A 114,303-nucleotide genomic window follows, 5' to 3' on the forward strand; every position below is an offset into this window, starting at 1 on the left:
AAGCAGTCCACACACCAGGCCCCGGAGGTCCGTCACCGCACCCGACAACCACCTGGCCCGCCGCAGGCGCAACGGCGAACAACCACCACGGCGGGCCAGCCGACAACGTGGGCGAATGGAGTAGCCGCGGGCGCCCCTGAAGTGCGTGATGCCAGGTCTTGGGATCTTATGTGCCGTAGGCACGATCCGGAGCTGAGGAGGCGTCATGCGCGGACGCGGGGGCGTGAAGTGGTGGGGGGCGGGAGCTCTGGCCGTCGCGGTCGCGCTCGTGGCCACGGCGTGTGGTGGGGGGAGTGCCGGCCGGTCCGGGGTGGTGAGTGCGTCGTGGGGGGATCCGCAGAATCCGCTGGAGCCGGCGAATACGAACGAGGTGCAGGGCGGCAAGGTCCTGGAGATGCTGTTCCGGGGGCTCAAGCGGTACAACCCGAGGACCGGGGCCGCGGAGAATGTCATCGCGGACCGGATCGAGACCAAGGATTCGCAGCACTTCACGGTGGTGCTGAAACCCGGCTGGACTTTCAGCAACGGAGAGAAGGTCACCGCCAGGTCGTTCGTCGACGCCTGGAATTACGGGGCGCTGATCAGCAACAAGCAGAAGAACGCGCCTTTCTTCCAGTACATCGAGGGATTCGACCGGGTGCATCCGGCGAATGGCCGGCCCACCGCCAGGACGCTGTCCGGGCTGTCGGTGAAGGACGACCGGACCTTCACCGTCACGCTCCATCAGAAGTTTTCGACCTGGCCGGACACGCTGGGCTATACGGCCTTCATGCCGCTGCCGCGGACGTTCTTCACGGACCATGCCGGGTGGCTGGCGAAACCCGTCGGGAACGGGCCGTATCTCGTGGACTCGTACGACAAGGGGTCCGTGCTGCGGATGCGGAAGTGGGAGAAGTATCCGGGGGACGATCCGGCCCGTAACGGCGGGATCGATCTGCGGGTCTATACGGACAACAACACGGCCTATACCGATCTTCAGGCGGGGAACCTGGACCTGGTCGACGATGTGCCGGCCGCGCAGCTGAAGAACGCGCGGAAGGATCTCGGCGGGCGGTACCTCAATCAGCCGGCCGGGATCATTCAGACCCTCACCTTTCCCATGTACGACAAGCGGTGGTCGCGGGCGGGGGCGGACAAGGTCCGGCGGGGGCTGTCGATGGCGATCGACCGGGCGCAGATCACCGAGGAGATCTTCCAGCGGACGCGGACGGCGGCCACCGACTGGACCTCGCCGGTGCTGGGCAAGGACGGCGGGTACAAGGCGGGGCTGTGCGGTGCGGCCTGTGTGTTCGATCCGGCCAAGGCGCGGCAGCTGATCAAGGAGGGCGGTGGAATTCCCGGCGGCCGGATGACGCTCATGTACAACGCGGACACCGGGTCGCACAAGGACTGGATCGACGCGATCTGCAACAGCATCAATAAATCGCTGGGCGATGACAAGGCGTGCGTGGGAAACCCGGTCGGGACGTTCGCCGATTTCCGCAACAAGATCGCGGCCAGGTCGCTGACCGGACCTTTCCGGGCCGGCTGGCAGATGGACTATCCGCTGATCCAGAACTTTCTTCAGCCGCTGTACTACACCAACGGCTCCTCGAATGACGGCAAGTTCAGCAACCCCGGCTTCGACAAGCTGGTGAACGAGGCGAATGCGGCGACGGATACCGGCGCGGCCGTCGCGAAGTTCCAGGACGCGGAGAAGATCCTCGCCCAGCAGATGCCGGCCATCCCGCTGTGGTACCAGAACGGCAGCGGCGGCTATTCGGACCGGATCAGCCACGTCTCGCTGAATGCGTTCGGCGTGCCGGTCTACAACCAGATCACGGTCAACTGAGCGGACAGTGAAGGAGGTCGGGGATTCATGGGACGCTATGTGGTCCGGCGGCTGCTCCAGATGGTCCCGGTGTTCATCGGCAGCACCTTCCTGATCTTCTTCATGGTGTACGCGCTGGGCGACCCGGTCGCCGCGATGTTCGGCGACCGCGCACCGGACCCCGCCACCGCCGCACAGATCCGCCGCGACCTCTACCTCGACCAGCCGCTGTGGAAGCAGTACCTGCATTACATGGGGCAGATCTTCCAGGGCAATTTCGGCACCGCGTTCAACGGCCAGTCGGTCACCGAGCTGATGGCCTCGGCATTTCCCGTCACGCTCCGGCTGACACTGGTCGCCGTCGTCATCGAGATGATCGTGGGCCTGGTGCTGGGCGTGTTCAGCGGACTGCGGCGCGGCCGGAGCATCGACACCACGGTGCTGATCGCCTCCCTCGTCGTGGTGTCCATCCCGACATTCGTCAGCGGCTATCTGCTGCAATTCGTGTTCGGGGTGCGGTGGGCCTGGGCCGCGCCGTCCGTCGCCCCCGAAGCGCCGCTGAACGAACTGCTGCTGCCGGGGCTGGTGCTGGCGCTGGTCTCGCTCGCCTATGTGACCCGGCTGACCCGTACCTCGATCGCGGAGAACGCCCGCGCCGACTACGTCCGTACCGCCGTCGCCAAAGGCCTGCCCCCACACCGCGTCATCAGCCGCCATCTGCTGCGGAATTCGCTGATCCCGGTCGTCACCTTCATCGGCACAGATATCGGCGCCCTGATGGGCGGGGCGATCGTCACCGAGCGCATCTTCAACATCCATGGCGTCGGATTCCAGCTCTATCAGGGAATCCTCCGGCAGAATTCGCCGACCGTCGTGGGCTTTGTGACGATCCTGGTGCTGGTTTTCCTCCTCGCGAACCTCCTCGTCGATCTGCTCTACGCCGTCCTCGACCCGAGGATCCGCTATGCCTGAGCCCTATGTCCCCAAGGAAGCCATCGGCCACGGCGACGGCGGTTCCGCCGCGCTGGCCATCGGCGAGGCGGAGTCGCTGGAGCGCAGGCCCGGTGCCGCACCGCCCGGCGCCGGGCCACCCGCCGGAGTGCCGCTCGGCAAACCGCGCAGCCTGTGGAGCGACGCCTGGCACGATCTGTGCCGCAACCCGGTCTTCGTGCTCTCCGCGCTGGTCATCGTCTTCCTGGTGATCATCGCGATCTGGCCGCAGCTGATCGCCACCGGCAACCCCTACCGCGCCGACCTGGCCAAGGCCCAGCAGGGCTCCCAGCCCGGCCACCCCTTCGGCTTCGACACCCAGGGCCGGGACGTCTACACCCGGGTGGTCTACGGCGCCCGCGCCTCGATCACCGTCGGCGTCTGCGCCACGACCGGCGCCGCACTGCTCGGCAGCCTGCTGGGCGGACTGGCCGGCTTCTTCGGCCGCTGGTCGGACACCCTGCTCTCCCGGACCGCCGACATCTTCTTCGGCATCCCGGTGATCCTCGGCGGCCTGGTCTTCCTCTCCGTCGTCACCAGCACCACGGTCTGGCCGGTCGTCGGCTTCATCGTGCTGCTCGGCTGGCCGCAGGTCTCCCGGATCGCCCGCGGCTCGGTCGTCACCGCCAAACAGAACGACTACGTCCAGGCCGCACGGGCGCTGGGCGCCGGCAACGGACGGATGCTGCTGCGGCACATCGCCCCGAACGCCGTCGCCCCGGTCATCGTCGTCGCCACCATCGCGCTCGGCACCTACATCGCCCTGGAGGCGACGCTGTCCTACCTGGGCGCGGGCCTGAAGCCGCCCACCGTCTCCTGGGGCATCGACATCTCCACCGCCTCCACCTACATCCGCACCGCGCCGCACATGCTGCTGTGGCCGGCCGGCGCGCTGAGCATCACGGTGCTGGCGTTCATCATGCTCGGCGACGCGGTGCGCGACGCCCTCGACCCCAAGTTGCGCTGAGGAGAAGGCAGATGACCAACGGTGCCGGGCAGCAGGGGGACGGCGGTGCGGCGACGGCCCTGCTCGACGTACGGGACCTGAAGGTGGAGTTCCGTACGAGGGACGGGATCGCCAAGGCCGTCAACGGCGTCAGCTGCCGGGTGGCGCCCGGCCAGACGCTGGCGGTGCTCGGCGAGTCCGGCTCCGGCAAGTCCGTCACCGCGCAGGCCGTGATGGGCATCCTCGACTCACCGCCCGGCTATGTGACCGGCGGCGAGATCGTCTTCCAGGGCCGCGATCTGCTGAAGCTGCGCAAGGACGAGCGGCGCAAGGTCCGCGGCGCCAAGATGGCCATGATCTTCCAGGACGCGCTGTCCGCACTGAACCCGGTGCTCAGCGTCGGGGCCCAGCTCGGGGAGATGTTCCAGGTCCATGAGGGGTCCTCCCGTAAGGAGGCCCGTGGCAGGGCCGTGGAGCTGATGGAGCGGGTCGGCATCCCCGCCGCCCGGGCGCGGGTGGGGGACTATCCGCACCAGTTCTCCGGCGGGATGCGCCAGCGCATCATGATCGCGATGGCGCTGGCCCTCGGCCCCGACCTGATCATCGCGGACGAGCCGACCACCGCGCTGGACGTCACCGTCCAGGCGCAGGTGATGGACCTGCTGGCGGAGCTCCAGCGCGAGCTCACCATGGGGCTGATCCTGATCACCCACGATCTGGGCGTGGTCGCGGACGTCGCCGACACCATCGCGGTGATGTACGCGGGCCGGATCGTCGAGACCGCGCCCGTCCACCAGCTCTACCGGGCGCCCGCCCACCCGTACACCCGCGGGCTGCTGGACTCCATCCCGCGGCTGGACCAGAAGGGACAGCGGCTGTACGCGATCAAGGGCCTGCCGCCCAACCTGACCGCCATCCCGCCGGGCTGCCCCTTCAACCCGCGCTGCCCGCTGGCCCAGGACATCTGCCGCAGTGAGCTGCCACCGCTGTACGAGGCCGGCCCCGGCCGGGCCAGTGCCTGCCACTTCTGGAAGGAGACCCTCGGTGACTCCGCCCACGCGTGAATGCGCGGGCTTCCTGCGTCGGTGGCCAGGCCGCGACGCAGAGGGCCAGCCCGGCCCTGTTTGCCGTGTTGAGGGCACCGATGCGGTCGGCGTGGTCGCCGTGCCCACACCGGAGGCACTCGAAGCGTTCCCGGTCGCGGTTCTCCGCTGCCGTGTACCCGCAATGTGGGCACTGGCGGGAGCTGTTGCGGGGATCCACCGAGATCAGCTCGCGACCGGCGCATTCTGCCTTGTCTGCGAGGATGCCGAGGAACACGCCCCAACCCGCGTCCAGAATTGCTCGGTTGAGCCCCGTCTTGGCCGAGGCACCGTTGGGCTCGTAGGTACCGTCTCCGGCCTGTCTCGGGGCTGGGCGGCGGATCATTGCCTTGATGCTCAGCTTCTCGTGCGCGATCATGTCCGCCTGCCGCACAAGGGTGAGCGCAGTCTTGTGCGCGTGGTCGAGCCGCTGACGGCGCACCTTTGCGTGAAGCTTGGCCACCCGGCGTATGGCCAGACGGTGCGCCTTGGACCGGTCCCGAGCCCGCTTGCGTTTCGGGAAAGCGCCAAGCGCCCGCTGCGCGGCGGCCAGCGCTTCGGTAACGCTCGCCAGGTGCCTCGGGTTGGCGAAGTGCTGCCCGTCGCTGGTGGTGAGGAAGTGCGTGATGCCCATGTCGATGCCGATCTCACGGCCTGTCGCGGGCAGGGGCTCGGTGGGTATGTCGTCGCAGGACAGCACCACGAACCAGCGCGCCCCCTCACGCTTGACACTGATCGTTTTGACTCGCCCGCGCACTGGACGGTGCTGGTGAACGCGTACGTGTCCGATGCCTTGGAGACGTACGCGGGTTTGCGCATCGTGCGGGGTGGAGTCCCACCTGCAGCCGTCCCCGTCCTTGGGCCATTCCACCGTGTCGAACCGCGAGAGCGAACGGAACCGGGGGTGGCCCGGCGCCTGCCCTGCCTTGACGCGGCGGAAAAACGCCTCGAACGCCCGGTTCAACCGCCGCAACGTGGCCTGCTGGGACGAGAACGACCAGCGTGTCTGGTCTGGATCGGCGGCACGGATCTCCTTGAGCTGCGCGGACTGGTCCGCGTACCGAATACGCGTCCTGGACGGGTGCAGCCAGGCGTCCCGCCGCTCCTGGAGCGCTCCGTTGTACAGAGTGCAGTGGGCGGCAAGCATCGCCGACAGCGCTGCCTGCTGCCGCACTGTCGGCCTCAACAGGAACTTGAAGCTCCGTCGCATGGTCGTTCACCTCCTCCCAGCCAACGCGGCCCACCGTACGTGGTCCCACTGACAACAGCGCAGATCTGTGCAGAAGGCCGAGGTCAAAGGCGTTGAAGCGAGTAAATCCCCCCACGCCGGAAGGAGATTCCTCCTATGCCGGCCATCCGACGGTGCGCGGCGAGCCGATCCTGGAGGTCCGCGACCTGGTCAAACACTTCCCGCTCACCCGGGGTGTGGTGTTCAAGAAGCAGGTGGGCGCGGTCAAGGCCGTCGACGGGGTCTCGTTCGCCCTCCGCAAGGGCGAAACCCTCGGCATCGTCGGCGAATCGGGCTGTGGAAAGTCCACCGTCGCCAGGATGCTGGTCGCCCTGGAACGCCCGACGGCCGGTCAGATCCTGTACCACGGCGAGGACATCACCCACCTCTCCGGCCGCGCGATGAAGTCCGTACGCCGCAACATCCAGATGGTCTTCCAGGACCCCTACACCTCCCTGAACCCCCGGATGACGGTCGGCGACATCATCGGCGAACCGTACGAGATCCACCCCGAGGTGGCCCCCAAGGGGGACCGCCGCCGCAGGGTGCAGGAACTCCTGGACGTGGTGGGGCTCAACCCCGAGTACATCAACCGCTATCCGCACCAGTTCTCCGGCGGCCAGCGGCAGCGCATCGGCATCGCCCGCGGTCTCGCCCTGCGCCCGGAGATCATCGTCGCCGACGAGCCGGTCTCCGCCCTCGACGTCTCCGTCCAGGCCCAAGTCGTCAACCTCCTGGAGCAGTTGCAGGACGAGTTCGACCTCTCCTACGTCTTCATCGCGCACGACCTGTCCGTCGTACGGCACATCTCCGACCGTGTCGCGGTGATGTACCTGGGCCGGCTCGCCGAGACCGGCACCGAGGAGCAGATCTACGACCACCCCACCCACCCCTACACCCAGGCCCTGCTCTCCGCCGTGCCCGTACCGGACCCGGGCGCCCGCGCCCACCGCGAACGGATCCTGCTGACCGGCGATGTCCCCTCACCGGCCAACCCGCCCTCCGGCTGCCCCTTCCGCACCCGCTGCTGGAAGGCTCAGGACCTGTGCGCCGAGGTCGTCCCGCCACTGGAAGTCCCCCCGGAATTCCGGGAGTCGACGGGCCCGGAGCGACACCCCTCGGCCTGCCACTTCGCGGAGGAACGACACGTGGTACCGAGCGGCCGGGCCCCCTCCTAGGCCAGGTCGCGCGCACGCTCCGGCGTGGCCGGCGTCTCCGGTGTGGCGTCCGGAAACGCCAGCGCCGCCGCGGCGGGAGAGATTCCCGCCACGGCGGCAGCCGGTACCGCGCAGTTACGCCTCAGTCGTCGGACTCCGGCGCGGCCTCCTCCATCGCCGCCAGCGCCGGGTCGAGGATGATGTCCTCGTCGCGCGCCGCGGTCGTCGGCTCCTCCGGGAAGTGGCAGGCCGTCAGATGGCCGGTGTTGTTGCCGGAGAGCTGGAGCAGCGGCGGCTCCTCGGTGGCGCACTTGTCCTGCGCCTTCCAGCAGCGGGTACGGAAGCGGCAGCCGGACGGCGGGTTGACGGGGGAGGGCACGTCGCCGGCGAGCCGGATGCGCTCCCGCTCCTCCTCGTCGTTCTCCACCAGCTTGGCCTCGGGCACCGCCGACAGCAGCGCGTGGGTGTACGGGTGCCGCGGCCGGTTGTAGATCTCGTCGCGGGGGCCCACCTCGACGATCTTGCCGAGGTACATCACCGCGACCCGCTCGCTGAAGTGCCGCACGATCGCCAGGTCGTGGGCGATGAACAGGAACGCGATGCCCAGCTCGCGCTGGAGGTCCTGGAGCAGGTTGACGACCTGCGCCTGGATGGAGACGTCCAGGGCCGACACCGGCTCGTCGGCGACGATCAGCTTCGGCTCCAGGGCCAGCGCCCGGGCCACACCGATGCGCTGCCGCTGACCGCCGGAGAACTCGTGCGGGAAGCGGTTGTAGTGCTCCGGATTGAGGCCCACGGTCTCCAGGAGTTCGCGGATCCGCTTCTCCCGGCCACCGGTCGGGTTGATCCCGTTGATCTCCATCGGGCCGCCGATGATGGTGCCCACCGTCTGCCGCGGGTTCAGCGAGGCGTACGGGTCCTGGAAGATCATCTGGATCTCGGAGCGGACCGGTGCCAGCTCCTTGCGCCCCGCGTGGGTGATGTCCTGCCCCGCGTACGTGATCTTGCCGGAGGTCGGCTCCATCAGCCGGGTGAGCAGCCGTCCGGTGGTGGACTTGCCGCAGCCCGACTCGCCGACCAGGCCGAAGCTCTCGCCCGCGTGCACGGTCAGGTCGACACCGTCGACCGCCTGCACCGCGCCGACCTTCCGCTTGAACGGAAAGCCGCCGTAGATCGGGAAGTGCTTGGTCAGGCCTTCGGCGGTGAGCAGCGGCTCGCCCTGGGCGGGCGCGGCGTCGCGCGGCGCCGGAAGGGTGACGTTCTCTGCCATGGTGGTCGCTCCTAGCCCAGCCGGGGCTTGATCTGCTCGGTGAAGAGGGTCTGCTTCTGCTCGGCGGTCAGATGGCACGCGGCGGCGCGCCCGAGCTCCAGCAACGGCCGCTCGTCGGTGCAGCGGCTGCCGCCGACCTCGGCGGTGAAGTCGCAGCGCGGGTTGAAGGCGCAGCCGGAGGGCGGGTTGAGCAGGCTCGGCGGGGAGCCGGGGATCGGGTGCAGCGCCTCGCTGACGTCCGAGGAGAGCCGCGGCATGGAGCTCAGCAGGCCCCAGGTGTACGGGTGCCGGGGCTCGGTGAGGATCTCCTTGACGGAGCCCCGCTCCACCGCCCGGCCCGCGTACATCACCAGCAGGTCGTCCGCCGTGTTGGCGACCACGCCGAGGTCGTGGGTGATCAGGATGATCGCGGAGCCGAACTCCTGCTGGAGGTCCTTGAGCAGGTCGAGGATCTGCGCCTGGACGGTGACGTCCAGGGCGGTGGTCGGCTCGTCGGCGATCAGCAGTTGGGGGTTGCAGACCAGCGCCATGGCGATCATCGCGCGCTGGCGCATACCGCCGGAGAACTGGTGCGGATAGTCGTCCACCCGCAGATTCGGCTGCGGGATACCGACCTTGGTCAGCATCTCGATGGCGCGCTGCCGGCCCTCGCGCTTGCTGGCGCCGGTGTGCTTCATGAACGGCTCGGCGATCTGCCGGCCGACCGTGTAGTACGGCGACAGCGCGGTCAGCGCGTCCTGGAAGATCATCGCCATCTTGTTGCCGCGGAGCTTCTCCAGGGTCTTCTCCCGGGCCCCGGTCAACTCCTGGCCGTCCAGGTGGATTTCGCCGCCGATCGTGGTGGCCTTCGGGTTGTGCAGGCCCAGGATCGCCAGGTTGGTCACCGACTTGCCGGAGCCCGACTCGCCCACGATGCCGAGGGTCTGGCCGCGTTCCAGATCGAAGGAGAGCCCGTCGACCGCCTTGACGATGCCGTCCTCGGTGGAGAACCGGACATGCAGGTCACGAACGGACAGGAAGGGGTCGGACCCGGCCGGCACGGTGGTGCCTTCGGTCTTGGTGAGTGTGGTCACTTCAGGCTCTCCTAGGACAGGCGCACGCGCGGGTCGATGAAGGCGTACGTCGCATCCACGATGATGTTGAACACCAGGATCAGGGCCGCGCTGAAGACCAGCACGCCCAGGACCATGGGCAGATCCAGGGTGATGACGGAGTCGATCGCGAGCCGTCCGACGCCCGCCAGCTGGAAGGTGAACTCGGTGATCATCGCGCCACCGAACAGCGAGCTGAGGTCCATGCCGAGGATGGTCACGATCGGGATCAGCGAACCGCGCCAGGCGTAGCGCAGGAAGACATACGCGCCGGACATGCCCTTGGCCTTGGCCGTCCGGACGTGTTCCTCCTGAAGCTGCTCGATCATCGTCGAGCGGGACATACGGGTGTACTGCGCGGTGAAGATCGTCGCCATCACGACCCAGGGGATCAGCAGGCCCATGAACCAGCCGGCGGGGTTGGAACTGAACTCCACGTACTTGGGGGAGTCCATGAGGCCGCTGTACACGAACAGGCCGAGCGCGATCGGACCGAGGATGTAGATCTGTGCCGAGCTCAGCACCATCGAGATCGAGGTGAGCACCTTGTCGATCATGGAGCCGCGCTTGTAGGCGGCGAGCAGGCCGGTGCCCAGACCGACGGTGAGGAACACCGCGGCGCCGCCGATGGCCAGCGAGGCGGTGGTGGGGAGCCGGTCGATCAGCGTGGACCAGACGTCCTGCTTGGTGGCGAAGGAGTAGCCGAAGCAGGGGGCGTTGCAGTGGCCGATGGAGTAGTCCCGGCCGGCGAAGATGCCGACGAGCCAGTCCCAGTACTGGGTCGGCAGCGGCTTGTCGAGGCCGAGGTTCTGGTGGATCAGCGCGATGTTGTCCGCGGTGCAGTTCTTTCCGCAGGACATCGTCGCCGGGTCACCGGCACCGAAGAAGACGAAGAAGGTGAAGGCACTGAGCAGGAGAAGAATGACAACAGCGCCGAACGTCCGGCGAAGTAGGAATTGAAGCATGGCAGTTCGCTGCTCTCAGGACGGCGGCGGCATGGGCGTGAGGGGTGGCGGACCAAAGGCCCCGGAGGGCGCGCGTTCCGCCGTGTGCGCGCCGTCCGGAGTGCCTTCGTCATGCGGTGTGTGTCCCTGAAGGGGCTGCTGTGGCTACTTCTTCAGGTACAGCGTGTTCGGGTCGAGGTAGCTGACGTCCATGTTGTAGCGGGTGCCACCGATGTTCGAGCCGTGCAGCTGGAGCATCTTGGTGTAGAAGACCGGCGCGGCCGGGTTGACCTTCTCCACGATGTACTGGTGCAGCTTCTGCCACTCCTCGGTCGCCTTCTTGACGTCCGTGATCTCGGAGATGCGGGCGATCTCGGAGTTCACGTGCTTGTCGTTGACGTGGGAGTAGTTCGAGGCACCGTCCTGGATGGTGGTGCCGTCGTACGACGGCGGGATGACGGTGGAGGCGTCCGGCCAGTCCTGGCCCCAGCCGGTCATGTAGATGTCGAAGCCGTTGTCGACCTTGCCCATCTGCTCGTACCAGGAGGCCGCGTCGACCTCCTTCTTCTGCACGTTGAAGCCGGCCTTGGTCAGCGCGTCCTCGATGACGACGGCTTCCTTCTGGCGCGCCTCGGTGTTGGAGTAGGCGTAGACGAGCTTCATGCCCGTCTTGCCGGCCTCCTTGAGGAGCTTCTTGGCCTTCTCCACGTCGCCGTTGGGCTTCGTCAGCTTGCCGTAGGGGTCGTAGCCCTTCTTGTAGCCCGCGACGGTCGGGGCGAGCAGACCGCCGGCGATCTCACCGCCGTAGCTGCCGCCGTTGACCCGGACGATCTGCTGGCTCGGCATCGCGTAGGTGATCGCATCGCGGATCTTCTTGTCCTTGATGCGGTCCATGTTGAAGTTCATCTGCCAGACGTAGGGCTGGTAGCCCTGGACCAGGCGCTTGCTGGCGCTGGCGTTGGTCAGCACGTCCTTGGTCAGCGTGGGGTCCACCGCGTTGGTGAAGCTCACCGCGTTCTTGGCCTCACCCTGGTCGGCCATCAGGCGCTTGGTGGAGTCCGAGGCCTGGTGGTTGAAGGTGATGCTGTAGCCGTCCGGGTACGCGGTACGCATCGGGTCCGTCTTCGGGTCCCAGTTCTTGTTGCGCACCAGCTGCATCGCCTTGCCGGACTTGAACGACGCGATCTTGTACGGGCCCGCGCACACCGGCGCCACGTCGTAGGCGTCCTTGGTGTCCTTGGCGCTGTCCGGGACCACGCTGTAGCCGGGCATCGTCAGCGCGTACGGCAGCTGCGACTGCGGCTTCTTGAAGTGGAAGATGACGGTCTTGTCGTCCGGCGTGTCCAGCACGCTCTTGGGCAGGTGGTCGCCCTTGTACGGACCGTCCGGCAGCGCCTTGCGGTAGGTCGTGCCGGCGCCCGACAGCCAGGTCTGGATGTACGTCGGGCCGTCGGTGATGAACTTGGCGTACAGCCGCTCTATGGAGTGGCGGATGTCCTTCGAGGTGATCGGCTTGCCGTCCTCGAACTTGATGCCGTCCTTGAGCGTGTACTTCCAGGTCTTGCCGCCGTCGGACATCTGCCCGGCGTCGGTGGCGAGGTCACCGACGACCTTGGCGTTGCCCTTGTCGTCCTGCTTGAAGGCGGTCAGACCGCGGAAGATCAGCTGCGACAGCGCCTTCATGTCGCTGACGTACATCTGACCGGGGTCGAGGTGGTTGTAGCTGTCACGCTGGTACACGCGGATGGTGCCGCCGCGGTGCGCGCCCTTGACGGCGACCGCCGGGCCGGTGGAGTCGGCGGCGGTGCCCATCGGGATCGCCTTGGCCTGCGCGGCGGCGTCCGCGTCCGTCTGCGACTTGTTCTTGTCGGAGCCGCTGCCACCGCTGCAACCGGTCAGCGCGAGTGAACCGGCCGCCAGGGCCACGATCACCGCGCGAGCTCTGCGCGTAGAAAGTGCGTTCATGAGTTCCGAGCACCTGCCTGTCAGTTGGGGTCCAGTTGTGCTGTCCGAAGCATCCGGGCAGGCCCGGCCGGTGGGGTGACAGCAACCCCTCCTCAAGTGGACGATCAGCGCCCTGACTTGGGGTCGAAGGCGTCGCGGACCGAGTCTCCGAGCAGGTTGAAGCAGAGCACGAAGATCAGCATGGCCGCGGCGGGGAAGAGCAAGAAGGTGGGGTCGTTCTCGTAGAAGCGGGCGCCTGCCTGGAACAGCCGGCCCCAGTCGGGCGTGGGCTCGATGATGCCGACGCCCAGGAAGGACAGGCCTGCCTCCGCGGTCACGAAGAGGGGGAGCATGTATGTGCTCTGCACCAGTACGGGGGTGACGACGTTCGGCAGCAGTTCCTTGCGGATGATCCGCCAGGGCGAGGCGCCGGTGATCTTCGCGGCCTCGACGAACTCCCGCTCGCGCAGCGAGAGCACCTGCCCTCGCAGCAGCCGGGCCAGACCCATCCAGCCCAGGAACCACTGCACGATGATCAGCGCGCAGACCCGGACGTACGTGGGGGTCTCATCGCCCGGCGGCACGAACAGCGCCACCACGACCGGCATGAAGGCCACGAAGGTCAGCTGGCTCGGGAAGGCCAGCAGGAAGTCGATCACCCGGCTGAGGAAGTAGTCGGCCTTGCCGCCGACGTAGCCCGCCGTCACACCGATGATGATGCCGGTGACCACGGTCAGGATGGTCACCGCGACGGAGATGCCCAGCGACATCCGCATGCCGTAGATCAGCTGCATGAACACATCGCGGCCCAGCTGCGGCTCGATACCGAACCAGTGCGCGGGAGAGATGCCCCCGTTGGCGCCGGCGGGATAGCCGAACTCGTCGAGGAGGTTGGGGTCTTCGTTGGCGTAGAGCGTGTACGGGTCCTTGCCGTACAGCGCCCCGATCACCGGCGCCAGCGCCGCGATGACGAAGAAGGCCAGCACGACGATCGCGCAGACCACACCCGTGCGGTCACGTTTGAACCGCATCCACATCAATTGGCCGGGGGATCGGCCGACGAGCTCACCGCCCTTGCTCTTCTTTTCCTTCTTCAGACCCTTGGGTCCAAGCCCTGGGGTGTCGGACTTGGTAGCCGCGGTCTGGGATGGACTAGTCATCGCGAAGTGCCCCCGCGCCGAGTTCTCTTGGAACGTGAAGCGGCGCCGATCGCACCGCTGGATGAGCGGACTTTCGCAAGTGATTTATGGCGGAGTCAAGGGGATCGGGTGCGCTAGTGAACAGGTCGTCTACTTCTTGAGCGAAGATTGCGCAGATCGACGCCAGGGCGTGCTTGACAGGGGGGCGCGATATACGGCATGGGGGACATATAGCCACCAACTGCTTTAACATGAAGGCAACTTCACTGTCGCAACACCGATATACGGACGCGCCATGATGAACAACGTACGGCCGTGCGGGTGCCGTAGACCGGCCGGGACGCCAGGCGGCGCCCCGGCCGGTTGTCGTTTTGCACACTTTGCACCCGGTGCCCCCTCCGGCTCTGTTGTCCCCACGCCAGGAGTGCAGTAGACCTGCGGTGGACGCCTCGTATACCGGGGCGCCGTGGACGACCCTGGTACACCGACACGGACGGGGGGCGGACCGTGTCCACAGTGCGGGATCGCGTTCTCACCCGCGGTGCGCGCAGCGCCGGCGCGCTGGTCTGCCTGCTGCTCGCCCTGCTCAGCACGGCCTGGATCATCCGGGACCTCACCCTCGCCCAGCACCCCGCCGACCTGTGGTGGACCTGGCTCGGAGAGGCCCGCCGGCCAGGGGAGTTCACCGCCTGGGCCACCTGTCTGCTCGACCCGCTGCTGGTGCTCGGCGCGCTCACCGCCGCCCTCGCCGCACTGCGCTCCGCCGTCCCCTCCTCCGTGGCCGCCGGCGCCCTGCTCTCCCTCGCGGCCGCCACCGCCCTGCTGCGCACCCCTCTGGTGTGGACGCTCAGCGCGGGCTGGCTCCAAGGGCTGGACAGCGGTCTCATCTCGCGGGCACGGCTGACCGCCTTCGCCCAGCTCGCACTGGCCGCCGTACTGATCGTGGTGGTCGCGGCGGGCCGACGGTTCGAGGGGCGCACCGGGCGCCCGGTACGCGGGCTGCCGGAGGTCGCCTCGTCGGCGTACGGAGTGGTCCACGCGCCCCTGTACGACGCGGACCTGGGCCGGCCCGGCCGGCCGCACAAGGGCCCGGCCCGCACCACCGCGGCCCTCCTCGGCGCCGCCGCACTGGCCGTCGCCGGCTGGGAGATCCACTGGCTGCTGCGGCTCGGCACCGATGTCTACCGCAAGGGCCTGCTCGGCGACGCCTCGGTCTTCCGCGCCCTGCTCCAGCCGCCCGTGCACTGGCACGCGGCGGCGCTCGCCCTGCTGGCCCTGGCGGCCGCGGCCGCCGCACTGCGCCGGGCGGCCTGGGCCCGGCCCGCGTCCGTCGCCGCCGCGGCGCTGCTGCTGGTGCACGGCGCCGTGTTCCTCGCCTTCGCCGTGCACACCGGCGAGGTGGACCGTTTCGCCGCGCTGCCCGCCGCGGCCCGGCTGGAACTGGCCACCGCGGCCTTTGTGGCCGCCGCCGGCCTGGTCACCCTCATCGTCGCCGCCCGGCGCGGTGTACCGGACGCCGCCGACGGCACGGACACCGTCCTGGCGTACGGCTCCGCCCCGGGCGAGGCGCGGCCACCGCACGCCCCGCCCCCGCCGTCCACGCTCCCGCCGGGCTGGTGAGCCACGCCCCAGGCAGGGCGCGGCTCACCAAGCCCGTCCTACCGGGCGGAGATTCCCAGTGACCGCTTGAGGAAATCGACCTGAAGCAGCAGCAGGTTTTCGGCCACCTGCTCCTGCGGCGTCATATGGGTCACCCCGGACAGCGGCAGCACCTCGTGCGGACGGCCCGCGGCCAGCAGTGCCGACGACAGTCGCAGTGAATGCGCCACCACCACATTGTCGTCCGCCAGGCCGTGCACGATCAGCATCGGCCGGTGCGGCTCCACCGCCCCGGACAGCCCCTCGTCGGTGAGCAGCGAATTCTCCGCGTACACCGCCGGCTCCTCGTCCGGATGCCCGAGGTAGCGCTCCTGATAGTGGGTGTCGTACAGCCGCAGATCGGTCACCGGCGCCCCCACCACCGCCGCATGAAAGACATCGGGACGGCGCAGCGCCGCCAGCCCGGCGAGATAGCCGCCGAACGACCAGCCACGGATGGCCACCCGCGTCATGTCCAGGGGAAAAGATCCGGCCAGCGCCTGGAGGGCGTGCACCTGGTCGTCCAGCGCCACCTCGGCGATCCGCCGGGAGACCGCCTTCTCCCAGCCCGGGGAGCGCCCCGGCGTGCCCCGGCCGTCCGCGACGATCACCGCGAACCCCTGGTCGGCGAACCACTGCGAGGTCAGATGCGCGTTGTGCGAGGCGACCACCCGCTGGCCGTGCGGACCGCCGTACGGGTCCAGCAGCACCGGCAGCGGACCGTCCCCCTCCGCATAGCCGGAGGGCAGCAGCACCGCACACGGAATCTCCCGCTCCCCGGCCACCACCAGCCGGGGCCGGGCGGTCAGCACCGGCTCCTCGGCGTACGAACCGATCGTGGCAAGGGACTTCTCCCCGCCGTCCGGATCCAGCCGGACCACCTCCACCTGCGTACCGGGCCGCTCCAGCGACGTCTGGGACAGCACCGTCAGCGGTCCGCCGCGCACCGCCGAGGACACCGTCGGATACGGCCGCGCGCCCACCCGCTCCCAGCCGCCCTGGTCGCCGCTGCCGCGGAACCAGGCACGGTAGACACCGATGTCGTGCATATCGGTGCCGCTCGCGGAGAACAGGACATCGTCCTCGCCGATGTCCAGGACGGCCCGCACATGCAGCGGCGACCCGGTCAGCGGCCGGGCACCCACGAACAGCTTGCGCGCACCGCCCTCGTCCGCGATCCGCACCAGCCGCCCGTCCGGCGTCCAGGCCGGCACCCCGGGGAACGGCTCGACCCAGACCTCGTCCTCGTCCTCATGCACCGTCCTGGTCGCACCCGTCGCGGTGTCCACCGCCAGATAGCGCTGATCGCGCTGGTCACGGGCCTGCACCAGCAGCAGCGGCGGACCCGACGCAGACCAGTGCACCCGCGCCAGATACGGGTAGCGCCCGGTGTCCCAGCTGACGTCCGTACGCGAACCGTCCAGCCCGAACAGCGTGAGACCGACCTCGGCGTTGGCGGTACCCGCCGCCGGATAGGCGACCTGCGCCGGCTCGCGGTCCGGGTGGGCCGGGTCGGAGATCCACCAGCGCCGCACCGGCGACTCGTCGACCCGCGCGGCCAGCACCGCATCGCTCTCCGGAGACCACCAGAAGCCCCGGTAACGGCCCATCTCCTCGGCCGCGATGAACTCCGCAAGACCCCAGGTCACCTCGGGCCCTTCGGGCTCCGCCAGCACCCGGTCCGCCCGTACGCCACAGCCCCCGGCCCCGCCCTCGCCGCCGTCCGACGTCGTGGCGCCGTCCACCGCCACCACCCGCAGCCGGCCCTCCGCGACGAATGCCACCTGCCGGCCGTCCGGTGACGGACGCGGGTCCACCACCGGCCCGTGCACCGGGAGTTCACGCGTCGTACCCGCCCGCAGCTCCGACACGAACAGCCGGCCCGACAGCGAGAACGCCGCCAACTCCACCGCGGAGTCCGTCGCATAGCCGACGATGCCCGCCGAACCCTCCCGGCTGCGCTCGCGGCGGGCCCGCTCCTCCGGAGGAAGGTCCTCCTCCGCGCCCGCCAACAGGGCCCGCGGATCGGCGGCCGTGAACTCCCGTCCCTCCTCCAGGTCGAGCACCCACAACTGCTGGCTGCGATCGGTGCCCGAGGAGGAACGCAGGAAGGCGACGCGCGCACCGTCGGGGGAAATGCTGTAACCACGCGGTGCGCCCAGAGTGAAGCGCTGCGTACGGGCAGATTGCCGCGGGAACGAAGGCTGTCCGGTCATGGGGCCGAGCCTAGGCCCTGCCCCGTGGATCCGGACCGTTCCTGATCGCCCCGATCACTCCCCGCGAGCCGGGGCTCACCGCGGTCGCGTTCGTGAAGATCGTGTGCGCCCCCGCTCTGCTTCCGTGCTCCGACTTATGCGCTACGTCGGAAAGTTATGATCCCTTGCGCGTAGTGGGTACGGGGTAAAGAGCCCTTGGCATACCCCGGTGCGCGGTTCCGTGGAAGCGGTCCGGGCACCACAACTCTGTCCGGACCGTGTGTACTTGGAGGTGGGCCGCCGTGGCACTCTCGATTTCGGCGGTGGTGCTGCTGGCGATCATTGTCTTCTTGCTCGTCAAGAAGTCCGGACTGAAGGCGGCGCATGCCTTTGTGTGCATGCTGCTGGGCTTCTATCTGGCCAGCTCGTCCATCGCGCCCTCGGTCAAGACGCTGACGACGAACGTCGCCAGCATGATCGGTGGCATCAAGTTCTGAGGCGCCACCGGACCGGCTCGCCTCCGCCGCACCCGCGGTGGCCCGCCCCGCCGTACGGCCGGGCGCCGCGCTCACATGGTGAGGGCGGGCCGGGCGGCTCGTAGGCTGTCGGCATGACCGCCCACCCTCTCCGCCGTCTCCTGCTCGTCCACGCGCACCCCGACGACGAGTCGATCAACAACGGCGTGACCATGGCCAAGTACGCGGCCGAGGGCGCGCTGGTCACCCTGGTGACCTGCACGCGCGGCGAAGAGGGCGAGGTCATCCCGCCCGAGCTCGCCCACCTCGCGCCGGACCGCGACGACACCCTCGGCCCGTACCGCTCCGACGAGCTCACCGCCGCGATGACCGCCCTCGGCGTCACCGACCACCGCTTCCTCGGCGCGCCGGGCCGCTACCGCGACTCCGGGATGATGGGCGCGCCGCAGAACCAGCGGCCCGACTCCTTCTGGCAGGCCCCGCTCGACGACGCGGCCGCCGACCTGGTGGCCGTCATCCGCGAGGTCAGGCCCCAGGTCCTGGTCACCTACGACCCGAACGGCGGATACGGCCACCCCGACCACATCAAGGCGCACCGGGTCGCCATGCGCGGCGCCGAGCTCGCCGCCCAGCCGGCCTTCCGCCCCGAGCTCGGCGACGCGCACGAGATCGACAAGATCTACTGGAACTGCAACCCCCGCTCCGTGGTCGAGGAGGGCTTCGCACGGCTGCGCGCGGCCGGACACACCTTCCCCGGCATCGCCACCGTCGACGACGTACCCGGAGTGCTGCCGGACTCCGAGGTCACCGCCTCCATCGCCGGCGAACCCGCCCACCAGGCGGCGAAGACCGCGGCGATGCGCGCCCATTACACCCAGATCGCGGTCGACGGGCCGTTCTTCGCGCTCTCCAACGACCTGGGCCAGCCGCTCTTCGGCACGGAGCACTATCAGCTGGTGCACGGCGACCCCGGCGTCCCGAACGGGCGGGAGGACGACCTTTTCGCGGGTATCGGTGAAAGGACGGGTATGCAGGAGAGTGCCCGGATCGAGGAGGCAGCGGAATGAGCAAGGCCAACGGCGGCAACGGCGGCACGGCCCCCGGCGGGAACAACGGCGCGGGCCCCGCCGGCAAGCGCCCCCGCTCCCGCGCGGCCTCCGCCGGCACCCCCGGCAGCCGCCCGCAGAACCGCACCGGCGCACCCACGACCCCGGGCGGCGCCTCCGCGCTCAGCGCACCGCTGCCCCCCGGCCGGATCGGCATATACGTGCTGCTTCTGGTGGCAGGCGTCCTGGTAGCCCTCGCCGGCACGCTCGTACAAGCCGCCTGGTTCCCCGGCGGATTGCTGCTGGCCCTGGGCGGAGTCGGCGGACTCTTCTACGGGGGCTCCCGGGCGACCGGCACCTCCGCCGGCGTGCTGGTGCCCGCCGCGGCCTGGCTCGTGACGGTGTTCCTGCTGCTCAGCGAGGTCCGGCCGGAGGGCGACTTCCTCTTCGGCCCCGGCGTCGGCTCGTACATCTTCCTGCTCGGCGGGATCCTCGTCGCTGTGATCTGTGCCACCGCGACCCAGATGCGCGCTACCGGCGCACGGCCCGGCCGAGTTGGCGGATGACGTGGGCCATACCGGGACGGATACCGCGCGAGTCCGGGTGAACGGCCCGGCCACCGGGGTTTCGCCCGTGGCGGCGGTGTTCGTACGCTCCCCGGGTGTCCGCCCGCGGCGGACAGTATGGTGGTGCGCGCCGTCGCGCCGCCCTGGGGGCACCCCCCGGCTTCGGGCCGGGGATCATCTCTGACGAGCGGCGGAGCCAACCGGGAGAACCTGCTTTGAGTCGTGAATCTGACAGTTCGTCCTCCGGCCCCCAGGGCCGTGGCGGAGCCGCGTACCCATCAGGGACGCCGCCGTACGGCTCGCCCAGGGGAGATGCCGACGAGGCGCCGGCGCCCGGAGCTGCGGTGCAGCCGGAGGAGCCCAAGACCGAGACCACACTGACGACGCGGATCAAGATCAACATTCCGGGGTCGCGCCCCATCCCGCCGGTCGTCGTGCGCAAGCCCGTGGGTGAGGAGTCCGGCATGAGCGGATCGGCTGCATCCGGCGGTTCCGCCGCCTCCCGCGGCACGCCCCGCCCCGCCCGCGGCAGCGAACGCAACGCGGAGCGCACGGCGAACAACCGCCGGCCCGACGCCCCGGCGGACGACACCACCACGAGCACCCGGTCCGAGAAGACCAGCGACTGGTTCGCACCGCGCAAACCACAGGCCGGCACCTCCGGCCCGTCGTCGAGCACCGGTTCGCACGCCATGCCGTCCGGCCCGTCGTCCACGACCGGCTCGCACGCGAGGCCGTCCAGCCCGTCGTCCACCACCGGTTCGCACGCCAGGCCGTCCAGCCCGTCGTCGACCACCGGCTCGCACGCGAGGCCCTCCGGCCCGTCGTCGACCACCGGCACCCACGCGGCGCCGCCCGTCCCCGGCGGCCCCACCGCCCCGCAGCGCCCCGACCTGCCGTACTTCTCCGACAACCCGGCCCCGCAGAACGGCGCTTCCCCGTTCGACGGCGGCGCCCACACCGGCAGCGCCTCGCCCTTCGACGGCGGCCCGCGCGGCGGCGCCACCCCGTTCGACGGAGCACCCGACGGCGGCGGCACGCCCTTCGACGGCGACGCCCGCGGTGACGGCTCCCCGTTCGACACCCCCGGCATCGCCCGCGACCACAGCCCCTTCGACGCCCCGGCGGCCGGCCCCAACGGCCCCACCACCGGCCCGGCCCGCGGCAACGCCGCACTCAACCTCCCGCCCGGCTTCAGCGACCCGCTGACCGCCACCGGCGGCAGCCCCCGGATCGACGACACCGCCGAACTCACCCCGCAGCCGCCCGCACCACTGGCCGGCCCGGGCAGCGGCATCGGCGCCGGCGCAGGCATCAGCGGCGGACTGCCCGGCGGTCAGAGCGGACCCGCACCCGGCGGCCCCAAGGGCAAGCGCGGCGCCAAGAGCGACCCGCAGGGATCCGCCGCGGGCAGCCGCGACCGGGTGTCCGGCGACACCCTCGTCAGCGGCATCCCGGCGGTCCCCGGAGCCGACGGCCCCACGTCCCCGTCGCCGTTCGCGACCCGCCCGTCCGGCGAGGACGCCGCACCCAAGCCCCGGCCCAAGATCCCCGAGCCGATCAACCCGCCCAAGAAGGGCCGCAACAAGCTCGTCCTCGCAGGTGTCGCCGTCGTGGTCCTGGCCGGCATCGCCTACGGCGCAGGACTGCTGCTCGACCACGCCGATGTGCCCAACGGCACCACCGCGCTCGGCGTCGACATCGGCGGCACCACCAAGGAAGCGGCCGTCAAGAAGCTCGAAGCGCAGCTCAAGGACCGCCGCACCGCGCCGCTGAAGCTCACCGTCGACGGCAAACCCGCAACGCTCCAGCCCGCAAAGGCCGGCCTCGACATCGACCTCCAGGCCACCGTCCGGGACGCCTCCGGCCGCGACTACAACCCGGTCTCCGTCATCGGCTCGCTCTTCGGCGGCACCCGCACGGCCAAACCGGCGATGATCGTCGACGACGAGAAACTCCAGGTCGCCCTCCAGAACATCGCCGGACCCGGGGGCGCCGCCAAGGACGGCGGCATCACCTTCGAGAACGGCAAGGCGGTGCCCCACTACGGCGTGCCCCACAAGGCCATCGACGCCAACGCGTCCATGGACAAGATCGCCGACGCCTACCGCGACCGCGCCACCACCGGCACCGACACACCCATCGCACTCGCCGCCAGCACCCAGCAGCCGCGGGTCAGTAAGGCCGCGGTGGCCAAGGCGATGAAGCAGTACGCCGAACCCGCGATGTCCGGCCTGGTGACGGTCCGCACGGACGCCACCCACACGGTCTCCTTCAGCCCGCAGAAGTCCATCCCGAAGTTCCTCTCCTTCAAGATCGGCAGCAACGGCGAACTGGTCCCGTACTACGACCGCCCCGCCCTCAAGGAGCTCTACGGCGACACCTTCAACGGCGTACTGCTCACCAAGGGCGACGGCTCCAAGAAGCCCGTCACCGTCGAAGAAGTCGCCAGCGCCGTCGGCAAGGCACTGCTCGGCACCACCCCCGCCGAACGGGTCCAGACCATCGGCGCGGACGGCGGCTGACGGACCACAGGCCCCGGCCCGGGCTCCGGCCCGAGGCTCAACGCCCCAGGCCCCCTAGGGGTCTTCCCGGCGCACCCGGGAAGACCCCTAGGGGGCCTCACCCATGACAGATGTCATGACACAGCGCATACACCCGACACTGCCGCGCTCCCACCCGGACCCCGGAAGCTGAACGGCATGACAACCACAGCGACCAGCACCACCGCCGCTACCGCGCAGACGGCGGCCCCGGCACCCGTGGTCAGCTTCCGCCAGGTCAACAAGAGTTACGGCGCGGTGCGCGCGGTGGCCGACCTGAACCTGGAACTGCACCCAGGAGAGACCGTCGCCCTCCTCGGCCCCAACGGCGCCGGCAAATCCTCCACCCTCGACCTGCTCCTCGGCCTGCGCAACGCCGACTCCGGCACCGTGACCGTCTTCGGCACGACCCCGCAGCACGCCATCCACCAGGGCAAGGTCGGCGCGATGCTGCAAAGCGGCGGCCTGATGGAAGGCGTCAAGGTCAAGGAGCTCGTCAAGCTCGCCCGCGATCTGCACCCGCGCGGCCATCCGCTCGACCAGATCATGGCCACCGCCGGCATCACCGACATCGCCGACCGCATGGTCGACAAACTCTCCGGCGGCCAGGAACAACGCGTGCGCTTCGCCCTCGCCACCGCCGGCGCCAATGACCTGATCGTGCTCGACGAGCCCACCACCGGCATGGACGTCTCCGCCCGGCAGACCTTCTGGGGCGCCATGCGCCGCCAGGCCGCACAGGGCCGTTCCGTCCTCTTCGCCACGCACTACCTCGAAGAGGCCGACGAGATCGCCGACCGGGTGATCGTGCTGCACCGCGGCCGGGTACTGGCCGACGGCACCTCCGCCGAGATCAAGGCCAGGGCCGGCGCCCGCCGGGTCAGCTTCGACCTCGACGAGCCCATCGACCGCGACGCGCTGCACGGCCTGCCGCACCTGACCTCCCTGTCCGTGTCCGACGGCGGCTCCGCCACGGGCCCGGCCCGCCGCACGGTCCGCCTCCGGTCCCAGGACGCCGACGCCACCGTCCACGCCCTTTACGGACTCGGCCTCTACCCGCACAACCTCGAAGTCTCCGGCCTCGGCCTGGAACAGGCCTTCATCGCCCTCACCACCGCCTCCGACCGGACCACCCCAGGCCGCGCCACGGCCACCGCCGAGGAGGCGGCCCGATGACCACCCTGATCAAACTCGAGATCATCCGCGCACTGCGCAACAGGAAGTTCATGTTCTTCTCGGTGATCTACCCGCCGGCGCTGTACCTGATCATCGCCGGCGGCGCGGACAACCACCCCATCCGCGGTATGACGCTGGACATGAGGCTCTACTTCATGGTCTCCATGGCAGCGTTCGGCGCCATGACCGCCGTACTGCTCGGCAACAGCGAACGCATCGCCAAGGAGCGTGAGAAGGGCTGGGTCCGCCAGCTGCGGCTCACCGCCCTGCCCGGGCGCGGCTACGTCGCCGCCAAGATGGCCGCCGCCGCCACCGTCAGCCTGCCGTCGATCCTGCTGGTCATGATCGTCGCCGCCGCCGTCAAGGGCGTCCGTCTCGAAGCCTGGCAGTGGACCGCCATCGCCGCCGGCACCTGGCTCGGCAGCTTCGTCTTCGCCGCCCTCGGCGTCGCCATCGGCTACCTGGCCACCGGTGACGCGGTCCGCCCGATCTCGATGCTCCTCTACTTCGGCCTGGCGTTCCTCGGCGGCCTGTGGATGCCACTGACGGTCCTGCCGCAGTGGGTCCAGAACATCGCCGAATGGCTCCCCACCCACGCGTACGCTGCCCTCGGCACGGCCGTCGAGGCCGGCCACGCACCGCACATGAAGGACATCGCCCTCCTGACCGTCTATTTCCTGGTCTTTGCCGGCAGCGCGGCCTGGCTGTACCGCAAGGACACCCGGAAAGTGTGAGCCCACCGGAGACGAACCCGGAGGCGTGAGCCCGCTGGAGACGAAGAGCGAACCGGAGGCATGAGCAGGGTGGAGTCCAAGAAGGAACCGGAGGCGTGAGCCCGGTGGAGACGACGAGCGAACACGAGAAATACGATGCCCCCAACCCCGTGATGATCGGTCAGGAGCCCCGCAACCGCCGCCAGGCCATCGGCAAGACGATGTGGATCGCCGTCTGGCTGCTCTACCTGGCCGGGCCCGTCGGCCAGCTGCTGCAACCCGGCGTCTCCACCGCCGCACGGATCTGGGGCTTCTCCGCCCTCACGCTCTTCGTCCTCGCCTACCTCCTGCTGGTCCTCCGGCACATGTGGCGGGCCCTGACCCACCGCCTGAGGTACGGCGCGCTCGCCCTGATGCTGGCCGTTTCCACCGCGCTGGCCTGGACCCTGGACTTCGCCTGGCTCGTGCTGTTCATCTTCACCAGCATCGCCTGCGGCATGGTCCTGCCCTGGCGGCAGTCCCGCTGGGGCATCCCCCTGGTCACCGCGCTCCTGCTGGCCGTCGGGGCCCGCTACCCGGAGATCCGCCACTACTACTTCTTCGCCTACGGCCTGCCCGCACTCGGCAGCGGCTTCATGATGGTCGGGGTCCAGCACCTGATCCGCACGACCGCCGAACTGCGCGACGCCCGCCAGGAGGTCGCCCGCCTCGCCGCCAACGACGAACGGCTCCGCCTCGCCCGCGACCTGCACGACCTCCTCGGCCACTCCCTCTCGCTGATCACGCTCAAGAGCGAACTGGCCGGCCGGATGCTGCCCGACCACCCCGACGCCGCCGCCCAGCAGGTCGCCGACATCGAGCAGGTCAGCCGCCAGGCCCTGGTCGACGTCCGCGAGGCCGTCACCGGCTACCGCCGCCCCCGCCTCGCCGTCGAACTGGCCGGCGCCCGGGCCGCACTGCGCACCGCCGGCGTCACGGTCACCGTCGACCCGGCCCTGGAGAGCGAGCACCGGGGCCTGGCAGCCGATGAAGAGGGCGCCCTGGCCTGGGCGTTGCGCGAGGCCGTCACCAATGTCGTACGGCACAGCGGCGCCCGCCGCTGCGAACTGCTGCTCACCGAGGAGTGGGAGGCCGACGAGCGCCGCTGTCTGTGCCTCGCGGTGCTCGACGACGGCGCCGGCCCGCCCCGCACCCAGCACGACGGCAACGGCCTCAGCGGCCTGCGCGAACGCCTCGCCCTGGCCGACGGCCGGCTGGAGACCGGCCCCGCCCCCCGCGGCCGCGGCTTCGCCCTCCGCGCCTACGTCCCCCTCGGCGCCCCCGCCACCGCCCCCACCGGCCCCCCGGCCTCCGTCACCGACCCGGCACCTCAGCATCGTCCGGGGCGGTCGAGAGCCGATCCGTCCCTTCCGGGCCAGGGGTATGGCCGGACCGCCTAAGCTGGCGCGATGATCAAAGTGCTGCTGGCCGAGGACCAGTCGATGGTCCGCGAGGCACTGGCTGCGCTGCTGTCGCTGGAGGCGGACCTGGAGGTCGTCGCGCAGGTGGCGCGCGGGGACGAGGTGCTGGCGGCGGCGCGGGCGCAGGAGGTCGATGTCGCGCTGCTGGACATCGAGATGCCCGGGATCACCGGTCTGGACGTGGCGGCCCTGCTGCGCGACGAGCTGCCCGGGGTGCGGGTCGTCATCCTCACCACCTTCGGCCGCCCCGGCTATCTGCGCCGGGCCATGGAGTCCGGCGCCGATGCCTTTCTGGTCAAGGACGCTCCGGCGGCCCGGCTCGCGGATGCGGTGCGGAGGGTGCTGGGCGGCGAGCGGGTGATCGACCCGGTGCTGGCGGCGGCCGCGCTCGCCGACGGTGCCAGCCCGCTGACCGAGCGCGAGCGGGAGGTGCTGCGGACGGCCGCGGACGGCTCGACCAATGCCGAGATCGCCGCCGCCCTGCATCTGTCCCAGGGCACGGTCCGTAACTACCTCTCCCTCGCCATCCAGAAGACCGGCGCCCGCAACCGCGCCGAGGCGGTCCGTACGGCCCGGGACAAGGGCTGGCTGTAGAGCGGCGACTGCGGTACCGGGGCGGTGCCCCGACCACGCCCCCTGTCACCCGCCCGGCGGGCGCCCCCGTCCCCCAGGACCTTTGCCCCGGTGCGGTGCGCGGCGGTCTCGCGCAGGCTGGAAGTGTTATGCCTGCCAACCGACCCGCGGAGGGTGGCCGTCGCACCACCGCGGTGCTGATCGTCCTGATCTTTGCCGTGACCGCCATGGACGCGACGGAAATGGGCCCGGAGCTGCACCAGTCGGCCTTCCTGGGTATCGCTCCGCTGTTTGCCGCGCTGCGCTGTTCGTACCGGGGGACGCTCCTGGTGGCGGCCGTCTATCTGGCGTGTCTGAGCTATATCGACGTGTTCATGGTGGGGGACTGGGAGACCGCCAGCCGGATCATCGGGATCTTCGGGGCGTTCCTGGTGGCGGTCTTCTCCCTGGTGCTGTGCCGTATCCGGCTGCAACGTGAGGCGCTGTACGCCCGGACGAGTCTGGTGGCCGACACGGTGCAGCGGGCGATGCTGCGGGAGCTGCCGCTGACCGCCGGGCCGGTCGAGGCGTACGGCTTCTATGTCTCCGCCCAGGAGGGGGCCAGGGTGGGCGGTGACATCTACGAGGTCATCGAGACACCGCACGGGCTGCGGCTGATGATCGGTGACGTTCAGGGCAAGGGGATGCCGGCGATCGGGGCGGGACTGGAGGTCCTGGCGTCGTTCCGGGAGGCCGCGCAGCACCAGGAGTCGCTGGAGTCGGTGGCCGAGCGGATGGAGCAGGCGATGACCCGCTACAACGCGCGTTCCGTCGAGCAGGGCCACGACGAGCGCTTCGTCACCGCGCTGCTGCTGGAGTTCCGTACCGCGGCCGGCCTGGCGCTGGGCCGGGTGCTGTCCTGTGGCCACATCCCGTACTACCTGGTGCGCGGGGGCAAGGTATACGAGCGCCGGGACGGGGAGGGCGGGCTCCCGCTGGGCCTGGGGGCGCTGAGTTCCGAGCCGCGCCGCAGCGTACGGGTCCATCCGGAGCCGGACGACTGGGTGGTGCTGTGTACGGACGGGGTGACCGAGGCGCGCGGCAAGGACGGTGAGTTCTATCCGCTGGCCGAGCGTCTTTCCGGCTGGACGGATCTTGCGCCCGCCGAGCTGGCCCGTACGCTCCGGGCCGATCTGGAGTCCTTCACGGGCGGGAGGCTGCTGGACGATGCGACGGCGCTCGTGGTCCGCCGGACCCCGGCCGCTCAGTTGAGCATGGCGCGTGCGACGGCGGCCTGACGGCGGACCGCGGTCGCGCCGGCCGGGTCGACGGCCGCCAGGACCTGGGCGTACTCCTCCAGCTCGGCCGCGCCGGTGAGGAACTCCCCGCGTTCGACGAGGAGTTGGGCGCGTTCGAGGCGGAGGCGTGCGGGGTGGCTGGGCAGCAGCAGGGACAGGTCCAGCGCCCACAGCTGTACGGCGCTGTGTTCCGGGCGGGCCTGTGCCCAGGCCCGGATGTTGTTGAGGATCCGCAGCACGATCTCCAGCGGACCGGCCGGCGCCTTCATGTGCGCGGCCAGCCGTCCGCCGGTCGTCCCCGCCACCAGCAGTGCGGTGTCCTCGTCGGTGAGCGGCCGCCCGCCGGCGAAGGGGTCGGCCAGTACGTGGGTGCCGTAGGGGTCGCCGAAGCCGACGACGAAGTGGCCCGGCAGTGCGACGCCGTAGACGGGCGCGCCGGCCCGTCGGGCGACCTCCATCCAGACGACCGACAGCATGATCGGCAGGCCCCGGCGTCGCCGTACGACCTCGTGCAGCAGGGAGGATTCCAGCCGCCGGTAGTCGGCGGGTGAGCCGCCGAAGCCGCAGCGGGTGCCGAGGAGCTCGGCGAGGTTGCGGGCCCAGGCGCCGGGCCCGCCGGCCGGGGCGTAGGGGAGGAGCCCGGCCAGCCGGTCCAGTTCGATCTGGGTCTCGTCGATGCCCGTCTGGTCCAGCGTGGGGTCGGCCTCCGCGCCGATCAGCAGGCAGAGCAGCGCCAGGTCGGGCCGCTCGGCGCGGGCCGCCTCGGCGAACAGCGCGCGGCGCGCGGCACGGGCGGCCGGCTCCGGCTCGGGTTCGGGGGGCATGGCAGAGGGTTACCCGTTCAGTGGTGGGTGCCCGGCTGGGCGCGCCGGTAGTGGTAGCCGTGGTGGTCGGTGAAGCCGAGCCGGTGGTAGAGCGCCAGCGCGGCTTCGTTGTCCGCCTCGACCTGGAGGTATGCCGCCGAGGCGCCCTCGTCCAGGGCGCGCTCGGCAAGCGCCGCCATGACCAGTGTGGCCAGGCCCTGGCGGCGGGCGTCCTCGGCGACCTCGACCGCGGCGAAGCCGGCCCAGCGTCCGTCGACGACCAGCCGGCCGATGGCCGCCGTACCGCCGTCCGTGCCGGGTACCGTCGCGAACCATACGGAGGGGCCGCCGGTGAGGACCTTCAGTGCGTCGGCGGTGGGGGCGCCGCCGCCGGTGCGGTTGTACAGGGCCAGCCAGGGTGCGCCGGGCTCTCTCGACAGGGTGACGCGGGTGGTGTCCTCGGTGGTGTCGGCGAGGGGCGCGAGGGCCGAGATCAGCACCCGGGTGTGCCGTTCGGCGGCCCAGCCGCGGGCGTCCAGCTCCGCGGCGAGCGTGTCGTCGGTGTCCGCGCGTCCGGTGGCGACGGTGATCACGGCGGGCAGTCCGCGTGCGGCGTACCAGTCCTGGGTCCGTTCGAGCGCCGCGTCCAGGGGGAGGCCGGGGTCGCCGAGGGGGAGGACGGAGTTGGCGCGGCGGGTGAAGCCTCCGGAGGCCCGCAGTGTCCACTCGCCGAGACGCTCGGTCTCGATGGCGGGCCAGCCGCGCGCGGCGACCTGCGCCAGCTCCCGGGCGCCGGCCGCGGGCACCTTTCTGCGGGCGGGTGCGGCGGGTACGACCTTGGCCGCCACCAGCGAGGATTCCTCGATGCGGGTGCAGGTGCCGTCGCGGCGTGTGATGCTGAGCACACCCTCGTCCCAGGATGTGAGAACGCCGATCGCGTCGGTGAACGCGTAGGCCCCCTCCCCGTCGCCGGTCCGGCGCCGGACGGATACCCTTTTGCCCACGTCAGCACGGGTGATACGGACTTCCGCGCGACCGCCGGCCAGGAATTCCATCGCTCAAACCGCCCCTCTTGTTCGTCTCGTGCCCGGGAACGGAGATACTAGGTGGCGGGCATCGACGACGCCGCGCTCCCGCGCGCCCTGCGGCGGTACTGCCAATCGGTCCGCCGGCCCTACCGAGGAGGAACGACAGCGTGACCTACGTCATCGCGCAGCCTTGTGTCGACGTCAAGGACAAGGCGTGCATCGAGGAGTGCCCGGTCGACTGCATCTACGAGGGCTCCCGGTCCTTGTACATCCACCCGGACGAATGCGTCGACTGTGGCGCCTGTGAGCCGGTCTGCCCGGTCGAGGCGATCTTCTACGAGGACGACACCCCGGAGGAGTGGAAGGACTACTACAAGGCGAATGTGGAGTTCTTCGACGAGCTCGGTTCGCCCGGTGGCGCCAGCAAGCTCGGTCTGATCGAGCGCGACCACCCCTTCATCGCAGCGCTGCCGCCGCAGAACCAGTAAACGGCCCGGGGACCGCGGGAGCCCGTCCGCTCCTTCCGGTGTCCCCGTCGTCGTCAGCGGTTGCACGGCGCCGCCCCGGTCCCGTACGGCACGTCAGCCGTCCGGCTCCGACATCGCCCGGTCCCGTACGGCCGCCAAGCCGTACGGGACCGTGGCGTTTTCCGCCGGCGTTCCTGCACCACCGAGAAAGAGAGCACCGTGGGCCCTTCCAGGGAGTCACTCCGCGCCCGTCTTCCCGAGTTCCCGTGGGACCGGCTGGAGCCGTACAAGGCCACCGCCGCGGCGCACGCCGACGGCATCGTCGATCTGTCCGTCGGCACGCCGGTCGACCCGGTTCCCGCGGTGGTCCAGCAGGCGCTGACCGCGGCGGCCGACAGTCCCGGCTATCCGACGGTGTGGGGAACGGCGGCGCTGCGTGACGCGCTCACCGGCTGGGCCGCCACCCGTCTGGGGGCGCAGGGGCTGACGCACTCCCATGTGCTGCCGGTGGTCGGCTCCAAGGAGCTGGTGGCCTGGCTGCCGACCCAGCTGGGCCTCGGCCCCGGCGACAAGGTCGGCTACCCGCGGCTGGCCTACCCGACGTACGAGGTCGGCGCCCGCCTGGCCGGTGCCACCCCGGTCGTCTACGACGAGCCGTGGGAGCTGGACCCCAGCGGTCTGAAGCTGCTCTGGCTGAACTCGCCGTCCAATCCGACCGGCCGGGTGCTGGGCGCCGACGCGCTGCGGCGGACGGTGGCCTGGGCGCGTGAGCACGGTGTGCTGCTCTTCAGCGACGAGTGCTACCTGGAGCTGGGCTGGGAGGCCGATCCGGTCTCGGTGCTGCACCCGGACGTCTGCGGCGGTTCCCTGGACGGCATCGTCGCCGTCCACTCGCTCTCCAAGCGCTCGAACCTGGCCGGCTACCGCTCCGCGTTCCTCGTCGGCGACCCCGCGGTGCTGGGCGATCTGCTCCAGATCCGTAAGCACGGCGGCATGATGATCGCGGCGCCCGTCCAGGCCGCCACCGTCGCCGCGCTGGGCGACACCGGACATGTCGCCGAGCAGCGCGAGCGCTACGCCCGGCGGCGTGCCGCGCTGCGCGGTGCCTTCGAGGCCGCGGGCTTCCGTATCGAGCACAGCGAGGCGTCGCTCTACCTGTGGGCGACCCGCGACGAGCCGTGCTGGGACACCGTCGGCGATCTCGCCAAGCGCGGCATCCTGGTGGCCCCCGGCGAGTTCTACGGGCCTGCGGGGGAGCGGTTCGTGCGGATCGCCTTCACCGCCACCGACGAGCGGGTGGATGCCGCGGTGCGCCGCCTGGCGCAGTAGGCGCGGCCGGAGCGCACCGCGCGGGGGCCCGGGGAGTTCTTCCTCCCCGGGCCCCCGCGCGTCGTACGGGCGGACGACGGTCAGCGTCCGCCGAGCGGCAGGCCGCCGAGCAGGCCGCCGGCCTGGCCGAGCGCGCTCTTGGGCGAGCCGACCAGGCCCTTGGCCGTGCGGAGCGGCGTGTTGGTCGAGATGCCGTGCTTGGCGACGGGACGGGCCACGTCCTCGGCCTTGTCGACGACGCCCTGGGTGAGCGGCATGGCCTTCTTGACGAGCGGGCCGGCGGTCTCGACGAGCGCCGGGGCGAGCTTGGTCGCCGCCTTGCTGCCGGCCTGGTTGAGCAGCCCGACGCCGGCGCGGGCGGTGTTGTCGAGGGTCTTGCTGGTGTTCTGGGAGTCCAGGGGCGCGGTCAGCCCGCCCAGGTCGGGCGCCTTGACGGGCAGTTCCGCGGCGCTCGCGGAACCGGCCGCAGCGACCACGGGAGCGGCGCCCGCTGCGACGAGCAGGGCGGCTCGGGCGATCCGACGCGTAACGGGGAGGGACATGGTGCTCCTTTTACGGAGAAGGACTCGTACTTCTGACAGATGTGCCATGTCCGCCGGGCGGACGCACTGACTACCGCTCCAGACCCCCGAAGGTTGCGGTGAACTCAGGTAAAGACTTGGTAACGCATCACATAATCGGCCGGGGCGAAAGGCGGGCAATATGCGCACGCGCCGGCGTGGTGCGGAAACGTCACAGCCCTTGACGGGCAAGGGAATTGGCGCGGCATCGTGAAGTGGTTGCGGCAATTCCCGTACGAGTAAAGGGAATTGATGCCGGCGGTGCCGCAATGCCCCTTGCGGGGGACCGCACAAACTACTGCGCGGAGATGATAAGAACCTCGCGCCCGGCGGCCCCCGAACCGGCCGGCCGGTGCTGCCAGCCCTTCCCTGAATCGGCCGCGGACCACGTCCGGCCGGCGTAAGAGATCTGTTCGATGCGCAGCTCGGCGGAGTGCGCCATCGCCCAAGTCGCCAGCTGCCAGCCGCGCCGTGGGCTGTCGCCGGCGGCCACCGCCCCGCCCTCCCGCACGGGCACCGTCAGCCGCCGCCCGTTGACCGCGCTGCGGCCGCCCGCGCCGCCCGTCCGCGGCAGCACCTGGGGCCCGAACTCCCGCACCAGCCGCTCGCGCACCTGCGCCGCGCCGCCCGCCCGGCTGTCCTCCGGGCGGCTCTCCGTACAGGTCATCGCGGCACCGTCGCGGCCGGTCAGCGCTCCGGTCAGCCGCGCCGCATTCACCTCGTGCTTCGCGTACGCCTGCGGATAGCCGCTGCGCTGCACCTTCTGCGCGGCGACGGTCAGCGGCAGCCGGGAGTAGCCGGGCACCTTCGCCAGATGCCGGTAGAACTCCCCGGCCGAATAGACCGGATCCATGATCTGCTTGACCGTGCCCCAGTCCTGGGACGGCCGTTGCTGGAAGAGCCCGACCGAGTCCCGGTCGCCGAAGTCGATGTTGCGCAGCCCCGACTCCTGCATGGCGGTCGCCAGCGCGATGGTCACCGCCCGCTCGGGCAGCCCGCGCGAGGACGCCACCGCCGAGATCGTCGCGGCGTTCGCGGCCTGCTCCGGGGAGAGCTCGTACGGCTTCGCGTCGCCCTCGGCCTGCACCGTGCAGCGTGGCGCACCGGGGCCACCGGTGACGTACTGCACCACCAGATAGCAGGCCAACCCGACAAGTGCGGCAAAGGCTGCGGTGGCACGCCAGAGGCGCTTACGGCGGACGGAGGCTGTGGACTGCGCGGACACGAGGCCACCGTACTGGAGTGCTCCCGATAGGGTCGGACCCATGGAGCGCTCCACACCCCACCCCGCCCTCGACCTGTCGCTCGACGCCGCCGCGCTCACCGCGCAGCTGGTCGACTTCCCCTCCGAGAGCGGCAACGAGAAGGACCTCGCCGACGCCGTCGAGCATGCCTTGCGCGCCCTGCCGCATCTGACCGTCGACCGCTACGGCAACAACGTCGTGGCCCGCACGGACCTGGGCCGCGCCGAGCGGGTGGTGCTCGCCGGACACCTCGACACCGTCCCGATCGCGGACAATGTGCCCTCCCGGCTCGACGAGGACGGCGTGCTGTGGGGCTGCGGCACCTGCGACATGAAGTCCGGGGTCGCGGTGCAGCTGCGGATGGCCGCCACGGTCCCCGCGCCCAACCGGGACCTGACCTTCGTCTTCTACGACCAGGAAGAGGTCGCCGCGCACCTCAACGGGCTCGGCCGGGTCGCCGAGGCCCACCCCGACTGGCTCGCCGGGGACTTCGCCGTCCTCCTGGAGCCCTCCGACGGCCAGGTGGAGGGCGGCTGCCAGGGCACCCTGCGGGTTCTGCTGCGCACCACCGGGGAGCGGGCGCACTCCGCCCGCAGCTGGATGGGCAGCAATGCGCTGCACGCCGCCGCGCCGATCCTGGCGAAGCTCGCCGCGTACCAGCCGCGCCGCCCGGTCATCGACGGCCTCGAATACCGCGAGGGGCTGAACGCCGTCCGTATCGAGGGCGGGGTGGCGAACAACGTCATCCCGGACGCCTGCACGGTCACCGTCAACTTCCGCTATGCGCCCGACCGCACCCCCGACGAGGCGATCGCCCACGTACGCGAGGTCTTCGCGGACTGCCCGGTCGACGAGTTCGTCATCGACGACCACTCCCCGGGCGCGCTGCCCGGGCTCTCCCACCCGGCGGCCAAGGCCTTCATGGCGGCCGTCGGCGGCAGCGCGATGCCCAAGTTCGGCTGGACCGACGTCTCCCGTTTCAGCGCCCTGGGCGTCCCGGCGGTCAACTACGGCCCCGGCTACTCGCTGCTTGCGCACAAGAAGGACGAACGGGTCGAGGTCGGGCGCATCCTGCACTGCGAGGAGCGGCTGCGCGCCTGGCTGACCGCCTGAGCCCGGCCCGTCCGCCGCCGGGACGGGCCGCCGACCACCGGCCTACGGGTCGAATTCCCCTGCGCTTCATGCCGTCGGATCTACGCTGAAACGGCAATGATCTGTCAGCGGAGGGAGCACGTCATGGCCAGTCCCGAGGGAGCACCGGTCCCCGAGGAGCAGCGGCTGGGGCCCGTTCTGCGCCGCAACGACCAGGTGCAGGCCGGCACCACCGACCAGCGGCTGCTGGACTCCGAAGGCCCCTCCGAGTGGGTGCACACCGACCCGTGGCGGGTGATGCGCATCCAGTCGGAGTTCGTCGAGGGCTTCGGTGCGCTGGCCGAGCTGGGCCCGGCCGTCAGCGTCTTCGGGTCGGCCCGTACGCCGCGCGACTCCAAGGAGTACGACGCGGCCGTGCGGATCGGGCGGGCGCTGGTCGAGGCCGGCTTCGCGGTGATCACCGGTGGCGGCCCCGGGGCCATGGAGGCCGCCAACAAGGGCGCCAACGAGGCCGGCGGCACCTCCGTGGGACTGGGCATCGAGCTGCCCTTCGAGCAGGGCATGAACCCCTATGTGAACCTCGGTGTCGACTTCCGGTACTTCTTCGTGCGGAAGACGTGTTTTGTGAAGTATGCGCGCGGGTTCGTGGTGCTCCCCGGTGGCCTCGGCACCCTCGACGAGCTCTTCGAGGCGCTGACCCTCGTCCAGACCCGCAAGGTCACCCGCTTCCCGATCGTGCTGTTCGGCACGGCGTACTGGAGCGGGCTGGTCGACTGGCTGCGCGACACCCTCATCGCCGAGGGCAAGGCCTCGATGCACGACCTCGAACTCTTCCACCTCAGCGACGACGTGGACGAGGCGATCGCGCTGGTGACCAAGGAGGTCGGGATCGACAGGGTCTAGGCGGGCACAGGGCCTGGGGGCGTTACGGGCCCTAGGGGGTGTCCGCAAAGTCCCGTCTGGCCCGCGACGCCTGGCACGGCGCCTCGCTGCGTTGTCGGGATCGTCCACGTAGACCCACTACGAGGACGACCCTCCGCCTTGCGATGCACCGCACCAGACGCCGCGGGCCCCGCCCTACGGGCCCCGCCCTACGGGCGGACGACGGGACTTTGCGGACACCCCCTAGGGGGCTCAGGCGAGTCCCCGGCGGGTGACCGCCGGGGGCCGGTGGCCGGCGATCGTGGAGACCATGTCGAGCACCTGACGGGTTTCGGCGACCTCGTGGACGCGGTAGACCTGGGCGCCCAGCCAGGCCGAGACGGCGGTGGTCGCGAGCGTGCCCAGGACCCGTTCCTTGACCGGCTTGTCGAGGGTTTCGCCGACGAAGTCCTTGTTGGACAGCGAGACCAGCACCGGCAATGGGGTATCCCCTGCTTGAGCGAAGCCGAGAGCCCGGGGAACGGCCGTGGTCATCTCGCCGAGCCGGCGGGTCGCCTCCAGGCTGTGCCGGGTGTTCTTGCCGAAGTCGTGCCCCGGGTCGATCAGGATCCCGTCCCGCCGGACGCCCAACTCCACGGCCCGTTCGGCCAGTCCGAGCGTCACCCGCAGGATGTCGGCCATCACGTCGTCGTACGTCACCCGGTGGGGGCGGGTACGCGGCTCGACGCCACCCGCGTGGGTGCACACCAGGCCGACGCCATAACGCGCCGCGACCTCGGCGAGCCGCGGATCGACGCCGCCCCAGGCGTCGTTGAGCAGATCCGCGCCGGCCTCGCAGACCGCCTCGCCGACCTCGTGCCGCCAGGTGTCGACGCTGATCACCACATCGGGGAAGCGCTTGCGCACCTCGGCGACGAAGCCGACCGTACGGCGGGCCTCCTCCTCGGCGGTGACCTCCTCGCCGGGCCCGGCCTTGACGCCGCCGATGTCGATGATCGCGGCGCCCTCGGCCACCGCCTGCTCCACGCGGGCGAGCGCGGGCTCGTCGTGGAAGGTGGCGCCCTGGTCGTAGAACGAGTCCGGGGTCCTGTTGACGATCGCCATGATCACCGGTTCGTGCGCCCCGAACTCGCGATTCCCCAGCCGCAGCATTCCCGTACTCCCTCTCCGTGGTCCGGGAGCGACCCTAACTGTCACACCCGCATGGCACGATCGGAGCAGGCACAAAGTCCGGGGAGTTGGTCGTGTTCTGGTTCTTGCTGATCGCGATGGTCGTGGTGGTGGCCGCGGTCACGCTCGTGGTCGTCGGCGGAGGTGACGGCGGGGGCCTGCGGGACTCCGAGCCGGACCGGCTGTACGACCCGCTGCCCGGGGACCGCCCGGTGGCCCGCGCCGATGTGGATGCCGTCCGGCTGCCGGTGGCGGTCCGCGGCTACCGGATGAACGACGTCGACGACGTACTGGACCGTCTGGGCGCGGAGCTGGCCGAGCGGGACGCCCGGATCGCCGAGCTGGAGGCGGCGCTGGCCGGTGCGCACGCCACGGCGATGGGCGGACCGGGGCTGATACAGGGCGGCCCGGAGCGCGGGGCGGGGCAGGACACCCGGCCCGGGGCGGACGGCCCCCAGGGCCCTCGTCCGCCCGAGTTCCCCCGGCGTGCGGAAGGCGAGGACCAGGCATGAGCGGCGTGGTGACGGCGCCGGACGGTGTTCCGCGCTGCCCGTGGGGGATGGAGTCGGAGCAGATGGCCGACTACCGCGCCTACCACGACACGGAGTGGGGCCTTCCGGTCCACGGCGATGACGCGCTCTTCGAGCGGATGAGCCTGGAGGCGTTCCAGTCCGGTCTCTCCTGGATCACGATCCTGCGGCGCCGTCCCGGGTTCCGCGCCGCGTTCGCCGGTTTCCGGATCGCGCGGGTGGCGCGGTTCACCGAGGCCGACGCCGAGCGGCTGCTCGCCGACCCCGGCATCATCCGCAACCGCGCCAAGATCGCCGCGACGATCAACAACGCCAAGGTCGCCGCCGCCCTGGCCCCCGGCGAGCTGGACGAGCTGATCTGGTCCTACGCCCCCGACCGGGCCGGCCGGCCGGTGCCGCGCGCCCTCGGCGAGGTGCAGCCGGTGACACCGGAGTCGACGGCACTCGCCAAGGACCTCAAGAAGCGCGGCTTCCGCTTCGTCGGGCCGACCACCGCCTACGCGATGATGCAGGCCTGCGGCCTGGTCAACGACCATCTGGCGGACTGTCATGTCCGGCAGGCCGTGGAGGCGGCGGCCGGCTGACCCGGCCGGCCCGGTGCGGTCAGCGGCCCAGGAAGACCGGCTTCTCCTTCTTGACGAAGGCCTCGACCGCGATCCGGTGGTCCTCCGACGCCCCGGCCCGGGTTTGCAGCTCGTCCTCCTTGCCCAGGGTCTCGACGAGCGAGTGCCCGGCCCCGTGGGCCAGCGACTCCTTGATCGCGGCGTAGGCGGCGGTCGGCCCCTGGGCCAGCCGGCGGGCGACGGCCGCGGCCTCCGCCGCCAGTTCGCCGGCCGGTACGACCTTGTTGGCGATGCCCAGCTCGTACGCCTCCTGGGCGCCGATGTTGCGGGGGAAGAGCAGCAGATCGGCGGCCCGGCCGTGACCGATCAGCCGGGGCAGCGTCCAGGACATCCCGGAGTCGGCGGTCAGCGCGACGCCCGCGAAGGAGGTGTTGAAGGAGGCGGAGTCGGCGACGACCCGGTAGTCGGCGGCGAGCGCGAAGCCCGCGCCGGCGCCCGCGGCGACCCCGTTGACGCCCGCGACGACGGGCTTGGGCATCTCGGTCAGCGCCGTCACGATCGGGTTGTAGTGCTCACGCACGGTGGTCATGGTGGCGCCGGAGCCGCTGGCCCGGTCCTCGGCCAGCAGGCCGATGTGCTCCTTGAGGTCCTGGCCGACGCAGAAGGCGCGCCCGGTGGCGGTCAGCAGAACCGCGCGTACGGCGGGGTCGGCCGCGGCCTCCTGAAGGGTGTCCCGCAGCAGGACCTTCGCCTCGATGTTCAGCGCGTTCATCGCGTCGGGGCGGTTGAGCGTGATCGTCGCGAGTCCGTCGGTCACGTCGTAGAGCACGGTGTCGGCCATAGTGGGAGTCCCCTCCGTCGCGGCTCGGACTGCCCGGAAGCGGCAGTCAGCGCTCAGGATGCCGGAGATCATCGGCCGTTCGCATGTGACGTACATCAAAGATTGTGGCCGCGTCGGACATCGGTGAGTGGCGGAGTATCGCAGCCCGCTCCCCGAATTGAGTGGGTTTGAGAGAGCGCGTGTCGAAGGGATGCTCCCCGATGTTGGTCATCGGGTCGTTCGATGCGGGATAATGGCCTGGAAGCAATGTGTTCGATGCCGGTGACACGCGCCTATCCGGGCCGTCGGCTGAGATGAGCTGGTTTCAGGAAGGGGAACGAGCATGGCGGCCATGAAGCCGCGGACGGGCGACGGCCCGCTCGAGGTGACCAAGGAGGGGCGGGGCATCGTCATGCGCGTTCCGCTCGAAGGCGGCGGGCGGCTCGTCGTCGAGCTGACCCCCGACGAAGCCAAGGCCCTGGGTGAGGCCCTGGAGAAGGTCACCGTCTGACAAGGGCGGCGAAACCGGCGGAATCCCGGGCTCACCCCGGTACCCCAGCCGACTTACCCCGGCCCCGGCACGCGGCGCGCAGCAATGGCGCGCCGCGTGCCGGGGCCGTTTCGCGTGCGCGGCGGGGCGCCGGTTTCCGGGCGAGGGCCGGTGTGCGGGGGTGGAGGGGCAGGTCAGCGCGGTGCGGTGGGTCAGGGCGGTGCGGCGGTCAGCCGCGCTTGACCGCGCAGAGCAGTCCGTCGCCGACCGGTAGCAGCGAAGGCACCAGGGTCGTGCTCTCCCGTACGGTGCGCAGCAGCTCACGCAGCCGCAGTACCTCCGCGGGCTGCACCGCCGAATCGACCGTACGGCCGTCCGCGAAGACACCCTCGAAGCACACCAGGCCCCCGGGGCGCAGCAGACGCAACGATTCAGCGAGGTACTCCAGGCACTCCATCAGGTCGCCGTCGCAGAAGACCAGGTCGTAGCCGCCGTCCGCGAGGCGCGGCAGGACGTCCAGGGCCCGGCCGGGGATGAAACGGGCGCGGTTCCCGGCGAAGCCGGCCGCGCGGAAGGCCTGTCTGGCGAAGGATTGCCGCTCGGGCTCGCAGTCCACGGTGGTCAGGACCCCGTCGGGGCGCATGCCGTGCAGGAGGTAGATGCCCGACACGCCCGTGCCGGTGCCGATCTCGGCGACCGCCTTGGCGTCCGCGGTGGCGGCGAGCAGGCGCAGGGCCGCGCCGGTGCCGCTCGTGACCGTACGGATGCCGGCCTCGCGTGCCTGGTCACGGGACCAGCGCAGGGCGGCCTCGGTGGTGCCGTCGATGGTCCCGGCGCCGTACGCCTCGGCGAATGCCAAGCTCGTCTGCCGGTTGCCGGTAATGGCCCTCTCCTGTCCCCGTAGTTGACGCAACCGTGACTGTATCCGCTGCGTGCGGGAACCCGCAGATGGGACCGGGCGTTAAAGAGGGGGAGGAGGAAGAGGGGGACGCAGTGGCGAAGACCGCGCGAGACGGGAATCAAGGCGGGAAGCAGGACCAAATGCAGGTCAAAACTGCTTATCCGGAGCTAACGGGCGAGGTGGATATGGTAGGGGCTCTACTGGACACCACCAGAGCCACCAGGGGAGGTGCGGCTGCGGCGGGTGACCGAGGGGTGCTGAGGCGCTTGAAGAGGTCGTTCGCCGAGCCGAAATCCGTGACACACACCGCTGACCGTTTCCGCACCACCGACTCCGCACCTACCGCGACCTTCGCCGCAGACGCGGATGCGCAGGCGTGGACTCCGCCCAGCTGGGAGGAGATCGTCAGCACGCACAGTGCACGGGTCTACCGTCTCGCCTACCGCCTCACCGGCAATCAGCACGACGCCGAGGACCTCACCCAGGAGGTGTTCGTCCGCGTCTTCCGCTCACTGTCGACGTACACCCCCGGCACCTTCGAGGGCTGGCTGCACCGCATCACCACCAACCTCTTCCTGGACATGGTCCGGCGCCGGCAGCGTATTCGGTTCGATGCGCTCGGTGACGACGCGGCCGAGAAGCTTCCCAGCCGTGAGCCCGCCCCGCAGCAGCACTTCGACGACACGCACTTCGACGCCGATGTCCAGCAGGCGCTGGACACCCTCGCGCCGGAGTTCCGCGCGGCCGTCGTCCTGTGCGACATCGAGGGCCTGTCGTACGAGGAGATCGCGGCCACCCTCGGCGTCAAGCTGGGCACGGTCCGCAGCCGGATCCACCGTGGCCGCTCCCATCTGCGCAAGGCCCTCAAGCACCGTGCTCCGGCCACCCGCAGTGAGGAGCGCGAGGAGCGCGAGCAGCGCCGGGCGCTGGCCGCCGTGGTGCCCACGGGGGAGGTAGGGATCGCGTGAGCCTCAGTGGCGGTCCGTCCCCCGCCGAGCAGCATCTCGGCGACCGCCTCGCGGCCCTGGTCGACGGCGAGTTGGGGCATGACGCGCGCGAGCGGGTGCTCGCGCATCTTGCGACATGCGCAAAGTGCAAGGCAGAGGCCGATGCCCAGCGTCGGCTCAAGAGTGTGTTCGCCGAGGCGGCGCCCCCCGGTCCCTCCGCGGGGCTGCTGGCGCGCTTGCAGCAGCTGCCCGGCGGTGACCCCGGCAGCCCGGTCAGCCGGCTCGGCGGCGGCAGCTTCGGCACCGGTGAATTCGCCCAGGGCGGCGGCTCGTTTCGTTATGTCCCCTCCGGTGGCCATTCCGGCGGGGCGATGGCGGCCATCCCCGCCCAGGACCGCTCGCGTGGTTTCCGGGTGCCGGAGGCCGAACGGCCCGCGCAGCGGCGCCGGTTCGCCTTCGCGGCGGCCGGAGCGGTCTCGCTCGCGGCGATTGCGCTCGGCGGTGCCCTCCCGCTGGAGGCGGTCGTCGACGCCACCGGCGGGCGCCCCGAGGGCAGCGGTACGTCCGTCACCCCGCTCAGCGTGGACTCGGCGGCCGACAGCGGCTCCCTGCCCCCCGGCGGGAAGTTCCTGACGACCGACAGCGCCCGGCGGACCTGGCCCCCGTCCGGCGGTCCGACGCAGGCCCCGGCGCCCAGCGCCATGGCCCTCTACGCTCCCGGCGTCGCGCCCGCCCAGCCCGCGACGGCCGCGGCGGCCCCGGTCGGCCGCTTCGGGCTGTCGCCGTTGATCGCCGCGACCGGTCCGTCCGCGTCGTACCACCACGCTCCGCTGGCCGTGGCGACCGGCATCCCCCTCGCCAAGAACCCGCCCCCGCTCCCGCCCTTGGAGCCGATGCGCCCGCTGACCGGCTCCGCCGCCGGCCCCGGGGCCCAGGGTCCGGCCGGCCGGCACTGACCGTCCCCTGCGCAGCCCCCCGCGGAACTGGTTGAATCGGCTCTTGTGCGCCGCACCCTGACCGGGCGTGTGCCGCGAGGTGGTGGTGGCCCGCAGGACCGCGGGCGAATTCTGGGGAGAGCATGGACGACGGTAAGGCTGCCGGGCCGAAGCTGAAGTGGTGGAGCCGTCCGGGGCGCACCCCGAGCACGCAACCGTCCGCCGAGGCCGGTCCGCAGGCGATGCCGCCCGCCGACGGCCCGGCGGAGCGGGTGCGGGCCGGGGCCTCCGGCACGGCCGACGGGTCCGGTGCGCAGGATGCGGGCGACTGGATCGTGCGCCCGCCGGAGCCGCGCAGCGCCGCCGAGAGGCCGGAGCATGCCGAGGCGGACGACGCCGCCGGGCCGGCCGAGACGGCCCAAGCGGCCCGTACCGAGGGCGAGTTGGCCGCCGAGACGCCGGCGCAGGGGGCGCGGACCGGTGCGGCCACCGTGATGCTCGGTCAGGTGACCGCCGATGCGGGGCAGGAGACTGCCGTGGCCCCGGCGTCCGCCGAGACCACTGGTGTACCGCCGCAGCGGCCGGACGCCGCCGAAGCCCGCCCCTCGGGCGCCCCGGACACCGCGGCCCCCGGCCGGCCGCTGCACCCGGAGGACCCGTACGGCACCCCGCCGTACGGCGGCCCCGGCCCCTGGGCCCCCGCGCCGCCCGTACAGCGGCCGGAGCCCCGTACCGGCGCCCAGGGCTGGTCCGGCGGGCTCACCGGCGGCGCCACCCCCGCCCAGGGCACCGTGCTCCCGCCGTCCGCCGGGCCGCTGCCCCCGTACGGCGCACCGGCACCGGCCGCCGGCTACCCGAGCCCGCCGCCCGCGCCGCCGCACACCGGCGGCGAGCCGCAGCACCCGGCCGGACCGGCCGAGGCCGCGCCGCCCGCCCCGGCCGACGGGCCGGCCGCGCCCGGCGGCCCGGTGCACCACGAGTCCGCCGCCCCGCGGCCCGGCGTCCCCTCTTCCGGTACCGCCGCGCACGGTGCCTGGCACCAGTACGACCCCTGGAGCGCACCCCTCCAAGGCGGCCCGGCCGCGCCGCCGTCCGCGCGGCGCAGCCGCCGCGGTCCGCTGGTCGCCGGCGCGGTGGCGCTCGCGCTGCTCGCGGGCGGGACGGGCGGCGCCATCGGCGCGTATGTCGAGCGGTACGGCGGGATCAACGACATCAAGCTGCCGCAGGCCAGCGACGACGACGCCGGGGGACGCCGCCCCGACAGCGTCGCCGGGATCGCGCAGGCCGCGCTGCCCGGTGTGGTGACGCTCCACGTCCGGGGCAGCGCAGAACAGGGCACCGGCACCGGCTTCGTCCTCGACCGGCAGGGCCACATCCTCACCAACAACCACGTCGTGGAGCCGGCCGGGACCGGCGGCGAGATATCGGTGACCTTCAGCGGCGGGCAGACCGCCAAGGCGAAGGTCGTCGGGCAGGACGGCGGCTACGACCTCGCCGTCGTCCAGGTCGAGGGCGTCACGGGGCTGCGGCCGCTGCCGCTGGGCAACTCCGACTCGGTGCGGGTCGGCGACCCGGTCGTGGCGATCGGCGCGCCGTTCGACCTGGCCAACACCGTGACCGCCGGCATCATCAGCGCCAAGCAGCGCCCGATCACCGCGGGCGGCCAGAAGGGCGACGGCAGCGATGTGTCGTACGTGGACGCCCTCCAGACCGATGCGCCGATCAACCCCGGCAACTCCGGCGGCCCGCTGGTGGACGCCCGGGCGCGGGTGATCGGCATCAACAGCGCCATCCGCGCGGCCGACAGCGGCGGCGGACCGGACGGCGGCGGCCAGGGCGGCAGCATAGGGCTGGGCTTCGCCATCCCGATCAATCAGGCCAAGCGGGTGGCCGAGGAGTTGATCAACACCGGCCGGGCGACACACCCGGTGATCGGCGTGACGCTGGAGATGGAGTACGCCGGTGACGGCGCGCGGGTCGGCGAGCACAGCAAGGGCGGCAAGGAGCCGGTCATCCCCGGCGGCCCGGGTGCCCGGGCCGGGATCCGGCCCGGCGACGTGATCACCAAGGTGGACGGCGCTCCGGTGCACAGCGGCGAGGAGCTGATCGTGAAGATCCGCAGCCACCGGCCGGGTGACACGCTGATGCTGACCCTCCAGAGGGGCGGCAAGGAGCAGACGGTGCGCCTCAGGCTGGGGTCCTCCACCGCCAGCTGATCGTTTGCACGGTGTTGGCACGGGTGACTCCCGTCCGACGCACGGGGCCAGGTACCGTGATAGTCGGCCTGGCCCCTAGGCCAGCGAAGGCCGATGACCCAAGGAGCTGCAAGGTGTTCTTCGACATAGGACCCCTAGAGCTGGTAGCGATCGTCGTCCTTGCCGTGCTCATCTTCGGTCCGGACAAGCTCCCCAAGGTCATCCAGGACGTGATGGGCGTCATCCGGAAGATCCGGGCGTTCTCCGACAGCGCCAAGGAAGACATCCGCAGCGAGCTGGGGCCGGAGTTCAAGGACTTCGAGTTCGAGGACCTCAAGCCCAAGAACTTCGTGCGCAAACACGTCCTGGAGAAGGACGAGTACGGCCTCAAGGAGCTCGCCGAGATCCGCAACGGCTTCGACCTCAAGCAGGAGATGGCCGAGGTCACCGACGCCGTACACGGCCGCGAGAGCGCCTCGGCCGCCGCGCCCTCGAACGGCTCCGGGCCCAGCCTCTCCAAGGAGCCCACGGCCGCCTCCGGCCGCCCGGACCTGGTCAAGAAGCCGGCGATACCTGAGCCGGGCGAGCGTCCGCCGTTCGACGCGGACGCCACCTGACACACTCCGGTATGACCGGCTGTATTGACGCTTATAGCTATGCTCCGGGTGTCCGGGGTTTGGTCGCCTGAGGGGGGCGGGCCGCCCACGACGCAGGGCAACAAGGAGGCTCCGCGCAGATGGAGACGACGAGTCGGACAGCGGAACAACAGGCGCCCGCCGCGGTCGGCGGGAAGGTCGACGGCTATCTGCTGGCTGCGTTCCCGTGGTACGGCCTCGACGAGGCGTTCACCGGCCCGCGCTGGTTGATGCAGGTCGGCGCCGGTGCGGACGGCACCGTCGAGCACGGCGCCACCGGGCACGGCGAAGTGCCCACCATCAAGGTGGAATCGCCGCAGGACGAGCGGTTCGCGGTCGTGGTGACCGTCGCCAGCCGCCCCGTACGGCGCAGCGCCGACGGCACCGGCGTACTGGAGGCCACCTCGGTCTCGACGGCCGCCTGGCTGGCCGGCTCGGGGCTGCTCGCCCGGACCTGGCCCACCCAGATGGACCGCACGCTGCGCCAGGACTGGCTGGACCAGCAGACGATGCTCGCCTGGGAGCTGGCCGACGACCTCGGCGGCGGGAGCTGGAGCGAGCTGATGCTGCCGGTCGACGGGGTGCCGACCTCGTTCGCCTACCGCGAGTCCGAGTACGGCTGGGTCCTGGCGGGCTCGTCCCCCGAGGGCCCCGAGGGGGTCCACATCGGCGCGTACGGGCGTGGGATGAGCGCCTATGGCCTTGGCTTTGCGGTCGTCAAGGACATCACGGCGTACGCCGGCTGACCGGCGCTGACGGCCGGTGCGAGTGGTCAGCGCGCCGGCAGCACGTACCAGCCTCGGTTTTGCGGTCGTCAAGGACATCACCGCGTACGCCGGCTGAGTACGCCGGCGCATGCGGAAGGGGGCGGGCCGCACGGCTCGCCCCCTTCTGTCACCGCGTGTGGGCTCAGAACTTGTTGCGCGGGGTGATCCCCAGCGACATCCCCGACAGGCCGCGCTGCCGGCCGCCCAGCTTGCCGGCGATCGTGCGGATCGCCGAGCCGGCGGGGGAGTCCGGGTCGGTCAGCACGACCGGCTTGCCCTCGTCGCCGCCCTCGCGGAGGCGGACGTCGATCGGGATGGCGCCGAGCACCGGCACCTGGGTGCCGGTGGTCTTCGTCAGGCCCTCGGCGACCCGCTCACCGCCGCCGGTGCCGAAGACGTCGACCATCTCGTCGCAGTGCGGGCAGGGCAGCCCGGACATGTTCTCGACCACGCCGACGATCTTCTGGTGGGTCTGCACGGCGATCGAACCGGCCCGCTCGGCGACCTCGGCGGCGGCCTGCTGCGGGGTGGTGACCACCAGGATCTCGGCGTTCGGCACCAGCTGCGCCACGGAGATCGCGATGTCGCCCGTGCCCGGCGGCAGGTCCAGCAGCAGGACGTCGAGGTCGCCCCAGTAGACGTCGGCGAGGAACTGCTGGAGCGCGCGGTGCAGCATCGGGCCGCGCCAGACGACCGGGGCGTTGCCCGGGGTGAACATGCCGATCGAGATGACCTTCACGCCGTTCGCCGACGGCGGCATGATCATGTTCTCGACCTGGGTGGGGCGGCCGTCCGCGCCGAGCATCCGGGGCACCGAGTGGCCGTAGATGTCGGCGTCCACGACACCGACCTTCAGGCCGTCGGCCGCCATCGCCGCGGCGAGGTTGACCGTCACCGACGACTTGCCGACGCCGCCCTTGCCGGAGGCGACGGCGTAGACCCGGGTCAGCGAGCCGGGCTGGGCGAACGGCACCTCGCGCTCGGCGGTGCCGCCGCGCAGCGAGGCCGCCAGCTCCTTGCGCTGGGCGTCGCTCATCACTTCCAGGTCGACCTGGACGCCGGTGACGCCCTCGACCCGGGCGACCGCGTCCCGCACGCTGTTGGTGATCGTCTCGCGCATCGGGCAGCCGGAGACGGTGAGGTAGACCACGACCGCCACCGCGCCGTCCGCCGCGATGTCCACCGATTTGACCATCCCCAGGTCGGTGATGGGGCGGTGGATCTCGGGGTCGTTCACCGTCGCGAGCGCGGCGCGGACCGCGTCCTCGCTGGGCGCGGAGCCTTGGGGCATGTCGGTAGCCATGACCCGATGGTACGGCTCATGAGGCGGCCTCCGGAAAGGCCGTCAGCGGTCGCGTTCATCACTCTCCGACTCGACCAGCTGCCGCAGCTCCAGATCCCGCAGCAGGTCCTCCAGCTCGGAGCGGATCCAGTCGCGGGTGGCGACCTCGCCCAGGCCCAGCCGCAGCGCCGCGATCTCCCGGGTCAGGTACTCGGTGTCGGCGATGGAGCGTTCGTTCTGCTTGCGGTCCTGCTCCTGGGTGATCCGGTCCCGGTCGGCCTGGCGGTTCTGCGCCAGCAGGATCAGCGGCGCCGCGTACGAGGCCTGAAGGGACAGCGCCAGGGTCAGGAAGATGAACGGGTACCGGTCGAACCGCCAGGTGCCGGGCGCGGCGACGTTCCAGGTGATCCACACGATGACGGCGACGGTCATCCAGACGATGAAGCGGCCGGTCCCCAGGAAACGGGCGATCTTCTCCGAGAGCCGCCCGAACGCCTCGGGGTCGTACTCCGGAAGGAACGTACGGCGCGGTGCGCGCGGTACGTCCAGGCGCACCCGGCGCCGGTCGGTGGCGCCCCGCCGCAGCGCCGAGGAGCCGTTCGCCCGGGTGCGTTCCCTGCTCTCCCGCTCGTCAGCGCCCATCGGGGGCCTTCCCCAGGCGCCCGGCACCGGCCAGCCCGGCGCCGTCGCCGTGCAGCTCGGCCTCCCGCCAGTCCTCCGGCAGCAGATGGTCCAGTACGTCGTCGACGGTGACCGCGCCCAGCAGGGCACCGCTCTCGTCGACGACCGGTGCGGCCACCATGTTGTACGCGGCCAGATAGCTGGCGACCTCGGTCAGCGGGGTGTCCGGCGGCAGCGGCGGCAGGTCGGTGTCGGCGATCGAGCTGACGAGGGTGAACGGCGGGTCCCGCAGCAGCCGCTGGAAGTGCACCAGGCCCAGGTACTTGCCGGTGGGCGTCTCGTCCGGCGGCCGGCAGACGTACACCTGGGCGGCGAGCGCGGGGGAGAGGTCCGGGTCGCGGACCCGGGCGAGCGCCTCCGCGACGGTCGCGCCCGGGCGCAGCACGATCGGATCGGTGGTCATCAGTCCGCCCGCGGTGCGCTCCTCGTACGCCATCAGCCGCCGCACATCCGCGGCCTCCTCCGGCCGCATCAGCGCCAGCAGCCGCTCCTTCTCCTCCTCCGGCAGCTCGGAGAGCAGGTCGGCGGCGTCGTCCGGGTCCATCGCCTCCAGGACGTCGGCGGCCCGCTCCTCCTTCAGCTTGCCGAGGATCTCGATCTGGTCGTCCTCCGGCAGCTCCTCCAGGACGTCGGCGAGCCGGTCGTCGTCGAGCGCCGCGGCGACCTCGGCGCGGCGTTTGGCGGAGAGGTGGTGCAGGACGCCGGCGAGGTCGGCCGGGCGCAGCTGCTCGAAGGTGGCCAGCAGGCTCTCCGCGCCCTGGCCGTGCTCCTCCAGCGAGAAGCCGGTCACCGCCGACCACTCCACGGTCAGCGCCTCACCCTTGCGGCGCAGCGCCCCGCCCTTGCCCTTACGGACGAAGACCTTCTCGATCTCCCAGTCGCGGCGGGCCGGCAGCTGGGTGATGCCGATGTCGAGGACGGTGACCTCCTCGCCGGTCTCCACCAGCTTGACCCGGCGGTCGAGCAGTTCGCCGAGCACCAGGGTCTCGGACGTCCGCTGCTCGAAGCGGCGCATGTTGATCACGCCGGTGATGACGATCTGGCCGGACTCCACACCGGTGACCCGGGTCATGGGCACGAAGATCCGGCGCCGGCTGATCACTTCGACGACCAACCCGAGCAACCGCGGCGGGCGCGCCCCGACCCGGAGCAGCGCGACGAGGTCCCGCAGCCGGCCGACCGGGTCGCCGTTGGGGTCGAAGACGGCGCTGCCGGAGAGATGGGAGACAAAGACCCGGGGAGTCACCACTGCCATGCAGAGCGCCACCCTTTCGCCCGTTCGACCAGAAATAAGGCATTAATTCGGGTTCAGGCTAACGCGCCCGGGTCCCCGCCGCCCCGGTGGCGGAGGCCGTAGGGTGACCGCCACGCACCCCGCCGAGGACCCCGAACGACCCAGGTACGCTGCCGTACTGCTGTCGAGGTCACCCGCATCAGGAGGCAGAGCCGACGTGAGCGCAATCCCCCCGGGGGCCGGCCCCCGACCCCTGGCCGGAGCCCGCCGTACGGCCCGGGCCGCGCTGCTGGGGGCGGCCTGGGTGAGCCTGGCCGCGGCGCTCGCGGGCTGCGGCGGCGAACCGGACCCGGACGCCGGCACCAACGGTGTGGGGAAGCTGCCCGCCGCGAAGATCCAGGCCAAGGCGCGGGCCGCCGCCCAGCAGGCCGACACGGTGCACCTGTCCGGCAATGTCGTCAGCCAGGGCCGTACGTACAAGCTCGACATGAGCCTGGCGAAGGACGGCGCCAAGGGCGAGCTGACCACCAAGGCGGCCGCCTTCCAGCTGCTGCGGGTCGGCGATGCGCTCTATCTGAAGGCGGACACGGCGTTCTGGGCCGGGGAGAAGAGCGGGGCGCACGGCCGGGCCGCGGCGCAGAAGCTCGGCGGCAAGTATGTGAAGGTGCCCGCCGCCGACCCGGTCTACAAGCGCTTCAGCGGCTTCACCGACAAGGACACCCTGCTCGCCGGCCTGCTCGGGCTGCACGGCAAGCTGACGACCGGTGACCGCAGCGACCTCGACGGCACCCGCACCATCCGGCTCACCGCCGCCGCCGGCGCCGGCGGCACCCTGGACGTCTCACTGGAGGGCACGCCCTACCCGCTGCGGCTTCAGCGCGCCGGCGGTGCGGGCGTGCTCCGGCTCGCCGAATGGGGCAAGCGCGTGAACCTCGAGGCGCCGTCCAAGGAACAGGTCGTCGATTACGGCAGCAAGATCTCCGGCGCCCGCTGAGCGCACCGCCGTCGACCGGCCGGCCGCCGGCCGGTCAGCCCTTACGGCCCCGGCGCAGCAGCTTCGGCAGTGCGGCCGGCGCCGGCCGCCGGGTGATCGCGGGGGAGGCCAGCGGCGGCTCGGCGTGCGAGTCCTCCGGCATCCGGCCGGGCCGCTGGACGGCTTCGTCACCCGCCGGCTCCAGCCGCAGCACCCGGCACTCGCGCGCCCAGCGCTCGGTGATCGTGTCCGCGTCCGGTGCGTTGAGCCGCTTGCCCTTCAGCTCCTCGACCGTGGCCCGCCAGGCCTCGCTCTCCGGCGCCGGCTCGACGACCCTGGCCCGCCAGGCGACCAGCCGGCCGCCCTTGTCCTTGCTGCGTACGGTGACCGTCGCGGTGCCGCCGTCGGCCAGCCCGAGGTCCGCCAGCGGCTGCTCACCGGCGCCGCCCCCCACGAGGCACGCGGCGCCGTCGTGCCACACATGCCACAGCGCACGGGCCGGGCCCGTCGTCCCCCGCACCCAGATGAGGCCGGACTTCTTGGTGGCCTCTTCGATGAGCGCCCGATCCTGTAGGGCCTGCGACACGGTCTCCGTCATGTGTCTCAGCCTAATGGGGCCACCCGACCGCTCCCGGGTCCGCCCAGGCGCTGAGACACCCGGCCCCTACGCCTCGGCCGCGGCCTGCTGCGCTTCCCGCTCAGAGCCACCCGTTGCGCTTGAAGCCGCGGTGGATGCCGAAGCAGATCGCGACCGTGACGATCAGTACCGCCGGATAGCCGTACTTCCACTTCAGCTCGGGCATGTAGGTGAAGTTCATGCCGTAGATTCCGGCGATCATCGTGGGGACGGCGAAGATCGCCGCCCAGGCGGTGATCTTGCGCATGTCCTCGTTCTGCGCGACCGCCGCCTGCGAGAGGTTTGCCTGAAGGATGGAGTTGAGCAGGTCGTCGAAGGACAGCACCTGCTCGTTGACGCGTGCCAGGTGGTCGGCGACGTCCCGGAAGTACTTCTGGATGTCGGAGTCGACCAGCCGCATCGGCCGCTCGCTCAGCAGCTGCATCGGCCGCAGCAGCGGAGAGACCGCGCGCTTGAACTCCAGTACCTCGCGCTTGAGTTGGTAGATCCGCCCGGCGTCGCCGCCCTTCGTGACGCCCTTGGCGGGGTTGCCCCGGCCGTTGCTGCCCGAGCTGAAGACCTCGGTCTCGACCTCGTCGATGTCGTCCTGGACCGCACCGGCCACCGCCATGTAGCCGTCGACGACCTGGTCGGCGATGGCGTGCAGTACCGCGGACGGCCCCTTGGCCAGCAGCTCCGGGTCGTCCTGGAGCCGGTGCCGCAGTGCGCGCAGCGAACCCTGACCGCCGTGCCGCACGGTCACGATGAAGTCCCGGCCGGTGAAGCACATCACCTCGCCGGTCTCCACCACCTCACTGGTCGCGGTCAGCTCGGTGTGCTCGACGTAGTGCACCGTCTTGAAGACGGTGAACAGGGTCTCGTCGTAGCGCTCCAGCTTGGGCCGCTGATGGGCGTGCACCGCGTCCTCGACGGCGAGCGGGTGCAGCCCGAACTCCTTGGCGATACCGGCGAATTCGGCCTCGGTCGGCTCGTGCAGACCGATCCAGGCGAAGCCGCCGTCGGCCCGGACCCCGGCCATCGCCTCGGCGGGCGTGACATGGTCGCTCACCCGGCGGCCCTCGCGGTAGACACCGCAGTCGACGATGGCGCTGTTCGCGCAGGCCGGGGCGGTGCCGTCGTAGGGGTACGGGGAGTCGTCGCGGCGCCGGGACGGGCGGACGGCGGCGCGCAGGTCGCGGATCATCGACATGGCAGGCTCCTTCACGGGCCGGCCGTCAGCTGCGGGCGCGGGGCAACGCGGCCCGGAACGTGGACGTACCAGCTTCGTCGGCGGTACGTCCGCAAAGCGGGCGGCGCTCGATGCGCAGCAGCAGTGACGGCAGTTCGCAGAGACACGGAACAAAGAGTCGAAGGCGCTCTTCCGTCATCTACATCCGGCGCGAAGGCACTTCCCTGGTTTCGCCGCTCTGCGGCGGGGTACGGAAGCTCTCGATCAGGAGATGCACTGCGCGAGGGGGATGACGGGAGAACTATCGGTACTGCACGGTCGACTCGGATCCACCGCAGCCCCACCTCCTCCGGCCGGTCCCCGCTGGGGGACGACGTCATTCCCTGACCAGACGGCAAGGCTATCAGCCGCCCGTCGCGTTACGGCGCCGCTTTGCCTGTTCCATACGAAGGATGGGGCACCGCGACGCCACGCCGAGGGCCGTGGCCGGCCGACCGTATGCTCGCCGCATGTCTGACGTTCTTGAGCTGGTCGAAGCCCGGTTGCGTACGAGTCTGGGCGAGCCGGACGCACGCGCCGCCGTCACGTTCCTCGGTACCGACCGTATCGAGGTGCTCCGCTTCGTGGACAACGGGGTGCTCCGCTACGCCACGCTCGGGATGTCCGCCCAGCCGATGGCCGACCCCACACAGGTGGTGGCCGACCCGCTGCGCGGACCGCGCGCCGAACTGGTGCTGTCCGTGCGCGGGGGTCGCGCGGAGACCGACAAGGTGCTCAGGCCGCTCGCGGTGCTCGCCGCATCCCCGCAGGTCGAAGGGGTGATCGTGGCACCGGGCGCCTCGCTGGACGTGGGCGAACCGCTGTGGCCAGGGGCGGCCTTCACCTCCGTCCTGGTCGCCGAGCCGGGCGGGCTGGTCGAGGACCTGGAGCTGGCCGAGCCCATGGAGCCGGTGCGCTTCCTGCCCCTGTTGCCGATGACGCCCAACGAGGCCGCCTGGAAGCGGGTGCACGGCGCCGAGGCCCTTCAGGAGCGCTGGCTGCGGCACGGCACGGACCTGCGCGACCCGCTGCGTAGCGGCGTACCGCTGGACTGAGCGACTGACGGGGAGGGCCGCCGGGTCCGCAACCGGGCCCGGAACGGCCGCAGTTGGCGAGGACGGAGCCCCTGTCCCATGCCCGTGAAGGCCATGACCGAGGCGCCGGGCCGGGGTCGCCGGACGACACCCGTCGAGAGCGTTGACGTCTGCACATATTAAATTAGCCGCCCTAATTGATGCGAGGGACAACTATTTGTGGGGCGGGGTGGTCCGGGGTGGTGTGCGTGGCCAATTGCGGCCCCCGGTACGTGATTCCGGGCACACCGGTCGAGTGATCGTCCTTGACGCGGCGGCGGCGCTGGAGGACCGTTGGTCCTTATGAGGGGCGAACCCAGTTGTCCGAAGTGCGGAGGCCGGGTGCGGGCGCCCGGTCTCTTCTCCGACACCTGGCAGTGCGCCGTGCACGGCACCGTGCATCCACTCCAGCCGGTCGTCCCGCCGAGCGTCGAGGCGCTCGGCGTTGTCGTGCACCGTGCACAGGTGCCCGTATGGATGCCCTGGCCGCTGCCGGTGGGGTGGCTGTTCACCGGGGTGGCGTGCGCGGGCGACGAGCGCAGCGGCGGCCGGGCGACCGCGGTGGCCTGCTCGGGCCCCGGACCGCTCGGCGGACCCGGTGAACTCCTGCTGATCGCCGAGGAACTGGGCGTCGGGCTGGGGGCGCGCTACGCCGGTATCGACGGCCCCGACCCCGGCCCTTCCATGTGCGTGGACAAACCGGCGCACGGCAAGGTGCTCGCCGCGGGACGGCCGACCGCGCTGTGGAACGTCGAGGGCGCGCCCGCCGACCGCGCGGTCTTCGCGGGTGAGGCGCGCGGACTGTGGCTGTGGGCGATCGCCTGGCCCGAGCAGTCCGGGCTGCTGATGTACGACGAGCTGGTGCTGACGGATCTGCGCGAGGCGGGCGCCGAGGTGGATCTGCTGCCGTGCGGGGCGCTCTCGCCGCGGATCCTGGGCTGACCGCTCCGGGGGCGGCGCCGTTTCGTATACCGGGCGGGCTGTCCGTATGCCGGGCGGCGGGGCGGCCACCGTCCGGCCGCCCGTTATCCTTCTGAGGTCCCCTTGGGGTGCGGCCGCACGCGTACCCGCGCCGGAGTTCGTCCCGGCCCGGTCCCGTGCCCGTGTCCCGTCCGTCCGTCCGCAGCAGTCTGGAGTCCGTGTCGTGCGCATCGATCTGCACACCCACTCCACGGCGTCCGACGGTACGGACACCCCCGCCGAGCTGGTGCGCCATGCGGCGGCCGCCGGGCTGGACGTGGTCGCGCTGACCGACCACGACACCGTCGGCGGGCACGCCGAGGCGCGCGCCGCGCTGCCCGAGGGGCTGACGCTGGTCACCGGCGCCGAACTCTCCTGCCGCATCGACGGGGTGAGCCTCCATATGCTCGCCTACCTCTTCGACCCCGAGGAGCCGGAACTCGCCCGCGAGCGGGAGCTGGTGCGCGACGACCGGGAGCCGCGCGCCCGCGCCATGGTCGGCAAGCTGCGCGACCTCGGGATGCCCGTCACCTGGGAGCAGGTCGCGCGGATCGCCGGGGACGGCGCCGTCGGACGGCCCCACATCGCCACCGCCCTCATGGAGCTGGGCGTGGTCGGCTCGGTCAACGAGGCCTTCGAGTCGCTGCTCTCCAGCCACGGCCCGGCCTATGTGGAGAAGCACGAGCTCGACCCGTTCGAGGCGGTCCGGCTGGTCAAGGCCGCGGGCGGGGTCACCGTCTTCGCGCACCCGCTGGCCGTCAAGCGCGGCCGGTGCGTACCGGAGAGCGCGATAGCCGAGCTCGCCGCCGCCGGCCTCGACGGCATCGAGGTCGACCACATGGACCACGACGCACCGACCCGTGCGCGGCTGCGCGCCATGGCGGCCGACCTCGGGCTGCTGACCACCGGCTCCAGCGACTACCACGGCAGCCGCAAGACCTGCCGCCTCGGCGAGTACACCACCGACCCCGAGATCTACGGCGAGATCGTGCGCCGCGCGACCGGCGCCTTCCCCGTTCCCGGCGCGGGCGGCTGAGGGCCGCTCTCCCCTCCCCCTACGGGCCCGCGCCCGCCGCGCCGGCCTGTCCTCAGCTCGTCCGTACCACCTCTCGCAAGGCCTTCACCGTGTTCGACATCGCCGTCTTCAGTACCCTCTTTGTCACCCTTTTTGTGATCATGGACCCCCCGGGCATCACCCCGATCTTCCTCGCCCTGACCTCCGGCCGCCCGGCCAAGGTGCAGCGCCGGATGGCGTGGCAGGCGGCCGCCGTCGCCTTCTGCGTCATCGCCCTCTTCGGCCTCTTCGGCCGGCAGATCCTGGGCCGGCTGCACATCTCCACGCCCGCGCTGATGATCGCGGGCGGGCTGCTGCTCCTGCTCGTCGCGCTGGACCTGCTCACCGGGAAGTCGGAGGAGCCGACCCAGACCAAGGACGTCAATGTGGCGCTGGTGCCGCTGGGTATGCCGCTGCTGGCCGGGCCCGGCGCGATCGTCTCCGTGATCCTCGCGGTGCAGCATGCGCACGGCTTCGCGGCGCAGCTCTCGGTCTGGGCGGCGATCGCGGCGATCCATGTGGTGCTGTACCTGGTGATGCGGTTCTCGCTGGTGATCATCCGGGTGATCAAGGACGGCGGGGTGGTCCTGGTGACGCGGCTGGCGGGCATGATGCTCTCCGCGCTGGCCGTGCAGCAGATCATCAACGGTGTGCTCCAGGTGATCCAGGGGGCCTGAGTCCGCTCCGTCCGCCCGGCACAACGGCAGCGCCCCCGTACGACGTGTTCGTACGGGGGCGCCGCGGTGTCGGTATCACCAGGCGTCGGGCTTAACGGGCGACGGTGTCGGCCGGGCGGATGTAGATGCGCTGGCCTATGGCGGCGGCCTGCTGCACGATCCGGTTGACGGAGGCGGCGTCCACGACGGTGCTGTCCACGGCGGTGCCGTCGACATCGTCGAGGCGCATGATCTGGAAGCGCAAGGGCTTCTCCCTTCGTCTGATCCTCCTGCGGAGAACTGAGTGGTGTGGAAATGCGTGGCTTCGCTGCCAGGCGTTCCGTATGGGTACAACAACCCCCTACTCTCGATCATTCCCTACGCTAAAGAAAATTTTTGACCGCCTAAGTACTACCGGGGGAGCGCGCTTGTGCCCGCGGAGCGGGCGCCCGGACAATGGGACCCGTATGAACGACGTCCGGCCCACCGGCCCCACCGACCTCGCCGCGCTCGCCGCCGGGATCGAGCGCACCAACGAGCTGCTCACCCGGGTGCTCGCCGAGGTCGCCACCACCCCGTCCACCCATGCGGCCTTCGTGGACGCGGGCTATGTCTATGCCGCGGCGGGGAAGCTCGTCGCCGGCACCGAGGACCGCAAGGGCTTCGACCTGGACGCCGAAGGGATCATCGAGGCCTTCATCGACAAGGCCCGGATGATCTTCCCGGACAGCCGGCTGCTGCGCGTCTACTGGTACGACGGCGCCCGCCGCCGCATCCACACCCAGGAACAGCAGCGGATCGCCGAGCTGCCCGACGTGAAGGTCAGGCTCGGCAACCTCAACGCCAACAACCAGCAGAAGGGCGTCGACTCCCTGATCCGCTCGGACCTGGAATCGCTGGCCCGCCACCGCGCGATCACCGATGCGGTGCTGATCGGCGGCGACGAGGACCTGGTCTCCGCCGTCGAGGCGGCGCAGGGCTACGGCGCGCGGGTGCATCTGTGGGGCATCGAGGCCCCGGGCGGCCGCAACCAGGCCGAGCCGCTGCTGTGGGAGGTCGACAGCGCCCGCATCTTCGACCTGGACTTCTGCAAGCCGTACGTCACCCGCAAAACCGGCGTCGAACTCTTCGACCAGGCGGCGGGCGAGGGCCCGGCGCCCAGCCGCGAGGAGGTCCGCTTCGTCGGCGCCCGGGTCGCCGCGCAGTGGCTGTCGGAGCGCGGCCGCGAGTGGGTCGCTGACCTCCTCCCCGGCCACCCGTATCTGCCCGGCACCGTCGACCAGGAACTGCTGACCGCCGCGGAGGCGCTGCTGCGGCACTCCCTGCGCAGCCACGCCGATCTGCGCCGGGTGCTGAGGGACGGCTTCTGGGACCACGTACAGGGGCAGTACTGAGGGGCGGCCCCTAGGGGGGGTGTCTTCCCGGTCAGGCCCGGGCCAGGAGCTCCGCGAGCCGGTCGAAGAAGCCCGACCAGCCCGCCTGCGCCTGCTCGTACTGCTCGGAGCTGAGATTGCCGCCGAGCTGACGGAACGCCATCTGCGTCCGGTCCCCGAGATCGGTCAGGGTGACCCGGACCAGCTCGCCCTCCGCCCCGCGCGGCGCCGCGTCGTCCTTGAGCGTGAACTCCAGCCGCTCGGGCGGCACGACCTCGCGGTAGACACCGGAGAACGGCAGCTCGCCGCCGTCCGGGGTCTGCATCACCAGGCCCCAGACCCCGCCGGGCCGCACGTCCATCGTCATCCGGTCGGCCGGCACCGCCAGCTCCCCGCCGAACCAGTACGCGAAGTGCTCGGGCCGGGTCCAGGCCTCGAAGACCAGTTCACGACGGGCGTCGAAGGTCCGGGTGAGCGCGATGCCGTGCGGGTCGTCCTGGGGAGCGTCCTGGGGATTGCCGGTCATGAGCGAGCCCTTCGTACGAAGCCGGTGCCGGCCGGCCGCCGGTGGCCGCCCGCCACCTTCGATGCTCGCCGAACCGCCCCCTGCTGTCGCGATGACACCGCCCGCCCGGCCGAACCCGTAAGGGAAGCGGCACCTCCGCGGACGGGCCCGACTAGTCCACCCCGCTCCAGAACCCGGTCAGCGCCTCGGCCGTCTTCTCCGGGCGCTCGGCGTTGGGGGAGTGCTCGGCTCCCTCGATGACCGTACGGCGGGCGGACAGCCGCTCGGCCATGGCGTCCATCCACGGCACCGGCCAGGCGTAGTCGACGGCGCCGGAGACGACATGGGTGGGCAGTCCCGTACGGGCCAGCTCCGCCACCCGGTCGGGCTCCTCCAGCATCTGACGGCCGGTCGCGATCAGCTGCTCGGGGACGGTGTTCAGCCAACGGCGGTGCAGGAACGCGCCGATCTCGGGCGGCGTCGCGGCGTCCGCCGCCTCCGGGGGATCCAGCTCGCGCATCGCCCGCCAGACGCTCTCCATGTCGAGGGTGCGCAGCGCCTCGATCAGCATCCGCACCCGGGCCTGCTGGGCCGCCTCGATGGCCGCGGGCCCGGAGCTGAGCACGGTGAGCGAACGGAACGGGGCCGCGTCGAGCAGCACCGCGGCCCGGGTGATCAGACCGCCCAGCGAGTGCCCCAGCAGATGCAGCGGACCGCTGTCCCGCTCCCGTACGGCCCGCGCCTGCGCCAGTACGTCGAGGGCCAACTCCCGTTGTGCATAAGCCTGTTCCTCGCGTGGTCCGGCCGATTCGTACTGGCCGCGGCCGTCCACCGCGACCGCCCGGAAACCGGCCGCGGCGAGCGGTGCCAGCAAGGCGACGAAGTCCTCCTTGCTGCCGGTGAATCCGGGCACCAGCAGTGCGGTGCCGATCGGCGCGCCGTCGGGGCGGGCGTCGTGCACGGCGAAGGCGCCGCGCTCGGTGTCGAGGAGGTACGCACGGGCGCACGGGGGCAGCGTGAGGATGGGCGGCCTGCTCATGGACCGAGGTTATCCGGGCCGGGCGGCAAAACCGGGCCGGGACGCCGACGACCCGGCACCCGCACGGGGCGGGGCCGGGTCGTCCGGGCGTGCGTGCGTCAGCTCGCGGGCGTCGCCTCGGCCGTGGCGGCCTTGGCACGGGTGCGACGGCGCACCGGCTTGGCCTCCGCGACGTCCGCCCCGGTGGCCTCGGTGCCCTCGGCAGCGGCCTTGGCGGCAGCGCTCTTACGGGTCCGCTTCGGCTTGGCCGGGGCCTCCTCGGCGGTGGCCTCGGCCGCCACCGTCTTGGCCGCGGTCTTGCGGGTCCGCTTGGGCTTGGCCGGTGCGGCCTCGGTGCCTTCGGCGGTGTCCACGGCGGCCTCCGCGGCCTTGGCGGCGGCGGTCTTCCGGGTCCGCTTGGGCTTGGCGGGTGCCTCCACGGTGCCTTCGGCGGTGTCCACGGCGGCCTCCGCGGCCTTGGCGGCGGCGCTCTTGCGGGTCCGCTTCGGCTTTGCCGGAGCCGCCTCCACGGCGGTGTCCGCGGCCTCGGCCACGGTCTCCGTCACGACGGCCGGCGCGGTCTCCACGGCGGCCTTCGCGGCGCTGCGGGTCCGGCGGCGGCGCGGCTTGGCGGGCGCGGCCACGGCCTCGGCGGCGGCCTCGCTCACCTCGGCGGCGGGCTGCGCGGCCTCGGTGACCTTGGCGGTCCCGGCCGCCCCGGCTGCCGGAGCCTGCGCCGCGGCCGACTGGCCGGCGCGGGTCCGACGGCGCCGGCGCGGCTGGCGCGGCGCCTCCGCGCCCTCGGCACCCGCCGTGCCCTCGGCGGCATCCAGCGACCCGGTCGCCGTCGCCTCGGAGGTGGCCGGGCCGTCCAGCGGCGCGCCGCCACGGGTGCGGCGGCGCTGGCGAGGCGTACGGGTGCGCGCGGGACGCTCCTCCTCCACGGCGGCAGCGCCCCGGCGGGGGCCACGGCCGCGGCCGCCGGTCTCGCCCAGATCCTCGACCTCTTCCGCGGCGAGCCCGGCCCGGGTGCGCTCGGCGCGCGGCAGCACGCCCTTGGTGCCCTGGGGGATGTTCAGCTGCTCGTACAGGTGCGGCGAGGTGGAGTAGGTCTCCTCCGGCTCGTCGAACGCCAGGTCCAGCGCCTTGTTGATCAGCTTCCAGCGCGGGATGTCGTCCCAGTCGACGAGGGTGACCGCGGTGCCCTTGGCGCCCGCCCGGCCGGTGCGGCCGATGCGGTGCAGATAGGTCTTCTCGTCCTCGGGGGACTGGTAGTTGATGACATGGGTCACACCCTCGACGTCGATGCCGCGGGCGGCGACGTCGGTGCAGACCAGGACGTCGACCTTGCCGTTGCGGAAGGCGCGCAGCGCCTGCTCACGGGCGCCCTGGCCGAGGTCGCCGTGCACCGCGCCGGACGCGAAGCCGCGCCGGGAGAGCTGGTCGGCGATGTCGGCGGCGGTCCGCTTCGTACGGCAGAACACCATCGCCAGGCCCCGGCCCTCGGCCTGGAGGATGCGCGAGACCATCTCCGGCTTGTCCATGGAGTGCGCGCGGAAGACGTGCTGGGTGATGTTGGCGACCGTCGCGCCCTCGTCGTCCGGCGCGGTGGCGCGGATGTGGGTGGGCTGCGACATGTAGCGGCGGGCCAGCGAGATGACCTGGCCCGGCATGGTCGCGGAGAACAGCATGGTCTGCCGCTTGGCCGGCAGCAGCTGGATGATCTTCTCGACGTCGGGCAGGAAGCCCAGGTCGAGCATCTCGTCGGCCTCGTCCAGGACGAGGGTGCGCACCTGCGAGAGGTCCAGCTTCCGCTGGCCCGCGAGGTCCAGCAGCCGGCCGGGCGTGCCGACGACCACGTCGACGCCCTTCTTCAGCGCCTCGACCTGCGGCTCGTAGGCCCGGCCGCCGTAGATCGCCAGGACCCGGACGTTACGGACCTTGCCGGCGGTGAGCAGATCGTTGGTGACCTGCTGGCACAGCTCACGGGTCGGCACGACGACGAGGGCCTGCGGCGCCTCGGTCAGCTGCTCGGGCTGTGAGCGGCCCGCCTCGACGTCGGCGGGGACCGTGACGCGCTCGATGAGCGGCAGGCCGAAACCCAGGGTCTTGCCGGTGCCGGTCTTGGCCTGGCCGATGACGTCGTTGCCGGAGAGGGCGACGGGGAGCGTCAGCTCCTGGATGGGAAAGGGGGAAATGATGCCGACGGCCTCAAGGGCTTCGGCCGTCTCGGGGAAAATCCCAAGGTCTCGGAACGTAGACAGAATCTTGCCTCTTCTGTGAGACGCGGCATGAGGCGGCGAAGGGGGTCGTACCGCTCCGTCGTACGGGTTCGTACGGGGCCGGCCTGATGGCGGCCGGTGGGGCGGGACCACTGCCAACGCTCAGGCACTCCTGCCGCGAGCGGGTGTGTCCCTCGTGTGGTGCGTACGTCTCGGCACGCGCCGCAGGGGAGGGCGGTCGGTTTGGAGCCGATCGGGCCACCGACCGGGCATCCGCTTCGTGGAATGACCCACCGACTTCTCGGCAGGTCCAATACCACTGTACCCCGGATACGGCGCCCCCATCCGAAGGCTTGTATGAGTGAGGAATTCGTCACGTCCCCGGGGCCCGGCCGGGACGCGGTGCGACGAGTCGTTCGTACGGGTGACCGGAAGTGGCTGACCAGGGCCTTCCCCGGGCCGCCCGGCGGGCTATTGTGCCGGTCATGGGAACGCCTGACAACGCCGCGGCTGACGCGCAAGAACTCACCGGGATCGCCGCCCAGAACTGGGTGCAGGCATCCGCCGACCCGCAGTACCGGGCCGCCGTGATCGACCTGCTCGGCGCGCTCGCGTACGGCGAGCTGTCCGCCTTCGAGCGGCTGGCGGAGGACGCCAAGCTCGCGCCGACGATGGACGACAAGGCCGAGCTGGCCAAGATGGCCTCGGCCGAGTTCCACCACTTCGAGCGGCTGCGGGAGCGGCTCGCGCACATCGAGGCGGAGCCGAACGAGGCGATGGAGCCGTTCGCCGCCGCCCTCGACGAGTTCCACCGCCAGACCGCGCCGTCGGACTGGCTGGAGGGCCTGGTCAAGGCGTACGTCGGCGACTCGATCGCCAGTGACTTCTACCGCGAGGTCGCGGCCCGGCTGGACTCCGACACCCGCGGTCTGGTGCTGGCCGTCCTCGACGACACCGGACACGCGTCGTTCGCCGTCGAGAAGGTGCGCGCGGCGATCGAGGCCGAGCCGCGGGTCGGCGGACGGCTCGCGCTGTGGGCGCGGCGGCTGATGGGCGAGGCGCTGTCGCAGGCCCAGCGGGTGGTCGCGGACCGCGATGCCCTCTCCACGATGCTGGTGGGCGGGGTGGCCGACGGCTTCGACCTGGCCGAGGTGGGCCGGATGTTCTCCCGGATCACCGAGGCGCACACCAAGCGGATGGCGGCGCTGGGGCTGGCCGCCTGACGGCGATGTTCTGACGGGACCGGCAGGACGACGGAGCCGGCAGGGGTGCCGGGCGGTTCAGGCCGTCCGGTGCCCCTTCAACGGTGCGGCCGGCCGCCGAAGACGCCGGTGCGGCGGCCGCAGCAGGACCGAGAGCAGCGCCGCACCCACCGCGACCGCGGCCACCATCACCTGGACGGGGTGCCCGGGGCCGAGGATCGAGCGGGTCAGCAGGGCGCCGAGCAGCGCGGCCACCGGGCCGGTCGCCAGCGTGAGGGCGCGTGAGGTGAAGCGGTCGGGCAGCCTGCGCAGGGCGAACAGGGCGATGGCGAAGCCGATGAACAGGGCTCCGAGCGCTTCCCAGATCATGCTGTTCCCTCCCGTGTGCCTGCGTGCCCGGCTACCGGCGCCGGTTGTGCGGTGCTCACAGTGCACTGCTGACGGTGCGGTGCCGGCCGGACGAACAAATGGGTCGTAGGCGGTCGTACCCAGGGGCTCACGGCAGCAACCCTTCCACCGCGGGTCGGCTGCCTGATCAGCCCAGCCGAGCCGACCCGAACGGCCTGATCTGCGAAAAGGGCGGCGGCCCGGAGGAAATTCCCCCGGGCCGCCGCCGTGTTCGCTCCTGGCGCCGCAGCGGGCGCCACACAGATCAGAGCGCGCCGAACCCGACCCTGCGGCCGGCCGGCTCGCCGAGCTCCACATAGGCCAGCCGGTCCGCCGGGACCAGGACCTTGCGGCCGTGTTCGTCCTCCAGCTTCAGCAGCTCCGACTTGCCGGCCAGCGCCTCGGACACCGCGCGCTCGACCTCTTCGGCAGACTGCCCGCTCTCCAGAACGATCTCGCGGGGTGCGTGCTGCACGCCGATCTTGACCTCCACGGCTTTTGTCCCTCCGACGGTCTGGGGGTCCCCCGGCGTCAGCTGGGGGAGGATGCGCGGCCATCCGCGCCGTACGCAGCACACATTAGCCCGGTACGGGGACGCGCAGGACGCCGCGGACCACGCCAGCAGCGAACACGCTCAGTGCGTGTCGCTGCCGTGCAGCGGGAAGCCCGCGATGCCCTTCCAGGCGAGCGAGGTCAGCAGCGCCACGGCGGTGTCACGCGGAACCTGGCTCTCGGAGGACAGCCAGTAGCGCGCCACCACCTGGGAGACACCGCCCAGACCCACGGCGAGCAGCATCGACTCGTCCCGCGACAGACCGGTGTCCTCGGCGATCACCGCGCTTATGGCCTCGGCGCACTCCAGCGACACCTTGTCCACCCGCTCGCGGACCGCCGGCTCATTGGTCAGATCTGACTCGAACACCAGACGGAAGGCGCCGCCCGGGTCCTCCACGTACGCGAAGTAGGCGTCCATCGTCGCCGCGACCCGCTGCTTGTTGTCGGTCGTCGACTCCAGCGCCGCGCGCACCGAGTGCAGCAGCGACTCGCAGTGCTGGTCGAGCAGCGCGAGGTAGAGGTCCAGCTTGCCAGGGAAGTGCTGGTAGAGCACCGGCTTGCTGACGCCCGCGCGCTCGGCGATGTCGTCCATCGCGGCCGCGTGGTAACCCTGGGCGACGAACACCTCCTGGGCCGCGCCCAGAAGCTGATTGCGCCGTGCTCGGCGTGGCAGGCGTGTGCCCCGCGGGCGCGCCGCCTCGGTCTGCTCGATGGCGCTCACGCTGCCTCCCAGAAATCGTTCCGTGCGCGGCCCGTACAAGGTGGTGCACCGCGCCCGCCATCGTACTTTTGGGTAACCCGGGTGTGCGCGGCCCGGGGCGAGAATTTCTGCCCGGTACCGTACGCGCAATCCGACATAACCCCCCAGGTCATCGGTATTCGTCTTCGTTGAGCTCCACGACACGCGCCTGTTCGGCGCGATCGCCCTCGCTGGCGGAGTCCGCGTCGATGTCGGTCAGCGGCTCGTCGCGGTGCGGGGCGAGGTCCGCGTACTGCTCCGCGGCGTCCGCCTCCGGCGCCTCGACGTCGAATTCGGCGGTCTCTTCCTCGTCCTCGAAGGTGTCCGGGTCGGTCGGGTCGACGCGCATGGTGGCTCCCTTTCTCGCGGGCTTGCTCTGTCGGCTGGTGCCTGGCATGAAAGCAGGGGCCGGGGCGGCTGTCCCTGCCTACGAGCCTAGGAGAGCCGCCGCGGTGTCGCGATGCGGTGTGTGACCGCGAACACACGATCGGCGGCGTGATCGTCTCGTAACATCGTCCCCATGTCTTCGACCGAGTCGCCGGACACCACGACCGCCGCCCTCCCGGTACCTCCGGCCGGACCCGGCCGGCCCGGCGCCGCGGCGGAGACGGTGCGCACCGTCACCCTCCCCGGACTGACACTGAGCGTACGGGCACCGGCCGGGCGGCCCGAGGGGCCGGACGGCACCGGCGACGAAGGCGCGGCGGCGGAGCGCGAGCCCGCCCTCTACGTCCACGGCCTCGGCGGCTCCGCGCTGAACTGGTCCGCCCTCATGCCGCTGCTCGCCGACCGGCTCGACGGCGAGGCGCTCGACCTGCCCGGCTTCGGCCAGTCAGCGCCGCCGGACGACGGCAACTACTCGGTCTCCGCGCAGGCCCGCGCGGTCATCCGCTACCTCGACGCGGCGGGCCGCGGCCCCGTCCACCTCATCGGCAACTCGATGGGCGGCGCCGCGGCGACCCGGGTGGCGGCGGTGCGCCCGGACCTCGTACGCACCCTGACGCTGATCTCCCCGGCGCTGCCCGAGCTGCGGCCGCAGCTGACCGCGGTGCCCACCGCGTTGCTCGCCGTCCCCGGCATCACCACGCTGTTCAGCCGGCTCACCAAGGACTGGACGCCCGAGCGCCGCACCCGCGAGGTGCTGGCGCTCTGTTACGGCGACCCTGGCCGGGTCACCCCGGAGGGGTTCAACTCCGCGGCCGACGAATACGCCAGACGGCTCGAACTCCCGTATTTCTGGGAGGTGATGGAGCGCTCGGCGCGCGGTCTGGTGAACGCCTACACGCTCGGTGGACAGCACAATTTGTGGCGTCAGGCAGAGCGCGTGCTCGCCCCCACCCTTCTCGTCTACGGTGGGCGCGACCGCCTGGTCTCCTTCCGGATGGCACGGCGGGCGGCCGCGGCGTTCCGCGGTGCGCGACTGCTGACGCTGCCGGAGGCAGGGCATGTGGCGATGATGGAGTACCCGGAGGCGGTGGCGCGGGCCGTCCGCGAACTGCTGGACAGTGAAGTGACCGATGTGACCGCTGATGCGGGCAGGAGCTGACACGCCCCGTGGGACGTCATAGCCGCCGAAGCCGGCCGGAGACCGAGGACCCTTCGCAGACGCCCACGCCACCGGGCGGCGGCCCGTCGGGCGGCCGGGCCCCGGGACCGGGGCGCCGCAGACGCGAGCCGGTCGAGGGCGACACGGTGCGCGGCGGGCACCCCGAACAGCGGGAACCGGGCGGCGGCTGGGGCGCGTTCCCGGGGGCGCCGGCCGCCCCGATGACGCCGGGCCGGACCGCGCCGCGGATCCCCCGGCCGCGCGCGGAGATGTCCGGCACCCAGCCGCTCGCCATGCCGGGCAGCAGCACCGGCCCGCGGCGTGAGTACGTGGAGGCCTTCGACGCCGGGCTGTTCCCCGACGGCCCGGGCCGCACCGGTGCGGCGGGCGGCATGGACGACACCGACGACGATGTCTTCCGGGCCGGTGCGCCCGGTGCGCGCGGTGGCTTCGCCGCGCACGGTGGCCCCGCGGTGCCGCCCGGCGGCCGGTACACCGGACGCTCGGTGGTCTTCGACCGGAACGCGGTCGACGAGGAGGACGGGCCCGGCGGATTCGGCGCGGCGGACCCCGGAGGCGCGTATCCCGGCGATCCGGACGGCCAGGAGGCCGACGGCGCCGGCACGGACGACGACGGCCAGGGCGTGAAGAAGGGCGGCAAGGGCCGGACGTTCACCGGCGCGGCCGCCGCGGCGGTGACCACCGTGCTCGCCGTGGTCATCGCCGGCCAGGTCGCCGAACAGCAGAAGGACGGCGGCGACCCGCAGCCGCGCAGCGGCAACGACCGTACCGACGGCACCGGCGACGAGGCCTCCCGGTCGCACACCAGGCCCACACAGGACGCCAAGCCCGCCGGTTACGAGGAGCGGATGGCCCAGGTCTTCCCGCTGGCCGCGAAGCTGACGGCCGCCGGCCGGTTCAAGCCCGTCGGCAGCGACGCCAAGGCGCCCGGCCCCGGCAAGGTGCTGCGCTACCGCGTCGAGGTCGAGGAGGGGCTGCCGCTGGACGGCGAGCTGTTCGCCGAGGCGGTGCACAAGACCCTCAACGACGAACGGAGCTGGGCGCACGGCGGCAAGATGGCCTTCCAGCGGGTGGCGTCCGGCCACGCCGACTTCGTGATCACGCTGGCCAGCCCGGGAACCACCGCCACGTGGTGCGCCAAGTCCGGTCTGGACACCGCGGAGGACAATGTCTCCTGCGATTCGGCGGCCACCGACCGGGTCATGATCAACGCGTACCGCTGGGCGCAGGGCGCCAAGACCTACGGTCCCGACAAGATGCTCGCCTACCGGCAGATGCTGATCAACCACGAGGTCGGCCACCGGCTCGGCCACAACCACGAGTTCTGCGCCAGGCAGGGCGCACTGGCGCCGGTGATGATGCAGCAGACCAAGTTCCTGACCACGGACGGCGCGACCTGCCGGCCCAACTCCTGGCCGTTCCCCACCCAGCGGTGAGCCGCTGCTCGAACTGACCGGACCGCGGCGGGAGTTCGGGGCTGTACGGACACGCCCTGGCTCTCGCATACCGCTTCGAAACGCCCCTTCGGGCGGAAAGTTACGTGCTTTCACCCCTTCCGGTGGCGCGACGGACAACCGTCCATCGCGCCACCGGCCCCTTTGCATAGCTTCTTCCTGCGAGTGACGGCGGACCGGTCGTCGCGCCAGGGATGCCGATATGGGAGGACGGGGGTGCCGTCGTGCGCATCGGACTACTCACCGAGGGTGGTTATCCGTACGCGACCGGTGAGTCGCCTGCGTGGTGCGACCGGCTCGTACGCGGGCTCACCGGCCATGACTTCGAGATCTACGCGCTGAGCACACAGGCCCGGCAGGAAACGGACGGCAGGGCCGGACTCCCGGCCCACGTACGGCTGGTGCGCAGCGCACCCCTGTGGGGCGACTTCCCCGACGGGCACCTGCGGAACGCCGAGGAGCGCCGGGGCCGCACCCCCGGACGGCGTGCACGGCGCCGTTTCGCCGCGCACTTCGGCGATCTGGTGACGGCCTTCGCCGCGCCGCCGGCAGGGGAGGGGCAGGACGGCCCGGACGGTGGGCCCGGCACGGCACCGGCCGGCACGGCGGACCGTTTCGCCGACGGGCTCTACGGACTTGCCGAACTCGCCCGCGAACACGGCGCACTGCCCGCCCTGCTCCGCTCCGAGGACGCCCTGCGCCTCCTGGAGGCCGCCTGCCACGGCCCCCGCGCGCTGCCCGCCGCCCACGGTGTCCACGTGGGCGACCTGCTGGCGGTGGTCGCCCAGCTCGAACTAGCGCTGCGCCCGCTGTCGCTGGACTGGTACGGCGACCGGCACACCCCCGGTCTCGACGGCGTCGACCTCTGCCATGCCACCTCGGGCGGTGCGGCCGCGCTGCCGGGGCTGCTGGCCAAACGCTTCTTCGGGACGCCGCTCCTGGTCACCGAGTACGGCGTCCGGCTGCGCGAGCACTACCTGGCGCGCGCCGCGGCGCCACTGAGCGCGCCGGTGCGCGCGCTGCTCGCCGCCTTCCAGGGCGCGCTGGCCGCCGAGACCTACGCCCAGGCCGCCCTGATCACCCCCGGCAACACCCATGCCCGCCGCTGGCAGGAGCGCTGCGGCGCCGACCGGGCCCGGCTGCGCACGGTCTACCCGGGCATGGACGCGGGCCCGTTCGCCGCGGTCGCGGACGCCCCGGCCGACGACTCCAAGACGCTGGTGTGGGTCGGCGCCGTCGAGCCCGCGAAGGACCTCATCGCCCTGCTGCATGCGTTCGCGGAGATCCACCGGGCCGAACCGGCGGCCACACTGCGGATCATCGGCGGGGTCGGCACCGACCCGCAGGCGCCGAGCTATCTCGCGCACTGCCGGGCGCTGGCCGCCCAGCTCTTCCCCGACGAGGCGGCCGACGCCCGCACCGTCGGCGAGAACCCGGTCAGCTTCGAGGAGATCGGCAGCCCCGACGTCCCCACCGTGGCGGACGCCTACGCCTCCGCCGCGGTGGTGGTGCTCTCCAGCGTCGTCGAGGGCTTCCCGCGCTCCCTGGTGGAGGCGATGTTCTGCGGCCGCGCCACGGTGTCGACCGATGCCGGGGCGGTCTGCGAAGTCATCGGCGGCACCGGTCTGGTCGTCCCGCCGCGCAACCCCCGCGCACTCGCCGAGGCCTGCCGGGCGCTGCTCGGCGATCCGGACCGCAGGGCCCGGCTGGGCGCCGCGGCCCGGGCGCGGGCGCTCGAACTGTTCACCGTTGAGCAGAACATCGCGGCATTTCGTGGCATCTATCTGGAGCTGATCTCCCACGCCCCGGCCCGCCCTGCCGACCGCGGTGCGCGCGACGCCCGGGGCGCGCCGCAGCCCTTCGCCCGCCCCGCCGAGTCCCATGTCCCCGGCCGGTGGGCCGCGACCGGCGCCGCTGCCAGGGCCGCCGCGCCGGCCGGCCGTACACCGAGCTGGGCGGTGCGGGAGGGGGAGCGGGCGGCCACCGGGGTGCCGGCGCTGTCCGAGACATGAGACGGGCCGTGAGACGGACGGCGGACGACCAACAGCCGGGGGACGGCCCGGAGGGCTGCGATGCGGTCAAGGAGGCGGCTGGTGAGGCGCAGGGAGAGCCGATGAGGCAGATGTGGTCAGCGCGAGGGAGACGGCAGTGGTGACGGGTGTGCTGGACGTGATGTGTGCGATGGGCGTGGTCGGCGTGGCACTGGTGACGGGCATGGCCGATGTGGCACACGCCGGCAACCGGGACGGGCTCCGCCGCCGCGGCCGCCCCGGTGGCCCCGCGTACGCCGGTGAGCGCACCGCCCCGGCCCGCCTCCGCGCCACACCCCGGAAGCCCGCCGGGCACCACCGCCCCGCACCCGACGCCGGTACACAGGCCCCGTCAAAGGGGGACCGGGCATGACCACGCCCGAGGCCGGCACCGGCACCGCCCGCGCTCCGAGGACGGCGGGGGAGGATGACAGAGCAACCGGCGAGAGCCGCCGGGCCGCGGGTGAGGACCGCTGCGGCCCGGGCGAGGACCGCGCCACCGCACGGGCCGCCCGCCGCGGACCCGCCGACCCCGTACGCGCGCTGATGCACCGTCATCAGCAGCTGTGCGCGCACGCCGTCGACGCGCTGGAGATCGCCGCCGGACTGGAGGCCCACGGGGTCACCGACCGCACGGCCGCCCGCTTCCGGCACCGCGATGTCTTCTCGCTGGCCGAAGAGCTCTATGCCCGGGTGCCCCGCGCCGACGACGACGCCCCGGCGCCGGGCGGGCCCGCCGGCCCCGGGACCGGCCCCGCGGACGCCTCCGGACCGGTGCAGGCGGCCGCGCCGGGGCCCGCGGAAGCGCCCGCACCCGGGTTCGCGGGCCCCGCGGCGGCCGGACCGCCGGGCTTCTTCCCCGACGCCGGGCCGGCGCCGTCCGGCTTCTCGCCCGACGCGGCAGGCGGGCCGTCCGGCGTCTCCCCCGACGCCGCGCCGGGCCCGCCAGGCGCCTCCCCCGCCCCCTCCCCCTCCTCCCCCTTTGGGGGAGGGGGCGGGGGGTGGGTCCGGGGGTGGGGGGGACGCTGCGGCGCAGCGCTGCAACTGCTCCCCGGCGCCGTCGGCGTCGCCGTCGTCGCCGCCCTCGCCTCGCTCGGTGACGCGGTGAACCCCGCCGTCCGTACGGGCGTCGGTGTCAGCGGGGCCGTACTGCTGGCCCTCGCCGTCCGGCTCGCCGTACGGTCCGGCCCGCTGCGCGTACGCCACCACGGCGCCGCGGCGCGGAGCGCGGGCCTGTGGGCCTGCTGGGCGGCCGGCTACGCGGTGTACGGCGACTGGCTGCTCGGACAGCTGCTGACCGGCGGCCCCGATCTGCCGTCCGTACACCCCCGGGCCGCCGTCGCCACCGCCGTGGCGCTCTCCTGCGCCGCCCTCCCCGCGGCCGGCTGCGCCCGCTGGTTCGCCCTGCGCGGCCGGCGCGCCCTGGCCGCCAGCCGCGGCCTGGAGGAGTTCGCCGCCCGCGTCCGGCCGCTGCTGCTCGCCGCCACCCTGCTCTTCCTGGGCGCGCTGGCGGCGCTGCTCGCCGGCGCCAGGGCGGTCCTCGGCGGCGACGGCGTCCTCACCGCGGCCGCGGCGGGCGCGCTGGGGGCGCTGCTCTTCCTCGCCCGGCTGCTCGCCGTCCACGGCTTCCCCGAGGCGGCCGCCGCGGGCCTGGCGTGCGCCGCCGCCCTGGAAGCGCTCGCCCCGGCCCTGGTCCTGATCGCCCGGCTCCCCGGCCTGGGCCCGCTCGGCGTTCCGGTCGAGACGCTGACCGGCCTCGCAGGACCGGCCGCGGTACCCGCCGTGGCCTGCACCGCCGCCGCCCTCGGCCTCCTCGTCCACGGCCTGCGGGCGCTCACCGGCGCCTGTGCGCACTCGCCCGCCGCCACCGGCCCGGCAGGGGCGCACCGGCCGTGACCCGCCCCGCACCCCCGTCCGGGCACCCGCACCGCGCACCACCCACCACGCAAGGGGCGTCCCGGAACGGCCCCTTCGGATCCTTCGGACCTCCACCGCGACCCCACCCCCCTCCCGGCCCCGCCCCCTCGGCGGCAGCCGGCCCCGCGGCCGGAGCCGACGTACTTCCCACCATCCGCATGAGGAGCACGACAGATATGAACGTCCAGCCGACCACACGCCACGCGAACCGGGGGGTCGCACGATGAGGGTGCTGCTCATCGGCGCCAACGGCTACCTCGGCCGCTATGTCGCCGACCGCCTGCTCGCCGACCCCGCCGTCCAGCTCACCGCCCTCGGGCGGGGCGATGACGCCGACGTCCGCTTCGACCTGGCCACCGGCAGCCCCGGCGCGCTCACCCGCTTCCTCGACGCGGTGCACCCCGGCGTGGTCGTCAACTGCGCCGGCGCCACCCGCGGCGGTGCCCGTGAGCTGACCCGGCACAACACCGTCGCGGTCGCCACCATCTGCGAATCGCTGCGCCGCAGCGGCTGCGGCGCCCGCCTCGTCCACCTGGGGTGCGCCTCCGAGTACGGGCCCTCCCAGCCCGGCTCCTCGACCGCCGAGGACGCGGTGCCGCGCCCCGGAGGCCCGTACGGCGTCAGCAAGCTCGCCGCCACCGAACTCGTACTGGGCTCCGGGCTCGACGCGGTCGTGCTGCGGGTCTTCTCCCCGGTCGGCCCCGGGACGCCGGCGGGCTCGCCGCTCGGGCGGCTGGCAGAGGCGATGCGCCGCGCCATGCAGTCCGGCGACAGCGAACTCAAACTCGGCGGGCTCGGCGTGCAGCGGGACTTCGTCGACGTACGGGATGTCGCGCGGGCCGTGCACGCCGCGTCGCTGTCCGCCGCGCAGGGCGTGGTCAACATCGGTACCGGCCGCGCCGTACGGCTGCGCGAGGCCGCTTCCGTGCTCGCCAGGGTCGCCGGCTTCGGCGGTGCCCTGCACGAACTCGACTCCCCGCCGGCCCGGCTCGTCATCCCCGGCCCCTCCAGCGAGCACGCCGTAGGGTCGCCGCCCGCCACCTACCCGTACCCGGACGGCTGCGGCACCTGGCAGCAGGCCGATGTGCGCACCGCCCGCGACCGGCTCGGCTGGCGCCCCCGGATCGCGCTGGAGGAGTCGCTGGCCGACATCTGGATGGAGGCGGCATGTCGTATCTGATCACGCCGGCCGGCTCCAGACACGCCCCGACCGGGGCGGCACCGCTGGGCATCGGCGTACCCGGCTTCGCCCATCCGCTGCTGGCACCCGCCGAATGGGCCGGTGTGCTGCGCTGCGCCCCGGGGACCGTCCACTGGGCGGTGCTCAATGTGTCCAACGGGCCCGGGGCCCGCCCCGACCCGCACTGTCTGCCGGCCGCCGCCCGGCTCCGTGAGACGGGTGTCCGCGTACTGGGACACCTGGACCTGGGTCTCGGCGCGCGCCCCCTCCGTGAGCTGCTCTCCGACGCGCACCACTACCTGGAGTGGTACAAGGCCGACGGTTTCTGGCTGGACCGCACGCCCACCGACCGCAGCCTGCTGCCCGCCACCCGGCGGCTCGCCACCGCGCTGCGGGCCCTGTGCGACGACGGCCACCTGGTCTTCGGGCACGGCGCCCACCCGCACCCCGGCTACGCCGAGTCCGCCGACCAGCTCGTCACCTTCGCCGGGCGCTGGGCCGACTACCGCTGGTCCCAGGCCGCCGAGTGGACCGCCGACCACCCTCCGCAGCGGTTCTGCCACCTCGTGCACAGCGTGCCGTCCACGCACCTGGACGAGGCGCTGCGGATCGCCCGCTGGCAGGGGGCGGGCACCGTGTACCTCACCGACCGCCGTGACCAGCGCGGGGACGCCTGGGCGTCGCTGCCCGGCTACTGGGACACCTTCGTCTCGCGCATCGGACCGGGTGTCTCGGAATGAAGAAGGGCGTGGCAGTGTTACGGGAACACCATCAGTCCTGAGATACCGACCAACCCCCTTGTTGAGGTCATCCGTGTCGCTGCCACCCCTGGTCGAGCCCGCTTCGGAGCTCACCGTCGACGAGGTACGCAGGTACTCCCGCCACCTGATCATCCCCGACGTCGGGATGGACGGGCAGAAGCGGCTGAAGAACGCCAAGGTGCTCTGTGTGGGCGCCGGCGGCCTGGGCTCGCCCGCGCTGATGTATCTGGCCGCTGCCGGTGTGGGCACGCTCGGCATCGTGGAGTTCGACGAGGTCGACGAGTCGAACCTCCAGCGCCAGATCATCCACAGCCAGGCGGACATCGGCCGCTCCAAGGCCGCGTCCGCCAAGGACACGGTCCTGGGCATCAACCCGTACGTCACGGTCAACCTGCACGAAGAGCGCCTGGACTCCACGAACGTCATGGAGCTCTTCGCCCAGTACGACCTGATCGTGGACGGTACGGACAACTTCGCCACCCGCTACCTGGTCAACGACGCCTGTGTGCTGCTGAACAAGCCGTACGTCTGGGGCTCGATCTACCGCTTCGACGGCCAGGCCTCGGTCTTCTGGTCCGAGCACGGCCCCTGCTACCGCTGCCTGTACCCGGAGCCCCCGCCGCCGGGCATGGTGCCCTCCTGCGCCGAGGGCGGCGTCCTCGGTGTGCTGTGCGCCTCCATCGGCTCCATCCAGGTCAACGAGGCCATCAAGCTGCTCGCCGGCATCGGCGACCCGCTGGTCGGCCGGCTGATGATCTACGACGCCCTGGAGATGACCTACCGCCAGGTCAAGGTCCGCAAGGACCCCGACTGCGTGGTCTGCGGGGAGAACCCGACCGTCACCGAGCTCATCGACTACGAGGCCTTCTGCGGTGTGGTGTCCGAGGAGGCCCAGGAGGCGGCGGCCGGCTCCACGATCACTCCGAAGCAGCTCAAGGAGTGGATCGACGCCGACGAGAAGATCGACATCATCGATGTCCGCGAGCCCAACGAGTTCGAGATCGTCTCCATCCCCGGCGCCCGGCTCATCCCGAAGAACGAGTTCCTGATGGGCAGCGCCCTCCAGGACCTGCCGCAGGACAAGAAGATCGTCCTGCACTGCAAGACGGGCGTCCGCTCCGCCGAGGTCCTGGCCGTACTGAAGTCCGCTGGCTTCGCCGACGCGGTGCACGTCGGCGGCGGCGTCATCGGCTGGGTCAACACCGTCGAGCCGGAGAAGCCGGTCTACTAGGGGCCCAGGCCACTGCCGCGCCACCTGAAAGGCGCCGGTCCGTACCGCACGGACCGGCGCCTTTGCGCATGCTGCCGGCGGTCAGATCTCGCCCTTGCGCGTCAGATACGAGAAGGCCAGCCAGCCCGGCAGCACCGGCAGCCAGAAGACCATCAGCCGGAACAGCAGCACCGCGGGGAACGCGGTGTCGCCGGCGAGCCCCGCGAAGGTCAGCGCACCGATCAGCGCACCCTCGACGGCGCCCACACCGCCCGGCGTCGGCGCGGCCGAGCCCAGCGCGTTACCGGCGAGGAAGGCGACCGCGATACTCGCGTAACTGAGCTTGTCACCGCCGCCGAACGCCCGGATCGAGGCGTCCAGACACATCACGTTCGCCGCCGTCAGCAGCAGCATCCCGCCGATACCGGTGACCAGCTTCCGGGGCCGCTGAAGGATGTCCAGCATCCGCGGCACCACACCCGCGAACAGCGACCGCACCCGCGTCGAGACGAACTTGCGCAGCACCGGGACGGCCGTGACGACCAGGACCAGTACGGCCACGGTCAGCAGGCCGGCGATGACCGTACGGGACGGTGAGATCTGCGGTGCGTGCTCGGTACCGGTCAGATAGCCGAAGGCCAGCAGCAGCAGGACGTGGCTGCCCAGACCGAACAGCTGGGAGGCGCCGACGCTCGCCACCGCCAGGCCCGGACGGACCCCGGCGCGCTGGAGGAAGCGGGTGTTGAGCGCCACCCCGCCGATCGCGGCGGGCGCCACCAGCTTCACGAAGTTGCCCGCGATCTGCGCGATGACCGTCCTGACGAACGACACCTTCTCGGTGACGAACCCCAGCAGGCTCATCGCCGCCGCGATGTACGTCAGCGCCGAGAAGAACATCGCCACCAGGACCCACACCCACTGGGCCTCGCTGATCACATCGCCCAGGTTGAAGTTGGTCAGCTGGGACAGCAGCAGATACACCGCGAACGCACCAGCGATCCAGCTGATCAGGATCCGCGGACTGAGCCGCTCCAGCTTCGCCGGCTCGATCACCGCGGTCGGCCGGATCAGCAGCACCTGGCGGCGGATCTGGGCCAGCAGATCCTCCTCGCGGGCCTCCTCCGACGCCTCGTCCAGCGCCCGCTTCTCGGCGTTCTTCTCGGCGTGCCGCTCGGCCCGTATCGTCTTGCGGTCCTTCGGGCCCGCCGCCTCGCGGGCCTCCCGCGCCTCCTTGGCGGCCTGCGACGCGGCCAGCACCGCCTCCCGCTCCCGCTTGGAGCGCTCGCGGGCCCGCTGCCGCAGGGTGGCGCGGGTGGTACGGCTGAGCGCGATCGGCTGGAGCATCGGCAGGCTGTCGGCGACCGCGTCCGGGCCGAGCACCTCGACGGCCGCGGCGACCGCCCGCTCGGCACCGACCCGCAGACCACAGGTGGCCAGCAGCTGGGCGATGTCCATCCGCAGCACCAGATCACCGGCCGCGATCTCCCCGCCGCGCAGATCGGTCAGCACGATATTGCCGGAACGATCCACCAGCAGGGCGTCACCGACCAGCCGCCGGTGCGCGATCCGCCGCGACTGCAACGCCTCGACCTGCCGCCAGGCGCTGTGCATCAGCGCGTCGGTGATCTCCTCGTCGGCCAGCGAGTCGAAGGTGCGGCCCTCGATGTGCTCGTAGACCAGCATCACCGCATCCGGGCCGAGCTCCGAGGTGGCGATCAGCTTGGGCGCATGGGCACCGGCCGCGATGGCCGCGTACGCCAGCAGCGCCTCCTGCTCCAGCGCCTGACGCAGCGACTGAAGACTGCGGCGCTGGTTGATGCCGCGCAGCGACAGCCGCCGCCACACCCGGTAGAAGAAGCCCTGGGCCTGCTGCTCGCGGTCGACGACGGTGACGTCGATCGGCGGGCCGTCCTCCAGGGTGACGAGGTAGCGGCGGCCGCGGTCGGCGTGCTCGTTGTTCTCCTGGCCGGTGGTGTCCTCCGCGCGCATCGCGCTCACCGGGTGGAAGCCGACCCGCCGCAGACCTGCCAGCAGGTTCTGGCCGGTGGGGCGGACGTTGGGGGAGCCGACGGCGTAGAGGGTGCCGTAGGCGACGGTCCAGCCGATCAGCACCGTGGTCATGATCGCGAACGGGGTGGAGTACCGCCCGACCAGCACCGCGACGACGTCCAGCAGCACCACGCACCACATCGCGACCCGCCAGCGCGGCCGCCGGGACATCCCCACCGCCGTCATATAGGCGATCACCGGCGCCAGATAGCTGTGCACCGGCGCGGAGAGCGCACCGTTGCCCAGCGGCTGGGTCAGCGCGGCCCGGATGGAGGCCGGTGCGGCCTCGGCCACCCACAGGTCGGTGGCGAGCGACACCCCGTGGGCGAGGACGGCGGCGAGCACCCCGTCCGCGATCCGCAGCCCGTCCCGCTTGATCAGCCGCTCGACGGCGAACGCCACCGGCACGATCAGCACCGCCACGCTGGACGTCAGCCCCGCCAGGTTGATCAGCAGCGGCGGCGCCGCCTTCGCGCCGGAGCCGATGTCCCGCGCCAGCCCCTGCGTGGTGCCGTGCGCGAATGTCGCAAGCCCCAGCACCAGCGCGATCCCGGCCATGCCGAGCAGCAGCCGCAGCAGGTCGGCGGGCCGGTGCACCCGGGCGGGCAGCAGCGGCTCGTCGCCCGAGACCCGGTCGACGTGGAACTCGCCGCACTCGTCGGCGCTCAGGTCGGCGCGGTGCGAGCCGGTACGGGCCCGCCCCCGGGCGCCGCCGGACACCGGCTCCTCGCCCTTGTGGTGCTCGACGTGGTCGTCCGTCCCCCGTGTGTCGTTCCGCTCCTCCTCGCCGAGCTCGGCTGGCTCGGGCTCCTTGGGCCCCTGCGGCCTCTCGGACGCCCCTGGTCGTTCGGCCTTCTCGATCGTGCTCGCCTTTTCGGTAGCGGAAGCCGTGGCCGGCCCCCGTTGGTGCTTCCCCTCAACGGGCAGCGCGTCGGGGGCGCCCGCCTCCCGTGGAGGCGCCGCACCCTGCTGCTCGGCCGTCTCTTCTTGATCTCGTATCACCAGTCACCGTCCGGAAGATGGTGGCACGGCCGACCAGTGGAGGGGGGCATCAGGGTGCATTTCGGGGGTACGGGAAGCGGAACGTCCGCCCCCGCTGCCGTGCGGGCGCGGGTGATGCCCCCGGCGCACTGCGGCTGACGGCGCCTCGCCGCCGGCCTCCCGGGTGGTGCGGGACCGTGTGTCCGATCCCATTGTCGGTGCCGTACGGCAGGATGGACCGAATGAGTGGGACCGGAGATACGGCGGCGGGTGACGCCGCGGGTGAGCTCCCCGCCTACGCGGAGCGGGTCCTGGCCGTCGCCGAGCTGATCCCGGCGGGCCGGGTGATGACGTACGGCGATATCGCCGAATGGCTCGAAGGCGAGGAGCAGCCCGAAGGGCTTGCGGCAACGGGCGGCAGCCCGGGGCGGGTGGGGCCGCGCCAGGTCGGCCGTGCGATGGCCCTCTACGGTGGCGCGGTGCCCTGGTGGCGCGTGGTGCGCGCGGACGGCCGGCTGCTGCCCGGCAGCGAACAGCGCGCCCTGGCCCACTACCGGCAGGAAGGCACCCCGCTGCGGGAGGCCCCGCGGGCCGCGGCAGAGGGAAGCGCGCCACACGCTGCGACGAGGGCCGGCGGCCGGGCGGCGGATGAGCGGATACCCCGGATCGACCTGCGGCGGGCCCGCTGGGACGGGCGTCAGGACGGCGCCGGCGCACCGTAGCGTGTACGGCGCACGGAGGACCGGCAGCCCGCCGGCCGCCCCCGCACCGCGGCGCACCCCACGACGCACTCCGCACCGCATCCGCACCACCACCCAGCACCCTCCTCAGGACCGGCGATCCACGTGAGTTCCTCCTTCTCGGCCGTCCCGCCGACGCAGCCCCACCGGGCCGCGCGGCGCGATGCCGCCGGCGCGTACCGGCTCGTGCGCACCCCGCCGGAACGGGTGGACCCTCCTGCCTTGGACGCAACCCAGCGCGCTGTGGTTGACCACCGGCACGGCCCGCTGCTGGTGCTGGCCGGCCCCGGCACCGGCAAGACCACGACCCTGGTCGAGTCGGTCGCCCGCCGGGTACGGGACGGCGGCGACCCCGAACGGATCCTCGTCCTCACCTTCAGCCGCAAGGCTGCCGTCGAACTCCGCGACCGGCTCGCCGCCCGCCTGCGCACCAGCTTCGTCCCGCAGGCCACCACCTTTCACTCCTACTGCTACGCCCTGGTCCGGGCCCACCAGGACGCCGACCTCTTCGCCGACCCCGTACGGCTGCTGTCCGGACCCGAGCAGGACCTCGTCGTACGCGAACTCCTGGAAGGACAGGCCGACCTGGCCGGCACCGGCCGCGCCGGGATCAGCTGGCCCGACGAGCTGCGCGCCTGCCTGACCACCCGCGGCTTCGCCGACGAGGTCCGCGCGGTGCTCGCCCGCAGCCGCGAACTGGGCCTCGGCCCCGACGCCCTGGGCGACTTCGCCCGGCGCACCGGACGCCCCGACTGGAGCGCCGCGGCCGGCTTCCTCGCCGAATACCTCGACGTCCTCGACGCCCAGGGCGTCCTGGACTACGCCGAACTGGTGCACCGCGCGGTGCTGCTCGCCGGGCGCACCGACGTCGCGGCCGGACTCGCCGCGTCCTACGACGCCGTCTACGTCGACGAGTACCAGGACACCGACGTCGCCCAGGTACGGCTGCTGCGCGCCCTCGCCGGCCACCACGGAACGGCCGGCGGGCCGGGCTCCCCGGCCCGCACCCTGATCGCCTTCGGCGACCCCGACCAGTCGATCTACGCCTTCCGGGGCGCCGACGTCAACGGCATCCTCGACTTCCCCGAGACCTTCCGGCGCGGCGACGGCACCCCCGCCCCGGTGGCCGTGCTCGGCACCTCCCGGCGCGCCGGCGCCGGCCTGCTCGCGGCCACCCGGCTGCTGACCCGCCGGATGCCGCTCACCCGCCTGCCCGCCCAGAAGGTACGCGCCCACCGCGAGCCGGTGCCCGTACGGGACGGCGGCCGGGCCGAGGTGTACACGTACCCGACCGCCGGCGCCGAACTCGACAACATCGCCGACATCCTGCGCCGCGCCCACCTGGAGGACGGCGTCCCCTGGGGGGAGATGGCTGTCCTGGTCCGCGCCGGAGGACGCACGATCCCCGCCGTGCGCCGCGCGCTCACCTCCGCCGGGGTGCCCCTCGACATCGACGGCGACGATCTGCCGCTGCGCCACGAACCGGCCGTCGCACCCCTGCTGACGGCGCTCCGGGCGGCGGCCCGGGCGGCGATGTCCACGCCCTCCTCAGCGCCCGAGACGCCCCCGTCGTCCCCGTCGTCCGTGCCGCCCGTGTCGTCCTCAGCGGAGCAGGCTGCCGAGGACGACACCCCCCACGACGACCCCCCACCCCACTGGCTCGACGCCGAAACCGCCCTCGACCTGCTCACCTCCCCCCTGGGCGGCATGGACTCCGCCGACCTGCGGCGCCTGGGCCGCGCCCTGCGCGAGGAGGAACGCGCCGCCGGACAGCCGCTGCCCCGACCCTCCGACCAGCTGATCGCCCGCGCCCTCGCCGAACCCCAGCGCCTGGTCGCCCACGACCCCGGCTACGCCCGCGGCGCCCAGCGGCTCGGCCTGCTGCTGCGCAAGGCCCGCGAACTCCTCGCCGGCGGCGGCACCGCCGAGCAGGCGCTGTGGGAGCTGTGGGACGGCACCCCCTGGCCGCAGCGCCTGGAGCGGGCCGCCCGGCGCGGCGGCGCCGCCGGCCGCAACGCCGACCGGGACCTCGACGCGGTGGTCGCCCTCTTCGAGACCGCCGCCCGCGCCGAGGAACGCACCGGCGGCCGCGGCGCCCTGAACTTCCTCGAGGAGCTGGACGCCCAGGACATCGCCGCCGACACCCTCACCCGCCGCACCGTCCGCCCCGACGCCGTACGGCTGATGACCGCACACCGCGCCAAGGGCCTGGAATGGCGGCTCGTCGTCGTCGCCGGCGTACAGGAAGGGCTCTGGCCCGACCTGCGCCGACGCGGCTCGCTCCTGGAGGCCGACCGGATCGGCCGCGACGGCCTCGCCGCACCGCTCACCCCCGGCGCACTGCTCGCCGAGGAACGCCGGCTGTTCTACGTGGCCACCACCCGCGCCCGCGACCGCCTCGTCGTCACCGCCGTCAAGGCCGCCGCCGACGACGGCGACCAGCCCTCCCGGTTCCTCACCGAACTCGGCGTCACCCCCCAGGACGTCACCGGCCGCCCCCGCCGCCCCCTCTCCGTCGCCGCGCTCGTCGCCGAACTGCGCGCCACCACCGTCGACCCGGACGCCGCCCCCGCACTGCGCGAGGCCGCCGCCCAGCGGCTCGCCCGGCTCGCCGCACTGCACGACGACGACCACAGACCGCTCGTGCCCGCCGCCCACCCCGACAACTGGTGGGGCCTCGCCGAACCCACCCACAGCAGCGTCCCGCTGCGCGACCGCGACCGGCCCGTGGTCCTCTCCGGCAGCGCCCTCGACCAGCTCGCCAACACCTGCTCCCTGCAATGGTTCCTGGGCCGCGAGGTCAAGGCGGACGCCCCCGCCACCGCCGCCCAGGGCTTCGGCAACGTCGTCCATGTGCTCGCCGACGAGGTCGCCTCCGGACGCACCCCCGCCGATCTGAGCGTCCTGATGGAGCGCCTGGACTCCGTATGGGACGCACTCGCCTTCGACGCCCCCTGGAAGTCCCGCCAGGAGAAGGACAACGCCCGCGCCGCCCTGGAGCGCTTTCTGCGCTGGCACGTCATGGAGCGCAAGACCCGCGGCCGCGAAACCGTCGCCACCGAGCACGGCTTCGACGTCACCCTCCAGGCCGGCGCCTACCAGGTCCGGATCCGCGGCAGCATGGACCACGTCTCACGGGACGCCCAGGGCCGCGCCTACGTCGTCGACTTCAAGACCGGCAAACAGAAACCCACCGGACCCGAGGTCGCCCGCCACCCCCAGCTCGCCGTCTACCAGCTCGCGGTGCGCGAGGGCGCCGTCGACGACGCCTTCGACGGCCGCACCCCCGAGGCCGGCGGCGCCGAACTGGTGCATCTGCGCCTCGGAGCCCCCCAGAAGGAAGGCGGCGAGACCCTGCCCGCCGTACAGGCACAGCAGCCGCCGGACGGGGAGTGGGTCGGCGAACTGCTCGCCACCGCCGCCGGCCGAGTCCTGGAGGAGCGCTTCACACCGACCACCGGCACCCACTGCACCCACTGCACCTTCCGGTCCTCGTGCAGCGCACGGCCGGAGGGGCGGCACGTTGTTGAGTGAGCCCCACGTTGTCGGCTTTCTCGCCGTTGCGCCTGCGGCGGGCGTGGGTTTGTCGGGTGCGGTGCCGCTCCTCCGGACTTCGTCCTGCGGCGCGGCCCCTCCCGTGGGTGGGGGGATTTCTCGTGGGGGCGGGCGTGGTCTTTCTCACTGCGCGCTGATGACGGTCTGCGTGCACCCCCACCGGTCGTCTTCCACCCACCCACGGGAGGGGGCGGACCGCAGGACGAAGTCCGGAGGGGCGCACCCGCAGCGAACACCCCCGCGCAGCGGCAACAGCCCGCCGCAGGCGCAACGGCGGGAAAGCCAGAACATCGGCCGAGGCAAAGCGCAGCGGACGGGCCCGCCGCCAGGCGCAACGGCGACAAACCACCACGGCGGGACAGCCAACAACGTGGGACGGCCGCCAAGCGCAGCGGAAGGGCGCCGCGGACTGTCAGTGGCGACCGCTACCGTTTTCGCTGTGTCAGCCCGTATCACCGACCCCGAGCAGCTCAAAGAGCTCCTCGGGATCCCGTTCACACCGGAGCAGACGGCGTGCATCACCGCGCCGCCCGCCCCGCAGGTCATCGTGGCCGGAGCCGGATCCGGCAAGACCACGGTGATGGCCGCGCGAGTGGTGTGGCTGGTGGGCACCGGACAGGTTGCCCCCGAGCAGGTCCTCGGGCTGACGTTCACGAACAAGGCGGCCGGTGAGCTCGCCGAGCGGGTCAGGGCCGCCCTGCTGGCCGCCGGTGTCACCGATCCCGACGCCCTGCCGGTCGACGCCGGGGGCGCTGCGGCCGACCAGCCCCCGGGCGAACCGCGGATCTCCACCTACCACGCCTTCGCCGGCCAGCTCCTCAAGGACCACGGCCTGCGCATCGGCCTCGAACCCAGCGCCCGGCTGCTCGCCGACGCCACCCGCTTCCAGCTCGCCGCCCGCACCCTGCGCAGCGCCCCCGGCCCCTACCCGGCGCTCACCACCTCGCTGCCCACCCTCGTGGAGGACCTGCTCGCGCTCGACGCCGAACTCGCCGAACACCTCGTCGACCCCGCCGAGCTCCGCGCCCACGACACCGCCCTCCTCGCCGCCCTCGACGGCGTCAAGCTCACCAACGCCGACCTGCGCAAGGTCCCCGAAACCGTCCGCGCCCGTCTGGAACTCCTCGACCTCGTCACCGCCTACCGCAGCGAAAAGCGCCGCCGCGACCTGCTCGACTTCGGCGACCAGATCGCCCACTCCGCGGCCCTCGCCACCACCCGCCCCGAGGTCGGCCGCCTCCTGCGCGACGAATTCCGCGTCGTCCTGCTCGACGAGTACCAGGACACCTCCGTCGCCCAACGGCTGTTGCTGTCCGGCCTCTTCGGCTCCGGCACCGGCACCCCCACCGGGCACGCCGTCACCGCCGTCGGCGACCCCTGCCAGGCCATCTACGGCTGGCGCGGCGCCTCCGTCGCCAACCTCGACGACTTCCCCGCCCACTTCCCCTTCGAGGACGGCACCCCCGCCCGCCGGTACGCCCTCAGTGAGAACCGCCGCAGCGGCGGCCGCCTCCTCGACCTCGCCAACGGCCTCGCCGCCCCCCTCCGCCGGATGCACCAGGGCGTCGAAGCACTGCGCCCCGCCCCCGGCGCCGAGCGCGACGGCATCGTGCGCTGCGCCCTGCTGCCCACCCACGCCGACGAGATCAGCTGGCTCGCCGACTCCCTCGCCCACCTCGTCCGTACCGGCACCCCGCCCGGCGAGATCGCGGTCCTCTGCCGCACCGCCGGCGATTTCGCCCGTATCCAGGGCGAACTGGTCGCCCGGGACCTCCCCGTGGAGGTCGTCGGCCTCTCCGGACTGCTGCACCTGCCGGAAATCGCCGACCTTGTCGCGGTCTGCGAAGTCCTCCAGGACCCCACCGCCAACGCCTCCCTGGTCCGCCTGCTGATCGGCCCGCGCTGGCGGATCGGCCCCCGCGACCTGGCCCTCCTCGGCCGCCGCGCCCGCACCCTCGTCCACCACGGCAACCCCTCCGACGACCCCGCACAGCGCCTCGCCGAGGCCGTCGAAGGCACCGACCCGGCCGAGACCATCTCCCTCGCCGACGCCCTCGACACCTTCCTGGAGGCCGAAGGCCCCGACGACGGACTGCCGTTCTCCCCCGAGGCCCGGGTGCGCTTCGCCTACCTCGCCACCGAACTGCGCGATCTGCGCCGCTCCCTCGGCGACCCGCTCATGGACGTCCTCCACCGGATCCTCGCCACCACCGGCCTGGAGGTGGAGCTGTCCGCGTCACCGCGCGCCCTCGCCGCCCGCCGCCGCGAAACCCTCGGCACCTTCCTCGACATCGCCGCCGGCTTTGCCGCCAAACAGGGCGGCGAAGCCCTCGACGGCGAAGCCACCCTCCTCGCCTTCCTCGGCTTCCTGCGCACCGCCGTCCAGTACGAGAAGGGCCTGGACAGCTCGCTCCCCGGCGGCGACAACACCGTCAAGGTGCTCACCGCGCACAAATCCAAGGGCCTGGAATGGGACGTCGTCGCCGTCCCCGGCCTGGTCACCAAGCAGTTCCCCAGCGAACAGGCCCGCGAGTCCTGGATCAGCCGCCCCAAGGTCCTGCCGCACGCCCTGCGCGGCGACGCCGCCACCCTCCCCGACGTCGAGGAATGGGCCGCCCGCGGCCTGAAATCCTTCAAGGAGGCGATGAAGCACCACCAGGAGACCGAAGAACTCCGCCTCGGCTACGTCACCTTCACCCGCCCCCGCAGCCTGCTCCTCGGCTCGGGGCACTGGTGGGGCCCCAACCAGAAACGCCCCCGCGGCCCCTCCGCCTTCCTGGAGGCGCTGCGCGCCCACTGCGAAGCGGGACACGGCGAGATCGAGCACTGGGCCGAGCCCCCCGAGGACGGCGCCGAGAACCCCGCCCTCGCCGAGGCCGCCGCGGAACAGGACTGGCCGCTGCCCCTCGACCCCACCGCCACCGCCCGCCGCCGCACCGCCGCCGCCACGGTCCGCGCCCACCTGGCCCGCTCCACGGGCACGGCACCGGACCGTCCCGGCACCGCACCGGCGCCGCTCCCCGCGTACGACCCGGAGTGGCCGCCGCCCCCGGAGGACGAGGCGTGGGACGAGGCGGCGTGGGACGAGGCGGCGTACACGGACGACCCGTACGCCCCGTACGACGAGCCCGCCTCCGCCGGACCTACGGCCGTCGATCCGTCCGCCACCGCCGAAGCCGGCCCGTACGACGGTCCGGCCGCCGAACCGTATGACGGCCCCGACGCCGCCCCCTACGACACCGCCCCGTACGACGACCCCGACGGCGAGACCGCCCCGCCCCGCCCCCGCATCGTCGCCCAGCGCTCCACCGAACCCGACCTCACCGACACCTCACCCCACGCCCTCCTCCCCGAGGAACGCCGCATCGTCGGCTCCTGGGACCGCGACCTCGACACCCTCGCCGCCGAACTGCGCCGCGCCCGCGCCACCGTCCGCGACGTCCCGCTGCCCGCCGCACTCAGCGCCACCCAGCTGCTCCACCTCGCCGCCGACCCCGACGGCTTCGCCCGCGAGCTGGCGCGCCCCATGCCCCGCCCGCCCCGGCCCGGCGCCCGACGGGGCACCCGCTTCCACGCCTGGGTCGAATCCCGCTTCGAAGAGCTCACCCTGCCGCTGCTCGGCCCCGACGAACTCCCCGGCGCCGAAGCAGGCGACGAAGCCGACATCACCGACGAACACGACCTCGAAGCCCTCAAAGAAGCCTTCGCCCGCACCCCCTACGCCCACCGCACCCCCTTCCGCGTCGAAGCCCCCTTCCAGCTGACGCTCGCCGGCCGGGTCATCCGCGGCCGCATCGACGCCGTCTACAAGGAACGCGACCCCGACGGCGACCGCTTCGAGATCGTCGACTGGAAGACCGGCCGCGCCCGCACCGCCGACCCCCTCCAGCTGGCCGTCTACCGCCTCGCCTGGGCCGAGCGCTACGGCCTGCCGCCCTCCGCCGTCGGCGCCGCCTTCGTCCACGTCCGCACCGGCGAGGTGATCAGGCCCGCACGACTGCCCGGCCGGGCCGGACTGGAGCGCATCCTGCTCGGCGAGACCGACGACCGCCCTCCCCCGGAAGGCCGATAGGCTCGGTCGTATGAGCACCACCCCGGACAGCGCCGTCCGCGCGTACCTCACCGGCCACCGCGAGGCCTTCCTCGACGACCTCGCCGACTGGCTGCGCATCCCCTCCGTGTCCGCCGACCCGGAGCGCGCCGGCGACGTCCGCCGCAGCGCCGAATGGCTCGCCGCCAAGCTCACCGACACCGGCTTCCCGACCGTCGAGATCTGGGAGACCGAGGACGACGGCCTGCCCGCGGTCTTCGCCGCATGGCCCTCCGGTGACCCCTCCGCGCCGACCGTGCTCGTCTACGGCCACCACGACGTCCAGCCCGCCGCCCGCGAGGACGGCTGGCACACCGACCCCTTCGAGCCGCAGACCGTCGACGGCAAGCTCTACGCCCGCGGCGCCGCCGACGACAAGGGCCAGGTGTTCTTCCACACCCTCGGCGTGCGCGCCCACCTCGCCGCGACCGGCCGCACCGCTCCCGCCGTCAACCTCAAGCTGCTCATCGAGGGCGAGGAGGAGTCCGGCTCACCCAACTTCCCCGCCCTGATCCAGAAGCACGCCGACCGCCTCGCCTGCGACGCGGTGATCGTCTCCGACACCGGTATGTGGTCCAGGGACACCCCCACCGTCTGCACCGGCATGCGCGGCCTGACGGACTGCCAGATCGACCTCTACGGCCCCGACCAGGACATCCACTCCGGCTCCTTCGGCGGCGCCGTCCCCAACCCCGCCACCGAAGCCGCCAGGCTGGCCGCCGCACTGCACGACACCGACCGCCGCGTCGCCCTCCCCGGCTTCTACGACGGCGTCATCGAACTCACCGACCGCGAGCGCGAACTCTTCGCCGAGCTGCCCTTCGACGAGCAGGAGTGGCTGCGCACCGCACACTCCCACGCCCCCCTCGGCGAGGCCGGCAGCACGACCCTGGAGCGCATCTGGGCCCGCCCCACCGCCGAGGTCAACGGCATCGGCGGCGGCTACCAGGGCCCCGGCGGCAAGACCATCGTCCCCTCCACCGCCCAGCTCAAGCTGTCCTTCCGGCTCGTCGCCGGCCAGGACGCCGCCGCCGTCCAGCAGTCCGTACGCGACTGGGTCGCCGACCGGCTCCCGCACGGCATCCGCCACAAGATCACCTTCTGGGGCGCCACCCGCCCCTGCCTCACCCCCCTCGACCACCCCGCGCTCCAGTCCGTCGTCCGCGCCATGGGACGCGCCTTCGGCCAGAAGATCCGCTTCACCCGCGAAGGCGGCTCCGGCCCCGCCGCCGACCTCCAGGACGTCCTGAACGTCCCCGTCCTCTTCCTCGGCATCTCCGTCCCCTCCGACGGCTGGCACGCACCGAACGAAAAGGTCGAGCTCGACCTGCTGATGAAGGGCGTCGAGACCGCCGCCTACCTATGGGGCGACCTGGCGGAGACCTGGCACACGGCCTGACCACGCCCGCCCGCCGCACGGCTCGCGCCCGTACGCAGCAATCACCCACGTATAGGGGGAGTTGGAAACAGCAGTGACCACCTGGACCGACCACACCACCGACCGGCCGCTCACCTTCAGCACACCGAGCGGAATCGACCGCTCCGCCCACCACCGTCTCGACGAGGCCTGGCTGGCGGCGGCCTGGAGCCACCCGACGACGCGCGTCTTCGTGGTGTCCGGCGGCCAGGCGCTGATCGACGACACCCCCGACGGCCGCACCGAACTGATCATGACGCCGTCCTTCGAGGCGCCACTGACCGAGGCCCACCGCTACTACCTCGGCACCGACGACGACGGCGTCAGCTACTTCGCCCTCCAGAAGGACTCCCTGCCCGGCCGCATGGACCAGTCCGCACGCCCGGCCGGCCTGCGCGAAGCCGGCCTGCTCCTCTCGCCCCGGGACGCCGGCCTCCTCGTCCACGCCGTCGCCCTCGAAAACTGGCAGCGGCTCCACCGCTTCTGCTCACGCTGCGGCGAACGCACCGTCATCGCCGCCGCCGGCCACATCCGCCGCTGCCCCGCCTGCGGCGCCGAGCACTACCCCCGCACCGACCCGGCCGTGATCATGCTCGTCACCGACGAGGACGACCGCGCACTGCTCGGCCGGCAGGTCCACTGGCCCGAAGGCCGCTTCTCCACCCTCGCGGGCTTCGTCGAGCCGGGGGAGTCCATCGAGCAGTCGGTGGCCCGCGAGGTCTTCGAGGAGGCGGGCGTCGTCGTCGGTGACGTCGAGTACATCGCCAGCCAGCCCTGGCCCTTCCCCTCCAGCCTGATGCTGGGCTTCATGGCGCGCGCCACCTCCTCCGAGATCCAGGTCGACGGCGAGGAGATCGAGGAGGCGCGCTGGTTCTCCCGCGAGGACCTGCGGGCCGCCTTCGAGTCCGGCGAGGTCCTGCCGCCGTACGGCATCTCCATCGCCGCCCGGCTGATCGAGCTCTGGTACGGCAAGCCGCTGCCGAAGCCGTAAGCGTGCCGCACCGCCGGAGCGGCACACCAAAGAGCCGCCGGCCGGACCCCTCACGGGACCGGCCGACGGCTCCAGCTGCTACGTGCCTTTTGGCACGCGCCTTTTGGGACGCCCTTGGTACGTGCTGTTGGGTACGCACTGTTGGGTGTGCGTGCCGTTTGGCGCGTGCCGTTGGTGCTGTTGTGGTGGGGTCGGCCTCAGGCCGCCGTCACCTTCTGCTTGACCTGCGCCAGAGACGGGTTGGTCAGCGTCGAACCATCGGCGAAGAGCACGGTCGGCACCGTCTGGTTGCCGCCGTTCGCCTTCTCCACGAACGCCGCGGACTCCGGGTCCTGCTCGATGTTGATCTCGGTGTACGCGATTCCCTCACGGTCCATCTGGCTCTTCAGCCGACGGCAGTAACCGCACCAGGTCGTGCTGTACATCGTCACAGTGCCCGCCATGCGCCCCGCGCTCCTTCGTAAGTCGTGATCCATACCGCCCACTCGGCGCGGCCAAGCAACACAACGTACATCTCACCCCCACAATTCCCACCCGCCCCTTCCCGTCGCGGTGCCCGCCGGCACGGAGGCCCCGGCCCCGCCTACGGCCGGGACCCCGCACCGCACCGCGCACCGCGCACGAGGAGAGCTTCACCACATCCCGCATCGGCGCCCCTCGCTTCCCCGGGGGGATCCCCCCCGCCCCGTCCCCCCGCCCCGCCCATCCCCCGGGGGCTACCCCCACCCCACCCCACCCCGCCCCCAAGCCCCACGCCGCCTCGACACGCTCAGCCGCGGACCCCGCCCCGCTGCCCGGCGAGCTCAGCCTCACCCACAGCCCAAGCAACCGCCCACCGAACCCCACCCCGCACTCACACAGACACCTGAGTCACGCACAGCCCCCAGACTTACGTCCGGCCGCCTGGCCATGGCGTACGTGGGCCCTGGGCCCGGAGCCGCTGTCCAAGGGCCGTTCGGCCGGCGTGGAAACAGCAAAGCACGCACGGTCGCGGCCTGCTCCGGTTCATCCACAGGGGGTGGGATGCGTATGACCGGGGATCCCGGCTGTGGACAGGCTTCTCGGGCGGTTCTGTGGACCTGGCAGCATGGCGGGGTGACAGCAGCAACAGACTCCTCCCTCTTCCCGCGGGTCCCTGACTCCGCCGACGGGGTGCTCGACGGGCTCGACCCCGAGCAGCGCGAGGTCGCGACGGCTCTGCACGGTCCGGTGTGTGTGCTGGCCGGGGCCGGCACGGGCAAGACGCGGGCGATCACCCACCGGATCGCGTACGGGGTCCGGGCGGGGATTCTCCAGCCCGCCAGTGTGCTCGCTGTCACATTCACGGCCCGCGCGGCCGGTGAGATGCGCGGCCGGCTGCGCCAGCTCGGCGCCGGCGGGGTCCAGGCCCGGACGTTCCACTCCGCGGCCCTGCGGCAGTTGCAGTTCTTCTGGCCCAAGGCCGTCGGCGGTGAGGTGCCGCGGCTGCTGGAGCGCAAGGTGCAGCTGGTGTCCGAGGCCGCCGCGCGCTGCCGGGTCCGGCTCGACCGCAATGAGCTGCGGGATGTGACGGCGGAGGTCGAATGGTCCAAGGTGACGCAGACCGTGCCGGCCGACTATCCGGCCGCGGTCGCCAAGGCGTCCCGGGAGGCGCCTCGGGACCCGGCGGAGATCGGCCAGATCTACGCCGCCTATGAACAGCTCAAGCGCGACCGCGGCACCATCGACTTCGAGGACGTGCTGCTGCTCACCGTCGGTGTGCTCCAGGACCGGCATGACATCGCCGAGCAGGTCCGCGCCCAGTACCAGCACTTCGTCGTCGACGAGTACCAGGACGTCAGCCCGCTCCAGCAGCGGCTGCTGGAGCTGTGGCTCGGCGACCGCGACAACCTCTGTGTGGTCGGTGACGCCAGCCAGACGATCTACAGCTTCACCGGCGCCACCCCCGACCACCTCCTCAACTTCCGCACCCGCCATCCGCAGGCGACGGTCGTCAAACTCGTCCGCGACTACCGCTCCACCCCGCAGGTCGTGCACCTCGCCAACGGCCTGCTCTCCCAGGCCAAGGGGCGCGCCGCGGAGCACCGCCTGGAGTTGATCTCGCAGCGTGCGGCCGGTCCCGAGCCGGTGTACACGGAGTACGCCGACGAGCCCGCCGAGGCGGAGGGCACCGCCCGTCGTATCCGGGACCTGATTGCTTCGGGGGTCCCGGCCAGTGAGATCGCGGTGCTCTTCCGGGTCAACGCCCAGTCCGAGGTCTACGAGCAGGCGCTGGCCGATGCCGGGGTGCCGTATCAGCTGCGGGGCGCCGAGCGGTTCTTCGAGCGGCCCGAGGTGCGCGAGGCCGGCATCAAGCTGCGCGGCGCCGCCCGGTTCGGGGCCAATGACGCGCTGCTGGACGAGGCGATGGATCTGCCGTCCGAGGTGCGGGCGGTGCTCAGCGACATGGGCTGGACGGATGTGCCGCCGGCCGGCTCGGGAGCGGCGCGGGACCGCTGGGAGTCCCTTGCGGCCCTCGTACGGCTTGCGGAGGACTTCGCCAAGGCCCGGCCGGGCGCCTCGCTCGCCGATCTCGTGGCGGAGCTGGACGAGCGTGCCAACGCCCAGCACGCCCCGACGGTCGAGGGGGTGACGCTCGCTTCTCTGCACGCCGCCAAGGGTCTGGAGTGGGATGCCGTGTTCCTGGTGGGTCTCACCGAGGGCATGATGCCGATCACTTACGCCAGGACCGATGAGCAGGTGGAGGAGGAGCGGCGGCTGCTGTATGTGGGCGTCACGCGTGCCCGGGTGCATCTGGGGCTGTCGTGGTCGCTGGCGCGGTCTCCCGGCGGGCGGCCCTCCCGTAGTGCGAGCCGTTTCCTCAGAGGCCTGCGGCCCGGTTCCGGGGCGGGGACGGGGCGCCGTACGCCGGGCGTGGTCTCAGGGGGCGTTGAGCGCGGTGACGGTACGGCGGCGGTGGCGCGGCGTCCCCGGCATCGCAGCCCGGCCCGGTGCCGGGTCTGCAACAAGACGCTGACGGACGCGGGCGAGATGAAGCTGATGCGGTGTGAGGAGTGTCCGTCGGAGCTCGACGAGGCGCTGTACGAGCGGCTGTGTGAGTGGCGGGCCGGGCAGGCCGCGCGGCTGCGGCAGCCGGCCTACTGCATCTTCACCGACAAGACGCTGATGGCAATTGCTGAGGCCGTTCCGGGAACCGAAGCGGAGCTTGCGGTCATCTCAGGTGTGGGGCGGCGCAAGTTCGACCGCTACGGCAGTGATGTGCTGGCTATCTGTGCCGGCGAGGAGCTCATGGGAGCTCCCGGGGAGGACTCCGGGGGCGCCGCGAAAAACTCGTCGGAAAAATAGTTTGCGCACGCGGAGCGCATCCCCATAGCCTTCGGAAGCAACGGAGACAACGGAAGCTTCCGAGATCCGATGGATCCGTGCTGTACTTGAACACCCTGGAACGGGATTTCCCGGTCCACCGAGACGCCGAGAGGAGGCGAGCCCAGTGATCAGCATCATCGAGACCAACAAAATGACCGATCTCTCGGTCGTCGCCACCTGCACGCTCGGCTCCTCGCTCCCGGGCACCGGTCTGTCCGGCTTCGGCCGCCTGTCCGGTACCGAGGTCGCGCGCCCCGAGTCCCTCGCTGTGCTGACCCGCAGTGAGCGCACCGCGCGACCGACCGAGGCACCTGCGGCAGTAGCAGCGGCAGCTGAGGCGAATGCCCTTGGCTTCGCGGCGGCCAATGGTGCCGGATCCCGGAAGCAGTACCAGACGCAGCATGAAATGTGGGCCTACCGCGGCCTCGAACCCTGGAGAGATCCAGCCTGATCGGCAGATCAGGTCGGCACCTTCCAGGGCCGCGGAACCCACACCGGGATCCGCGGCCCTTTTGTTTGCCCAATGCGCCTGCCACCAGCGGGCCGAAACAGACGAGGAACACACACCGTGCAACTCCAGACGCACACCCCGTCCGTAGCCACCGACCTGATCCCTCCGCCCGACCCCCAGGAGAACTCCTTGCTGCCCCTCACCGAGCTCGACGACGAGATCGACCGCCTCGGCGCCGCTGTTCCGTGCCGCACCTACGACCCGGAGGTCTTCTTCGCGGAGTCCCCGGCCGACGTGGAGTACGCCAAGACGCTGTGTCAGACCTGCCCGGTGCGTGAGGCCTGCCTCGCCGGCGCCAAGGACCGCCGTGAGCCGTGGGGCGTCTGGGGCGGCGAGCTCTTCGTCCAGGGCGTTGTGGTGCCGCGGAAGCGTCCGCGTGGCCGTCCGCGCAAGAACCCGGTTGCGGCATGAACACCCTCGGCGCAGGAACGATCGACCGTCCCGTCACACGGGATCCCAAGAAGCAGGACCACACGATGAACCCCACCTTCACCGACACCCCCGTCCCCACGAACGCCGATGCGATCGAGTCGCGTCAGAACAGGAACCTCGCCATGCAACTCATCCCAGAAGCCCTGGCACGTGCGCATATGCATGAACGCCTGCGGGAGGCCGAGTCGGAACGCAGGGCGCACCGGCTCGCCGCCGCGCGGCGGATGCAGCGTCGCGCCGAGCGCGCGTCGATGCGCGCCCGCCGTGCGCTGGCCATGGCCGTGATGCAGTAAGGCGGCACACCGCCGCCGCGACCACTTACCGGGGTCCGTCCGACAGGGCGGGCCCCGTGGTGCGTTGTATCCGGTTTCCTGCGGTTGACGGGGATATCGTCGGATGGTGGACCAGAAGACGCATGACAGGGCGGACGTGGCCGACGGGAACACGGTGTGCGCCGGCTGTGGCGCGGTCGCCGAGGGCCCGCCGCCGACCTGGATCTGCTCCGTGGAGAACGGCGAGCGCCGCTACTTCTGCGACAGCTGCGCGCGGGAGAACATCCGGGCCATCGAGGGACGTCTGGATTCGAGCTGGTGGTGAGGCCGGGCGCCACCGGGTGGTGACGCCCGGCCAACGGTCAGGCGGTGGTCTCCTCGACGGCCTCCGCCGGGATGTCCGCGCCGGTGCCGAGGCCGGTGACGTCGGGGCCGGCGGGCTCGTGCTCGGGCACGAACCCGGGCATCCACGCCTCGAGCTCGTCGCGCAGCCGCACCGTCGCACCCAGCTGGCACAGCACCCCGATGGTGCTCAAGGTCACGCGGTGGATCAGCAGATACGCGGGCGGCAGATTGAGCTGCTTGGCCAACTGGTAGGCGGGGGAGCGCGGATCGCCGATCCGGGCCGCCTGGTGGCGCATCCAGCTGCGGGTGAAGGTGAACGCCTCCACCTGTGCGGGTTCGATGATCGGCAGCAGGTACTCCAGTACCGCGTCCGGATCCAGCTCGATGGACTCCTTGACGAAGCCCTCCTCGCACAGCAGCTGATAGACCGCGTCCGCCTCGCCGTCCAGCGTCATCCGCAGGGAGGTGCCGATCGTCGGCGGCAGCCCGTCGGGCAGCCGGTCGACGGTCCCGAAGTCCAGTACGCCCAGCCGCCACTCCTCGACAGGCGCGTCGGGGGAGTCCCCGGTCAGCAGCCGGAAGTTGCCCGGGTGCGGGTCGGCGTGCAGCAGTCCGGTGCGGGCCGGGCCGGAGAAGAGGAAGCGGGCCAGCAGCTGGCCGGCCCGGTCGCGCTGTTCGTCGGTGCCGTCCGCGATCACCTCGGACAGCGGCACCCCGTCCAGCCACTCCGTCACCAGCACCTGGTCGCACTGGTGCACCACGGCCGGCACCACCACGTCCGGGTCGTCGGCGAACTCCTCGGCGTGCGCCTGCTGGGCCTGTGCCTCCAGGGAGTAGTCCAGCTCCTCGGAGACCCGGTCGCGCAGCTCGGCGATCAGCGGTTTGATGTCCATGCCCGGGATCAGCGGGCCCAGCAGCCGGGCGAACCGGCTCAGTTGCGCCAGATCCGACAGCAGCGCCTGACCGGCCCCCGGATACTGCACCTTGACGGCGACCTCGCGGCCGTCGTGCCAGACCGCCCGGTGGACCTGCCCGATCGACGCCGCCGCAGCCGGTTTGTCCTCGAACTCCTCGAACAGCTCCCGCCAGTCCTCGCCGAGCCGCTGGGCGAGCACCGTGTGCACCGTGCTCGTCGGCATCGGCGGCGCTGCCTCCTGAAGCTTCGTCAGGGCGGCGCGGTAGGGACCGGCGACCTCCTCGGGCAGCGCCGACTCGAAGACGGACAGCGCCTGCCCGAACTTCATCGCCCCGCCCTTGAGCTCCCCGAGGACCTTGAAGAGCTGTTCCGCGGTGCGCTGTTGGAGCTCTCGGCCCACGATCTCGGCGGATCTGCCGCCGATCCGTTTGCCCAGACCCCAGGTGGCACGGCCGGCGAACCCCAGTGGCAGCGCGGCCAGCTTGGCGGTGCGGGTGACCGCCTTGCGGGGAAGATCAGACATGCGCCCCTCCAACTCACACTGTCCCCTACCGGGGTTACTCCGTCATTGTGGCGTGTCACGGCCGTGGATCCGAGGCGCTGTCGTACACAGCGAAGCGGCAGCACCGCAGCCGCACTCCGGATGCGGCTCGATCCGTACTGTGCGCACATTCGCACACGGCAGTGCGAGCTCCATCCGCGCCCCTGTGCACGGCGGGAGTTCACCGTCGAGGAACGTCAGCGCCTGGGTGGCTGCCAGCCCCGCGACCGTCGTCGCCAGCGCGGCATCGCACGCCGGCACCGCGGGTGCGGCCCGCCCCGACCGCCACTGCGCAAGCAGCCGCGGCCAGGCCGGCTCCGCGTCCGTACGGCGCAGCTCGTCGCAGCCGGCGCAGGCCGAACCGCCCGGCAGCACCAGCGGACCCACCACACCCGTGCCCTCGATCACGCCCGCGTAAAGGTGCGGGATTCCGGCGGTCAGCAGCGGCTCGGACAGCACCGGGTCGGGGGCGTACGCGGCGAGCCCGTCACGCGGCGCGAGCACCACCAGCGACAGGCCGGGCTCGCCGGATTCGCTGACCGGGACCCTCGGCCGGGGGCGGCGGCTCCAGGGGGAGGAGCGGCGGACCAGCCGCTCGGCGGCCGCGGCGCGCGGCTCACCGATCCACTCGGCCGCGGGCCCGCCGGGCAGGACGTCGCCCGGAGTGACCTTGCCGCCGTCGACCACCTCCACCCGGCCGGTCCCGGACGCCGAGAGCAGTGCCGCGATCGCCGCGCCCACCCGTCCCGCGCCCTTGACCTTGACCCGCACCGCCCGGCGCGCCCCCATGCGGCCCAGGGCGCCGCCCGGTTCGCGGTGCTGCACGGACAGGGAGGCCAGATCGGGCCGCAGCCGTTCGCAGGCCGGGTGGTCCGCCCGTACGTCGTCGGCCGCGGGGCCGCCCGCGGCGGGGGCCTCCAGCAGTCCGGCCGCGCCGAGCCGGTCCACCACACCCCGCGCATGCTCGGGCGGCAGGTCGAGTAATGCGGCCTCCGCGATCAGCTGCTGCATGCTGCGGGTGCCGTCGATCAGTGAGAGGAAGCTGCCGGTGGCCGTGTCGAGCGGGCCGACCACCATGGCATGGGCCGGTGCCACGCCGAACCGCACGGTTTCCCTGTCCCGCCAGCCGCGCCGCAGCGCGGGCTTGAGCATCGGATGCATGTCATCCGCCCCCCGTCCTTCGTCGTCCGGCCCCCCAGCATGCGCCCTGGCGCGGAGCGGGGCCGAAGTTATCCACAGGCCGGTGCGGTATTTGTCATACAAGCGGTGCACGCCATGGAGTGGTTCGGGGGCGAACCGACCGCGGGGCGGGACTTCCCGCAGGGCCAGCGGGTAACGTCGGGCCCGTGCCCGCCGACCCTCCCGTTCACGGCTCAGGGGAGACACCCCTGCGCCGCGCCGCAGACACCTCGCGCAGGGCTGCTCCCAGCCCCAAGGCCCGCGGGTCGGGGACCAGCGCGGTCGAGGTGCGGCGCAGTTCACGGCGGCGCAGAACGGTCTCCGCCTACCGCGAGGGCGACCGCACGGTGGTGCTCATCCCGGCCCGGATGTCGGAGGCCGAGGAACAGCGCTGGGTGACCGTGATGCTGGACAAGCTCGCCGCCCAGGAGAGCAAGCGGATGCTCGGCGACGGCGAGCTGGCCGAGCGCGCCGAGCGGCTGTCGGACCAGTTCCTGGGCGGCCGGGCCCGGCCCGCATCGGTGCGCTGGGTGACCAATCAGAACACCCGCTGGGGATCGTGCACCCCGGCCGAGGGCAGCATCCGCCTCTCCCACCGCCTTCAGGGCATGCCGGAGTACGTCATCGACTACGTCCTGCTGCACGAACTCGCCCATCTGCTGGTCCCCGGCCACGGCCCCCCGTTCTGGCGTCTGTTGGAGTCCTACCCCCGTACGGAACGGGCCCGCGGCTACCTGGAAGGGGTGGTGGCGGCCGACCGGCTGCCGCATCTGCCCGCCGCCCGCGCCGAATAGCCCCGGCGTCCGGAGACTTGGCTGCCGCCCCGCCATCGCTTGTTGTCGGTGCCAGCGGTTAGCCTGGCCGCGCAGTCGAACTCACAGCGGGAGCGGGGGACGGGCGTTACGTATGGCAAGGGAATTCCAGCGGGGCCACAAGGCCAGGATCGGTGACCTGACGGCGGGGACGGATCTGTACGTCGGTGTGCAGATTGCCGGACCCGGCCTGACCTTCGACATCAGCTGCTTCGGCCTGGACGCCGAGGAACGGCTCTCCGACGACCGGTACTTCATCTTCTTCAACCAGCCCACCTCGCCCGAGGAGTCGATCCAGCTGCTCGGCCCGCAGGCCGGCGACAGCGAGTCCTTCCGGGTCACCCTCGACAAGATCCCCGCGCACATCCACAAGCTCTCCTTCACCGCCGCGCTCGACGGCGCCGGCCAGGTCTCGCAGATCGGCCCCGGCTACATCCGGATCGTGGCCGGCGGCGAAGAGGTCGCCCGCTACTCCTTCACCGGCAGCGAGTTCAGCACCGAACGCGCCGTCATGCTCGGCGACTTCTACCTCAAGGACGTCTGGCGGTTCGCCGCGGTCGGCCAGGGCTTCGACGGCGGCCTGGAGGCGCTGCTGAAGAACTTCGGCGGTGAGGTCGCCGAAGAGGCGGAGGCGCAGCCCGAGCCGCCCGCCGCCGCGCAGGGCGTGCCCGGCTTCGCGCCGCCGTCCGGGCCGGCCGCTCCCGCGCCGTCCTTCGGCGCCCCCGCCGCGCCGCAGCCCGCGCCCGAGTCCGGCCCGCCCCAGGGCGCGCCGCCGGCCGCCCCGCAGCCGGCCCCCGCGCCCCAGCCCCCGCAGCCCACCGCCCCGCAGGTCCACAGCGCGCCCACCATTGCCGCGCCGATGGCCCCGCCCGCCGGGCCGGTTCCGCCGCCCGGCGTGCCCGCACCGCACGGGCAGCAGCCGCCGGCCCCGTACGGCCAGCCGGCGCCGGGCCAGGACCCGTACGGGGCGCCGCAGCCCGCACCCGGCGGCTTCCCCGGCCAGCAGGCCCCGCAGGCACCCCCGTACGGCCAGCCCGGCCCGTTCCCGGGCCAGCCCGCCCTCTACGGTCAGCCGGGAGCGCAGCCCCCGGGCGCCCCGTATCCGGGCCAGGCCCCCGCCGTCCCCGAGGGCGGCGGTCCCGGACTCGGTGTCGTACTGGACAAGTACAAGGAAGCCCCCACCGGCCAGCGGTGGACCCCGCAGAACAGCAAGCTGATCCGCGTCGACCTCGGCGTCGACGGCCAGCCGGTCCTCGCCCGCCAGGGCAGCATGGTGCTTTACCAGGGCAAGGTCGACTTCGGCTACAAGGGCGCCGGTTTCCGCGGCCGGATCGTCGGCAACGCCACCGGCCAGGAGATGCAGCTGATGCGCTGCACCGGCCAGGGCCAGGTCTTCTTCGCGGAGAACAGCGCCCATGTGCACCCCATCGAGCTCCAGGGCGACGCCATCTGTGTGTCCGCCGAGTCCGTCCTCGCCTTCGACGAGTCGCTCCAGCACGAGGTCCGCCGGATCGAGGGGCACGGCATCCCCGGTGGCGCCCTGTTCACCATGCAGTTCCAGGGGACCGGCACCCTCGTCGTCAAGACCCAGGGCACCCCGGTCGTCCTGCCGGTCACCCCGACCACCTTCGCCGACGCCAACGCCATCGTCGCCTGGTCCGCGGCCTCTCAGGTGATCATCTCCAGCCAGGTGAGCCTGCGCCGGAACGCCTACCCGGGGCACTCCGGCGAGACCGTGAACCTCCAGTTCCGCGGCGCGCCCGGCAACTTCATCGTCGTCCAGCCCTACGAGGTCTGAGGGAGCCCGTAAGTCATGAACCAGCAGCAGCTGTCGGGCTACGTCCCGACCCCGCCCGCCGCCCGTATGGAGAACCACGGCAGCGCCATGGTGAAGATCGCCATGCAGAGCGGCCAGGACGTCTTCGCCCGCACCGGGTCGATGGTCGCCTACGAAGGCTTCGTCCAGTACGAGCCGAACCCGCCAGCCGTCCGCCAGATGGCCTCCCAGTGGCTCACCGGCGAGGGCGCGCCCCTGATGAAGTGCTCCGGCGACGGCCTGCTCTACCTCGCCGACTACGGCGCCGACGTGGTGTGCATCAACCTCAACGGCGACTCCCTCTCCGTCAACGGCACCAATCTGCTCGCCTTCGACGCCCACCTCCAGTGGGGCGTGCAGCGCGTCAAGGGCATGGCGAAGTTCGCCGGCCAGGGGCTCTTCAATGTGGGAATCTCCGGCACCGGCTGGGTCGCGCTGACCTCCCGGGGCACGCCCATCGTCGTCGACTGCGGCCGCGGCGAGGACGAGACCTATGTCGACCCGGACGCCCTGGTCGCCTGGTCGACCCATCTGAAGATGAAGGGCAAGCGCAGCTTCAAGGCGTCCTCGATGATCGGCCGCGGCAGCGGCGAGGCGTACCAACTGGGCTTCTCCGGCCAGGGGTTCGTCGTCGTCCAGCCCAGCGAGGACAGCACCGACCGGCTCCGGGCCCGGGGCTGAGGGGGAGGACCGAACACGCCATGCAGAGTCCGCTTTTCGCCTTCACCGAGGCACAGACCCAGGACCGCTACGCCCTGCAGAACGACCAGCTGCTGCGGGTCGCCCTCCAGGGCCACGAGGACGTCCTCGCCCGTAAGGGGGCGATGGTCGCCTACCAGGGGCTGCTCGAATTCGACGCCAACTACCAGACGCCCGGCCAGCACCGGACCCGCGCCTACTCCGGTGAGGGCCTCGATCTGATGCGGGTCTCCGGGCAGGGCACGGTCTATCTGGCCAACCTCGCCCAGTACGTGCACGTCGTCGACGTCGACCACGACGGCCTGACCGTCGACAGCGCCTACGTCCTGGCGCTGGACTCCCGCCTCCACTGGGAGGTCGTCTCCGTCGACAGCCAGTACGGGATCTCCGGCACCGGCAAGTACCAGCTCAACATCTCCGGACAGGGCAAGGTCGCCCTGATGACCTCCGGCCAGCCGCTGATGCTCCAGGTCACGCCCGACAAGTACGTCAACGCCGACGCCGATGCGGTGGTCGCCTGGTCCGCCTCGCTGCGCGTCCAGATGCAGGCGCAGACGCACTCCTCCGGGGTGTGGCGGCGCCGCGGCAACACCGGCGAGGGCTGGGAGCTCAGCTTCCTCGGCCAGGGCTATGCGCTGGTCCAGCCCAGCGAGCTGCTGCCGCCGCAGAACGCGGTCATCGGCTCCGGTGTGGCCGCCCAGTTCGGCATGGGCCAGCAAGGCGCCCGGGGAGCGAACCAGGGCAACATCTTCACCAACTGACCTGCCACAGAAGGGCATTCGGCGCCCGCCCCGGGAAGGGGCGGGCGCCGAACGTGTCGTTCCGCCGCTGTCTAGAGGAGCGCGCGGGCGCTGTCCACCAGCCGCGCCACCGACGCATCGGCGACGCCGGGCACCTCGTCGTACGCGAACCACCGCAGGTCCAGCGATTCGTCGCTGATCGCCGCCACCGCGCCCTCGGGCGCCAGCGCCGCGTACTGGACGTCCAGATGCACCGCGCAGGGCGTGTGATGGCGGTCCAGCCGCACCGGGCCGCCCGGCAGCAGCGTCAGCCCCTCGGCGATACCCGACTCCTCACGCGCCTCACGCAGCGCCGCATCCGCCAGCGAGGCGTCCTCCGGCTCGCAGTGACCGCCCATCTGCAACCACATCTCCAGCTTGCGGTGCAGCGTCAGCAGCACCCGGCCGCCGGCCGGGTCGATCACCAGCGCGCTCGCCGTGAGGTGCCCGTCCTTGCACGGCTTCCACATGCCGTCCTGATAGGCGGCGAGATGATCCAGGTACGTCAGCCGCAGCTGCTCCTGATCGGGCGACGGCGCGGGCCACTCACCGAGCACCCGCGCCGCATCCGCGTGCAGACTCACTTGTCGCCGTCACCCTTGCTCTCGCCGGGCGTCCCGTCGGGGCCGTCGCCCTCCCGGGCGGGCTTGCCCAGGTCCGGCTTGCCGCCGCTCGCGGCCTCACCGAGCATCTTGTCGAGCTCGGAGAAGTCCGGCTGCTCGTGGTGCACAAAGCCGTCCGGGTCGTCCAGATCGGCCGCCGTCGGCAGCATGTCCGGGTGCTCCCACAGGCCGTCGCGGCCGTCCAGGCCCCGCGCGTCGGTCAGCGACGCCCACAGCCGCGCGGCGTCCCGCAGCCGCCGCGGACGCAGTTGCAGACCGATCAGCGTGGAGAAGGTCTGCTCGGCGGGGCCACCGCTCGCCCGGCGCCGCCGCAGCGTCTCGCGCAGCTTGTCCGCCGACGGCAGATGCGGCTTGGCGGCAGCGTGCACCACCGCGTCCACCCAGCCCTCGACGAGCGCCAGCGCGGTCTCCAGGCGGGCCAGCGCGGCCTTCTGCTCCGGGGTGTCCTCGGGCTGGAACATGCCCTGCTGAAGGGCGTTCTGCAGCTCCTCAGGGTGCTGGGGATCGATCTGGCCGACCACGTCCTCCAGCTTGGTGGTGTCGACCTTGATGCCGCGCGCATAGCCCTCGACGGCACCGAACAGATGCGAGCGCAGCCACGGCACATGGGCGAAGAGCCGCTGATGGGCGGCCTCGCGCAGGGCCAGGTAGAGCCGCACCTCTTCCTCCGGCACACCGAGGCCCGCACCGAACGTGGCGATGTTCCCCGGCAGCAGCGCGGCCTTGCCGGCCGGCCCCAGCGGCAGCCCGATGTCCGTCGAACCGACGACCTCGCCGGCCAGGACGCCCAGCGCCTGCCCGATCTGGGTGCCGAACATCGCACCGCCCATGGAGCGCATCATCCCGAGCAGCGGGCCCGCCATGGCCTGCATCTCCCCGGGCAGCACCTCGCCCATGGCCGCCCCGACCCGCTCGGCGAGCGGATTGACCAGGTCCTGCCACACCGGCAGGGTCTCCTCCACCCACTCGGCGCGGCTCCAGGCCACCACCGAGCCGGAGCCCGACGGCAGCGACGTCACACCGTCCAGCCACAGGTCCGCCAGCCGCACGGCCTCCTCGACGGCGGAGCGCTCACCCGGCGACAGGCTCGCGTCCTTGCTGCCGTCCGGGGCGCCCTGGGCGACGGTCTGCCGTGCGATGTCCTTGGCCATGTCCCAGTTCACCGGCCCGCCCTCGTACGAGAGCATCTGGCCGAGCTTCTGGAAGGCGGCTCCCAGGTCGCCAGGGTTCATTTCGCCGCCGGGGCCGCCCATGCCGCCGAAGAGCGCCGCGAACGGATTGTCCGCGCCGCCGCTCCCGCTGCCGAACCCGAAGGGGTCCGCGGGGCCCTGGCTACCTCCCTGGCCGCCCTTCTTCTTGCCGTTGTCGCCGTCCTCCGGCTCCTCCGGCGGAAGGCCGAATCCAAATGGGGTGTCACTCACGGGGTTCCTCGGCTCGTAGGGCCGCCGACCAGGTGGCCGACGGCGGCTGCCCGACATCACCTCCAGCGTAGACACCCGGGCCGCTTCGGGGCTCGGTGCTTCGCTGTCCCGGTGGCTGGGGCAGGATGGACGCCACCTGGTGCGGACGCGTCAGCACGTGCCCGCACTGAAGACAACCGCTGGAGACGCCCGGTGAGTTCCCCAGATCCGACCGTTCGCGCAGCGCGAAACGCTGCGGCCCCGACCGAGCAGACAGCCGAGACCGCGGGCAGCGCCCCGGACCGGCCGCTGCGCCGGCCCGTCATCGCCGTCACCGGAGCCGCCTCCGGGGTCGGCGCGCAGCTCACCCGCGCCCTGGTGGCCTCCGAGGAGGTCAAGGAGGTGGTGGCCATCGACGAGCGGCGCGGCGACGTCGCCGAGGCGCACTGGCACGTCCTGGACGTACGCGACCCCGCCATCGCCGACAAACTGCGCGGCGCTGACGTCGTCGTCCACCTGGCGCTCGACCTCGACCTGGAGACCGAGGCCACGGCCCGCACCGCCTACAACGTGCGCGGCACCCAGACCGTGCTCACCGCCGCCGCGGCCGCCGGCGTCCACCGGGTGGTGCTGTGCACCTCCGCCATGGTCTACGGGGCGCTGCCCGACAACGATGTTCCGCTGGCCGAGGACGCCGAGCTGCGGGCCACCGCGGACGCCACCGGCGTCGGCGACCTGCTGGAGATCGAGCACCTGGCGCACCGCGCACCCCGCGCCCACCCCGGCCTGAACGTCACCGTGCTGCGCCCCGCCGTCCTGGTGGGCGGCACCGACACCGCGCTGACCCGCTACTTCGAATCGCCCCGCCTCCTGGTCGTCGCCGGATCCCGGCCCGCCTGGCAGTTCTGCCACGTCGAGGACCTGGTCAGCGCCCTGGAGTATGCGGCGCTGGAGAAGGTCGAGGGCGAGCTCGCGGTGGGCTGCGACGGCTGGCTGGAGCAGGAGGAGGTCGAGGAGCTGTCCGGCATCCGCCGCATGGAGCTGCCGTCCTCGGTGGCCCTGGGCGCCGCCGCCCGCCTGCACCGCATCGGCCTGACGCCGTCGCCCGCCGGGGACCTCGCCTACACCATGCACCCCTGGGTGGTCAGCGGCAGCCGGCTGCACGAGGCGGGCTGGCGGCCCCGGTGGACGAACGAGGAGGTACTCGCCGAACTCCTGGAAGAGGTCGCGGGGCGCCACACCGTCGCCGGCCGCCGGCTGGGCCGCAAGGACGCCACCGCCGCGGGTGCCGCCGGCGCCACCGTCGCCCTCCTCGGTACCGCCGCGCTGGTGCGGCGCGCCCGTAAGGCCCGCCGGCGCATCTGAGGGGAGACCGGGACCGCCGGGCTGGAGGAGTCTCCAAGACGCGGGCCGGGACCACCGGCGGAAACGGCGATTCCCCGCCGGGGCCGCGTACGGCACGATGGGGGTATGTCTGGCACGCCCTCCCCCTCGACCCCCGGCCGCGACCACCCCGGTGAGCAGGCCGCGGCGGACCCGGTCCGGCTCCTGGAGATCCGCGACACCCCGCTCTCCGTGGACGAGGTGTTCGTCGCCGTGGGCGATGCGGCGGCCGGCGGTACCGCCCTGTTCGTCGGCACGGTCCGCTCGCACGACAACGGTGCCGACGTCGACGCCCTGGGCTACTCCGCGCATCCGACCGCCGAGGCCGAGATGCGGCGGATCGCCGAGAAGGTCATCGCCGACTTCCCGGTGCGGGCGCTGGCCGCCGTCCACCGGGTGGGCGATCTGCGCATCGGTGATCTGGCCGTCGTCGTCGCGGTGTCCTGCCCGCACCGGGGCGAGGCGTTCGAGGCCTGCCGCAAGCTGATCGACGACCTCAAGCACGAGGTGCCGATCTGGAAGCACCAGACCTTCTCGGACGGGACCGAGGAATGGGTCGGCGCGTAGCGCTGTCTTCGCTGTCCTCCGCCGCGGGGGTGCAGCCGCGTGGCCATTGGGTAGAAGCCTCTTGACCAGGGGAGCAGTGCCCGAACACGGGGCCGAACCGGTGCGTTGGGTTCCGGTTGCGTAACCCGCCCCCTGGCGTAAGCGTTGACCAGGTAGATGGTTAATCTGCTTATTCGTCGATTGCGGTCGTACAAGGGGTTGGGAGGTCGCTGATGGGTGCGCTCCTCTGGTTGCTGATTCCGGTGGGTGCCGGGCTGGTCGCCGCAGTATGGAGCAGCTGGGCCCTGAGGAGCCGCAAGACCGGGGACGTTGCGGAACTCGCGGGCTATGCCCGGTTCCGGGACGCGATGGAGAAAGAGCATTCCGTTTCCGATCCCGCCCCGGCCGCCTCGGATACGGCCTGACGTTCGTCGTCCGTACGCAGCAGCAAGCGCCGGCCCGTGCGCCGTACCTCGTGCGCGGGCCGCTTTCCGGCCTCGTACGGACGGCCCCGCGGGCCGGTTGTCATACCCGTCCCGTACTGTCGTTCCATGCCACGCCGCACCGCGACGCTGCTCGCTTCGACCCTGATGCTGATCGCGCTGCTCTGCGCCGGGGTGCTGATCCCCGTGCCGTACTCCGAGATGTCGCCCGGCCCGACGGTCAACACCCTCGGTGAGCACGGCGGCGAGCCGGTGTTGCAGATCTCCCGGCACAAGACCTACCCGACGACCGGTCACCTCAACATGACCACGGTCCGGGTCACCGGCCCCGACTACACCATGAACCTCTTCGAGGCGGTCTACGGCTGGCTCGACCACGACAACGCCGTGGTGCCGCACAAGACGCTCTACCCCGAGGGGCAGACGGCCGAGCAGGCCGACCAGGAGAACGCCGAGGAGTTCAGCCAGTCCCAGGAGAGCGCCAAGGCCGCCGCCCTCAAGCAGCTGAACCTCCCGGTCGCCGCGCAGACCGTCGTCGGCTCGGTCGTCAAGGACCGGCCGGCCGACGGGCTGCTGCACGCCGGCGATGTGATCAAGGCGGTGGACGGCACGGAGGTCAGGCAGACCGCGGACGTCGCCAAGCTCGTGACCAAGCACAAGCCGGGCGAGAAGGTGGTCTTCACGATCATCCCCGCCAAGGAAGCGGCCGCCGCGGAGAAGCAGGGCAAGACGCCCCGGACCGGCGCGAAGCAGATCTCCGTCACGACGCAGAAGGCGGACGACGGCCGCGCCATCGTCGGTATCCAGGCCGGGGTGGATCACATCTTCCCGTTCCCCATCGACGTCAAGCTGGCCGATGTCGGCGGCCCGAGCGCCGGGCTGATGTTCGCGCTCGGCATCGTCGACAAGCTCACGCCCGGTGACATGACCGGCGGCAAGTTCGTGGCCGGTACCGGCACGATCGACGACCAGGGCAAGGTCGGCCCGATCGGCGGCATTTCGATGAAGACGGTCGGCGCGCGCGACAAGGGCGCGGAGTTCTTCCTGACGCCCAAGGACAACTGCGCCACCGCCGCCAAGGACACCCCGCGCGGGCTCCGCCTGGTCAAGGTCGACACGATAGGCGACGCCGTCAAGGCGCTGGACAAGATCCGCAAGGGCGACCTCGCCGGCCTGCCGAGCTGTAGCCCGGCAGGCCGCTAGGGCATATCCACAGGGCCCGTCCGGCCCCGGGCGTCAGCTCTCGAAGGTGGCGGCGAGCGCTTCGGCCAGGCCCGGTACCAGCGCCGAGCCGGTGAGCACCTCGGTGGTGGAGTCCTTCTCGCGCAGCCGCAGTGCCGATTCGCGGCGGCCGTCACGCAGGACGCCCACCGTCATCCGGACCTCCTGACGGTCCGGGTGCCCGGCGACCCACTTGGCGAGCTGCGCCTCGTCCATGCCCGCGGGCTCGGAGTCCTCGGCGGACGGCGGCAGCATCAGCCGCTCGACGGTCAGTGCGCAGCCGGTGACGGCGTCCGGCCAGGCGATGGTGGCGAGGAACTCGTCCAGCGGCACATCGGCCGGGATCTCGTCCTGCTCCACGGGGGTCAGGGAAGCGGTGGTGGAGTCGTCGATGCCGAGCTGGGCGGCGAGCCCGGGCTCCTGCGCACGCAGCTTGGCGGTGTCGACGAGGGCGAACAGTCGGGCGGGCTGGTCCCAGCCGAGCCCGGCGCTGTACTCATCGATTTCGAGCACCGCGCGGGTCAGAGGGTCGGCGGCGAGGGGGGTGCCGTCAACGGGGAGGTTGGTCATGCTCAACATCGTGCCTTGTCCACCCCGGAAAGCGGGAACCGAGTAAAGCCTTCGTAAGTTGCATCAGTGGGTCCTACTATCGCCGGGCCTGCTCCACACGACAGCGAACTTCGAGGTGCGCACCTTGGCTTTCCAGATGCCGGACCGCGGCTCAGGCCCGACAGGGCCACGGATCAGAGTCGGCCGACCATCGCGGCGGATCCGGACTCTGCTCATGACACTGGGCGTGCTGGCCGTACTGGCCATGCTCTTTGTGATGTTTGCGGGGTTCTGGACCGATTGGCTCTGGTATCGCTCGGTCAAGTACTCCTCGGTCTTCACCACCACCCTTTGGACCAAGATCGGTCTCTTCTTCGTCTTCGGCGTCGTGATGGCCACCGCCGTGGGCGTCAACATCTGGCTGGCACACCGGCTGCGCCCGCCGCTGAGTGCGATGTCCATGGAGCAGCAGAGCCTGGACCGCTACCGGATGAGCATCGCGCCGTTCAAGAAGTGGGCGCTGATCGCGATCACGGCCGTGGTCGGACTGATCGCCGGTGCCTCCGCGTCCGGTGAGTGGCGCACCTGGCTCCAGTGGGTCAACGGCGTCCCGTTCGGCAAGACGGACCCGCAGTTCGGCAAGGACGTCTCCTTCTACGCCTTCGATCTGCCCTGGTACCGCTTCCTGCTGAGCTTCGGCTTCGCCTGCGCGGTGCTGTGTCTGGTCGCCGCGGCGCTGACGCACTACCTCTACGGCGGGCTGCGGCTGACGAGCCCGGGCTCGCGGGCGACGGCCGCGGCAACGGGCCATCTGTCCGTGCTGCTGGGCCTGTTCGTCTCGCTCAAGGCGGTCGCGTACTGGCTCGACCGGTACGGACTCGCGGTCAAGTCCACCGGCCTGAAGTCGGCCGACAACTGGACCGGCCTGCGCTATGTGGACGCCAATGCCTATCTTCCGGCGAAGACCATCCTGTTCTTCATCGCGGCGATCTGCGCGGTGCTGTTCTTCGCCACGCTGTGGCGGCGTACGTGGCAGCTGCCGGTGATCGGCTTCGGCCTGATGGTGCTCTCCGCGGTCCTGATCGGCGGGCTGTATCCGGCCATCGTGCAGAAGTTCCAGGTCCAGCCGAACGAGCAGGCCAAGGAAGCGCCGTACATCAAGCAGAACATCAAGGCGACCCGGGACGCGTACGACATCCAGGACTCCGAGGTCACCCCGTACAAGGGCGACTACCAGCCTGCCGGCAAGGCGGACAGCCAGCGGCTGCGCGACGACGCCGACACCACGGCCAGCATGCGGCTGCTCGACCCGAACGTGGTCTCGCCGGCCTTCCAGCAACAGCAGCAGGTCAAGGGCTACTACCAGTTCCCCTCCACCCTCGACGTCGACCGCTACAAGGACAAGGACGGCGCCGAGCAGGACACCGTCATCGGTCTGCGCGAGCTGAACATCGCCGGCATCCCCGAGCGCAACTGGATCAACGACCACTTCAAGTACACCCACGGCTACGGCGTGGTCGCGGCCAAGGGGACGGAGACCGCCGACGGCGGCGGCCCCAGGTACAGCGAGTCGGACCTCCCGTCCAAGGGGCAGCTCCCTCCGCACGAGCAGCGGGTCTACTACGGCGAGAAGACCACGCAGTACTCCATCGTCGGCGGCCCCCAGAAGGAGCTGGACTACTCCGACGACCGCGGCGAGAAGAGCTACAGCTACAAGGGCAACAGCGGGGTCAACCTCGGCAACCCGGTCAACCGCGCCGCGTACGCGGTGGCGTTCGGGGAGCCGCAGATCCTCTACTCCGGTGCGATCGGCGACGGCTCGCGGATCCTGTACAACCGCACGCCCAAGGAGCGCGTCGAGTCCGTCGCCCCCTGGCTGACCATCGACGGCGACGCCTATCCGGCGGTCATCGACGGCCGGATCAAGTGGATCGTGGACGCCTACACGACGAGCAACGGCTATCCGTACGCCTCGCGCACCACGCTCGGGGACACCACGGCCGATTCGCTCACCGACGGGCAGCGGGCGGTGGTGGCCCAGCAGAACCAGGTCAACTACATCCGTAACTCCGTCAAGGCGACGGTCGACGCCTACGACGGCTCGGTCAAGCTCTACCAATGGGACGAGAAGGACCCGGTCCTCAAGACCTGGATGAAGGCCTTCCCCGACACGGTCGAGAAGAAGAGCGCGATCAGCCGGTCGCTCAAGGAGCATCTGCGCTACCCGCAGGACCTCTTCAAGGTGCAGCGCCAGCTGCTGACCACGTACCACGTCACCGACCCGGGGACCTTCTACACCGGCTCCGAGCGCTGGCAGATCCCCAGCGACCCGACCACCAAGTCGGGCAACGCGGTGCCGCCGTACTACCTGAGCATGAAGATGCCGGACCAGAAGGACCAGTCCTTCTCGCTGACGACGACCTTCACGCCCAACAAGCGTGACAACCTCGGTGCGTTCATGGCCGTCGACGCCAATGCCACCAGCGGCGACTACGGCAAGATCAGACTGCTGAAGCTGCCGTCGGAGACACCGGTGCCCGGCCCGCAGCTGGTGCAGTCGAAGTTCAACTCCGATCCGGTCATCGCCAACGAACTCAACATCCTCAAGAAGTTCGGCGACTCGGAGATCGAGTACGGCAATCTGCTGACCGTGCCACTGGACGGCGGACTGCTCTACGTCGAACCGGTGTATCTGCGCGGCGCCAACACCAACTACCCGTTGCTGAAGAAGGTGTTGGTCAGCTACGGCGACAACAAGCCCGTCCTGGAGGACTCCCTCAAGGACGCGCTCGATGTGGTCTTCGGCAAGAAGGCGCCCAGTACGGGCACGCAGCAACCGCCCGGCAGCGATACGGGCAAGCAGCCGCCCACCGACCAGACGGTGCAGCAGGCGCTGTCCGACGCCCAGAAGGCGTACGAAGAGGGCGAGAAGGCCCGCGAATCGGGTGACTGGGCCGCGTACGGCGAGGCCCAGAAGAAGCTGAAGGCGGCGCTGGACCGGGCCGCCAAGGCGTCCGAGAAGGGCGCAAAGCCGGGCGAGTGACCGGCCGGAAGTGACGTCCATACCGTGCGGCCACCGGTGGGAACCGGTGGCCGCACGGCTGCGGCGGTACCGGGGCCGTCCCAGGGGCGTGGTACGTTAAGGGCACAACGACGCGGGGTGGAGCAGCTCGGTAGCTCGCTGGGCTCATAACCCAGAGGTCGCAGGTTCAAATCCTGTCCCCGCTACGGAAAGCCGAAGGCCTGGATCCTGATGGATCCGGGCCTTCGTCATGCGCCGTCATACGTTTCGGTGCGATCCGGGCCAAGGCCGGGTCGCGCGGCCCATGTGGGGAACCTGTGTGCTTGAGTTTGGCATGTCGTCGTGTCGGGAAGTCGACAAACCGCTGAAGTGACCTCACTGGCTGCGGTATACCAGGTGTACGCGGGTTACAGGTGATGCGACGATGGGTCTTATGGGGGACAAGGCAAGGTTGTTGGAGACGGACCGGTTTGTACATGCGCCCGATGACGGGCGCGATGCCGAGCTGCGCATGGACGCGATGGAGGTCGCGGAGACCGCCGATGCGTCCGATGCGGTGACCGAGACCGGCCACCGCCGGGCCGCCGAGGCGGGCGACACCGCCGCGATGAGCGCGCTCGGCGCGATGCTGCTGCGCCGCGGTGACCTCGACGGCGCCGAGCCGCATCTGCGCTCCGCGGCCGCCGCAGGGGACCGCGCCGCGGCCAACAACCTCGGCGTCCTGCTCCATCAGCGCGGCTACGGGGACGAGGCGGCCGGCTGGTGGCGGATCGCCGCCGTCGCAGGCTCCGCCGCCGCGGCCCACGCCCTCGGCCGCCACTACCGCGAGCGCGGCGACGAGCCGGCCGCCGAGTACTGGCTGCGCCAGGCGGCCGAGTCCGGCCACTGCCTGGGCGCGTACGCCCTCGCCGACCTGCTGGAGCACCGCGGCGACATCGGCGCCGAGCGCTGGTTCCGGGCCGCCGCCGAGCGCGGGCACCGCGAGGCCGCCTACCGCCTCGCCCGGCTCATCGAGGACGGCCGGGACCCCGAGCGCCGGGCGGTGGGCGCGTACGGCGAGCAGAACCAGCAGGAGGAGGCCGAGCAGTGGTACCGCCAGGCCGCCGCGCGGGGCCACCGCAGGGCCGCGCTCCAGTTGGGCGCGCTGCTGGAGGACCGCGGCGACGTCCAGGAGGCGGGCCGCTGGTACCTGTCCGCCGCCAAGGACGGTGAGGCGCGGGCCGCCTGTGCGCTGGGCTATCTGCTGCGCGACGCCGGGGACGAGGAGAGCGCCGCGGAGTGGTGGCGGCGCGCCGCCCAGGACGGCGACGGCAACGCTGCCAATGCGCTGGGTGCCCTGCACGCCGACCGCGGTGAGCTACAGAGTGCCGAGCGCTGGTACCGCGCCGCGCTGGACGCCGGGGACGTCAACGGCGCGTACAACATCGGGCTGCTGTGTGCCAGGCAGGGCCGGGCCGGGCGCGGTGAGCAGTGGTACCGCAGGGCCGCCTACGCCGGGCACCGCGAGGCCGCCAATGCGCTGGCCATCCTGCTGTTGCAGCGTGGCGACGCCTCGGGGGCCGAGCCGTGGTTCTCCAAGGCGGCCGAGGCCGGCAGCGTGGATGCCGCGTTCAACCTCGGCATCCTCTTCGCCGGCCGCGGCGAGGAGCGGATGGCGCACACCTGGTACGAGCGGGCGGCCGCGGCCGGGCACACCGAGGCGGCGCTCCAGGTCGCCATCGTGCAGCTGCGGGACGGCCGGTTGCAGGACGCGGAGCGCAATCTGCGCTGTGCGGCCGGCGGCGGCAGCGCCGAGGCCGCCTTCCGGCTTGCGGACCTGCTGGACCGCAAGGCCGCGGCGGCCGGCGAGGGGCTGGCCGACAGTGAGCGTCCGGCGGACGACGAGAGCATGCAGTGGTACGAGCGAGCCGCGCGGCAGGGCCACCGCCGGGCCCAGGTTCGGGTTGGCATGTTCGCGGCGGCCCGCGGGGAGGTCGTCGAGGCCGCGGACTGGTACCGCGCGGCGGCCGAGGCCGGCAGCCGTAACGGCGCCTTCAACCTGGGGCTGCTGCTCGCCCGCGAGGGCAGCCTGCCCGAGGCGGCGCTGTGGTGGCAGCGCGCCGCCGAGGCCGGACATGGGCGGGCCGCCCTGCGGCTGGCGCTGCTCGCCGCCCGGCGCGGTGCGCTCGCGGAGGCGCAGCGCTGGTGTGCGCGCGCCGTCGAGCTGGGGCCGCCGGAGGTCGCCGAGCGTGCGGCACGGCTGCGGACGGCGCTCCAGGACGAGCTGAGCGCGTAGCGGCGCCGGAGAGCGCGGGAAGCCCAGGGCCGGGTACTGAAGCCCGGACCCTGGGCTCCGGAAGGAATTTGCGCTGGTCGTCGGCCCGGGGTTACAGTAAGGGCACAACGACGCGGGGTGGAGCAGCTCGGTAGCTCGCTGGGCTCATAACCCAGAGGTCGCAGGTTCAAATCCTGTCCCCGCTACTCACAGGCCAAGGCCCGGATTCCATGGAATCCGGGCCTTCGTCGTATGCGCATACGGGCCGGCCGCGGCCGGGCGCACGCAGGAGCCCGCGGCCTGAGGGGCGCGGGCTCGGTGTGTGGGGTGGTGCGGGCGGGGCCGGTTTGCCGGCTGGGGTCAGGAGCTAGTGCTGCAGTTGGGGCAGATGCCGCGGTAGGTCACGGTGACCTCGGAGACCTGGAAGCCGTAGCGCTCCGGCTCGGGGAGGGCGGAGAGGGGGTCACCCTGCACGTGGACGTCGCGGATCGTGCCGCACTGCGAGCAGACGAGGTGCTGGTGGTCGTGGTGGGCGTTGGGGTCGTAGCGCTTGGCGCGCCCGTCCGTGCTCACCTCGATGACCTCGCCGAGCGAGACCAGCTCGCCCAGGGTGTTGTAGACCGTGGCCCGGGAGATCTCGGGCAGCCGGTCGGACGCCAGCGCATGCACTTCGTCGGCCGTGTAGTGGACGTGGTCTCCGTCGAGGACCTCGGCGACAACGCGTCGCTGCGCGGTCAGCCGCCAGCCGCGTCCCCGGAGCCGTTCCAGCAGGTCACTCATGCCAATCACCTATCAGTCAGATAGAGCCAGGGTAGCAGTGGCCGGTCCATCGCCGGATTGTGTATGGCTTTCGGATGCTTCTTGACTTAGACAATGTCCAATGTAGGATCGTGACCGGCGCAAGCCAAGGGCAGGTGTAGAAGACTTTCAGGAGGCGCACGTGTCGGTAGAGAGCAGCACCGGACCGCTGACCACGGAGACCGGAGCTCCCGTGGGGGACAACCAGAACAGCGAGACGGCCGGCATCGGCGGCCCCGGCCTCATCCAGGACCAGCTCCTGATCGAGAAGCTCGCACACTTCAACCGTGAGCGCATCCCGGAGCGCATCGTGCACGCCCGCGGCGCCGGTGCGTACGGCACGTTCACGGTGACCGCGGACGTGACCAAGTACACCCGCGCCAAGTTCCTCTCGGAGATAGGCAAGCAGACCGAGACCTTCCTGCGCTTCTCCACCGTGGCCGGCAACCTCGGCTCCGCCGACGCGGTGCGTGACCCGCGCGGCTTTGCGCTGAAGTTCTACACCGAGGAGGGGAATTACGACCTCGTCGGGAACAACACCCCGGTCTTCTTCATCAAGGACGCCATCAAGTTCCCGGACTTCATCCACACCCAGAAGCGCGACCCGTACACCGGCTCGCAGGAGGCGGACAACGTCTGGGACTTCTGGGGTCTGTCGCCCGAGTCCACCCACCAGGTGACCTGGCTGTTCGGCGACCGCGGCATCCCCGCCTCGTACCGCCACATGAACGGCTACGGCTCGCACACCTTCCAGTGGAACAACGCCGCCGGTGAGGTCTTCTGGGTCAAGTACCACTTCAAGACCGACCAGGGCATCAAGAACCTCACCGCGGAAGAGGCCGCGGTGCTGGCCGGTGAGGACCCCGACAGCCACCAGCGTGACCTGCGTACGGCCATCGAGCGGGGCGAGTTCCCGAGCTGGACCGTGCAGGTGCAGATCATGCCCGCGGCCGACGCGGCGAACTACCGCTTCAACCCGTTCGACCTGACCAAGGTCTGGCCGCACGAGGACTACCCGCCGATCGAGATCGGCAAGCTGGAGCTCAACCGCAACCCGGAGAACATCTTCGCCGAGGTCGAGCAGTCGATCTTCTCCCCGCACCACTTCGTGCCGGGCATCGGCCCGTCCCCCGACAAGATGCTCCAGGGCCGGCTCTTCGCGTACGGCGACGCGCACCGCTACCGCGTCGGCATCAACGCCGACCACCTGCCGGTCAACCGCCCGCACGCCACCGAGGCGCGTAGCCACGGCCGCGACGGCCTGCTCTACGACGGCCGCCACGGGGGCCAGAAGAACTACGAGCCGAACAGCTTCGGCGGCCCGGCCCAGACCGGTCAGCCGCTGTGGCAGCCGGTCCCGGTGTCCGGCCCCACGGGTGAGCACGCGGCGCCGTCGCACGCCGAGGACGACGACTTCGTCCAGGCCGGCAACCTCTACCGCCTGATGGCGGAGGACGAGAAGGAGCGCCTGATCAACAACCTGGCGGGCTTCATCTCGCAGGTCTCCCGTGACGACATCGCGCAGCGGGCGATCGAGAACTTCCGCAAGGCGGATGCGGACTACGGCAAGCGGCTGGAAGCCGCGGTCCAGGCCCTGCGCGGCTGACACCAGGAGCTCCGTCAGGGGTGCCGCTCGCCGTAACAGCCGAAGAGGCCGGATGCCATGGGGCTCCGGCCTCTTCGTGCACCCGGTACCGGGAGGTGTCCTCCGTGTGTGCCCTCCGGATGCCTGTTCTCGCGCCCGTTCTCAGGCCGGTACCGCGCCCGCCCGTACGTCCACGGCCGACCAGCAGCGGATGATGTCGCGTACGGACACGACGCCGACCGGCTCATGGTTGTCGAGCACGATCAGATGGCGGAAGCCGCCGCGCACCATGGCCTCCGCGGCCTGGTCCAGCGTCCAGTCCGGGGCGGCGAAGACCACATCGGGGGTGGTGTGGGTGTGCGCGGTCTCCCGGTCGGGATTCTCGCCCGCACCAAGCGAGTTGAGGATGTCGCGCTCGGTGAGGATGCCGATGCCGCTGTTGTCGTTGTCGAGGACCACGGCCGAGCCGACCCGGCGGGCCGCCATCAGCTGCGCCGCCTGGCGGAGGGTGTGTGCCGGCCCGATGGTGAGGACCACCGTGCTCATGGCGTCTTTGACGGACATGGGCATGGAGTGGAGCCACCTCCTTGGTGAATGTGCTTGCGAAGGGATTCACAAGTTCACAAAGTGGGGGATTCTCATGTTCACATGCCTCGATGGATGCAACAAGGGGCAAGTGCTGGACAGATGTCCGGGCACTCGCCCCTTCGCCCGCGTCTCCGTAGGCCGCCGTCAGTGCTTGGCGTCGCCGAGGTAGCTGAGCAACTCCTCGTGCAGCAGACCGTTGGAGGCCGCCGCATTGCCGCTGTGCGGGCCCGGCTTGCCGTCCAGGCCGGTGAACTGCCCGCCGGCCTCCTTGACGACCACCGCACAGGCCGCCATGTCCCACAGCGACAGCTCAGGCTCCGCGCAGATGTCCACCGCGCCCTCGGCGACCAGCATGTACGGCCAGAAATCGCCGTAGGCCCGGGTCCGCCAGCAGTCCCGGCTCAGATCGAGGAACCCGGGCAGCCTGCCGCGCTCCTCCCAGCCGGTCAGCGAGGAGTACGCGAACGAGGCGTCCTGGATGCGGCCGACCTTTGACACCTGGAGCCGGGTCGCGGAGGTCAGGCTGCGGCCGGTGAAGGCACCCAGGCCGTCCGCGGCCCACCAGCGGCGGTTGAGCGCCGGCGCGGAGACGATGCCGACCACCGGGCGGTCGCCGCCCTCACCGCGCTCCATCAGGGCGATCAGCGTCGCCCAGACCGGCACCCCGCGGACGTAGTTCTTCGTCCCGTCGATCGGGTCGATGATCCAGCGGCGCGGCCCCGCGCCCTCACTGCCGAACTCCTCGCCGAGCACCGCGTCCCGTGGCCGGGCCCGCTGGAGCTGGCCGCGGATCAGCTCCTCGGCGGCCTTGTCCGCCTCGCTCACCGGAGTCATGTCCGGTTTGGTCTCGACCTTGAGGTCGAGCGCCTTGAAGCGCTCCATGGTGGCGGCGTCCGCGGCGTCGGCCAGTACATGGCCGAGGCGAAGATCATCGTGATAGTCGGGCATGTGCGAACAGTATCCATTGGTATACGCGGGAGCCACACGGCCATGCGCGGCCCGGCGTGTGTCGCCTCCGGCCAGGTGGGCGCACGCCGGAGCGGGGAGGGCGGAGCGGTCCGGGGAGCCGGCCCTGTGACGACCCTTGACACTGCCTGATGTCACGTCAATTCTGTGCGAAAACCGGCCACCTGGGCCGGGCGGCCGGGGAGGCGATGGATGCCCGCAGCGCGTGAATCCCTGCTGGACGCCGCCTATACGGCGCTGACGGCCCGGGCCTGGACGGCCGTACGGATGGTCGATGTCGCGGCCGAGGCCGGGGTCTCCCGGCAGACGCTCTACAACGAGTTCGGCAGCAAGGACGGGCTGGCGCGTGCGCTGGTGCGCCGGGAGACCGACAACTACCTCGCCGGGGTCGCCCGGGTACTTGCCCGGGGCGGCGCACCGGCCGCCGGGGCGCGCGGCGATGCGGCGGCCCGGGTGGTCGCCGCGGCTTCCTGGACGCTGCGTACCGCACGCACCAATCCGCTGGTCAGAGCCGCGCTGACGGGCTGCTGGGGCGACCGGCTGCCGTCCCCTGCGGCAGGGGTGGGGGAGCCGGCCCCGGCCGAACTCGTCGGCCGGCTGCGCGACCAGGCGGTCGCGGCGCTGGAGCCGGGGTGGCCCGAGGAGGAGCTGCCCGCGCTGGGTGTTGCCTGCGAGACCGCGGTGCGGCTGACGCTGTCCTGTGTGCTCGCACCGGTGGCACCGGGCGCTGTGCCGGGACGCGTACCGGCACAGCGGACCCGCCGGGAGGCCGAGACGGAGACCGTCTCACGGCTCGTGCGGGGTGCCTTCGCGCGGCTTCCGGACGGCGTGGCGCCGGCCGACCAGGGGTGACGGGGAGCCAACAGGGGGCAGTGGTACGGCAGTTGACAGTCCGGGCGTCGGCCGTGGAAGCGCTGCCGGAGTCAGTGTCCCGAGCCCGACAGCTGTAGCCCGAT

General features: G+C 71.8%; 101 protein-coding genes, 2 tRNA genes and 1 pseudogene (1 of these 104 only partly in view). 66 read left to right on the forward strand and 38 right to left on the reverse strand.

Going from position 1 to position 114,303, the window contains the following annotated elements:
- The first annotated feature begins 205 nt into the window (after positions 1-205).
- Genes ACZ55A_RS18225 through ACZ55A_RS18240 form a run of 4 tightly spaced genes read left to right on the forward strand, consistent with a single transcriptional unit; the run spans position 206 to position 4,810 of the window.
- Positions 206-1,831 (forward strand): peptide ABC transporter substrate-binding protein, encoded by a 1,626-nt coding sequence (locus tag ACZ55A_RS18225; RefSeq protein ID WP_468840907.1) that lies wholly within the window; start codon positions 206-208, stop codon positions 1,829-1,831.
- Positions 1,832-1,858: 27 nt separating this feature from the next.
- Positions 1,859-2,782, forward strand: coding sequence for an ABC transporter permease (locus tag ACZ55A_RS18230; RefSeq protein WP_468840909.1), 924 nt, complete (start codon positions 1,859-1,861; stop codon positions 2,780-2,782).
- The gene (locus ACZ55A_RS18235) at positions 2,775-3,767 is read left to right on the forward strand and encodes an ABC transporter permease (RefSeq protein WP_468840911.1); all 993 of its coding nucleotides are present in this window, start codon (positions 2,775-2,777) and stop codon (positions 3,765-3,767) included. Before ACZ55A_RS18230 ends, ACZ55A_RS18235 begins: the two co-directional genes overlap by 8 nt.
- Before the next feature lie 11 nt (positions 3,768-3,778).
- Positions 3,779-4,810 carry an ABC transporter ATP-binding protein gene (locus ACZ55A_RS18240; protein WP_468840913.1) on the forward strand — a complete coding sequence of 344 codons (1,032 nt, stop codon included), beginning with the start codon at positions 3,779-3,781 and terminating at the stop codon, positions 4,808-4,810.
- 40 nt (positions 4,811-4,850) lie between these two features.
- Here ACZ55A_RS18240 and ACZ55A_RS18245 read toward each other — a convergent pair.
- A pseudogene (locus tag ACZ55A_RS18245) lies at positions 4,851-6,038 on the reverse strand (RNA-guided endonuclease InsQ/TnpB family protein); the annotation flags it as partial.
- A gap of 152 nt (positions 6,039-6,190) precedes the next feature.
- On the opposite strand from ACZ55A_RS18245, the gene ACZ55A_RS18250 reads away from it, so the two are divergent.
- The gene (locus ACZ55A_RS18250; RefSeq protein WP_468840915.1) at positions 6,191-7,234 is read left to right on the forward strand and encodes an ABC transporter ATP-binding protein; all 1,044 of its coding nucleotides are present in this window, start codon (positions 6,191-6,193) and stop codon (positions 7,232-7,234) included.
- A 121-nt stretch (positions 7,235-7,355) separates the two neighbouring features.
- Here the strand turns inward: ACZ55A_RS18250 and ACZ55A_RS18255 are convergent, their stop codons facing one another.
- From ACZ55A_RS18255 to ACZ55A_RS18275, 5 genes are all read right to left on the reverse strand, one after another.
- Positions 7,356-8,483 (reverse strand): ABC transporter ATP-binding protein, encoded by a 1,128-nt coding sequence (locus ACZ55A_RS18255; RefSeq protein ID WP_468840917.1) that lies wholly within the window; start codon positions 8,481-8,483, stop codon positions 7,356-7,358.
- An 11-nt stretch (positions 8,484-8,494) separates the two neighbouring features.
- Positions 8,495-9,556 carry an ABC transporter ATP-binding protein gene (locus ACZ55A_RS18260; protein WP_468840919.1) on the reverse strand — a complete coding sequence of 354 codons (1,062 nt, stop codon included), beginning with the start codon at positions 9,554-9,556 and terminating at the stop codon, positions 8,495-8,497.
- 11 nt (positions 9,557-9,567) lie between these two features.
- Positions 9,568-10,539, reverse strand: a complete 972-nt coding sequence (locus tag ACZ55A_RS18265) for an ABC transporter permease (protein ID WP_468840921.1) — start codon at positions 10,537-10,539, stop codon at positions 9,568-9,570.
- 144 nt (positions 10,540-10,683) lie between these two features.
- Entirely contained in the window at positions 10,684-12,483 is a 1,800-nt protein-coding gene (locus tag ACZ55A_RS18270; protein WP_468840923.1) for an ABC transporter substrate-binding protein, read from the reverse strand.
- A 104-nt stretch (positions 12,484-12,587) separates the two neighbouring features.
- On the reverse strand, positions 12,588-13,622 hold the full coding sequence (locus ACZ55A_RS18275) for an ABC transporter permease (RefSeq protein ID WP_468840925.1): 1,035 nt from the start codon (positions 13,620-13,622) through the stop codon (positions 12,588-12,590).
- 495 nt (positions 13,623-14,117) lie between these two features.
- Here ACZ55A_RS18275 and ACZ55A_RS18280 point away from each other — a divergent pair, with 495 nt between their 5' ends.
- Positions 14,118-15,221, forward strand: a complete 1,104-nt coding sequence (locus ACZ55A_RS18280; RefSeq protein ID WP_468840927.1) for a hypothetical protein — start codon at positions 14,118-14,120, stop codon at positions 15,219-15,221.
- A gap of 38 nt (positions 15,222-15,259) precedes the next feature.
- Here ACZ55A_RS18280 and ACZ55A_RS18285 read toward each other — a convergent pair whose 3' ends face one another.
- The gene (locus tag ACZ55A_RS18285; RefSeq protein WP_468840929.1) at positions 15,260-17,455 is read right to left on the reverse strand and encodes a S9 family peptidase; all 2,196 of its coding nucleotides are present in this window, start codon (positions 17,453-17,455) and stop codon (positions 15,260-15,262) included.
- 281 nt (positions 17,456-17,736) lie between these two features.
- Between ACZ55A_RS18285 and ACZ55A_RS18290 the strand changes: the two genes are divergently transcribed.
- The 9 genes from ACZ55A_RS18290 (at position 17,737) to ACZ55A_RS18330 (ending at position 27,264) form a co-directional block, all read left to right on the forward strand.
- The gene (locus tag ACZ55A_RS18290) at positions 17,737-17,931 is read left to right on the forward strand and encodes a hypothetical protein (protein WP_069572140.1); all 195 of its coding nucleotides are present in this window, start codon (positions 17,737-17,739) and stop codon (positions 17,929-17,931) included.
- Between the two features lie 113 nt (positions 17,932-18,044).
- The gene (mshB, locus tag ACZ55A_RS18295; RefSeq protein WP_468840931.1) at positions 18,045-18,977 is read left to right on the forward strand and encodes an N-acetyl-1-D-myo-inositol-2-amino-2-deoxy-alpha-D-glucopyranoside deacetylase; all 933 of its coding nucleotides are present in this window, start codon (positions 18,045-18,047) and stop codon (positions 18,975-18,977) included.
- The gene (locus ACZ55A_RS18300) at positions 18,974-19,522 is read left to right on the forward strand and encodes a DUF6113 family protein (protein WP_468840933.1); all 549 of its coding nucleotides are present in this window, start codon (positions 18,974-18,976) and stop codon (positions 19,520-19,522) included. Before mshB ends, ACZ55A_RS18300 begins: the two co-directional genes overlap by 4 nt.
- 344 nt (positions 19,523-19,866) lie before the next feature.
- A complete protein-coding gene (locus ACZ55A_RS18305) occupies positions 19,867-22,047 on the forward strand; it encodes a hypothetical protein (RefSeq protein ID WP_468840935.1) in 2,181 nt (726 codons plus the stop codon).
- A 177-nt stretch (positions 22,048-22,224) separates the two neighbouring features.
- Positions 22,225-23,241 (forward strand): ABC transporter ATP-binding protein, encoded by a 1,017-nt coding sequence (locus ACZ55A_RS18310; RefSeq protein ID WP_468840937.1) that lies wholly within the window; start codon positions 22,225-22,227, stop codon positions 23,239-23,241.
- Complete coding sequence (locus ACZ55A_RS18315; protein WP_468840939.1) at positions 23,238-23,975, forward strand: ABC transporter permease; 738 nt, start codon at positions 23,238-23,240, stop codon at positions 23,973-23,975. Before ACZ55A_RS18310 ends, ACZ55A_RS18315 begins: the two co-directional genes overlap by 4 nt.
- A gap of 152 nt (positions 23,976-24,127) precedes the next feature.
- Complete coding sequence (locus ACZ55A_RS18320) at positions 24,128-25,393, forward strand: sensor histidine kinase (protein WP_468841549.1); 1,266 nt, start codon at positions 24,128-24,130, stop codon at positions 25,391-25,393.
- 9 nt (positions 25,394-25,402) lie between these two features.
- Positions 25,403-26,008, forward strand: coding sequence for a response regulator (locus ACZ55A_RS18325; protein ID WP_468840941.1), 606 nt, complete (start codon positions 25,403-25,405; stop codon positions 26,006-26,008).
- Between the two features lie 128 nt (positions 26,009-26,136).
- Positions 26,137-27,264, forward strand: coding sequence for a PP2C family protein-serine/threonine phosphatase (locus ACZ55A_RS18330; protein ID WP_468840943.1), 1,128 nt, complete (start codon positions 26,137-26,139; stop codon positions 27,262-27,264).
- Here the strand turns inward: ACZ55A_RS18330 and ACZ55A_RS18335 are convergent.
- Together ACZ55A_RS18335 and ACZ55A_RS18340 are read right to left on the reverse strand one after the other, a co-directional pair.
- The gene (locus ACZ55A_RS18335; RefSeq protein WP_468840945.1) at positions 27,231-28,088 is read right to left on the reverse strand and encodes a transglutaminase family protein; all 858 of its coding nucleotides are present in this window, start codon (positions 28,086-28,088) and stop codon (positions 27,231-27,233) included. The genes ACZ55A_RS18330 and ACZ55A_RS18335 overlap by 34 nt on opposite strands.
- A gap of 17 nt (positions 28,089-28,105) precedes the next feature.
- Entirely contained in the window at positions 28,106-29,122 is a 1,017-nt protein-coding gene (locus ACZ55A_RS18340) for a GNAT family N-acetyltransferase (RefSeq protein WP_468840947.1), read from the reverse strand.
- Between the two features lie 140 nt (positions 29,123-29,262).
- Between ACZ55A_RS18340 and fdxA the strand changes: the two genes are divergently transcribed.
- Positions 29,263-29,583: a ferredoxin gene (fdxA, locus tag ACZ55A_RS18345; RefSeq protein WP_018089397.1), complete on the forward strand. Its 321-nt coding sequence runs from the start codon at positions 29,263-29,265 to the stop codon at positions 29,581-29,583.
- Positions 29,584-29,781: 198 nt separating this feature from the next.
- Positions 29,782-30,891: a succinyldiaminopimelate transaminase gene (gene dapC / locus ACZ55A_RS18350; RefSeq protein WP_468840949.1), complete on the forward strand. Its 1,110-nt coding sequence runs from the start codon at positions 29,782-29,784 to the stop codon at positions 30,889-30,891.
- An 80-nt stretch (positions 30,892-30,971) separates the two neighbouring features.
- Here dapC and ACZ55A_RS18355 read toward each other — a convergent pair whose 3' ends face one another.
- Positions 30,972-31,433: an ATP-binding protein gene (locus tag ACZ55A_RS18355; protein WP_468840951.1), complete on the reverse strand. Its 462-nt coding sequence runs from the start codon at positions 31,431-31,433 to the stop codon at positions 30,972-30,974.
- Between the two features lie 313 nt (positions 31,434-31,746).
- Positions 31,747-32,676, reverse strand: a complete 930-nt coding sequence (locus ACZ55A_RS18360) for a VldE C-terminal domain-containing protein (protein ID WP_468840953.1) — start codon at positions 32,674-32,676, stop codon at positions 31,747-31,749.
- 40 nt (positions 32,677-32,716) lie between these two features.
- Between ACZ55A_RS18360 and dapE the strand changes: the two genes are divergently transcribed.
- Both dapE and ACZ55A_RS18370 read left to right on the forward strand, forming a co-directional pair.
- Entirely contained in the window at positions 32,717-33,808 is a 1,092-nt protein-coding gene (dapE, locus tag ACZ55A_RS18365; RefSeq protein WP_468840955.1) for a succinyl-diaminopimelate desuccinylase, read from the forward strand.
- A 123-nt stretch (positions 33,809-33,931) separates the two neighbouring features.
- The gene (locus ACZ55A_RS18370; RefSeq protein ID WP_468840957.1) at positions 33,932-34,690 is read left to right on the forward strand and encodes an LOG family protein; all 759 of its coding nucleotides are present in this window, start codon (positions 33,932-33,934) and stop codon (positions 34,688-34,690) included.
- Between the two features lie 231 nt (positions 34,691-34,921).
- Here ACZ55A_RS18370 and folP read toward each other — a convergent pair whose 3' ends face one another.
- The gene (gene folP / locus ACZ55A_RS18375) at positions 34,922-35,821 is read right to left on the reverse strand and encodes a dihydropteroate synthase (protein WP_468840959.1); all 900 of its coding nucleotides are present in this window, start codon (positions 35,819-35,821) and stop codon (positions 34,922-34,924) included.
- A gap of 92 nt (positions 35,822-35,913) precedes the next feature.
- Here folP and ACZ55A_RS18380 point away from each other — a divergent pair, with 92 nt between their 5' ends.
- Entirely contained in the window at positions 35,914-36,351 is a 438-nt protein-coding gene (locus tag ACZ55A_RS18380; RefSeq protein WP_468840961.1) for a DivIVA domain-containing protein, read from the forward strand.
- Positions 36,348-36,953 (forward strand): DNA-3-methyladenine glycosylase I, encoded by a 606-nt coding sequence (locus ACZ55A_RS18385; RefSeq protein ID WP_468840963.1) that lies wholly within the window; start codon positions 36,348-36,350, stop codon positions 36,951-36,953. The genes ACZ55A_RS18380 and ACZ55A_RS18385 overlap by 4 nt, the downstream gene beginning before the upstream one ends.
- 19 nt (positions 36,954-36,972) lie before the next feature.
- Here the strand turns inward: ACZ55A_RS18385 and chcB are convergent, their stop codons facing one another.
- The gene (gene chcB / locus ACZ55A_RS18390; RefSeq protein WP_468840965.1) at positions 36,973-37,773 is read right to left on the reverse strand and encodes a 2-cyclohexenylcarbonyl CoA isomerase; all 801 of its coding nucleotides are present in this window, start codon (positions 37,771-37,773) and stop codon (positions 36,973-36,975) included.
- A 322-nt stretch (positions 37,774-38,095) separates the two neighbouring features.
- Between chcB and ACZ55A_RS18395 the strand changes: the two genes are divergently transcribed.
- Positions 38,096-38,263: a DUF3117 domain-containing protein gene (locus ACZ55A_RS18395; RefSeq protein ID WP_003985072.1), complete on the forward strand. Its 168-nt coding sequence runs from the start codon at positions 38,096-38,098 to the stop codon at positions 38,261-38,263.
- A gap of 208 nt (positions 38,264-38,471) precedes the next feature.
- On the opposite strand, the gene ACZ55A_RS18400 is transcribed toward ACZ55A_RS18395, so the two are convergent.
- Entirely contained in the window at positions 38,472-39,068 is a 597-nt protein-coding gene (locus ACZ55A_RS18400; protein WP_468841551.1) for an O-methyltransferase, read from the reverse strand.
- Between the two features lie 260 nt (positions 39,069-39,328).
- Between ACZ55A_RS18400 and sigE the strand changes: the two genes are divergently transcribed.
- From sigE to ACZ55A_RS18425, 5 genes are all read left to right on the forward strand, one after another.
- Positions 39,329-40,111 carry an RNA polymerase sigma factor SigE gene (gene sigE, locus ACZ55A_RS18405; protein ID WP_468840967.1) on the forward strand — a complete coding sequence of 261 codons (783 nt, stop codon included), beginning with the start codon at positions 39,329-39,331 and terminating at the stop codon, positions 40,109-40,111.
- Positions 40,108-41,046: an anti-sigma factor family protein gene (locus ACZ55A_RS18410; protein ID WP_468840969.1), complete on the forward strand. Its 939-nt coding sequence runs from the start codon at positions 40,108-40,110 to the stop codon at positions 41,044-41,046. Before sigE ends, ACZ55A_RS18410 begins: the two co-directional genes overlap by 4 nt.
- Positions 41,047-41,168: 122 nt before the next feature.
- Positions 41,169-43,241, forward strand: coding sequence for a S1C family serine protease (locus ACZ55A_RS18415; RefSeq protein WP_468840971.1), 2,073 nt, complete (start codon positions 41,169-41,171; stop codon positions 43,239-43,241).
- 113 nt (positions 43,242-43,354) lie between these two features.
- Positions 43,355-43,837 (forward strand): sec-independent translocase, encoded by a 483-nt coding sequence (locus tag ACZ55A_RS18420; protein WP_468840973.1) that lies wholly within the window; start codon positions 43,355-43,357, stop codon positions 43,835-43,837.
- Between the two features lie 119 nt (positions 43,838-43,956).
- Positions 43,957-44,601 carry a hypothetical protein gene (locus ACZ55A_RS18425; RefSeq protein ID WP_468840975.1) on the forward strand — a complete coding sequence of 215 codons (645 nt, stop codon included), beginning with the start codon at positions 43,957-43,959 and terminating at the stop codon, positions 44,599-44,601.
- 163 nt (positions 44,602-44,764) lie between these two features.
- On the opposite strand, the gene ACZ55A_RS18430 is transcribed toward ACZ55A_RS18425, so the two are convergent.
- The 3 genes from ACZ55A_RS18430 to ACZ55A_RS18440 are packed head-to-tail and all read right to left on the reverse strand — an operon-like array spanning position 44,765 to position 47,840.
- A complete protein-coding gene (locus ACZ55A_RS18430; protein WP_468840977.1) occupies positions 44,765-45,925 on the reverse strand; it encodes an Mrp/NBP35 family ATP-binding protein in 1,161 nt (386 codons plus the stop codon).
- Between the two features lie 42 nt (positions 45,926-45,967).
- Positions 45,968-46,546, reverse strand: a complete 579-nt coding sequence (locus ACZ55A_RS18435) for a DUF1003 domain-containing protein (RefSeq protein WP_468840979.1) — start codon at positions 46,544-46,546, stop codon at positions 45,968-45,970.
- Complete coding sequence (locus ACZ55A_RS18440) at positions 46,536-47,840, reverse strand: magnesium transporter MgtE N-terminal domain-containing protein (RefSeq protein WP_468840981.1); 1,305 nt, start codon at positions 47,838-47,840, stop codon at positions 46,536-46,538. The genes ACZ55A_RS18435 and ACZ55A_RS18440 overlap by 11 nt, the downstream gene beginning before the upstream one ends.
- 196 nt (positions 47,841-48,036) lie before the next feature.
- Here ACZ55A_RS18440 and ACZ55A_RS18445 point away from each other — a divergent pair, with 196 nt between their 5' ends.
- On the forward strand, positions 48,037-48,813 hold the full coding sequence (locus ACZ55A_RS18445) for a hypothetical protein (RefSeq protein ID WP_468840982.1): 777 nt from the start codon (positions 48,037-48,039) through the stop codon (positions 48,811-48,813).
- 34 nt (positions 48,814-48,847) lie between these two features.
- Here ACZ55A_RS18445 and ACZ55A_RS18450 read toward each other — a convergent pair whose 3' ends face one another.
- Both ACZ55A_RS18450 and ACZ55A_RS18455 read right to left on the reverse strand, forming a co-directional pair.
- On the reverse strand, positions 48,848-49,390 hold the full coding sequence (locus ACZ55A_RS18450; RefSeq protein WP_468840983.1) for a hypothetical protein: 543 nt from the start codon (positions 49,388-49,390) through the stop codon (positions 48,848-48,850).
- Positions 49,391-49,490: 100 nt separating this feature from the next.
- Positions 49,491-50,618: a magnesium and cobalt transport protein CorA gene (locus ACZ55A_RS18455; RefSeq protein ID WP_468840985.1), complete on the reverse strand. Its 1,128-nt coding sequence runs from the start codon at positions 50,616-50,618 to the stop codon at positions 49,491-49,493.
- 488 nt (positions 50,619-51,106) lie between these two features.
- Between ACZ55A_RS18455 and ACZ55A_RS18460 the strand changes: the two genes are divergently transcribed.
- The 4 genes from ACZ55A_RS18460 (at position 51,107) to ACZ55A_RS18475 (ending at position 54,400) form a co-directional block, all read left to right on the forward strand.
- Positions 51,107-51,691: a suppressor of fused domain protein gene (locus ACZ55A_RS18460; RefSeq protein ID WP_468840987.1), complete on the forward strand. Its 585-nt coding sequence runs from the start codon at positions 51,107-51,109 to the stop codon at positions 51,689-51,691.
- A gap of 321 nt (positions 51,692-52,012) precedes the next feature.
- Positions 52,013-52,651 carry a DUF6758 family protein gene (locus ACZ55A_RS18465; protein ID WP_468840989.1) on the forward strand — a complete coding sequence of 213 codons (639 nt, stop codon included), beginning with the start codon at positions 52,013-52,015 and terminating at the stop codon, positions 52,649-52,651.
- A gap of 202 nt (positions 52,652-52,853) precedes the next feature.
- Positions 52,854-53,705, forward strand: a complete 852-nt coding sequence (locus ACZ55A_RS18470) for a PHP domain-containing protein (RefSeq protein WP_468840991.1) — start codon at positions 52,854-52,856, stop codon at positions 53,703-53,705.
- Between the two features lie 89 nt (positions 53,706-53,794).
- Positions 53,795-54,400 carry a MarC family protein gene (locus ACZ55A_RS18475; RefSeq protein ID WP_468840993.1) on the forward strand — a complete coding sequence of 202 codons (606 nt, stop codon included), beginning with the start codon at positions 53,795-53,797 and terminating at the stop codon, positions 54,398-54,400.
- A gap of 91 nt (positions 54,401-54,491) precedes the next feature.
- Here the strand turns inward: ACZ55A_RS18475 and ACZ55A_RS18480 are convergent, their stop codons facing one another.
- A complete protein-coding gene (locus ACZ55A_RS18480; RefSeq protein ID WP_468840995.1) occupies positions 54,492-54,644 on the reverse strand; it encodes a hypothetical protein in 153 nt (50 codons plus the stop codon).
- Between the two features lie 202 nt (positions 54,645-54,846).
- Between ACZ55A_RS18480 and ACZ55A_RS18485 the strand changes: the two genes are divergently transcribed.
- Complete coding sequence (locus ACZ55A_RS18485; RefSeq protein WP_468840997.1) at positions 54,847-55,773, forward strand: NYN domain-containing protein; 927 nt, start codon at positions 54,847-54,849, stop codon at positions 55,771-55,773.
- 31 nt (positions 55,774-55,804) lie between these two features.
- On the opposite strand, the gene ACZ55A_RS18490 is transcribed toward ACZ55A_RS18485, so the two are convergent.
- The 3 genes from ACZ55A_RS18490 to ACZ55A_RS18500 form a co-directional block, all read right to left on the reverse strand.
- Positions 55,805-56,278: an SRPBCC family protein gene (locus ACZ55A_RS18490; RefSeq protein ID WP_468840999.1), complete on the reverse strand. Its 474-nt coding sequence runs from the start codon at positions 56,276-56,278 to the stop codon at positions 55,805-55,807.
- 151 nt (positions 56,279-56,429) lie between these two features.
- Positions 56,430-57,296 (reverse strand): alpha/beta fold hydrolase, encoded by an 867-nt coding sequence (locus ACZ55A_RS18495; RefSeq protein ID WP_468841001.1) that lies wholly within the window; start codon positions 57,294-57,296, stop codon positions 56,430-56,432.
- A gap of 98 nt (positions 57,297-57,394) precedes the next feature.
- Complete coding sequence (locus tag ACZ55A_RS18500) at positions 57,395-59,650, reverse strand: DEAD/DEAH box helicase (RefSeq protein WP_468841553.1); 2,256 nt, start codon at positions 59,648-59,650, stop codon at positions 57,395-57,397.
- A 332-nt stretch (positions 59,651-59,982) separates the two neighbouring features.
- On the opposite strand from ACZ55A_RS18500, the gene ACZ55A_RS18505 reads away from it, so the two are divergent.
- Positions 59,983-60,720, forward strand: a complete 738-nt coding sequence (locus ACZ55A_RS18505) for a ferritin-like fold-containing protein (protein WP_468841003.1) — start codon at positions 59,983-59,985, stop codon at positions 60,718-60,720.
- Positions 60,721-60,777: 57 nt separating this feature from the next.
- On the opposite strand, the gene ACZ55A_RS18510 is transcribed toward ACZ55A_RS18505, so the two are convergent.
- The 4 genes from ACZ55A_RS18510 to ACZ55A_RS18525 all read right to left on the reverse strand — a co-directional run bounded on the left by ACZ55A_RS18510 (position 60,778) and on the right by ACZ55A_RS18525 (position 62,729).
- Positions 60,778-61,068, reverse strand: coding sequence for a hypothetical protein (locus ACZ55A_RS18510; protein ID WP_468841005.1), 291 nt, complete (start codon positions 61,066-61,068; stop codon positions 60,778-60,780).
- A 283-nt stretch (positions 61,069-61,351) separates the two neighbouring features.
- A complete protein-coding gene (locus ACZ55A_RS18515) occupies positions 61,352-61,579 on the reverse strand; it encodes a DUF3107 domain-containing protein (RefSeq protein ID WP_468841007.1) in 228 nt (75 codons plus the stop codon).
- A gap of 141 nt (positions 61,580-61,720) precedes the next feature.
- Positions 61,721-62,362: a TetR/AcrR family transcriptional regulator gene (locus ACZ55A_RS18520; protein ID WP_468841009.1), complete on the reverse strand. Its 642-nt coding sequence runs from the start codon at positions 62,360-62,362 to the stop codon at positions 61,721-61,723.
- Between the two features lie 148 nt (positions 62,363-62,510).
- A complete protein-coding gene (locus ACZ55A_RS18525) occupies positions 62,511-62,729 on the reverse strand; it encodes a hypothetical protein (protein ID WP_468841011.1) in 219 nt (72 codons plus the stop codon).
- Between the two features lie 171 nt (positions 62,730-62,900).
- Between ACZ55A_RS18525 and ACZ55A_RS18530 the strand changes: the two genes are divergently transcribed.
- The 8 genes from ACZ55A_RS18530 (at position 62,901) to moeZ (ending at position 72,520) form a co-directional block, all read left to right on the forward strand.
- A complete protein-coding gene (locus tag ACZ55A_RS18530; RefSeq protein WP_468841013.1) occupies positions 62,901-63,926 on the forward strand; it encodes an alpha/beta fold hydrolase in 1,026 nt (341 codons plus the stop codon).
- A gap of 8 nt (positions 63,927-63,934) precedes the next feature.
- Positions 63,935-65,383, forward strand: coding sequence for a DUF3152 domain-containing protein (locus ACZ55A_RS18535; protein WP_468841015.1), 1,449 nt, complete (start codon positions 63,935-63,937; stop codon positions 65,381-65,383).
- Positions 65,384-65,625: 242 nt separating this feature from the next.
- Entirely contained in the window at positions 65,626-67,413 is a 1,788-nt protein-coding gene (locus ACZ55A_RS18540) for a DUF3492 domain-containing protein (protein ID WP_468841017.1), read from the forward strand.
- Positions 67,414-67,525: 112 nt separating this feature from the next.
- A complete protein-coding gene (locus tag ACZ55A_RS18545; RefSeq protein ID WP_468841019.1) occupies positions 67,526-67,804 on the forward strand; it encodes a hypothetical protein in 279 nt (92 codons plus the stop codon).
- Complete coding sequence (locus ACZ55A_RS18550) at positions 67,801-69,327, forward strand: hypothetical protein (RefSeq protein ID WP_468841021.1); 1,527 nt, start codon at positions 67,801-67,803, stop codon at positions 69,325-69,327. The genes ACZ55A_RS18545 and ACZ55A_RS18550 overlap by 4 nt, the downstream gene beginning before the upstream one ends.
- Before the next feature lie 244 nt (positions 69,328-69,571).
- Positions 69,572-70,528 (forward strand): NAD-dependent epimerase/dehydratase family protein, encoded by a 957-nt coding sequence (locus tag ACZ55A_RS18555; RefSeq protein ID WP_468841023.1) that lies wholly within the window; start codon positions 69,572-69,574, stop codon positions 70,526-70,528.
- Positions 70,516-71,268, forward strand: a complete 753-nt coding sequence (locus ACZ55A_RS18560; RefSeq protein WP_468841025.1) for a spherulation-specific family 4 protein — start codon at positions 70,516-70,518, stop codon at positions 71,266-71,268. Before ACZ55A_RS18555 ends, ACZ55A_RS18560 begins: the two co-directional genes overlap by 13 nt.
- Positions 71,269-71,341: 73 nt before the next feature.
- Complete coding sequence (gene moeZ / locus ACZ55A_RS18565; RefSeq protein ID WP_468841027.1) at positions 71,342-72,520, forward strand: adenylyltransferase/sulfurtransferase MoeZ; 1,179 nt, start codon at positions 71,342-71,344, stop codon at positions 72,518-72,520.
- 81 nt (positions 72,521-72,601) lie between these two features.
- Here the strand turns inward: moeZ and ACZ55A_RS18570 are convergent, their stop codons facing one another.
- Positions 72,602-75,550 carry a flippase-like domain-containing protein gene (locus ACZ55A_RS18570; protein WP_468841033.1) on the reverse strand — a complete coding sequence of 983 codons (2,949 nt, stop codon included), beginning with the start codon at positions 75,548-75,550 and terminating at the stop codon, positions 72,602-72,604.
- Positions 75,551-75,771: 221 nt separating this feature from the next.
- Between ACZ55A_RS18570 and ACZ55A_RS18575 the strand changes: the two genes are divergently transcribed.
- From ACZ55A_RS18575 to nudC, 5 genes are all read left to right on the forward strand, one after another.
- Complete coding sequence (locus tag ACZ55A_RS18575; protein ID WP_468841058.1) at positions 75,772-76,251, forward strand: MGMT family protein; 480 nt, start codon at positions 75,772-75,774, stop codon at positions 76,249-76,251.
- 123 nt (positions 76,252-76,374) lie between these two features.
- Entirely contained in the window at positions 76,375-79,803 is a 3,429-nt protein-coding gene (locus ACZ55A_RS18580) for an ATP-dependent helicase (RefSeq protein ID WP_468841060.1), read from the forward strand.
- A gap of 460 nt (positions 79,804-80,263) precedes the next feature.
- On the forward strand, positions 80,264-83,896 hold the full coding sequence (locus ACZ55A_RS18585; RefSeq protein ID WP_468841062.1) for a UvrD-helicase domain-containing protein: 3,633 nt from the start codon (positions 80,264-80,266) through the stop codon (positions 83,894-83,896).
- Positions 83,897-83,906: 10 nt separating this feature from the next.
- Positions 83,907-85,313, forward strand: a complete 1,407-nt coding sequence (locus ACZ55A_RS18590) for a dipeptidase (protein WP_468841064.1) — start codon at positions 83,907-83,909, stop codon at positions 85,311-85,313.
- A gap of 73 nt (positions 85,314-85,386) precedes the next feature.
- Positions 85,387-86,322, forward strand: a complete 936-nt coding sequence (nudC, locus tag ACZ55A_RS18595) for an NAD(+) diphosphatase (RefSeq protein ID WP_468841066.1) — start codon at positions 85,387-85,389, stop codon at positions 86,320-86,322.
- Positions 86,323-86,519: 197 nt separating this feature from the next.
- Here the strand turns inward: nudC and ACZ55A_RS18600 are convergent, their stop codons facing one another.
- Entirely contained in the window at positions 86,520-86,765 is a 246-nt protein-coding gene (locus tag ACZ55A_RS18600; protein ID WP_468841068.1) for a mycoredoxin, read from the reverse strand.
- Between the two features lie 652 nt (positions 86,766-87,417).
- Here ACZ55A_RS18600 and ACZ55A_RS18605 point away from each other — a divergent pair.
- The 5 genes from ACZ55A_RS18605 (at position 87,418) to ACZ55A_RS18625 (ending at position 91,207) form a co-directional block, all read left to right on the forward strand.
- On the forward strand, positions 87,418-89,646 hold the full coding sequence (locus tag ACZ55A_RS18605) for an ATP-dependent DNA helicase UvrD2 (protein ID WP_468841070.1): 2,229 nt from the start codon (positions 87,418-87,420) through the stop codon (positions 89,644-89,646).
- Positions 89,647-89,791: 145 nt separating this feature from the next.
- Positions 89,792-90,118 (forward strand): hypothetical protein, encoded by a 327-nt coding sequence (locus ACZ55A_RS18610; RefSeq protein WP_468841072.1) that lies wholly within the window; start codon positions 89,792-89,794, stop codon positions 90,116-90,118.
- A gap of 117 nt (positions 90,119-90,235) precedes the next feature.
- Entirely contained in the window at positions 90,236-90,589 is a 354-nt protein-coding gene (locus ACZ55A_RS18615) for a WhiB family transcriptional regulator (protein ID WP_026169602.1), read from the forward strand.
- A complete protein-coding gene (locus tag ACZ55A_RS18620; RefSeq protein WP_468841075.1) occupies positions 90,586-90,903 on the forward strand; it encodes a hypothetical protein in 318 nt (105 codons plus the stop codon). The genes ACZ55A_RS18615 and ACZ55A_RS18620 overlap by 4 nt, the downstream gene beginning before the upstream one ends.
- Positions 90,904-91,006: 103 nt before the next feature.
- Positions 91,007-91,207, forward strand: a complete 201-nt coding sequence (locus ACZ55A_RS18625) for a hypothetical protein (protein ID WP_468841077.1) — start codon at positions 91,007-91,009, stop codon at positions 91,205-91,207.
- A gap of 37 nt (positions 91,208-91,244) precedes the next feature.
- Here the strand turns inward: ACZ55A_RS18625 and ACZ55A_RS18630 are convergent, their stop codons facing one another.
- A complete protein-coding gene (locus ACZ55A_RS18630; RefSeq protein WP_468841079.1) occupies positions 91,245-92,666 on the reverse strand; it encodes an ABC1 kinase family protein in 1,422 nt (473 codons plus the stop codon).
- A gap of 42 nt (positions 92,667-92,708) precedes the next feature.
- Positions 92,709-93,845, reverse strand: a complete 1,137-nt coding sequence (locus ACZ55A_RS18635; protein ID WP_468841081.1) for a ThiF family adenylyltransferase — start codon at positions 93,843-93,845, stop codon at positions 92,709-92,711.
- A 185-nt stretch (positions 93,846-94,030) separates the two neighbouring features.
- Between ACZ55A_RS18635 and ACZ55A_RS18640 the strand changes: the two genes are divergently transcribed.
- The 4 genes from ACZ55A_RS18640 to ACZ55A_RS18655 all read left to right on the forward strand — a co-directional run bounded on the left by ACZ55A_RS18640 (position 94,031) and on the right by ACZ55A_RS18655 (position 97,951).
- Positions 94,031-94,657, forward strand: coding sequence for a M48 metallopeptidase family protein (locus ACZ55A_RS18640; RefSeq protein ID WP_468841083.1), 627 nt, complete (start codon positions 94,031-94,033; stop codon positions 94,655-94,657).
- A 112-nt stretch (positions 94,658-94,769) separates the two neighbouring features.
- The gene (locus ACZ55A_RS18645) at positions 94,770-96,473 is read left to right on the forward strand and encodes a TerD family protein (RefSeq protein WP_468841085.1); all 1,704 of its coding nucleotides are present in this window, start codon (positions 94,770-94,772) and stop codon (positions 96,471-96,473) included.
- 15 nt (positions 96,474-96,488) lie between these two features.
- Positions 96,489-97,172 carry an AIM24 family protein gene (locus tag ACZ55A_RS18650; RefSeq protein ID WP_384439147.1) on the forward strand — a complete coding sequence of 228 codons (684 nt, stop codon included), beginning with the start codon at positions 96,489-96,491 and terminating at the stop codon, positions 97,170-97,172.
- A gap of 20 nt (positions 97,173-97,192) precedes the next feature.
- Positions 97,193-97,951 carry an AIM24 family protein gene (locus ACZ55A_RS18655; protein WP_468841087.1) on the forward strand — a complete coding sequence of 253 codons (759 nt, stop codon included), beginning with the start codon at positions 97,193-97,195 and terminating at the stop codon, positions 97,949-97,951.
- A 71-nt stretch (positions 97,952-98,022) separates the two neighbouring features.
- Here the strand turns inward: ACZ55A_RS18655 and ACZ55A_RS18660 are convergent, their stop codons facing one another.
- Positions 98,023-98,553 (reverse strand): NUDIX hydrolase, encoded by a 531-nt coding sequence (locus tag ACZ55A_RS18660; protein ID WP_468841089.1) that lies wholly within the window; start codon positions 98,551-98,553, stop codon positions 98,023-98,025.
- A complete protein-coding gene (locus tag ACZ55A_RS18665; protein ID WP_468841091.1) occupies positions 98,550-100,013 on the reverse strand; it encodes a zinc-dependent metalloprotease in 1,464 nt (487 codons plus the stop codon). The genes ACZ55A_RS18660 and ACZ55A_RS18665 overlap by 4 nt, the downstream gene beginning before the upstream one ends.
- A gap of 192 nt (positions 100,014-100,205) precedes the next feature.
- Between ACZ55A_RS18665 and ACZ55A_RS18670 the strand changes: the two genes are divergently transcribed.
- The 4 genes from ACZ55A_RS18670 (at position 100,206) to ACZ55A_RS18685 (ending at position 103,567) form a co-directional block, all read left to right on the forward strand.
- Entirely contained in the window at positions 100,206-101,357 is a 1,152-nt protein-coding gene (locus ACZ55A_RS18670) for an SDR family oxidoreductase (RefSeq protein WP_468841093.1), read from the forward strand.
- A gap of 105 nt (positions 101,358-101,462) precedes the next feature.
- Positions 101,463-101,942: a molybdenum cofactor biosynthesis protein MoaE gene (locus ACZ55A_RS18675; RefSeq protein WP_468841095.1), complete on the forward strand. Its 480-nt coding sequence runs from the start codon at positions 101,463-101,465 to the stop codon at positions 101,940-101,942.
- 212 nt (positions 101,943-102,154) lie between these two features.
- A complete protein-coding gene (locus ACZ55A_RS18680) occupies positions 102,155-102,346 on the forward strand; it encodes a hypothetical protein (RefSeq protein ID WP_468841097.1) in 192 nt (63 codons plus the stop codon).
- A gap of 126 nt (positions 102,347-102,472) precedes the next feature.
- Positions 102,473-103,567 carry a YlbL family protein gene (locus ACZ55A_RS18685; protein WP_468841099.1) on the forward strand — a complete coding sequence of 365 codons (1,095 nt, stop codon included), beginning with the start codon at positions 102,473-102,475 and terminating at the stop codon, positions 103,565-103,567.
- A gap of 33 nt (positions 103,568-103,600) precedes the next feature.
- Here the strand turns inward: ACZ55A_RS18685 and ACZ55A_RS18690 are convergent, their stop codons facing one another.
- Entirely contained in the window at positions 103,601-104,155 is a 555-nt protein-coding gene (locus ACZ55A_RS18690) for a PPA1309 family protein (protein WP_468841101.1), read from the reverse strand.
- 136 nt (positions 104,156-104,291) lie between these two features.
- Between ACZ55A_RS18690 and ACZ55A_RS18695 the strand changes: the two genes are divergently transcribed.
- From ACZ55A_RS18695 to ACZ55A_RS18710, 4 genes are all read left to right on the forward strand, one after another.
- A complete protein-coding gene (locus ACZ55A_RS18695; RefSeq protein ID WP_468841555.1) occupies positions 104,292-107,177 on the forward strand; it encodes a UPF0182 family membrane protein in 2,886 nt (961 codons plus the stop codon).
- A gap of 111 nt (positions 107,178-107,288) precedes the next feature.
- A tRNA-Met gene (locus ACZ55A_RS18700) sits at positions 107,289-107,362 on the forward strand.
- 218 nt (positions 107,363-107,580) lie between these two features.
- The gene (locus ACZ55A_RS18705; RefSeq protein WP_468841103.1) at positions 107,581-109,431 is read left to right on the forward strand and encodes a tetratricopeptide repeat protein; all 1,851 of its coding nucleotides are present in this window, start codon (positions 107,581-107,583) and stop codon (positions 109,429-109,431) included.
- 111 nt (positions 109,432-109,542) lie between these two features.
- Positions 109,543-109,616 (forward strand) — tRNA-Met (locus tag ACZ55A_RS18710).
- A gap of 154 nt (positions 109,617-109,770) precedes the next feature.
- Here ACZ55A_RS18710 and ACZ55A_RS18715 read toward each other — a convergent pair.
- A complete protein-coding gene (locus ACZ55A_RS18715) occupies positions 109,771-110,190 on the reverse strand; it encodes a Fur family transcriptional regulator (RefSeq protein ID WP_468841105.1) in 420 nt (139 codons plus the stop codon).
- Between the two features lie 160 nt (positions 110,191-110,350).
- Between ACZ55A_RS18715 and ACZ55A_RS18720 the strand changes: the two genes are divergently transcribed.
- Positions 110,351-111,814 carry a catalase gene (locus ACZ55A_RS18720; protein ID WP_468841107.1) on the forward strand — a complete coding sequence of 488 codons (1,464 nt, stop codon included), beginning with the start codon at positions 110,351-110,353 and terminating at the stop codon, positions 111,812-111,814.
- Between the two features lie 141 nt (positions 111,815-111,955).
- Here ACZ55A_RS18720 and ACZ55A_RS18725 read toward each other — a convergent pair whose 3' ends face one another.
- Positions 111,956-112,357: a CBS domain-containing protein gene (locus ACZ55A_RS18725; protein ID WP_468841557.1), complete on the reverse strand. Its 402-nt coding sequence runs from the start codon at positions 112,355-112,357 to the stop codon at positions 111,956-111,958.
- Between the two features lie 168 nt (positions 112,358-112,525).
- Entirely contained in the window at positions 112,526-113,329 is an 804-nt protein-coding gene (hisN, locus tag ACZ55A_RS18730) for a histidinol-phosphatase (protein ID WP_468841109.1), read from the reverse strand.
- A gap of 210 nt (positions 113,330-113,539) precedes the next feature.
- On the opposite strand from hisN, the gene ACZ55A_RS18735 reads away from it, so the two are divergent.
- Positions 113,540-114,199, forward strand: a complete 660-nt coding sequence (locus ACZ55A_RS18735) for a TetR/AcrR family transcriptional regulator (RefSeq protein WP_468841111.1) — start codon at positions 113,540-113,542, stop codon at positions 114,197-114,199.
- A gap of 71 nt (positions 114,200-114,270) precedes the next feature.
- Here ACZ55A_RS18735 and ACZ55A_RS18740 read toward each other — a convergent pair whose 3' ends face one another.
- Positions 114,271-114,303, reverse strand: partial view of a DMT family transporter gene (locus tag ACZ55A_RS18740; RefSeq protein ID WP_468841113.1) — the 3' end only. Its footprint extends 297 nt past the window's final position; 33 of the gene's 330 nt are visible here — the last part of the coding sequence; its start codon lies beyond the right edge, outside the window; its stop codon occupies positions 114,271-114,273.

Source organism: Streptomyces sp. NPDC034111 (genome assembly GCF_055575375.1).

Coding starts and splice junctions, on each gene's coding strand:
- ACZ55A_RS18225 (WP_468840907.1), top strand. CDS start 206: ATGCGCGGACGCGGGGGCGTGAAGTGGTGGGGGGCGGGAGCTCTGGCC.
- ACZ55A_RS18230 (WP_468840909.1), top strand. CDS start 1,859: ATGGGACGCTATGTGGTCCGGCGGCTGCTCCAGATGGTCCCGGTGTTC.
- ACZ55A_RS18235 (WP_468840911.1), top strand. CDS start 2,775: ATGCCTGAGCCCTATGTCCCCAAGGAAGCCATCGGCCACGGCGACGGC.
- ACZ55A_RS18240 (WP_468840913.1), top strand. CDS start 3,779: ATGACCAACGGTGCCGGGCAGCAGGGGGACGGCGGTGCGGCGACGGCC.
- ACZ55A_RS18255 (WP_468840917.1), bottom strand. CDS start 8,483: ATGGCAGAGAACGTCACCCTTCCGGCGCCGCGCGACGCCGCGCCCGCC.
- ACZ55A_RS18265 (WP_468840921.1), bottom strand. CDS start 10,539: ATGCTTCAATTCCTACTTCGCCGGACGTTCGGCGCTGTTGTCATTCTT.
- ACZ55A_RS18270 (WP_468840923.1), bottom strand. CDS start 12,483: ATGAACGCACTTTCTACGCGCAGAGCTCGCGCGGTGATCGTGGCCCTG.
- ACZ55A_RS18275 (WP_468840925.1), bottom strand. CDS start 13,622: ATGACTAGTCCATCCCAGACCGCGGCTACCAAGTCCGACACCCCAGGG.
- ACZ55A_RS18285 (WP_468840929.1), bottom strand. CDS start 17,455: ATGACCGGACAGCCTTCGTTCCCGCGGCAATCTGCCCGTACGCAGCGC.
- mshB (WP_468840931.1), top strand. CDS start 18,045: ATGACCGCCCACCCTCTCCGCCGTCTCCTGCTCGTCCACGCGCACCCC.
- ACZ55A_RS18300 (WP_468840933.1), top strand. CDS start 18,974: ATGAGCAAGGCCAACGGCGGCAACGGCGGCACGGCCCCCGGCGGGAAC.
- ACZ55A_RS18310 (WP_468840937.1), top strand. CDS start 22,225: ATGACAACCACAGCGACCAGCACCACCGCCGCTACCGCGCAGACGGCG.
- ACZ55A_RS18315 (WP_468840939.1), top strand. CDS start 23,238: ATGACCACCCTGATCAAACTCGAGATCATCCGCGCACTGCGCAACAGG.
- ACZ55A_RS18320 (WP_468841549.1), top strand. CDS start 24,128: ATGATCGGTCAGGAGCCCCGCAACCGCCGCCAGGCCATCGGCAAGACG.
- ACZ55A_RS18325 (WP_468840941.1), top strand. CDS start 25,403: ATGATCAAAGTGCTGCTGGCCGAGGACCAGTCGATGGTCCGCGAGGCA.
- ACZ55A_RS18330 (WP_468840943.1), top strand. CDS start 26,137: ATGCCTGCCAACCGACCCGCGGAGGGTGGCCGTCGCACCACCGCGGTG.
- ACZ55A_RS18335 (WP_468840945.1), bottom strand. CDS start 28,088: ATGCCCCCCGAACCCGAGCCGGAGCCGGCCGCCCGTGCCGCGCGCCGC.
- ACZ55A_RS18340 (WP_468840947.1), bottom strand. CDS start 29,122: ATGGAATTCCTGGCCGGCGGTCGCGCGGAAGTCCGTATCACCCGTGCT.
- ACZ55A_RS18355 (WP_468840951.1), bottom strand. CDS start 31,433: ATGTCCCTCCCCGTTACGCGTCGGATCGCCCGAGCCGCCCTGCTCGTC.
- dapE (WP_468840955.1), top strand. CDS start 32,717: ATGGAGCGCTCCACACCCCACCCCGCCCTCGACCTGTCGCTCGACGCC.
- ACZ55A_RS18370 (WP_468840957.1), top strand. CDS start 33,932: ATGGCCAGTCCCGAGGGAGCACCGGTCCCCGAGGAGCAGCGGCTGGGG.
- folP (WP_468840959.1), bottom strand. CDS start 35,821: ATGCTGCGGCTGGGGAATCGCGAGTTCGGGGCGCACGAACCGGTGATC.
- ACZ55A_RS18385 (WP_468840963.1), top strand. CDS start 36,348: ATGAGCGGCGTGGTGACGGCGCCGGACGGTGTTCCGCGCTGCCCGTGG.
- chcB (WP_468840965.1), bottom strand. CDS start 37,773: ATGGCCGACACCGTGCTCTACGACGTGACCGACGGACTCGCGACGATC.
- ACZ55A_RS18395 (WP_003985072.1), top strand. CDS start 38,096: ATGGCGGCCATGAAGCCGCGGACGGGCGACGGCCCGCTCGAGGTGACC.
- sigE (WP_468840967.1), top strand. CDS start 39,329: ATGGTAGGGGCTCTACTGGACACCACCAGAGCCACCAGGGGAGGTGCG.
- ACZ55A_RS18415 (WP_468840971.1), top strand. CDS start 41,169: ATGGACGACGGTAAGGCTGCCGGGCCGAAGCTGAAGTGGTGGAGCCGT.
- ACZ55A_RS18425 (WP_468840975.1), top strand. CDS start 43,957: ATGGAGACGACGAGTCGGACAGCGGAACAACAGGCGCCCGCCGCGGTC.
- ACZ55A_RS18430 (WP_468840977.1), bottom strand. CDS start 45,925: ATGGCTACCGACATGCCCCAAGGCTCCGCGCCCAGCGAGGACGCGGTC.
- ACZ55A_RS18435 (WP_468840979.1), bottom strand. CDS start 46,546: ATGGGCGCTGACGAGCGGGAGAGCAGGGAACGCACCCGGGCGAACGGC.
- ACZ55A_RS18440 (WP_468840981.1), bottom strand. CDS start 47,840: ATGGCAGTGGTGACTCCCCGGGTCTTTGTCTCCCATCTCTCCGGCAGC.
- ACZ55A_RS18450 (WP_468840983.1), bottom strand. CDS start 49,390: ATGACGGAGACCGTGTCGCAGGCCCTACAGGATCGGGCGCTCATCGAA.
- ACZ55A_RS18455 (WP_468840985.1), bottom strand. CDS start 50,618: ATGTCGATGATCCGCGACCTGCGCGCCGCCGTCCGCCCGTCCCGGCGC.
- ACZ55A_RS18460 (WP_468840987.1), top strand. CDS start 51,107: ATGTCTGACGTTCTTGAGCTGGTCGAAGCCCGGTTGCGTACGAGTCTG.
- ACZ55A_RS18465 (WP_468840989.1), top strand. CDS start 52,013: ATGAGGGGCGAACCCAGTTGTCCGAAGTGCGGAGGCCGGGTGCGGGCG.
- ACZ55A_RS18485 (WP_468840997.1), top strand. CDS start 54,847: ATGAACGACGTCCGGCCCACCGGCCCCACCGACCTCGCCGCGCTCGCC.
- ACZ55A_RS18490 (WP_468840999.1), bottom strand. CDS start 56,278: ATGACCGGCAATCCCCAGGACGCTCCCCAGGACGACCCGCACGGCATC.
- ACZ55A_RS18495 (WP_468841001.1), bottom strand. CDS start 57,296: ATGAGCAGGCCGCCCATCCTCACGCTGCCCCCGTGCGCCCGTGCGTAC.
- ACZ55A_RS18505 (WP_468841003.1), top strand. CDS start 59,983: ATGGGAACGCCTGACAACGCCGCGGCTGACGCGCAAGAACTCACCGGG.
- ACZ55A_RS18510 (WP_468841005.1), bottom strand. CDS start 61,068: ATGATCTGGGAAGCGCTCGGAGCCCTGTTCATCGGCTTCGCCATCGCC.
- ACZ55A_RS18525 (WP_468841011.1), bottom strand. CDS start 62,729: ATGCGCGTCGACCCGACCGACCCGGACACCTTCGAGGACGAGGAAGAG.
- ACZ55A_RS18530 (WP_468841013.1), top strand. CDS start 62,901: ATGTCTTCGACCGAGTCGCCGGACACCACGACCGCCGCCCTCCCGGTA.
- ACZ55A_RS18550 (WP_468841021.1), top strand. CDS start 67,801: ATGACCACGCCCGAGGCCGGCACCGGCACCGCCCGCGCTCCGAGGACG.
- ACZ55A_RS18555 (WP_468841023.1), top strand. CDS start 69,572: ATGAGGGTGCTGCTCATCGGCGCCAACGGCTACCTCGGCCGCTATGTC.
- ACZ55A_RS18560 (WP_468841025.1), top strand. CDS start 70,516: ATGTCGTATCTGATCACGCCGGCCGGCTCCAGACACGCCCCGACCGGG.
- ACZ55A_RS18575 (WP_468841058.1), top strand. CDS start 75,772: ATGAGTGGGACCGGAGATACGGCGGCGGGTGACGCCGCGGGTGAGCTC.
- ACZ55A_RS18590 (WP_468841064.1), top strand. CDS start 83,907: ATGAGCACCACCCCGGACAGCGCCGTCCGCGCGTACCTCACCGGCCAC.
- ACZ55A_RS18600 (WP_468841068.1), bottom strand. CDS start 86,765: ATGGCGGGCACTGTGACGATGTACAGCACGACCTGGTGCGGTTACTGC.
- ACZ55A_RS18620 (WP_468841075.1), top strand. CDS start 90,586: ATGAACACCCTCGGCGCAGGAACGATCGACCGTCCCGTCACACGGGAT.
- ACZ55A_RS18625 (WP_468841077.1), top strand. CDS start 91,007: ATGGTGGACCAGAAGACGCATGACAGGGCGGACGTGGCCGACGGGAAC.
- ACZ55A_RS18630 (WP_468841079.1), bottom strand. CDS start 92,666: ATGTCTGATCTTCCCCGCAAGGCGGTCACCCGCACCGCCAAGCTGGCC.
- ACZ55A_RS18635 (WP_468841081.1), bottom strand. CDS start 93,845: ATGCATCCGATGCTCAAGCCCGCGCTGCGGCGCGGCTGGCGGGACAGG.
- ACZ55A_RS18645 (WP_468841085.1), top strand. CDS start 94,770: ATGGCAAGGGAATTCCAGCGGGGCCACAAGGCCAGGATCGGTGACCTG.
- ACZ55A_RS18650 (WP_384439147.1), top strand. CDS start 96,489: ATGAACCAGCAGCAGCTGTCGGGCTACGTCCCGACCCCGCCCGCCGCC.
- ACZ55A_RS18655 (WP_468841087.1), top strand. CDS start 97,193: ATGCAGAGTCCGCTTTTCGCCTTCACCGAGGCACAGACCCAGGACCGC.
- ACZ55A_RS18675 (WP_468841095.1), top strand. CDS start 101,463: ATGTCTGGCACGCCCTCCCCCTCGACCCCCGGCCGCGACCACCCCGGT.
- ACZ55A_RS18680 (WP_468841097.1), top strand. CDS start 102,155: ATGGGTGCGCTCCTCTGGTTGCTGATTCCGGTGGGTGCCGGGCTGGTC.
- ACZ55A_RS18685 (WP_468841099.1), top strand. CDS start 102,473: ATGCCACGCCGCACCGCGACGCTGCTCGCTTCGACCCTGATGCTGATC.
- ACZ55A_RS18690 (WP_468841101.1), bottom strand. CDS start 104,155: ATGACCAACCTCCCCGTTGACGGCACCCCCCTCGCCGCCGACCCTCTG.
- ACZ55A_RS18695 (WP_468841555.1), top strand. CDS start 104,292: ATGCCGGACCGCGGCTCAGGCCCGACAGGGCCACGGATCAGAGTCGGC.
- ACZ55A_RS18705 (WP_468841103.1), top strand. CDS start 107,581: ATGGGTCTTATGGGGGACAAGGCAAGGTTGTTGGAGACGGACCGGTTT.
- ACZ55A_RS18715 (WP_468841105.1), bottom strand. CDS start 110,190: ATGAGTGACCTGCTGGAACGGCTCCGGGGACGCGGCTGGCGGCTGACC.
- ACZ55A_RS18725 (WP_468841557.1), bottom strand. CDS start 112,357: ATGTCCGTCAAAGACGCCATGAGCACGGTGGTCCTCACCATCGGGCCG.
- hisN (WP_468841109.1), bottom strand. CDS start 113,329: ATGCCCGACTATCACGATGATCTTCGCCTCGGCCATGTACTGGCCGAC.
- ACZ55A_RS18735 (WP_468841111.1), top strand. CDS start 113,540: ATGCCCGCAGCGCGTGAATCCCTGCTGGACGCCGCCTATACGGCGCTG.